Here is a 94,772-nt window from a genome sequence, read left to right on the forward strand (position 1 = left end):
GAGCACAACATCCTGATGCACCCCTTCCACCAACTCGGTGTGGCTGGTGTGTTCGGTGGTTCCTTGTTCTCTGCTATGCACGGTTCTCTGGTTACCAGCTCTCTGGTGCGTGAAACCACCGAAACCGAATCTCAGAACTACGGTTACAAGTTCGGTCAAGAAGAAGAAACCTACAACATCGTTGCTGCTCACGGTTACTTCGGTCGGTTGATTTTCCAATATGCTTCCTTCAACAACAGCCGTAGCTTGCACTTCTTCTTAGCAGCTTGGCCTGTAGTAGGCATCTGGTTTACCTCATTGGGCATCAGCACAATGGCGTTCAACCTGAACGGTTTCAACTTCAACCAGTCCATCATCGACTCACAAGGTCGCGTGATTGGCACCTGGGCTGATGTACTCAACCGCGCTAACTTGGGATTTGAAGTAATGCACGAGCGTAATGCTCACAACTTCCCCCTCGACTTGGCGGCTGGTGTTGCGGCTCCTGTGGCTTTAACCGCTCCTGTGATCAATGGCTAATTCTTAAGAATTTAGCTTAAAAAAAAGCGCTCTCCGCAAGGGGGGCGCTTTTTGTTTGTCTGTCTTCGATAAACTCATCGGACTTATGCACTTCCTCCCTGTGCCCCCCCAAATGCAGTTTTTCTCCAGATAGGCTTCCATACAGTTGCTAAGGCTCTCAAAATTAATAGTACAAGGAATAACTAACAATAGCGTTTTCTCGGCAGCGTTACAGTAAACTTCGTTCCAACACCTTCAGCACTATCCACAGTAATCTGACCTTTGTGTAAATCCACGCACTTTTTGATAATTGATATAGTTGTCGGCTTTTTCATCGAGTTGATGCTGGTAGTCCTCAGCTAACAATTCGGTGTAACTCTTAATTTTACGCCTAGCCCAATGACTTCCTCCCGCTGTTTATTAAATCGACTTGCTCCCGAAATGTTCATCAATTGATAGCGACCTTGCAAGTCTTTAACAAAAATCGGATGAGGAATTCAAAATTCAAAAGGCTTTGCGATCGCTGTTAAAATCTTAAGACTCAGGTCTTTTTAATTAAGGCACTATGGGCAATACGTTTGGGCATCTGTTTCGCATTACAACGTTTGGGGAATCGCACGGCGGAGGCGTTGGCGTCGTGATTGATGGATGTCCACCTCGACTAGAAATTTCTGCCGAAGAAATTCAAGTCGAGCTTGATCGCAGGCGTCCCGGACAAAGCAAAATCACCACACCTCGCAAAGAATCCGATACTTGCGAGATTATTTCCGGGGTGTTTGAGGGCAAAACGCTGGGAACGCCGATCGCGATTATGGTGCGAAATAAAGACACTCGTCCTCAAGATTACGACGAGATGCAACAGACCTATCGCCCGTCTCATGCCGATGCCACCTATGATGCTAAATATGGCATTCGCAACTGGCAGGGGGGTGGACGTTCTTCGGCACGAGAGACAATTGGACGAGTTGCAGCCGGTGCGATCGCTAAAAAAATTCTTAAGTTAGTCGCTGGTGTGGAAATTGTCGGTTACGTTAAGCGCATTCAAGATTTAGAAGGCGTTGTTGACCCCAACACGGTGACTCTAGAACAAGTCGAAAGCAACATCGCCCGATGTCCTGATGCAGAATGTGCAGAACGCATGATCGAACGCATTGAGCAAATCGGACGGAGTGGAGATTCCCTAGGTGGTGTGGTTGAATGTGTAGCTCGAAATGTACCTAAAGGGCTAGGAGAACCGGTATTTGATAAGCTAGAAGCAGATTTAGCCAAGGGTGTCATGTCCCTACCCGCCAGTAAAGGCTTTGAAATTGGCTCTGGTTTTGCCGGAACGCTCTTGACCGGTAGTGAACACAACGACGAATTTTATCTCGATCAAACTGGCGCAGTTCGTACCGTAACCAACCGCTCTGGTGGCATTCAAGGAGGGATTAGTAACGGTGAAACAATTATTTTGCGAGTGGCGTTTAAACCCACTGCTACCATACGAAAAGAACAGCGCACTGTAACCAGCGCGGGTTCAGAAACAATACTAGCCGCGAAAGGCCGTCACGACCCTTGCGTCTTACCCAGAGCAGTGCCTATGGTAGAAGCAATGGTCGCCTTAGTATTATGCGATCACATGCTGCGTCATCAGGGTCAGTGCCGTACTTTAATGCCTTAGTTTTAGTTTACCAATGGAAACCATTCCTTCCTCTGAGTTCGTTGTTCAATTCTGGGGAGTCCGAGGCAGTGTCCCCTCTCCAGGAAAAGACACAGTTCGTTATGGCGGCAACACCTCCTGCGTAGAAATGCACGTCGGTGGGAAACGCCTGATTTTTGATGGTGGCACGGGCTTGCGGATGCTAGGAAAAAGTTTAGAACCAACGCAACCGATTGAAGCCTATTGGTTTTTTACTCATTATCACTGGGATCACATTCAAGGGGTGCCGTTTTTCATCCCAGCCTTTGCGGAGGGCAATACCTTACATATTCACGGTTCTGCGCCAGAGGGGGCAACCATGCAACAGCATTTCTGCGATCGCGTTTTGCACATAAATTCCCCCGTACCCTTTAACGAAATCCAGGCCGACTTAAAATACTACGACCTCGTCTGTGGCGAGACAATGATGCTTGATGATATCACCATTGAAACAGGTCGTCTTAACCATCCCAATGGTGCGATGGGCTATCGGGTGTCCTGGCAGGGGCATTCGGCGTTCTACTGCACCGATACTGAACATTTCGCTGATCACCCCGATGAAAATGTACTACATTTGGGTCGTGATGCTGACTTGATCATTTACGACGCTATGTATACGGATGAGGAATACCACAACCAAAAAACACCGAAGGTGGGTTGGGGACACTCGACATGGCAGGAAGGGGTGAAAGCCGCGAAACAAGCAGGTGCTAAACGCTTAGCCATCTTTCACCACGAGCCAAATCACTCCGATGATTTCCTCGATACCGTAGAAGTGGAAGTGAAGGATACCTTTGACGGAGGGTTTCTCGCACGGGAAGGAATGATGGTTTCCCTAACGTGACAAATCATTCTGGGGTAATAACATCGAAGTCGAGTTAAGTCAAGAGTCAATCTCAATTAGCTCGCGTTGACAAGCTGAAGTTGAGTAGGGTTATCGTGTCGAGCGAGCGTTAGCGACCAAGAGTCCTCAAATCCTACAGGCATCTATCATGAGACTCTTTCCCCTCCTGTTCCGTAAATGGATTGTCCTCTTGGCACTCGCGACTCTAGTCCTGGTCGGAGTGATTGTTTACAATCAGCCCTCCATCCTCAAGGTGTCTGCCACACACCTAAGCGATACGCGAATCACCACGATACCCACGCAACCCATTGGGCGATCGCTGTTTGGGATGCACATTGCGGATTCTGATAAAATCCCTTGGCCCGCTGTCCCCATAGCAACTTGGAGATTGTGGGATGCCGCAACTCATCATGGCTTGGCTTTTTGGGCGCATTTGGAGCGACAAAAAGGTGAATGGGATTTCAGAACCCTAGATTACTGTGTAGAACTCGCTCAGCGTCATGGCGTCGAACTCGTCTACACCCTAGGAATAACCCCCAAATGGGCGGCGGCACGCCCAGACGACTCCTCTCCTTATGGGGATGGCCCCACTGCCTCTGAACCGAAAAACATAGACGACTGGCGCAACTATGTCCGCACCGTTGCCACTCGTTATAAAGGTAAAATCCGCTATTACGAAATTTGGAACGAACCCAATCTCAAGCATTTTTTTAGTGGTAGCGTTGACCAGATGGTTGCCTTAGCCCGTGAGGCTTACACGATTCTCAAGCAAGTCGATCCATCCATTACAGTCGTGTCGCCCTCTTTGTATGCCGATTGGGGTGGGTTCAAGTGGTTTGACGAATATTTTGCTAAGGGGGGGAGCAAATATGCTGATGTGATTGGAGCGCACTTCTACATTGGCAAGGAAAAAACCCCTGAAGACAGCCTGTCCCTAATTCGAGAAGTGCAAAACGTAATGGCTAAGCACGGACTTGCTCAAAAGCCGTTATGGAACACCGAAACTGGGTATGGTAATAAAGGCGAAAATGTCTTCTATTCGGCGGAAGACAGTATGGCTTATGTCGCCCGAACTTACCTAGTGAATTGGGCTTCAGGAATGGAGCGTTTTTACTGGTATGCCTGGGATAACCGTAATGTCGTGACAATGTTGATGGTGGAGGAGGATAAAAAAACCCTAACACCTGCCGCCCAGGCTTATGCCCAAATCCAAAAATGGCTGATTGGTTCACGAATGAAACGGTGTGAACCCGATCAAAAGAATACTTGGATGTGCGAGTTGACGAGTGAGGAGGGTAAACCCTTCTGGATTGTCTGGAATCCCAAGCAGGAACAAGACTTAGTCATACCTGAAAATACTGGTGTACGGCAAGTCCACCATTTAGATGGGACAAAAACCGATCTGCCCAATCATCGAAGATTAAAGGTGGGACGATTACCGGTGTTGCTCAGCCAACTTTGAAAGTATTTCTGAAAAAAGTTAAGGTCTATTCCTCACTTTCCGCAGTAGAAGCCGTGACTTGGGATGATTCGAGTGCTGCTTTGAGAGTATGCCAAGCCAGTGTCGCACACTTAATGCGTATAGGAAACTGGGAAATACCTTGCAAGACATTTAATTTCCGCACATCAATAGGAAACTCTGCTTTTCCTTGCATCATGTCACGGAATTGTTGAACCATCTCTAAAGCTTCTTGTAGGCTTTTGCCCCGCACGGCATCCGCCATCAAATCTGCTGAGGCGATCGCGATCGCACAACCTTGTCCTTCAAACTTTATATCAGAAATCCTGTCCCCTGTGTGATTTAACTCTATGGTTAGTTCAATCGTGTCACCACACATTGGGTTATGACCTCGATGATACCTATGTACCGGGTTCGTTTTGCCTTGATACTGAGGTTTCTTGGAGTGAGCGAGAATGACTTGTTGATACAAGCTGCGTTGATTGATTGAATTAGTCATAATCATTCAAAATTCACAATGAAGACGAGATCCCCGACTTCTTTAAGAAGTCGGGGATCTAAAGAAACTGTAATTGCTCATAATCATTGGGCGTGTCAATGTCAATTGTACCGTCAGGAAAAGGAATACTAAAAACTTCGTGAATGTGTCTTTTAATCATTTTTTTTGCCCCTTCAGTATTTTTTAAATTCATGAGTTCTGCAAACAAAGTACGACTGAATAACGCGGGTACACCGAATGTGCCTGCATACTCGGAAGCAATAATCGGTTTGCCTGTTAAATGGTATGCCTCAACAAGTTGATTGAGCGTTTGGGGCGAAACGAAGGGTTGATCGCAAAGTGCGATCGCAACGGCATCTAAGTGTTGATTCACAGCAAGCAGGGCTTCAAGTCCAACCTGAATCGAAGAACTCATTCCCTCCTGCCATTGTTGATTTTCTACGATTTGTAGGGGCAATTGGCTAATTTCCGGCTTAATTCGTTCCCCATTTGCCCCCAGAACAATTGCAATGGGTTGGCAGACTGAGGCAATTGCCACTTCTGCCATGTGGCGAATCAAACTACATCCTCGGTAGGTTAACAATTGTTTTGGAGTACCCATGCGAGTAGATGCTCCTGCTGCCAGAATAATCAGACCAACAGTACGAGAATTCATGCTATTCCTTAGTCATGAATGGGGCCTAATTTGTTTCTGAGTAACCCTCCTGACTGATTAGTAAGAACAGCTTGAATTTCAGCCACAATGGATAGAGCAATTTCTTCGGGCGTATCCGCACCAATGTTAAGTCCAACGGGACTGTATAAGCGTTGCAGTTGGTTTTCGGTTGGGATAATTCCTTGTTCTTGTAGGTCTTTAAGTAGTTTTTCGGTGCGGCTTTTGGGGCCGAGAATACCTAAATATCGCACAGGAGAAAACAAAATGGTTTTTAAGATTTCAAGGTCATGAAGGTAATTATGAGTCATGACTACAGCCATTGTGCAGTTGTGTAGAGAGACGGATTCGCTTATACCTTCTGGACGCGAAAGAATAACTTCATCTGCACTGGGAAACCGCTCTCGTGTCGTCTCAACTTTTCGGTTATCAACAACTGTCACATACCATCCCAATTCTTGCGCCAAGCGTACCAATGGTACGGCATCGTGACCGGCTCCAAAAATCATCAGCGGCACTGGCGGCTGGATGACTTCGATAAAAACCTCGGCTTTACCTGCCAGTAATGGATACGCTTTTACCGTTGAGCGATTATCATTGAGCGCTTTCCAGGCATCGTCGCGGATTTGAGCCACTAAATCGGCATCTTCGATGTCACTCTTGAGTGTCCCATCTGGATACAGCATTAAACGGGTTGCAACTTCTGCCTTGACTTGCCCCTCAACGTGAAACACCGTTGCCAGAACTCCTGCCTGCCGTTGGTGGAGGCACTCAGCCAAAAACGCCAGATGGTTTACCCCCCTCAGTCCCCCCTTACTAAGGGGGGAAGGCAATTTCGGTTTGGAGTTCTCCCCTTGATAAGCGGGAGTTTTAGTGATAGCAAAGCGAGACGAAGTCTGGAGGTTAGGGGGGTGGTGCAAGATTTGAGTTAACGGACTCTCTTCCTCTACTCGCTCAATGAGAATTTGGACGATGCCATTGCAACCCAGTCCGAGTCCCCAGATAATGTCCTCTTCGGACATAGTGTCGTACTGCACAACGATGGGTTTGCCTGAAGTCATGACCGATTGAGCCTGTTCAAAAACATCACCCTCTAGACAACCCCCGCTGAGGGAACCTACCATCTGTCCTTGTGATGTCATCAGCATTCGCGCACCAGGGCGTCGATAAGTAGAGCCAGAGGCTTTGACGAGGGTAGCAAGGGCTGCTGTTTGACCGCCACTTTTAACCTTCTCAAAGGCTGCAACAATATCTTGTAACTCTTTCATAATGTGAATGGCGATCGCTACTGTTGTCGCATTCCTGGTGAGCCAACAGGGTAGAAGGTTTAAACCAATGCTCAATCAACAACTTGCAAGACTATTTTGCCGCGTGTACGACCGCTTTGGCTCATCTCGTGTGCCTGCCGCGCCTGACTCAGGGGCAACACCGTCTCGACAAAAGGCTTGACTTTTCCAGCATCGATTAGCTGGGTAATCTCGCTTAGTTGGGTGGCATTGGGTTGAGCAGGAAGCATCGCACTTCGCACATCGTGCTGTGCGGTTAGTTCTTGAGATGGGGCACCGACAATGGAAACGAGAAACCCACCTGTACGCAACACGCCAAAAGAACGCTCTTGAGTGTCGCCGCCAATCGTGTCGAAAACAACATCCACGTCGTGTACAACCGTCTCGAACGGGGTTGACTGATAGTCAATGAATTCATCCACTCCCAATTCACGGACAAAGTCGGCATTGCGTGCCGATGCTGTACCGATGACATAAGCTCCTTTTGCCTTCGCCAATTGCACCGCTATCGAGCCGACACCACCGGATGCAGCGTGAATGAGCACCTTTTGATTTACTTGAAGAGCAGCCGTATCAAACAGCGCTTGCCATGTTGTCAGTGCGGCGATCGGGATAGCGGCGGCTTGTATGAAATCGAGCGATGCAGGCTTCAAGGCAATTTCTTCTTGCTTGGCGACGATAAACTCGGCATAAGCACCATCGCGAAGCAAGCTGGTGTAGCCATAGACTGGATCTCCCAGCTTGAATTTATCCACTTCCGGACCAACGGCTTCAATGGTTCCTGCAACATCCCAGCCCAGAATCAATGGCATTTGGTGGTTAAATATGTCTTGACCGTAGCCATCGCGAATTTTCCAATCAATCGGATTCACACTCGCCGCACGAACGCGAATTAAAACCTCGTTCGTTAATGGTGTCGGTCGAGGAGCGTCTTCGTAAACTAAGGTTTCCGGCCCACCATGAGTGTGGATGCGTACTGCTTTCATTGTTGCCATTGCGTGTTTTCCTTTCGAGTCGGTTTGCAACGGGCATCTATCAATTTACAGTAACTTGTTGGGTGCGATCGGCAAATTGAGGATGCGATCGGAGGGATAAACGGAACCAGTAGTCTTGATGATAGTTGCGATTACATAAAAGCGTAGCAGTGACAAATCAGGACTTACGCAAACACCATTGTTTTGCCCCCCCAACCCCCAATATTGGGGAGAGTAAATCCAGTTCCCCCCAGAGACTGGGGGGATAGGGGGGCTTTTGCGTAAGTCCTAAAATCTTTTTAAGAAAGAACCAAAAATTTAACGGCTCACAGAGGGTTGATAGTTACAAAGCCAATCTTGAAAATCATTATTGGTCGCTTGAGGCGAGCTTGGTCTAGAAGATGCCTCACTGTCGGTTTCATAGTAGCGCATCTCACCCGAAGCGCTGCGAGATTGGATAATTTGTGTGCGCTCAATGCGACGCTTCTCGTAACTACAGAGAGCTTCTTCAATGCTAGATGAATTGGAAAGGCTGTGAGCCAGTTCGTATGCATCTTCAAAACTGGTATTAGCTCCCTGTGCCAATGCGGGTGCCATCGGATGGGCAGCATCACCTAAGAGAGTTACCCTACCTTGGCTCCAGCTATTCAACGGTAGTCTGTCGCAAGTAGGCCCTTCTAAGATTTTCTCCGCTGCTGTTGCTTCCACGATCGCACGCAAGGATTCTCCCCAGCCAGCGAGTTCATTGAGGACGCGAGATTTAACTTCAGCAGCACTCTGAGAAAGAGAGCAATCTGGAGATAACTTGCGCGTTATCCAACAGATATGTTCATCCCCTACGTTAAGAAGGTACATGAGCTGTTTATTGCCTTTTATAAATGCCATTTCATCGGGATTAAGCAGCTCATGATTGTACTTGATGACAGAGCGCCAACATATACTCCCCAGATAACGAGGCTCCCCATCTCCGATTAATTTTTTTCTAATCGCAGATTTTAATCCATCAGCTCCAATTAGTAAATCTGCATGTACTCTTTTTCCGTTATCAAAGTATATTTCTACACCACTATCATTTTGTTCAAACCGAGTACAGTGATGATTGAGGTGGATGATATCGGAGGGCAGCCTTGAGGCAAGAGTTTGCTGCAAACGCCACCACCAAACCGTCATTAATGGATGTCCGTATTTCTCCAAATACCGGCTGGTTGAGTTAGCATGAATTGTTTCTCCATTAATATTTTTTAAAATTGCTTGGCGAACCTGGCAGCCCGAACGTTTGAGAGATTCGGCTAGTCCTGGCTCGATTGCTTCGAGACAGTTCAATCCATTTGGAAGCAAACCTAAACCAGTGCCAGCCGGACGAAATTCTTGTGCTTTTTCGTAAACTTGAACGTCGAACCCTTGTTTTTGGAGGGCGATAGCAGTAGCCAAACCACCTGGGCCGGCACCGATGATAGCAACTTTGTCTCTAGTAGGTTTTGACACTTTATCAATTTGACCTTTTTATTGTTTATTTATACTTGTTTCCATGCTTGGCGTGACTTCGTAAGCTAATAATCAGCGTGAAATTTTGTTAATCTCCCAAAAAGTTGCGATCGCAGCACATTGACTAGAACTCTTAGTTAGCTCAAACGCTTTGAGGTCTGACTTGTACTGATGCTATGCCTAGACTAGACTTCATCCATAATGCTGTTAAAAATGCACTGATCAAAGATGGTTGGTCTGTTACCGATGATTCCTACGTTATTGAGTACCGAAAAACTAAGCTTTATGCTGACTTAGGGGCTGAACGTCCTATTGCGGCTGAACGCGCTGGTCATAAAATTGTGGTAGAGGTGAAGAGTTTCATCGGTGCATCCAAGTTGCAGGATCTAAAAGAAGCTCTTGGTCAGTACGACATCTACCGTTATCTTTTGGAGGAAACCGCACCCGACCGTAAATTATACGTCGCAGTAAGTGTCGTAGCGTACAAAACTTTCTTCAATCAAGATGTGATTCAACTCATCGTCAATAAACATCAATTGCCGCTTATTGTTGTGGATACAGAGCTAGAGGAGATTGTGCAATGGATAAACTAACTGAATATCCAAAGCTATTGAAGCGTATTTTGGCTGAGTATATTGAGTTGTGTAATCGCCGTCCTAATTCTGAGTTAGAAACTTTTCTAATTGAAGATGAGCGCAAAGGACATTACATTTGGATGAATCTCGGTTGGCAGAATGGGGAGCGGGTTACAGGAATGACGGTTTACGTCCGTATTCGTGATGGAAAGTTTTGGATCGAAGAGGATTGGACGGAAGAAGGAATAGCAACGGAGTTAGTACGTGCTGGTGTTCCTAAAGAAGACATTGTCTTGGCATTTCATGACCCTAAAACTCGACAGTACACTGATTTTGCTGTGGCGTGAGCCGTTGCCGGCAGGTTAATATTCCCAATAACTCGACACAGATAGCCTTTGTAACCCGACAATAAGTAAGCTTCGTTTCGGTGCGGTAGTCTCGTTAGACTGCTTAATGCAGCGCTTGCCTTTCCACAAGACTGGAATATCAGTGGATAGAAGTCATGTTGGGTTTCCTTAGATCAACCCAACCTACAGCGATGAGCGAGCTCACTGGTGTTCCTAAAGAAGACATTGTGTTGGCATTCTATGACCCTAAAATCTGGTCTACGTTTCTACTACTTTTCCTCTGAAATTTTGGCAACTTTGACAATCTCCTTGTCCTAATGGCGTATTACAACTATTACAATGAGCGACTCGATACCCAGGTCGGGAACGTCTCTTTTTGCATTTCAGACAGCGACCTTGCCCTAATAGTTTGCTACATCTAGTACACCAGTATACATAGCTATATCTTTCGGGCAGGCTTGTTACCTTTGGTAAATGTGTAGGAAGCGATGGCTCGTCCCCAAATTGCTTCAAAGCCTTCTCTAAAGCTTTCACAACTTGTTGTCGTTTACCTTCTTTTCGTAGATAGAGCGGTAACCTCTCGTACCATCGTTGGAGCATAGTGCGATTAGGAATATGGTAGAGAGTTTCCTCTGATACATGCCTGCGAGAACTTGGATGGAGTTTTCGAGAGTAGAAGTCTAAACATTCTTGAATTTGCTTGACTGACCAGAATTGGAATGTGAACCCACAAACATGGACACAATATGTCCATTCTGGAATTAGTAATGGAGCAGGGGAGAATTCGGCAGGAGGTGCATCGCCCCACATTGGACAACCACTATCAATCCAGCCTTCAATGCGCCTTCTTTCTTCTTTCCAAATTTTCGCCATGGCTGCATTGTCTAATACTGAGAACTCTCCCTCAACCTGAACATTAGCCTAACATTGAATACCCATCAACATCTCTTGCAACTTGCGGTCTAACACGCTAATCTCTCATGCTAAACCGCAGGCTATTTCAACCAATCAACTTATCCGGTGTCAACGGTAAACTCCGCAACCGCTTACCCGTCGCGTGGTAAACCGCATTAGCAACAGCAGCCGAAACCCCCGTAATTCCAATCTCACCCACACCCCTTGCGCCCACTGGGTTAAAGTTCAGATCGGGTTCACCCACAAACGCTACCTCAATGCGCGGAATATCGGCATGAGCTGGAAAATGATAAGTTGCAAGGTCATAAACGACGGGATTACCAAGATTGGGGTCAAAGTGACATTCTTCCATCAGCGCTTGCCCAATCCCCATAATTACCCCGCCACGGACCTGACTTGCAGCAGTCTTAGCATTCATCACTCGCCCAACGTCCATCACTGACACCCAGCGCGTGACCCGCAGGCGTCCGATTTCTTCATCCACCGCAACCTCGCAGAAGTGGGCACCCCAAGACTGAAATGCCCATTTCTTCCCCTCCTCACCGGGAGCAGAGGAAGCTGTCGCCTCAAACGCTGCCCGTCCGTTCTGACGCAGGGCTGCACAAGCATCCGATGCGGTCGTACAATTAGCGGCTTTGAGTACGTCCTGACAGGCTTGCATCACTGCTGGGGCGAGGGTTGCCGTCATCATGGAACCCCCTGCCATTCCCCCATCTGGTAGGAGGGAATCTCCCATCTCCACGCGAATGTTTTCGACAGGTACCCCCAGTGCCTCTGCCGCTGTAACTGCGACCATTGTGTATGCACCCGTACCCATGTCATTCCCCGCAGTGAGGACATGCACCTTGCCGTCTGGTAAAAGCCGCACCTTGACAGACGCTTTGCCTCGATAACCAGGGAAAGTAGCACCTGCCACCCCCCAACCGATGAGTTTACCGTCGCGGGTCAGCGATCGCACCTGCATTGTCCTATCCTTCCAGCCGAAACGTTCTGCACCAACTTTCAGGCAATCAGCAAAATGCTTGGCTGAGAATGGCCGTCCCCTCCGCTGATGTTTCTTAGCTTCGTTTTTGAGGCGCAGTTCCACCGGGTCTAGCTTCAGCGACCAAGCTAGTTCATCCATCGCGGATTCCAGTGCCCACATCCCTGGATTTTCTCCTGGCGCACGCATGAATGTCGGCGTACCCACATTCATCACGGCTAGTTCCTGGTTCAGCCGCATGTTAGGTGCGGCGTACATCGCTGGGGTGATACCTGTACAAGGCTCTGTGAAGACATCCACCGGCGATGTGCTGGATTTCGCCTCGTGAGCGATCGCACTCAACATACCATCTGCATTTGCCGCCAAACGAATCGTTTGCTCGGTTTCAGAGCGATGTCCGGCGTTAGCGGTCATCTGCCGTCGGTGGAGAACAACCTTTAGGGGACGCTGGAGTTGACGTGCAGCTGCTGCACAGAGAATGCCATGAGGCCAGGGGAAGGCTTTGGAACCGAAACCACCACCGAGGAAGGGCGTAACAATGCGTACCTTTTCCGAAGGAAGACCGAACAGTTCGGCATAAGTGCGCTGGGTACCCATCACCCACTGGGAAGGTTCGTAGACGGTGAGCGAGTCCTGCCCTTGCCATTGGGCAATGATGGCATGGGGTTCCATCGCGGCGTGCAGTTCTGTGGAAGTCGTGTAAGTCGCCTCGACTTTTGCTGCTGCGCTTGCCATCCCTGTGGCAAACTGCCCCTTCTCGAACTTAAACTCCTCACCCATGTAGGGCGGAGCTTGCTTGAAGGTGGCGTTCTTAGCTTCAATTAATGGCTTTTGTGTCTCGTACTCGACTCTGACGAGATGTGCGGCGTGACGCGATCGCTCAAATGTATCTGCTACCACCAAGCCAATAATTTGCCCACCATAGTGAACTTTATCATCTGACAGAGGCAGACGAGCCTCGTAAATTTTGGAGGTCATGAAGTTATTGGCGGGCGTGAACACCTTGGGGGCGTTCTTATGGGTGAAAACAGCAATTACTCCCGGTGCCGTTTCTGCTGCGCTGGTGTCGATGCTTTTAATCCGCCCATTGGCAATCGTCGCCGTAACGAGATATCCGTGAACCAGTCCCGGAATTTGGTGTTCTGCCGCATAAGTCGCCGTACCCGTTACCTTAGCGCGTCCATCTTTGCGGTTAACGGAAGTACCAATTACTTTATTCATGCTACACCTCCTCCTTTGGCTGATACTGCGAGCGATCGCTTAATGGCACGTTTAGCTAATTCGACTTTGAAGCTGTTGTGAGCCAAAGGTTTAGCTCCCTGTAAAGCAATTTCTGCCGCCTGCTGGAATGTTTCGGCATTAGCGGGTTTGCCAATGAGAAACTTCTCTGCTTCGGTGGGACGCCAAGGCTTGTGGGCAACGCCACCCATTGCCAGACGTACATCTTTGATGCTGTCGCCTGTCATATCAAGAGCAGCCGCCACCGAAATCAACGCAAAAGCATAGGAAGCCCTATCCCGCAACTTGAGATACACACCCGACTTGGCAAATGGCACGGGTGGTACCACAACGGCAATAATCAGTTCCCCTGGCTCCAAGTTGGCGTCTAATTGGGGTGTATCCCCCGGTAAACGGTGAAAGTCTGTAAACGGGATTTGCCGCTTACCCTTTGGCCCTTCTACCTCAACAACAGCATCCAAAGCCGCCAGGGGAATGCACATATCCGAGGGATGAACGGCGATACACTGGTCGCTAGCTCCAAAAAGTGCGTGCATTCGGTTAATTCCCGTTGCCGCAGGACAGCCACTTCCCGGTTCCCGCTTATTGCAGGCGAAAGCGGTGTCGTAGTAATAGGGGCAACGTGTGCGTTGCAGGAGATTACCGCCAACGCTGGCGACATTGCGAATTTGCTGAGACGCACCGGACAAAATCGCACGCGATAGCATCGGATAGTTGCGTCGAACATCGGGATGGTCGGCTACTGCCGTATTACTCACCAATGCGCCGATGCGTAAACCGCCCCCAGCTATGGGTTCAATGCGCTGCATCTCCAACCGAGAAATGTCGATGAGTTGCGATGGCTCATCCAGAAAGACTTTCATACGGTCAACTAGGTTCGTACCGCCTGCGATAAACAGGGCATTCTTGTCAGTAGACGCCCGTTGCACCGCATCTTTGACGGAAGTGGCACGGATGTAGGAAAATTTGTTCATCCTGGCATCTCCTGTGGTTCAGTTACCATCATGGTTGCAGCGGCAGAGGGAGGGGTTTGTCCGGCGGCTTGCTGTACGGCGGCAACAATACCGTTGTAAGCACTGCATCGACAGAGATTACCACTCAATCGCTCTTTAATTTCCGCTTCCGAGAGTTCCCCAAGTTGCGGCGGACGGTTTAGATCTGAGGTTACCGAACTAGCACAACCTCGTTTAATTTCATCGAGGAGGGCAACTGAGGCACAAATCTGCCCCGGTGTGCAATAGCCGCACTGAAAGCCATCATTATCGATAAACGCCGCTTGCACGGGATGGAGAACATCGCCCTTGGCAAGTCCTTCAACGGTGACAATTTGCTTGCCCTCTTGCATCACGGCGAGGGAGAGGCAGGAGTACACTCGCTGTCCATCAACGAGAACCGTACAGGCTCCGCATTGACCATGATCGCAGCCTTTTTTACTGCCTGTAAGTTCCCATCGTTCGCGCAGAGCATCTAGAAGTGTAACTCGTGGTTCAATGGTCAGCGATCGCGCCTCACCATTTACCATAAGTTTTATTGCCATTTCACCTTCAGGGGATTGCATAGAGCGAGCTTCCTTTGCTGCTGTAGCCTGATTGAGTAATGAGGGGGCAGCTATCGCTGTTCCTGCTGCGGTTAGTGCCTGCCCCAAAAAATTGCGCCGAGATGTTCGTTTCGCTTTTCCTTTATGGTGTTCCATCGATTGCACCTCTAGCTAGTTGTCGAATTTGCTCCCCCGTGGGAAATCGGTTCATGCTTATGTCATTGTCGATTAATTTCTGGAAGATATGCAGCACCTATACAATGCTGTAGGAGGATTTGACATCCTCACCGGCCTTTCAGGCGCGGTGATTCCCTGTCTGATGTTCTTAGAGAGCTAATTAGGAAATTGAAGATCAAGAAAAAGCCGTCCTAGAAGGACGGCGGAGCAATAGTTACGCAGATTGAATCCCATAATTTTGGTCACAAGAACTTAACGAGGATGTCACTGACTTAAGCCGTGAACTAAAGTACTCCTGCAAAGAACGCTGCGCGAAGGGCGTCAAAGCTAAAACCCGTATGAATTGTCGGTATCCACTTTGAAAACCCCTACCGAAGATTGGAGTTCTTGGGCAACAGCTACGGTTTGCTGCAAAGAGCGAGAAATTTGATGGGAAGATTCAGAGGTTTGTTCAGAAACCCTAGCAATCTTCTGCATCAAGTTGGTAACAGCTAAAGAGGTTTGCGCTTGAGACACCGTTGCACTCGAAATCGATTGCACTAACTCATCAATCTGATGAGATACCTCTAAAATCTGACCGAGGCTATCCTTGGTTTCTTCCACCAAATATGTGCCTTCTACAACCTGAGAAGTCCCCAATTCCATGGCCTCAACCACTTCATTCGTTTCTCGTTGGATAGTTTCCACAATGTATTCAATTTCTTGAGTGGCAGCAGTTGAACGCTCAGCCAATTCACTGATTTCCTCTGCAACTGCTGTAAAGCTTTGGACATCCTCATTTTCTCGTGCCGTTTGAATCCCAGCATTCAGCGCTAGCATGTTAGTCGCTTGAGCAATCTGTTGAATCAAGTAAACGGCTTTGGAAATTTCCTGGGAGGATTGACCTAAACGCTTCACCTTTTTTGAAGTTTCACCCACAGTGGCTCGCAATTTTAAAATTCCTTGCACCGTGCGCTCCATTGCTTGTCCACCGGCTTGGGCGGTGGTGGAGGCTGAGCGAGCAACGGCGGCGGCGCGGTGGGCACTTTCCGCAACAGCTTGAATGGAAAGCGTCATCTGTTCGACGGAACCGAGAGTACGGGTAATCTCTTCTGCCTGTGTTAGGGCTTGATCGGAGAGTTGACGGATGGCTCCTTCGTTTTCTCCCAAGGATACATTGACTTGCACAGCCGCTTGTTTCACCTGAGTCACAATGCCACGCAGACTGGCAATGATGGAATTGAAAAAGTCTGCAACCGTGCCGATTTCCCCCTCTTTCACCTCAGCGAAAACGGTGAGGTCGCCCTTAGCGGCTCCTTTGACTTCGCTGAGCAATTCTGCCAGTTGACGCTGGAGTGCTTCTTTTTGCTGGCGTTGCTCCTGAAAGCTCGCTTGAGCTTCCTGACGCGCTTGCTCTCTTTGATCCAAGAGGGTGGCTTGCTCGATCGCAATTCCTACCTGCGTCGCCACTTGTGCCAACCAATTAATTTCTTCCTCTTGCCAATCTCGTGGCTTTGCACACTGATGGGCAATCAGTAAACCGAGCAACTCATCCCGAATCAGAATCGGGGCGACTAGATTGGCCTTAACTTCAAAGCGTTCGAGTAACTTAATGTGACATTTGGTCAAATTGGCCTGATAGATATCATTCGTTGCTCGAACGCGACCTTTGCGGTAGAGTCCGCCATGATTTCCTTTAAAGCAAGTATCCTCTACCTCTGCCCCTAAGGCGATTGTCCAATTCGAGTCCACGGATTCGGCAATCATGGTGCCACTCCAGTCGGAATCGAAGCGGTAGATTAAGACTCGGTCGGCTTTCAAGGCTTGTTTTACCTGTCGCACAGTGGTGCTGAAGATATCTTCCAAGTTGAGCGATCGCAAAATTTGCTTGGTCATTTCAGCAAAGGCGCGGGCGCGTTTGGCTTCGGCTTCTTGTTGTTGACGCTGCTCAAGAGCTGCCATCTCCGCCGCCTCTGCCAATAACCGAGCGCGTTCGGCTTCGGCTTCTTTCTGTTTTCGCAGGGTTTCTTGCTGTTGAAGCAGCATGGCTTGGTCTAATGCCACCCCTACCTGATTGGCGACTTGCTTGAAGAAATCAATTTCGATTTCTTTCCACGTCCTGGGAGCAGAACATTGATGGGCAATCAATAAGCCATGAAGCTGTCGATCCACAATCACCGGTACGATCAGATTCGCTTTCACCGATAAGGTTTCCAGTTGCCTTAAGTGACAATCGCTCAAATCAGCTTTGGAAATATCCTCATTAGCTTTGACTCGACCTTTCTCGTAAAGGATGACATAGCGATTCTCAAAACAGGGGTTAGCCATTTGCAACCCCAAGGCACTAGGCCAACCCCGCGCCACAGATTCAGCAACAATCATGCCGTGTCCTTCCGACTCGAAGCGATAAACCACCACGCGATCAGCTTGCAAGGCAGCGCGAGTCTCCACCACGGCGGTGTTGAAAATATAGTCGGTATCTAGGGACTCCCGAATGTTGGAGGTGATTTCATTCAACAACCGTGCCCGTTCAGCTTCCGCTTCTTGCTGCTTTCGGAGAGTTTCTTCCTTCTTAAGCAGGATTTCTTGGTTCAGGGCAAAGCCCATCTGGGTGGCGACTTGCTTTAAGAAATCAATTTCGGTTTCCTTCCAGGTTCGAGAGCCAGAACACTGGTGGGTAATCAGTAAACCATGAAGCTGTCGGTCTGCAATGATCGGTACGACTAAGTTCGCTTTGACGGAAAAGGTTTCTAGTTGTCGGATATGACAATCGGATAAACCAGCATTGTAAATATCGTTAGTGGCTCGAATCCGGCCTTTCTGGTAAGGAATGACGTATCGATCTTTAAAACAGGTGTCATTAATTTGAGCACCGAGAGAAGGAGGCCAACCCCGACCCACGGATTCGGCAATCATGGTACCACTCCAGTCTGGATTGAAGCGATAGACAATGACGCGATCGGCTTTTAGAGCGGCACGGACTTCTCCCACCACCGTCGTGAACATGTCTTGGGTGTCGAAGGCTTCTCGAATGCTGGAGGAAATGGAATTTAAGAGCAGTTCTTGCTTTACCTCAGCCGCTTGTTGGCTAAATTGAAGCTGAAGTTGGTCTGCGAGTTGGTTAATATGAGTGCCTAAGGTGGATAATTCGTCTTCCCCTTGCACCTGGAGGTAAGTATTGAGTTCTCCCCGACCTAATTTCTCCACGGCGTCGGTGGCGGCACTAATTTCACGCGAGGCGCGGTGGGAGAGGAAAGCTGCGATCGCACCGACTAATAATACGGTTCCCCCCGTTCCAAGCATGAGAGTCAGCAATAGTTGTGCCTTCAGCTCTGACATCGTGGTGGTGGGGCTTTGACCCGTTTGGGCAACATGGGTGGTAATCGCTTGGTTGGTGAGGTAGTAGCTGGTTGCGCCAATTCCGAGCGCAGGAAGTGTGCCAAATGCGATCGCCAAAAGGGTGGCTTTCGTACTCCATCGCAATTGCCGCCACCAGGGAGGACTCGATTCCTGACGGGATTGACTAGAGAGCGCTATGCTAAATGGCGGGTTCTTCAGCGTACTCGTAAACCCTTGGGGCATAGAGAGTTGCCCCAGATTTTGATGACTTCCCGGAGTCCCGATAGGGGGATGACTCAGACTGCCTGAAGACTCGTTCTCCAGTTGAACTAACGCCGTGCGAGCTAAGTCAGCCGTTGCCGAATCACCCGCCAGTCGGAGCGCTTCTCGCAATTCAGCTCTAGCTTTGTCCAAATCACCAGCTTCACGAGAGGCTGCACCTAGCCACATGCGAATTTTCGCATCTTGAGGCTGCTTAGCCGCCAAGTCGGAAAACGGTTGTATCGCCGCTTCATACTGTCCTTGCGAATGGGTTTTGGCTAGAGCTTGATCGAATTGATTTTTCATGAGAGAACGGGACTACCTTAGGTAAGACGTTGACATCAGTCAGATTGCAGCGATGAGGACACCCTGGCTAAGTCCTGGTTCGGGAGGAACTTTTCTCACTGGGTTCGTTATACAGACGCACGCATTGGCAGCTTTTGAAACGTTTGGCTCACTTCAAAAGCTCTGTCCGTAACGACACTCAGCACCCGACGCCATTGCGTCACATGCGTCACACGATTTGGCAGAACACCTGAATCAAAAACTTTGGCTTGTGGAGCAGCAGTCAAGGAATAACTGGAGTGGTGTGGAGATGCCTAAAAGTATGACTGCTGGCGTCACTATCAATTTTTATGTAAAATTACTCAACGATGTGAAATTCAGTGTAACATTTAATGCCTGGGTGTTAAGTGTAATGGCTGAGTTTAATGTAAAGCTGTGTTAAAGATTTTCCCAACGACAGCTAGTGCAGCATGGCGGAAATAACTATCCAGTTGAAAAAGCTTAAAAAGCTTACTGTATAAACTTTCTTTCCTTCTGCCTCCTGCCTTCTTCCTTCTGCCTTCTTGTACTAGCTTGTATCCTATCTCAATGATGAACTCAGTAATAGCACTGTACCTCAGCCGTATTGCCGAATCTTGCTCCGCATAATTACTGAAAATGAGGAGATGGGGGGTAAGTTTTAGTGAAGTGCCCAAGCTAAGAAACGCTCGGTATAGTAGAGGGCTAGCTGATTGCTAGGGCCGTGAAAGATGGCGTCGAAGGCATGTTCTGCCCAAGGAATTTCCAGCAGGATAGCCTTACTCTGGGCTGCAAGCAGGCGTTTGTGCATATTCCGCGCAAAGCGTACTTCGACGATATGGTCGCGACTGCCATGCACGAGTAGCGTCGGTGGGAGTGGGCGTGTCACATAAGTGATGGGTGACGCTTTAACGTATTTTTCAGGTTGTTCATCCGGTGAACCCCCTAAAAAGGATTCGAGTACTGCACGGACATTGTAGGGATCGGGTTTGGGTGGGTCTCGGTATCCTTGAGTGAGGTTGAATGGCCCATAGTAGCTCACAACCGCCCGGACAGGTAAAGCATCGGGTTGATAGGCGGTTAACATCGCCAGATGTCCTCCGGCGGAACGTCCGAGTAAGGCGATGCGGGTGATATCGGTTTCATACTCAGCGGCGTGCTGCTGGATAAAGGTGAGTGCAGCACGGACATCATCAAGTTGAGCCGGAAACTGGTAACGGGGTGCATGACGATAAGCGATCGCAAACACCGTATAACCTCGATGTGCCATGTAACGGCTGAAGTCTGCATAATGGGAGGCGCTACCGCTTTGCCAACCCCCTCCATAAATAATCACAATGGCAGGGTATTGTCCCACTTGGGGAGGGCGGTAGATATTCAGATTCAACGGTACGCCATCGGGGGCGGCAAATTGGATATCCGGGGTGTAGCGTACCGGTAGCTGAGGGATGCCTCGGAAGGCATCCGCGAGGATAAAGGGATGAGGGCGCAACTGAATTTGCACCGATGGGGGAATCTGCTGTTCATAGTTTGCACCTAAGCTATCACGCATCACTCCTGACATCTGCTGCTCAGTGGCAGGTAGTTGTACCAAAGGCAAAATACTTAAGACAAGTCCGAGCAAACTCGCGCCCAAAGTCCAGCGTTGCAACCAACTTTGGTGTCCTCCTAACCATGACACTCCCACCGCAATCACATTCAGGACTACTAGCCAAGGGCTGACTTCGGGTACGCCCACTCCCAAGGGTAGGAGAGACATAGTGGGAGCTGGGATCACAATCCAGCTACTTAAGAATAGGCTGGTGCTACTTAACAGCAGTGCCAGCCAGGGTAATACTGCCCTAATGGGATAAAACATAGATGATTTCGTAATGAGCAATCAAATATAGCTAGTTTATTTGAGTTTTGACTTTTGAATTCCGCGAAGCGGTACTAGGTACTTTTTTTAATCAGGTCGGCGGCTTTTTCAGCAATCATAATAGTAGGAGCATTGGTGTTACCTCCAACGATGGAAGGCATAATCGACGCATCCACAACCCGAAGCCCCTGTACTCCATGAACCTGGAGTCGAGAGTTAACTACCGCCATTGCATCATTGCCCATCTTACAGGTACCTACTGGGTGATATAACGTTTGGGCATGGTTGCGAATAAATTCCTGGATATCTTCTTCCTGCTGTACCTGATCTCCAGGGACTAATTCCTCTCCCCGAAATGAATCAAACGCTCTCGCTTGTACGATTTTCCGAGCTATTTTTACGCCCTCTACTAAAGGCGGTAAATCGGCTTCATTGGCTAAGTAGTTGGGCTGAATCAGGGGTGGTTCTAAGGGATTATTTGAGCGTAATTTAATGTTGCCCTTGCTTTGGGGATACAACAAAGCTGGCCCTAAAGTAAATCCATGCCCTTCAGGTTTGGTAAAACCATGATTTAAGAAGTAAACGGGAGCAAAAAGAAATTGCAGATCAGGGCAAGACAAATCCGGTTTGCTTTTTACAAAACCGCCAGCCTCCCCCACATTAGACGTGAGCGGCCCTTTTTTCAAAAGTAGGTATTTCAGAAAATTGTCAGGTGTTTTGGCATTCTCCAGAGATAGGGGTTGAGTACATTGGTAAGCTACAGGTACAGCCAGATGATCTTGCAGATTTTGCCCTACTCCAGGTAAATCCACGACTATAGGAATACCCAAATCCTGAAGATGTTCAGCCGCACCAATTCCCGAAAGCATCAATAGCTGAGGAGAGTTAATGGCTCCCCCACTTAAAATCACTTCCTTGGAGATGGAAATTTGATGGATTTTACCGTTTTGAATGTAGGTTAAACCAACAATCTTTGTGCCTTCAAACATTAACTGCGTAACTTGGGCACGAGTTTGAATCGTGAGGTTGGAGCGATGCCGGATTGGTTTTAAATAAGCAGCAGCAGTACTATGACGCTTGCCTTTTTTTTGAGTGACTTGATAAAAACCGAAGCCTTCCTGTTGCAACCCATTAAAATCGCGATTTTCAGGCCATCCCACCTCTTGACAAGCTTCCAAGAAAACAGAAGAAAGTGGATTGATGTAGCGCAAATTTCCGACATTCAGCAGCCCGTCTGTACCGTGATATTGGCAAGCCCCACGCTCTTGATTTTCGGCTTTTTTGAAATAGGGAAGGACTTGAGAAGAGTTCCATCCTTCATTGCCTAAATCATGCCAATGGTCATAGTTGAGGCTGTTGCCCCGAATATAAATCATGGCGTTCAGGGAACTACTTCCACCCAGTACCTTTCCACGAGGCCAGTAAAGCTCTCGGTTATTTAGGTAAGCTTGTTTTTCAGTGTAATAAGCCCAGTCATACTCGGTTTTCAATAATTTGGAGAAAGCCGCAGGAATATGAATGGCTTGCGGTTGATCGGATGCCCCTGCTTCTAGCAGTAATACTGTAGTTTTAGACTCTTCCGTGAGGCGGTTCGCCAGCACACAACCGGCTGAGCCAGCGCCAATGATTGCATAGTCATACATAGGGTTTCTTTCTTTTAGTTTGCGTTGAAAACACCTCAAACGGATATTAATTCAAACCTATGCTTTTCTATCGCCGTCTTTGAGAAACCCTCTGAGAGACGGTGAACTCTTGTAAGGACAAAATGCCAAAATTTCTTTTACAAAAGTGTCAGGGCCGAAGAGATGGTATAGAGAAGGAAACTCACTCCTGATTGACTCCTGAACCCTGACACCGATGTTCACAGGAAAACAATCGAACAACAGGTGTGTAGCTGTTATGGCGTACTCGCACGAACAGGGCCGTTGTAGTCCATGGTTACATTGCCGTCTGTAGAAACAGTGACCACGTTCTCATAGGAGGGAGTCGTCTCACCTGGCATACTGCCTTTGAAGGTGAATGTCCAGGTTCCATTCCCATTGTCTACATAGGGGGACTGAGCCGCTGGCCCATGCATGGACGTTTCAGCGCGATAGTAACCTAAACCCCCATTCGCCCTTTCCGCTGCTTGTCGTGCTAAATTTTTGGCGCGATTGAGGTTCCGGAGAACGTTGCTGTCCAGTTGACGCTCGGTCGTTGTACCCTCAGTTCCCTCAGTTGTAGAAGGTGTCTGCTCGCTAGGTGTCTGGGCGACAAGAGGCAATGAACCAAGCGTTAAAGCCGTTAGCACGGTTACACAAGCCAAAGCACTTTGTTTGAACATGATAGATTTCCCCTTTTTCTCTCTAAGCAAGTATGTACTTTTTTAAGTCCAAGCTAGAGATGTATTTTTTTTCACTCCTGAATCAGTAAAACAGAAAAAACCTCCCGCCTGACCCAATTTCCCTTTTCATTCACTTTCCCGTAAACCGTCTTGCCTTTGTAATAGAAACTAGAGGAGCTTCCCCCATCCAGATTCATGGCTTGCTCAACGCCTTGAGCTTTCATGAAGGCGGCTAACGCGGGCAAGGATAAGCCGGAGGTGGTGGGGGCTTCTGGCTTTTGAGCCACCATGACCACTAGCAGGCTACCATCACGGGTCATCCCGATCGCACTTCGAGCATTAGGCCGCTTGCTCCCTAGTGGGTCTCGTATGATTTTACCGTTGGCCAAGTCTACAAAACCTTCTGGAACTTCGGTCAACTCTGGCAATAAGCGGGGGCCACCGCCTAGGGCATCCAAGAGTTGGCATCCGGTGAGAGAAGCTTCATGGTGAAGGGCAATATCATAACGAATTGTTTGACCACAACGGTAGCGCCGGAATTCCGTCCGGTTGAGGATTTTCTGGAAGTAAGGGATTAATTTGGGATTGTTCATCAGTCGCTTGTTCTGCCTGGGGTCTGCCACCCAGACGCCTTGCTGCATCACATAGGAGGTAGATTGTTGGTTTTCTGGATCGAAGAAGCCTCCATTGATGGCTGCGATCGCTCCGTGTTTCTGGGCAAAGCTTTCTAGAGAACTTAATCGTGGGGAGATGACGGGAGTCAGCACAAAACGACTTGATGCGGGAATCAACAGAGTGTGAACTATGCTTTGTTGTATTCGGTGGGTTTGGTATTGGAGGTCTTTTTGGGCAGAAGGTGAAACGCTTGAAGAGGGAAAAAAGGCTGGTTTGCGATCGGGTCTACAGGACAGCAGCATCCCCAACCCCATTAAGCTCAAGCTCAATAACAAGATTTTTCTCAATCGCTTTTCCTCTTTTCCTCTCAAAGCTTATTAGAGAACAGTGTAAAGTTATGGGGTCAATGATTTAACATAGGGACAAGGATGAGTGGCTCAGCCTTGGGGATGATCAATACCTGGGATTTGGGTGCCCCCAATAATTTTTTTTAGCTATTAGCTTGGAGAGCGTATATAGGATACCTATATAGGTTGAAGTAGCTCTTCGACGAGTGACAGTTATTAATCTGGTCTATGGGTACATTGTTTAGAGTTTATAGAGTTTAACATTAATTGCTAAGTTCTAAATCGCTAACCATCATCTCCTCATTACCCCCACAATCAATTAGTTGAACAGGTGTTTAGGCTCTTGATTAGGCAGTCGAGCAGCGATCGTGTCTGAGCCTAAATTTGTGAAAAGTCTTAACCGTTGAGCGTCACTCACCGGATTGTTGTGAATTTTTAATTTTTGGGAGATTGAATTATGGTTCGTTCTATAGCTCCGCTCGTTTACTACGACCGAGTTGATGGCACATATATCAAAATTGGTACGGGAAGTTGGCTGCATTGGCTAGCCCAGAAAGAAAGCTTCAAGTATGAATCATTTTGGGGGTCTTTTATCGCTTGTAAAGAGCAGCAAGGGGAAGAAACCTTTTGGATAGCTTATCGGCGTGTAAAAGAGCAACAAAGATGTGCTAACTTGGGCCTTAGTGAAGACTTAACCGTCGAAAATTTGCTAGATACAGCTAAAAAGCTAAGTGCTAGTAATATGAAGCCTTGGGAAGGTAAGCATTCAACCCTAAACCTTTATGAAACTCTTGATCATCAATCAGAAACTATTTCTAAAGCCATAGAGATGAATGCGGCTCGTCAGTGGTGCATTTTTTATACACATCCCGATGGACGACAGGAGTTTTTGGGTGCCTCTTGGGACAAGGAACAAGCTTTTACTCACCTGCAAAATCTCTTATCGCCAGATTTACCGTCTGAATTAATAGGTGGCTTACCAGGTAAAATATCAAACCGCTATGAAGTGAGAGAGGAATTGGTTATACCTATTGGCTACACACAGACAGGATCGGATAGAAATAATTTTAACTCTCAAACATCCATCCAAGAAGTAGAACTCCGTACTCAGATTTCACAGTTACGGCAGCAAATCTCAAAATTGCAAAAGCAATTAGATCAAGAACAACATCTTAATACCAATTTCATTTGGAATTGAATAGTGCAGTAGAATACCGTTAAAAATATACGTTTTTTATTTAATGTTTTTCTTGATTTACGCAAACGGAATTAAAACTTGTTGAGGAAGTTTTAAATAATTGTTCTGCCCCTCAGAGTTGACTGGAAGTTCGCCGATCAACTCTGTACCTTGCTGTAAAGCAGAATTATAATTAAGTTAATCTTTGAGGTTGGAAACAACAATTTTGTGGCAAATGGCTAACCCCAAACCTGTGCCCTTCTCTACAGGTTTGCTCGTTTAAAATGGGTCAAATATAGCAAAAGGCACCGGAGTTTTAGTGAGGAGGTACCGGAGATCAGACGAGGAGGCAGACCGGAGCTTTAGTGAGGACAGAAGGGATGCAGATTGACGGGTCTTGGTTTCAGTATTTTGCGAGAGTCCTAATTGCCTTGGCGACTGCTATATCTTCTTGATTACCAGCCATACCTGCTTAAAATTTACCTTCTTTCATTGGTCATTGGGTATTTGGGCTGGATCGAGAGCTAGATTCTCAGAGTTTATGCCAACCGAGTGACCCGATGCTTGAAACAATGTAACACCGATGGTGAGTAATGCTGGGTCAGCGGCTATGGCTAGCACTATTGTTATAATCATTGCTTCTATTAGCCTTTTCATCACCCATCTCCTCATTCAAATAACGAAATCCTGGACTTGACTTGTTAAACATTTAAATTCCGTAATAATTTTTAAAAAAGCAATGACTATTAACCAGATCTATTACTAGTCTAGCCAGAGAATATAAAACTATAGTTAATTTGTTGATTTATTGAGCCAGCTTTTTTATTGATTTGATAAAGTTTTAAATTCTCCAGTGAGAAATAAATCTTAGTTTGAATTTTCTTAAAGATATTGCAATGTTTTTTTAATACAGACCTGTATTACCCCTTAAATCTCCAGTAGGGTAGAGAGCCTAACATTACCTTGATTAAAGAATGGCTAATGAGGCTCAAATCGTGTGCGTGTGGGGTGGGTAAGATGCTCAGTCTGTTTCTTAGCTCAATTTTCAGGACTGACATCGCATTTCTAATTGAGTGGTAATTTGTAGCTTGAGAATCTTACCCGTGTAGGCTGGAATTGTATGTCTCGAATGTTAAAAATAAAAGAGGAAGGCTAGAGCATCGGCGCATCAATTCTCAATCAATCCTTCAACCCAAACCCATGCCATCAGTTTCAGAGACTAACAATTGACCTTCGCCTTGATAAAACCATACATAACCCTCACCACCGCCTTTGCCAAAATGACCTAATTTTCGATAATCTTCTTCAATTCCATTGGTAAATCCTTTGACGATGTCACAATCAGCGATTAAAGTTTCACCTCGCTTGAGTTTGATAACTTTAGCGGGTGAAGAGGTACCGGCTATAACTTGAGATTGGTTTCCAGGTAAAGATTTTAGAACAATCCGCCAGCGACCATCATTAGAACCCGCCATCTGTCGAAATTTTAATCGCTTAGCACCTATCACTACATTGTCAGAACAAAACTGGAATATGGCATCATCAAATTCCCATTGTTCCGAATCGGAAAACTCAATGGGTGTGTAATGCAAGAAATATCCTTTTTGCCTAGGTTCCAGGTGAACCTTACCCGTCCCTGTATAGAGAGGAGCGTTGTAATCCATTTCCGTCCTCAACGCTACCCACAAGTCTTTCAGTCGGTTATCGCTTTTATAAACACCAGAACTCAATTGACCCATACAACTGTGTAGCGCACCTTTTTGAATAATTACCCCAGAATTATCTAGGTGAATTTTAACTTGCTGAACGAAGGGGATATTCTTGGTGGGATGGTAAAATTTGTTGGTTTCTTTATTAATGTTATTTTGCAAGTACCATAAATCTGTAGGTTCAAGAATCTTGACTTCGTATTTCATGATTATATTCAGAGATAGACTGGAGATATATTAATATATAATCAGGGATATAGTATCCATTATTTTTGAAATGCAATCCGTTCGTCGCCTAGTTATGCCACTTTTGCTAGCGCTGCTGACGATGTTTAGTGCGATCGCCTGCAACACTAGCACTGGCATTAAAGTCGGCTCGAAAGATTTCACCGAGCAGTTCATTTTAGGAGAAATGTATGCTCTGGTGCTAGCAGACCAAGGCTTTAAAGTAGAACGCAAACTTAACCTCGGTGGTACACCTGTTGCTCAAGCGGGTTTGCAAAGTGGTCAAATTGATTTGTACCCAGAATATACGGGGACGGGTTTATTAACAGTACTTAAAGAACCCGCTCAGAGTAACCAGAAGCAGGTATTTAATACCGTTGCCAAAGGCTACAAAGAAAAATTTAACTTAGTCTGGCTTGAGCCTGCCCCGATGAATAATGCTCAAGCACTGGTGATGACTCAGGAAGGCTCTAAAAAATATGGCATTAAGACAATTTCTCAAATGGTTGCTAAAGCCAGCCAATTAACAATGATTGGGCCACCGGAATTTGAGGCGCGTGAGGATGGATTACCCGGTTTAAAAAAAGCTTACGGGGAGTTTAAACTTAAAAAATTCATTCCCGCCGATCCAGGTTTGAGGTACAAAACACTGAACAATGCTCAAGCCGATGTTGCGGTTGCATTTGGCACAGATGGTGAAATTAGTGCCTTAAAATTGGTGGTTTTAGAAGATGATAAAACGTTGTTTCCTCCTTACCAAGTGGCTCCAGTAATACGTCAGGAAACGCTAGATCAAAATCCAGGAATTCGTGATGCTCTCAATACCCTATCTCCGAAGCTGACAACCGAAACCATGCAGCGCCTGAACTACGAGGTAAGTGGGAAACAACGTGAACCGGCTGAAGTGGCTAAGGAATTTTTGACTCAACAAGGACTGTTAAAAAAGCCTTAGTTAAGATGGGTAAGCAACAAGGCTGAGGAAACATCAGTGAGTGCAATACGTTTTGAGGACGTGTTCCTAAAATTTCCAGGTGCATCCCACCCAGCGGTAAATGGCTGCACTTGTGAAATTGAAACAGGTCAATTGGTCGTGATTTTAGGGCCATCCGGTTGTGGGAAAACAACCCTCCTCAAGATGGTCAATCGCTTATATGAGCCAACATCGGGTAGGATTTACCTCGATAGTACGGACATCCGAAAGATACCAGTTACCCAGTTGCGTCGGCAGATGGGTTACGTGATTCAGCAGTCTGGGTTGTTTCCCCACATGACGGTGGCACAGAATATTGCCGTGGTGCCGAAGCTGTTGGGTTGGGCGAGGGGGCAGTACCAAGCACGAGTGGATGAGTTGTTGATGCTCGTGGAACTACCACCTCAAGAATACCGCGATCGCTACCCCGCCCAACTCTCTGGAGGACAGCAGCAGCGAGTTGGATTGGCGCGTGCCTTGGCGGGTGATCCAAAAGTCATGTTAATGGATGAGCCATTTGGGGCCATTGACGCGATTACTCGCCAGACGTTACAGGACGAGATTCTGCGTCTTCAGCGCCAGCTTCAGAAAACGATTTTGTTTGTGTCTCACGATGTTGAGGAAGCACTGCGTCTTGCCGACAAAATCATGATTCTGCAAACAGGACAGATTGTGCAGTTTGATACGCCATTAAATATCCTCACACGACCCGCTAATCCTTTTGTCTATGAATTGATGGGTGCGGATGATCGGGTGCGTCAGTTGAGTTTGCTGCGAGTGGAGACGGCAATGGTGAGTGTCTCACCAGACTATCAACCTCGAAGTGAACCTGCGATCGCACGACATGATAACTTGCGTCAAGCTTTATCCCTATTGTTACGAACGGGTGCACAGCAGTTAACCGTACTCGATGGTGAGGATGTTGTCGGTATCCTTACCCTTGAACAAATTCGGGATTCGGCACGGATGAAAGTTAATCGTTAAGTTGAATGTCACTGACATAAGAGCCTTGAAATAAATTTCACCCCTCAAAGGTATGTCAAGCTAAAGCTTACTAAATAAGCTTTTCAACCCGTTACAACTGACATCTTGCACCATTGTCAATTAACCCTATGGCCAACGTTGGACAGATACGTCTAAACCCTGAGTACTTTAGTTCAGGGCGGGACTGTGGGTAACAGTTCAAACGGGTGCAAGATGTGAGTTTACTAACCGGGTGGATAGTATTTTGGTTAACTCCTGATTTAGCACCTTATACCCTCTATCGTTAAGATGCAAGGTATCACGAACATAGTTGCTTTTAACTTGACCTTTCTCGGCTAAAAGTGAGTAAGCATCTAAAATTAAGATATTCTTGGCTTTTAGTGAAGATAGATAAGCATTAACTTCCAATACCGCTTGGGCAATATCGGGTGACCAAAACAATTGCCGAGTCAGCGGGACTGGGCCAATCGGAAAAATGGTTGTTAAAATCACGGTAGCACCACTGTTTACTGAACGTGCCACGATCTGTTGAATATTAGCTTTGCAGTTGCGAATAATGGTATTTTTGCGATGAGGAAATAGGGGGATTGTTTTTAAATCGTTAATTCCAACTTGTATAAGGATAATCCTGGGATGCAAGGGCAAAACATGCTGGTCAAAGCGTCCCAATACCTGGACTGAGGTTTGAGTGTTGATACCTCGGTTAATAAAAGAAAAGCCCTTGAGCTGTCGCGGAATAGGCCACATTTCTGCTCGCGAGTCGCCAAAGAATACTACGGTGGTTGTAGAGGTGGTCGGAATACTATTGGGTTGGGAATCGGCACTAAAGGCGCTTAGCCCCAAGGGGTCTAGATTGGTGGTGTTCAGTTGCAGGTAATATGACCTCGCTTGCAGGAATAGGATCGCGTTGAAGGTTAGCGATACCACCAAAGCGACGAGGCAGAATAATAGGCTTAAACGAAATAAACGCTTTTGTTTCTGCATTTATTGGGGTAAATCAGCTAGGTTACATTATGAAATCGTGTACTAATAAACGAAAGATCGACAGCCCCAAAATTCACACCTAAAGCAATATTTAAATTTTCTAGAGATTCGACTAACCAGAGAATATCATTGATAGCTTGAGATTCATAATGGTCAAATAAAATAGAAAATCGTTGTTCTAAATGAGGCTTAACATGCTTGGAAAGGAGAGCAATTTTGAGCAAAAGAACCGTAGTTCCCAGGGAACCATTGTTAGAAATGAGGTCAATAAAAAATAAGTGTTCAGGTCGCTTGGGACTGGCAACCAAAAAGTTGAATAATTGACGACAGGTTTGTACTAAAAGAAAGTTGTTGACCTTTTGGCAATCAGATTCAGGACAAATGTTTTCTAGCTGTTTCGCCAATCGCTGATTAAATCGATGCTTACCATATTCTGGCTTAATTGAACCAATTAAATATTCGTATAAATCTTTTTTAAAATCCCGGTAAGAGGGAGTTTGATGAGTTCGAGCTAAAAAGACTTTAGCCAAATCTCTGTAAGTATAGGAGCCGTCCACTTTCCCGACAAATTGCCTGAGAGCCAGAAACAGTTGGCGATCATTCAATAGGGTGGGATTTCGCACCGGTGCAATAATCGGCTCAGTTTGATTGAAGGAAGTTTGGCGTTCCATTTGGACTCGTCGCACCAGGTAAGTCGCATACTGGGATAAATGGATTTCAAATTTCCGTTGTTGTTGAGCTTGCAATTCCCGGATCGTTTGTTGCCGTTCTGAAGAGCTACCTTCACCGAGGAGATAATGGCTATATAAGTAGGGATAGCGACTAATTAATTCACCGAGGGGACGGTCTTGTTGAGCCGATGAGTTGGGTTTATCAGTCGGTGTAATCGAGTCAACAAGATTTTGATATTCATCACTCTCGACAAACTTCTGTACCAACTCCTGCAAGCGTGCGATTGGTTTTGGCACTACCCCTTGAGCCATCATGCTAGAGAGTTCGAGGCGAGAACTGGCAGGGCTTTTAAATAGCGCCACCAAATCCGTACAAGCGGCTGCATATTTGGGGTGCATTTTCCAGCGATTGATCAAGATGTGACAGCAGCGATTGAGGATATGGTTAAACTCCTGTTCGGCTAGCTTCGAGGCGATAATTCGATATACGGCTGCCGCAATTTCTGGATCGGGATAGCCCCTGCCGTCAATAAATAGTTGGCGCAAGCGATCGAGAAGCTGCGACGGCGACTCTCTTTGCCCTGAGTAAACTAGGTGATTATAGAGCATTTGCTCAGACCAGGTAATATCTGTACCATCATCCTCAGGTGGTAGTTCCCTGCTCAGCCAATCGGAATTGAACACATCTCGGTAAAGCCGATTAGAAACTCTTAACTTGCCCTGCTGCTTAACCACCAACCCCGACAGGCGCAATTCCATTTCTTCTGGGGTGTCATGGGCTGGAACCTCCTCGCGCTGCCAAATTTGTTGATAGAGGTACAGTAGGCGATCGCGCTGCTCGCTGCTGAAAAGACGATCGCGTATCGTCCTGAGATGTTCTGGCTCATCCGTCGCTTCCCAATTTTCAATCCAGTGCCGACACACCAACTGCCCCACCCACTCCGTGATTGAGGATTTAGACTTTAGGCTTTGGGCTTTGGGAATATGGAGAAATTCTCCTAGATTATGACTTCTGCTGTCTGACTCTTGCAGGATAAGCTTACATAACTTTTGGGTGAGAAAGGGTTGTCCACCCGTCCATTCCAACACTTCTTTTAATACACCTTGGGGATTCTTCACTTTCCCTTCCAATCCCCGCACTAATGACTGAGCTTCGTGCCATTCAAAGCCACACAGTTCGATCGCTCGACCAATGTTAAAACAGGTACAGTTGTGACCTCGAATTAAATCCGATGGCGTTGCCACCCCTAGCAGTGCGAAGGTGAGGCGTTTATAGTCTCCCCTGTGGGCACGCTTGTTATAGCAGGCTTGAATCGCGAGGAAAAATTCATGCCTAAAATTTAGCTGAATCAGACTATCAATTTCGTCAAAAAAAATGACGATATCTTGCCGAATTAACTTCAGCAGTACCTCTTCAATAAACTGGCTAAATCGCTGCACCGAAGAGAGTAAACTCCGCTCCGTCCACCAGTGATCTAAATGATCTAAAGTAAAAATATTATCCAGCTCTAAGCTGCTCATGATGCTGTAAATCACCCCGGCATACCATTGATCTGGAGTGATGTTCGCCGTAACGATGGCACTGAGATCGATTCCTGCACAGGCAACCCCCTCATCTTGCAATCGCTTTATGGTTCGTACCCGCAAGCTAGACTTGCCCATTTGCCGAGAGTTCAACACATAGCAAAACTCTCCCTTCTTCAGGGCGTGATAGAGATCGGAGTCAGCGTGCCGCACCACGTAGGTAGGAGCATCAGGGGGTAGACATCCGCCGATTTGATATTCATAGACTGGGTTTTGGACTGCGCTCATGGGATGCACCTCAACGTGAGCAGATGACAGACTTCCTAGCGGAAATGTCTTATCCTACCTGCTATATCTCTGAGCGTCGAGAGCTTATGCACTTAAATGAGATTTTCCATCCGATTGGGGGATGCGAAGGGGAGGGTCTATAAGTGTATGCAATTTGCTCGCTCTGACCAAGATTACATCTGCAAAAATAGGATGTTCCCGTTATTTTCAGAGCCATCAGACCGAGTAGGGTTGAAATTGGGGCGATAGTTTAGCTCATCCAAACAGCCTCGGTTTCTTAAGCCTACCCGGACATAATGGCGATAGTGTCTTAGGCGTTTTGCCAAATCTTGAAGTCGATTCACAATCTCTTGTGATCGTAAGTTAAAGGGACTTTTGGCATTCACCTGCCGCGCAATTTCCTGGAGTTGCTTAGCTGTCGGCGGTAAACAGGGTTTTTTCCGGCTTGATTGACCGGATGTGAACGAGTCTCGACGTTGCATCAGTCGATCGCGCCGATAAACCGCATGATAGCTTTCCAGCAAAATACAAGCTAGGGTAATTTCCGATTCACTCAGGTGATGAAATTCCCTGAAAATTCGCTCTACCTGCTTAGACTTCGTGTCATTTAAGATGGCCCAGTCACTTATTGAATACACACCGCACTCCCACAAGAACAGATTGAGTTCTGGATAATTAGGCGTCTACATTGTCTAGGATGCAAGATTAACTTTAATTTTGCACGATCAGATAAGATCGAACACAAGCTGATCGCCAATGATCTTGACAATTAATCCCTAATGGGCATACCAACTTTAAAGGCTTCTGAGCAGGGACGAGCCAAAATCAAGCAAGCTAGAGAAAAGAGGGGATGGACAGTCACGGAAGAGGAAAATACACCTCTAAAAGAAGCGAGTCAATTCCTGCTCAGGCAACATGCGGCAGCTAATGACTGGGAAGCGAATGACTCACGATGGTTGAGGGATTTTCAGCGGCTGTTCCGAGTCGAGAGCCATCAAAATATTGATGCAATCGAGACCCTCATTGCTAGCTCGAACCAAGGTTCCTGGTTAGAGCAAATTGAACAACGAATAGAATCAGGAGAACTCCTAGTTAAGCATATCTCATACGGCACTTGGAGTCGATTTGCTTCACAGACAACAGTACGCGGGATTAACAAGCGTGCTTTTAAAGCCTATTGCCATATCTTAGGACTCCAATGGGAAGAGATTGCGGAACACAGAAATCCTCAGGAATTGGAGAGTTTTGAAGCGACGATTGCCGACCCAAACCAAGCGGCGCAAATATCTACCAACGGCACTTTACGAAGGCGTCCTGCTCACAACCTACCCGTCCGTTACCACACCGCCTTGATTGGTCGTGACACCGAGATGGCTCAACTATTGGAACTGCTCTCTCCCCATCACCCGACGGCTCACATTAGTGTGGAAGGAATGGGCGGTGCTGGGAAAACATCCTTGGTTTTGGAAGCCGCTTACCGTTGTTTACAGGCCGATTGTGGTGAAGCGACAACGCCACTCGCTCCCAGCTTCGAGGCGATCATCTTTACCTCAGCCAAACAACAACACCTGATTGGGAATCATATCTTGCAACGCCACAGGCGAGAGCGTACCCTCAATGATATCTTCCGGGCAATCTTCCGCACCTTAGAGTGTCCAGGCTCACTCCCTGCTGACTTCGAGGAGCAACTGGAGTGCATCCAAAACCGCTTGCAATCACGGCATATCTTACTGATTGTTGATAATCTGGAAACCCTCGATGATCAAGAGGCTGTCCTCTCCTTTTTATATGAACTGCCGCCAACGGTAAAAGTGGTGATTACGACCCGCTTTAGAGGCGCTTTTGGCATTCCTATCTATTTAGAGGGTTTGCCACTACCTGAAGCGATGCGTTTGATTGAGCATCAAGCTCAAGAGCAACGAGTGCAACTCAAACCCGATCAATTCCAGGCGATTTATCAGAGAACCAGTGGTTTGGCTTTAGGGATTGTTTACGCGATCGGTCAATTATCAGTCTATGGTGTTTCCACCGATGTCTGGGTGACTCGCTTGACTCAGGCAAACGACTTGGCTCATTATTGCTTTGAAGATTCTGTGCAACGGCTGAGAGGACAACCCGCCCATCGTCTGCTGATGGCACTGGCGCTATTTGCGAAATCGGCTTCACTAGAGGCAATCGCGCAAATCGCTTTACCCGAAGCGGATTTAAATGATCAACTCCAGGCAAAATCGATGGACTCGTTACAGGTTTTGGCTCAGTTGCATCGACTGCGATTGGTGATTCAGCGTGAGGAACGGTATGATATGCATCCCTTAACTCGCGAGTATGCCATCGCTGAACTTAAGGCTCACCCGGAGTTTGAGCGAGAAGTGCGGGAACGTTGGGTGAACTGGTATCTCCGCTTTTCTCAAGCCTATGGACAACCGCATTGGAGACAGTGGAAAGAATACCAAGGATTAGACCCAGAGTGGGAAAACCTGCAAGCTGCGATTGACTGGTGCATTCATCACAACCGATATGAAGAGGCTAGGCAATTTTGGCAACACATTAAGGGATATAGTTATGTGCATGGGTATTGGCACGAGCGTTTGGTTTGGATCGAATGGTTGCTCCAATCGGCTCAGCAGCGCCAAGACCAATCCGCGATCGCAGAAGCTCTCAGCGATAAGGGATGGACATTAACCTTGATGGTGATGGGCCAACCAGAGCAACTCGCAGAAGTGGATGATCTGTGTGCACAGGTATCCAATCTACAAGCCAGTGAAGACCTGATATTGCAGTTGGAGTTGACGATTGAGCGGGCGGTTTGGTCAATTCCCCAGGGAAAATTCGATCGCGCTCACCAACTGTTAAATCGGGCTAAAGAATTACTCCGGCAGGTTCAATTAGAAGAGGCAAAACGCCTGCGTCAGCAAATTCGCATTGATTACTACGAGGCGGAAGTTTGGTTCAGAACCCAAAATTACCAACGAGCTAAAATCGGCTATCACAAAGCACTCGAACAAGCACGAATTGCCCACTGGCAGCAAGTGGAAGTCTATAGCCTGAATTGGCTAGCGGATGTTGCACTCGTGGGAGAGGGCAATCTGGATGAAGCGGAACGTCTGTTAAAAACGAGTATGCCCATCGCTCTGGCTAGCCAGGATAAGCGATCGATTGCATTCCACAAGCGTTCTTGGGCACATTTGGAGAAACTCAGGGGGAATCTTGCCCCATTGCAACACTGGGCGATGGAAGCCAAGGAGAGCTTTGAGAGTCTAGGGATGCTGGCGGAAGCTCAAGAAGTGCAATCTTGGCTGGAGCCTTGAACCCTTCAAGTTTTAAGTGCAACTTCGCTCTCACTCATGTTTTAAAACAGCAAAAGTTTTTGCTCGCCTGAAAAAACAGAAGACAATTAATCACTTTTTATTATTAAATTAATCAAAAACAACATTTGCTTTTATTTCTGAGGGTTGCCTAAACTTAAAGCAAGGAACCCGCATAACAATGAGCAAAAATAGACGAAATATATGGAAACTAGGAATATCACACCTTCCTCACAAGGTGAAACAACCGATGTGAATGAGTGGCTCAGTCGAGCTGGATTGAGTTTTGAAGACCTAGGCAATGATGCGAGTAGCGTAGCCATACGCCATCAATGGCGAGAGTATCAAGCCGCCGTGCGAATGTACTGTATCTCTAAACGTCAACCCCCAGAGGGTGTTCAACTAGACGGCATTTATGCTGCGCTGAGAGTACCTCAAGTCAGCATATTTAAAAGCGAAGCATCCGACTATTCTAGAGGTAAATGCTGGTCGTGAAGTCCTGCCAGTCGCTTGCGCGTCAAGCAGCTTCCAGTTTCATTCACGCTGCCATGTGGCGGACTTCCTCCATGAAAAAGTTCGCAACTTGCATTCGACCTCAGTCCGCCTGTCATCTCCTCACTCTTATCTCCGGACTTGTGTCGTAGGCGGGACTCGCCTAAAGGCTTGATCTACCCGCCGCCGACACTAATGGGGATTTCTCAGTGGCTTTGGTTAAGGGACTCGAATTATGAGTTCCCTATTTTTTAGGGAAGTGTTTCTCATGGCTGATTACCGGAACTGTCCATGGTAGAAAGGCGACGACTCACCCAATCGGCATTTTCGCGCAGAAGATGCAAAATGCTCCCGCGAATCAAAACATCTAAACGGATTCGCTCCTGCTTTAAGCGGTAGGGCAATTGGGCATCTGTTGAAGGTTGTTGTCCATCACCCATAACGGCATAACGTTTGGGGAGATGGCGCAAGACATGATTCACAAGCTGTTGGCGCAACTCAGCAATAGAAAAGGCGGCTTGATAGGGATGTACGGGATAATCCTCTAATACATATTCAATTTCTTTGAACACAGCGACATTCTGTTGAAGGGTATCTTCGCCGTCAATTTCTTTGCTTGAATCCCCTGTCATGGAAATGAATGTGCTGGAATGTTCTTGAGTCAGGAACATGATAATTTTTCATCCTTTAACTACATTTCCTGCCTCATACACCAGAAGTTAGATTAATATAATCCTCTCCTCAGGGTTGAGGGCAGGTACAACGAAGTGAATAGATACCAGCCAAGGATACTGATGAGTTCACAAACATGATTAAAAGAATGCCAACTCTTCAGTCTCCTCCCAATGCCGACGAAGTTAGCTGACGGGCTAGGACTGAGAGATGTCCTTCTCTGCACTTCTCTTGGGCGAGTCAAGAGAAGATTAGAAATTTGCCCCAAAATTTGGTTTCTCCGCTTTAGGATTCCCTACATTTCAAAGAAATTTTGCAGGCTTAATCCTAAATTAGGCTGACTTACTAAATTTTACTTTGATAATTCTACCACTTGGCTATTAAGGTGTAGACTATTTCGCTAGGTCTAAATAGTTAAATCTTTTGGTCTATTATCCTGATACTTTCTTCCTGACCATTTTCAGTCCACAGAAAGACACAGAAAAATCCGATACTTCAATGGGCATTGGCAGAAAATCCTCAAGAGAGATATGCTCCCCTCTAACTAAGAGACTAACACTTTGGTTACGGCCTGCCACAAGCACTACGATACACCTGTAAGTGGGCTGAGATTGCTCTCTCCTCATGGGCTGACGGAAACATTTCTTTGGCTAATTCGAGCAATTCATCTTCATTTGGATGGAACTCAGACTCTCCTGAGGTTGCTGTCTTGAAGTATCCCTGGAACAGCGCCAAGAGGGATTGAGTTTGCACAAAAACCGCATCCCCATTTTGCCCTTCGGCTTCACCCCCAAAGGCAGAATCTGGTTCATGATCGATGAAATAGCCGAACACCCGCTCGCAATCTTGGCGATATAGGCGCGTATGCAAAATATGAGCGTGCCAAACATAGTCGATTTCCTGCGTTGGTACTAGCCGAATTTGAGGATACAGGTAACAGACAAACAAGAACGTCTTATAGCATCTAATAGCTTGGAGTGTTTGTCGCCGACACCACCCATAACCATTTTGGGGGTTCATCAGGTAAGCTGCTATTGGCGATAGGTTCAGTGCTTTCAGCTTTTCCATGCAGGCTAAGGATGGTGCAGACAGAGCTTCCTGGACAACTGGCATCATTGGAACACCTCGTTTTCTACTGCTTAATGTTTCCCCACTATGGCAAGGTGTTCGAGGAGCCAGGAAAGCTGTGTAGTCAAGACTCACAACAGAGGGCATGGAGCGCGATCGCTACACACCTGTGAAAGTGCTTACACGAATGCACCACTGGCTCAATTTATGAATTATGACTGGTAAAGGAAGAATCAGTAGGTAGGCATTAATATTTGTCGTTGAGGCAAGGCAGACCGGAGATGAGAGTGAGGACAGAAGGCAGAAGGGAAGAGGATTTTAGTCTCTTAACATTTGTTGATATACCTTCGTTTATTTGTGCCTACCTACTTATCACGAAGAACCACTACATCTAGCAAGAGGGACAAACAAGGAATCAAAATCTCTTTTTCCTGGCTCGGAAACTCCTAACCTTCACACTTATTTTTATTAAGAAGAGTATGAATTACGCAGAGTTTACTAAAGCTTTGGCAGGGCTAACCCCTCGACGGGCAGAGGTGTTACTGAAAGTTTTAGCGGGTAAAAAAGATAAGGAAATTGCCTCAGAGCTAAATATTACAAAAGCTACGGTTAGAAAACATATTGCGGATACCTGCGTGTCCTTTGGCTTAAGCAGTTCCGAAGAACGAGGCTCATCACACCGTTCCGATTTGTTCTCTTTATTTACTAAATATAGACCCGATTTAATCAATAAAGATGCTGCGGATAGCGCAGATTGCCCCAAAATTTTAATTAGTTACTATCAGGGTACTGACCCCGACAAAAGCCTTGCCATAGAGTTGGAATCTGCTTTAAAAGCTTCGGGCTACGAAGTCTTTATCGTCAATGGAAGTCTGCGAATGGCAACCCACGGACTGCAACAAATCTATGCCGAATTAAATCAATGTGATTACTTGCTGCTGCTGTTGTCCACCCTAGCCGCTTCCAGTGAAATGGTAACGGAAGAGGTACGATGGGCAAAGGCGTTACAAGACACTCGACCGGATAGCAAGCCAGCGATTTTACCGATTCGGATTAATTGTCCCAGCCACTTACTCAACCATGACTTGCGCGGTTATCTCCGGGGGATGCCACAGCGCGAATGGCGATCGCCAAATGATACCCCAACCTTGGTAAAAGGGGTCTTGGAGTTTTTGGCAACCGATGATAATCCAACCGATAAAAGCAGTTCCTTTGCCCCCACCCCAGAACCCGCCGGGGAAAGTTTCCAATTTCCTAATCCCTATTCCCTCACCCCCAATCATCCACCTCAGCCTGTCGCAGAGCCAGAATTACCCATGGGACAAGTGGAGTTGGCTTCTGCCTTTTATGTGGAACGCCCTGGAATTGATCAACGTTGTTACGAAGCGATCGCCAAACCCGGTGCCCTCATCCGCATTAAAGCACCCAGGCAGATGGGCAAAACCTCTTTAATGGCTCGGATTCTCCAACGCTCTAACACTCTAGGCTATCGTACCGTACCTTTAAGCTTTCAACTGGCAGATAGCAAAGTCTTCACCGACTTAGATCAATTCTTACAGTGGTTTTGTGCTGTTGTTGCCCTAGAGCTACAGTTACCGGCTCGTTTAGCTGATTATTGGAATGGAATTTTTGGCAGCAAAGTCAGTTGCAAGTCCTATTTTGAACGCTATTTACTCGCCAACACAACTGAACCTCTGGTTTTAGGTTTGGATGAAGTAGACCGGGTATTACAATACCCCGAACTCACCTCTGATTTCTTTGGTTTGTTACGAGCATGGCATGAGGAAGCTAAAAATCGGGAGATTTGGAGAAAACTTCGATTAGTGGTGGTTCATTCCACCGAAGTTTATGTTCCGATGGATATTAATCAGTCACCTTTTAATGTCGGTCTACCGATTGAGTTACCCGAATTTCAGTCCGTACAGGTGCAAGATTTGGCTCTGCGACATGGACTGGCTTGGGGACTGCCGGAAATCGAGCAACTCATGGTGATGGTGGGGGGTCATCCCTATCTGGTGCGGTTAGCTCTTTATCACATTGCCCGACAGGAAATTACACTCTCTGAACTGTTAGAAACCGCCCCCACCGATGCCGGACTCTATAGCGACCATTTGCGGCGGCACTTATGGAATTTGTCCCAGCATCCAGAGTTAGCTGCCGCTTTATACAAAGTCGTGTCTGCGGATAGTCCTGTACAGCTAGAGTCCATCCCCGGATTTAAGTTACAAAGCATGGGACTTGTCCACTTGCGAGGCAATGAAGTGACACCTCGTTGTAATTTGTATCGCGATTATTTCCGCGTTCGTCTCGCACCGTCACCCTAGACTTGCCAACAGGAGTAATGAATGTATACCGAACTGCGATCGCTTTATGAGTACCAAGTTGGGGGAAGCCTGCCACTAGAAGCCCCTACCTATGTGACGAGGCAGGCTGATGCTGATTTATATCGAGGCGTGAAGGCAGGGCAGTTTTGTTATGTCCTCAACTCGCGACAGACGGGAAAATCTAGCTTGCGGGTGCGAACAATGCAGCGATTGCAAGCAGAAGGGATGATCTGTGCGGTTGTTGACTTGACCGCCATTGGTAATCAGAATATTCCTGCTGACCAGTGGTATGCGGGGGTAACTTACACCTTAGCCAGCAGTTTCAATCTGTTAGATCAGGTTGATATTGGCACCTGGTGGTGCGATCGCGAATTTCTCCCCCCCGTGCAACGGTTGAGTGAATTTATCCGAGAGGTATTGTTCAAAAAAATTCATCGAAATCTAGCTATTTTTGTGGATGAAATTGATAGTGTTTTAGCCCTCGATTTTCCTATTAATGATTTCTTTTCCTTAATTCGCTCATGCTACAACAATCGTGCTGAACACCCAGAATACAAGCGATTAAATTGGATTTTATTGGGCGTGGCAAACCCCTCGAATTTGATTGATTCTGCACCCAACAGTACACCGTTTAATATTGGTTGTGCTATCGAATTAACGGAATTTAAACAACACCAACTCCAACCTCTATCTCAAGGTTTGGTGGACATAACACCCAACCCGGATGCTGCCATCCAAGAGGTGTTGAATTGGACAGGGGGTCAGCCGTTTTTGACTCAAAAGCTGTGTAAACTCATTCTTCAGGAAGCAGGAGTTAGGAGTCAGGAGTCAGGGGCATTTTTAAGTGATTCACAATCCCAAATGCCAAATCCAAAATCCCAAATTGCGGAGTGGATTGAAAACTTAGTGCGATCGCATGTGCTGGAAAACTGGGAAATGACGGATGAGCCAGAGCATCTGAGAACAATACGCAATCGTCTACTTAAAAGTGGATGGCGTATTCTCGGACTCCTGGGACTTTATCAAGAAATTTTGCAACAAGGGGAAGTACCAGCCAATGATAGTGCAGAGCAAGTTGAGTTGCGCCTGTCAGGGTTAGTTGTGAAACAGGAGGGAAAGTTAAAGGTTTATAACCGTATATACCAGTCAGTTTTTAATCTTAGTTGGGTTGAGAAAACATTAGCGAATTGGCGACATTATGATTCATCATTGATAGCATGGAAAGCATCAAATCGAAAAAATGAATCATATTTTTTAAGCGAACCAATATTACAAGATGCTTTAGCCTGGGCAACAGATAAAAGCTTAAGCGATCGCGATGAGCAATTTTTGACAGCCAGCCAACAAAAGGCGAATCGAATACTCACTCCAGAAGAGGAAAGTTTAAGGGAGAGATTATTTGCCTCACACAGCACTAAGAGTTCTGCATCAAGATACTGGACATTGGTTAGCCTGGATGCGGCAGGGAAACACAGAATCCAAGAAATAGCTTCAGCTAAAGCGTTTTTCCTCGCCTCATTTCCAGAGTTTGCCACTCGCCGTGAAGTACCCCATAGCCAGATTCAGTATCAACTCTTGTCCTGGATGAGAGAAACAACGGAAGCAGAAAAAGACCTAATAGGTACACAAACAGCCAGCCGACGAGACAACAACGAAACCAGTAGGAGTGTTTTAGCACAACGTTGTCTGCAATGCTTTATCTCTAGCCAAATCGAGCGGGTTTGCCTGAAGCTAGAAGGGCAGTTTGGCACTCAGCACGGCTTTACTTGTAGTGATTTATTATGCTTTGTTTTAGATGAGCAGGACACAAGGCAACCGAGAGGCAAAACAACCGCTACCTTAAATCTTTACCAATCTCTGTCCCAGGAAATCTTGCAAAAGTTTGACCCACAGCAGAGCAGTTTAGCCACCTGGACAACCCGACTGGTGAAGCATCATCGAGAACTGAATCAGTTTTTGCTCGAACATGGAGTTTATCTGATTAGTGATTGGGCAATTCTCAACGATACCACCACTAAACAACTTGAGCGTATTTTTTCCCAGTTTTACTGCCTAACTTCGCTGGAAATCGAGCAAGCCAAGCTTCTGCTCGAAAGCTACCATGCCGTCTATCGAGTTCAACGCTTAAAGCAACGTCAATCCGGAATTAAGGGACAGTGTGCGCCACTCACGACAGAACAACTCCAGCAAATTGCTCAACGCTTTTCCTACCAAACCAGTAAGCTACTTCGTCCCGAAACATTGTTGACAAAACTGCACAATATGGCGTCTCACCTGAGAAATTACCGGATTCACGTTCGAGGGGGTTTTCTACCAACAAAACCTATTGATGTCTCGATGGCTCCTAATTCCTCTCATGCTACAACTGAGCGCCTTCTCCTACATAGTTTGATAGATGACCGAAATACGATCGATTTGGAAACCGAGTTTTTGGATTCCTATCGCCAACAATTTCTTGCTTGTTTAGACCACGCCATTGCAGATATCACTGAACAACGAGTCAGGAAACTACAGCGTAAAGACCCGGAAAAAGCCCAAAAATTTCTCACCGCCTTAAAGCTATTTCACGGACGGGGTAAGTCAATGGGGGAAATAGCCAAACAAGTGAATCTAAACGCTCAGTTTCATGTCTCCCGCCTGCTCCAACTCAAATCTTTTCGGGCTGATATCCAACAGCAGTTTTTGATATTATTGCGCGATCGCGTCATTAACACCGCCAAAGTCTATACTGACCCAGAACGCCTCCAATCTCTTAGTCAACAGATTGAAGAAGCCCTAGAAGAACAAGTTACGAAGGTCATTGAAGACGCCGCAACAGAAGCGAGTATACCAACTGGTACCAAAAATCAAACCCTATCCACCAGTCTTTTCAGCGAGAGACTTTGCCGCTACCTTGATAGGTTGAAATAATTTTCAACAAATGTAGGATACTGCCCTGCGGTCTTTTAGCCGTTGACTTCTCCTCACCCAAGTTTTTTGATAAGTTTAAAGGTAAAGGAGAGCCAATCCTTTCATGCTGTTGGTTCTGGCTTCCCTGAGCAAAAGCGAGAGGATGATCTATGGTTACGTCCGTTCAATACTCTATAGAGGCTATCAAGGATGAAGCGCGTCAACTCATCAGTAAGGGACTTGTGGCGCGAGAACAACCCATTTATACCCTCTGCCAATACATTCCTGCCCGTAAATGGGTTTGTGTTGAGTGCGAACTAGAAAAGAATAACCTTTTGTTAAGAGATCCCATCATTGACCTACTGGGTCGCGAAGGATGGGAAGTCGGCTAAATGACTGATGAACGTATCTAGCGACGGGTTCAATATTATACAATAAATCTTAAATCTGTATGCTGCCTTACTTAAACGGGACGGGAGCATCCCATTTTTGCAAATATCTTTTTTTGTCTCAGTATTATCCCCCTTGTCTTCCTTGTCCCTTATCAAAACTGTTGATGCAACTTTGGGATGCACCCAACGGGGCTGGACGAAAAACAGGGTGGACAACTGCCATTTTCCTCCGTACCCTGGCAAGGAAGTGAATTGCTGATTGAACGAGTTATGGGTGAGTTGCATCTCTCTTAGGAGGGATATTGTATTGGCCTTACCTCGGTAGATAATTTAAACAACTGGACTACTGCCAAAGACACGAACGGTTACACTAAAAAGACTTATAGAAAAAGTTATTCATTTTCCATCCTAGGGACACGGAATGTCGTGTCGATTTAGCCTTTAGTTGGGATACTTTAGGTTTTCTAAGCCTCTCAACTCATAAAGGTTTCCTGGCTGAGTTAGTCACCCTTAAAGGAAGAGGCTGGTTTTCAGCATTCACGCTTTTCCTGGCGAGATGCAATTGCCCTCATCTAATTCATAGCTTTAGGAACCTTCCAAACGCCCCGATCCCCGCCGGGTGTTCACTTTGCTCCGAAAACGACATCAGTACTATTGGGACAGATTATGGCAACTGCACAAGCGCCTCAACAAAATACAGAAGAACTCGATCTAAAACAGCTACTGAGAACATTGACCTCTGTTAAGAAAGGTAACTTCTCGGTACGGATGCCCATTGAGCAGACGGGCATGGCGGGCAAGATTGCCGATGCGCTCAACGATATTATTGAGCGGAATGAACGGATGGCGGCAGAATTAGAGCGGATTAGTACGGTTGTCGGCAAAGAAGGCAAAATTACGCAGCGTGCCTCTTTGGGAAATGTTACAGGTTCCTGGTCAGCGAGTATTGATTCCGTCAACGCCCTGATTACGGATTTAGTTCAACCTACCGCTGAAACGGCGCGTGTGATCCGGGCGGTGGCGAAAGGTGATTTATCCCAAACGATCGCAACTGAAATTGAAGGCAGACCCCTCAAGGGTGAGTTTCTCGCCACGGCGCAAGTTGTGAATACCATGGTGGCTCAGCTTTCGTCCTTTTCCTCAGAAGTAACCAGGGTGGCGCGAGAAGTGGGGACGGAAGGGAAACTGGGCGTTCAGGCAGAAGTGCAAGGAGTTGCCGGTACCTGGAAAGATTTAACCGATAACGTCAACTTGATGGCGGGCAACCTCACCGCCCAAGTGCGGAATATTGCGGAAGTGGCAACGGCGATCGCCAACGGCGACCTCTCCAAGAAAATCACCGTTGATGTCAAAGGCGAGATTCTCGAACTCAAGAATACCATGAACATCATGGTAGACCAGCTCAACTCCTTTGCCTCAGAAGTAACCAGGGTGGCGCGAGAAGTGGGTACCGAAGGCAAGCTGGGTGTGCAAGCAGAAGTTCGAGGCGTTGCGGGTACGTGGAAAGACTTAACAGACTCAGTTAACTTGATGGCGGGGAATCTTACCGCCCAGGTGCGAAATATTGCCGAAGTCACAACCGCCGTAGCCAATGGCGACCTCTCCAAGAAAATTACCGTTGATGTCAAAGGCGAAATTCTCGAACTGAAGAATACCGTCAACATCATGGTAGACCAGCTCAACTCCTTTGCGAGTGAGGTAACCAGGGTGGCGCGAGAGGTAGGCGCAGATGGGAAGTTAGGGGGTCAAGCGGAAGTTCGGGGCGTGGCGGGTACCTGGAAGGATTTGACCGATTCGGTGAATTTCATGGCGGGAAGTCTTACGGCTCAGGTGCGGAACATCGCGGAAGTGACAACAGCGGTGGCAAACGGCGACCTCTCGAAGAAAATTACCGTTGATGTGAAAGGGGAAATCTTAGAACTCAAAGATACCATTAATACGATGGTAGACCAGCTCAACTCCTTTGCCTCGGAAGTCACAAGGGTGGCGCGAGAAGTGGGTACGGAAGGCAAGTTGGGTGTGCAGGCGGAAGTGCGAGGTGTTGCAGGTACCTGGAAAGACCTCACCGACAGTGTAAACTCAATGGCCGGGAACCTCACCGGACAAGTGCGGAATATTGCCGAAGTTGCCACGGCAATTGCTAATGGTGACCTTTCCAAGAAAATTACCGCCGATGTGAAAGGGGAAATTTTGGAGCTGAAAAATACCATGAATATCATGGTGGATCAGCTCAACTCCTTTGCGTCTGAAGTCACCAGGGTGGCGCGTGAAGTGGGCGCAGAAGGAAAGTTGGGGGGACAAGCCGAAGTGCGAGGCGTTGCCGGTACCTGGAAGGATTTAACCGAATCGGTGAACTTCATGGCAGGAAGTCTTACCGCCCAAGTCCGGAATATTGCGGAAGTCACAACCGCAGTAGCAAATGGCGACCTCTCCAAGAAAATTACTGTTGATGTGAAAGGGGAAATCTTAGAGCTGAAAAATACCATGAATATCATGGTGGATCAGCTCAATTCCTTTGCGTCTGAAGTCACAAGGGTGGCGCGTGAAGTGGGGAGTGAAGGCAAGCTGGGTGTCCAAGCGGAAGTGCGAGGCGTTGCCGGTACCTGGAAGGATTTGACCGATTCGGTGAACTCAATGGCGGGGAATCTCACCGCCCAAGTGCGGAATATTGCCGAAGTCACGACAGCGGTGGCGAATGGCGACCTCTCCAAGAAAATCACGGTGGATGTGAAAGGGGAAATTTTAGAGCTGAAGAATACCATCAATATCATGGTGGATCAGCTTTCCTCCTTTGCCTCGGAGGTAACCCGAGTGGCGCGAGAGGTGGGGACGGAAGGAAAACTCGGTGTACAGGCGGAAGTGCGAGGCGTTGCCGGTACCTGGAAAGACTTAACGGACAATGTGAACTTGATGGCGGGGAATCTCACCGGACAGGTGCGAAACATTGCCGAAGTAGCAACCGCGATCGCCAATGGTGACCTCTCGAAGAAAATCACGGTTCAGGTTAAAGGTGAGATTTTAGAGCTGAAGAACACCATCAATATCATGGTAGACCAGCTCAGTTCCTTTGCCTCGGAGGTGACCAGGGTGGCGCGAGAGGTGGGTTCGGAAGGGAAGTTGGGCGTTCAAGCCGATGTCCGGGGGGTAGCCGGTACCTGGAAAGATTTAACCGATTCGGTGAATTTCATGGCGGGTTCTCTGACATCCCAAGTGCGGAACATTGCCGCCGTGACGACGGCGGTGGCAAACGGCGACCTCTCCAAGAAAATCACCGTCGATGTCAAAGGCGAGATTTTGGAGTTGAAAAATACCGTGAATGTCATGGTAGATCAGCTCAACTCCTTTGCCTCTGAGGTCACAAGGGTAGCGCGAGAGGTGGGGACGGAAGGAAAATTAGGCGTCCAAGCGGAAGTGAAGGGGGTGGCCGGTACCTGGAAGGATTTAACCGATTCGGTGAACTTCATGGCGGGAAGTCTTACCGCCCAGGTGCGGAATATTGCCGAAGTCACGACGGCGGTGGCAAATGGCGACCTCTCCAAAAAAATCACCGTGGATGTGAAGGGCGAGATTTTGGAGTTGAAAAATACCATCAACACGATGGTAGACCAGCTCAACTCCTTTGCCTCGGAGGTAACGCGGGTGGCGCGAGAGGTGGGGACGGAAGGGAAATTAGGCGTCCAAGCTTACGTCCGGGGTGTGGGCGGAACCTGGAAGGATTTAACCGATAACGTCAACTCAATGGCGGGGAATCTCACCGCCCAGGTGCGGAATATTGCCGAAGTCACGAAAGCGGTGGCGAATGGCGACCTCTCCAAGAAAATCACGGTTGATGTGAAAGGTGAGATTTTAGACCTGAAAAACACGATCAACGTCATGGTGGATCAGCTTTCCTCCTTTGCCTCAGAAGTCACAAGGGTGGCGCGAGAGGTGGGGACGGAAGGAAAATTAGGCGGTCAAGCCCATGTGACAGGTGTCGCAGGGACGTGGAAAGACCTCACCGACAGTGTGAACTCGATGGCCGGTAACCTCACCGCGCAAGTGCGAGGCATTGCCAAAATCGTCACGGCGGTGGCGAATGGGGACTTGAAGCGGAAACTGATGCTGGATGCTAAGGGGGAAATTGAAACCTTAGCCGATACGATCAACGAGATGATTGATACCCTAGCCACCTTTGCCGACCAAGTCACCACCGTGGCGCGGGAAGTGGGGATTGAAGGGAAACTGGGTGGACAAGCCAAGGTGCCGGGGGCGGCGGGAACGTGGCGAGATTTGACGGATAACGTGAACGAACTGGCGGCAACTCTTACCACCCAGTTACGGGCGATCGCAGAAGTGGCGATCGCGGTAACTAAGGGAGACTTGACGCGATCAATTGCCGTGGAGGCGCAGGGTGAAGTCGCTGTCCTCAAAGACAACATCAACCAGATGATTGCCAACCTGCGGGAAACCACGCAGAAGAACACCGAGCAAGACTGGTTGAAAACCAACCTCGCTAAGTTTACGCGAATGCTGCAAGGGCAGCGTGATTTGGAAACGGTTTCCAAACTCATCTTGTCCGAACTGACCCCCTTGGTGGGTGCCCAGCACGGTGTGTTCTACATTATGGACGGGGTGGACCATCAGCCACTGCTGAAGCTGTTGAGCAGCTACGCTTACCGGGAACGCAAGCATCTGGCGAACCGCTTCCAATTGGGAGAAGGGTTAGTGGGGCAATGCGCCTTGGAAAAGGAACGCATCTTACTCACCGAACTTCCGGATGACTATATCAAAATCAGCTCTGGCTTGGGAGAATCTGCGCCGCGCAATGCGGTTGTCTTACCGGTGCTGTTTGAGGGAATGGTGACGGCAGTAATTGAACTGGCCTCGTTTAGACGCTTTAATGAGATTCATTTGACGTTCTTCGATCAACTCACCGAAAGTATTGCGATCGTCCTAAACACCATTGCCGCAAGTATGCGTACAGAGGAGTTGCTCAAACAGTCCCAGTCCCTCACCGAAGAACTGCAAGCCCAGCAAAAAGAACTCACCCAAACCAACAAGCGCCTCGAACAACAAGCCCAATCCCTCAAAGCGTCTGAGGAACTGCTCAAGAGCCAGCAGGAAGAGTTACAACAAACCAACGAAGAACTCGAAGAGCGTTCGGAGTTGTTAGCCCTGCAAAACCGAGAAGTTGAGCGCAAAAATCATGAAATTGAACAGGCACGGCAGGCGATCGAAGAAAAGGCGGAACAACTGGCGCTAACGTCTAAGTACAAGTCGGAATTCCTCGCGAATATGTCCCACGAGTTGCGGACACCGCTCAACAGCCTGTTAATTCTGGCAAGATTGCTCTCGGATAACACCGAGAAGAATTTGTCGGATAAGCAAGTGGAATATGCCCGAACCATTCATTCGGCGGGTACCGACCTACTGACTCTAATTAATGACATTTTGGATCTGGCCAAAATTGAATCGGGCACCATGGGCGTTGAGATTGACCAGATGCGTTTTAGCGACCTAGCCACTCACATGGAACGCACCTTCCGCCAAGTTGCACAGGATAAGAAACTCGATTTCGCCCTAGAATTCGACTCCAGTCTGCCACGAGCCATTTATACCGACTCGAAGCGCTTGCAACAAGTCTTAAAAAATCTTCTCGCCAATGCCTTTAAGTTCACGGCTCAAGGGCAAATCAACTTGCGGGCTACCATCGCCAATCAGGGATGGAGTGTGACTCAGGATGTCTTGAATCGTGCCGCTACGGTGATTGCCTTCTCGGTGAGCGATACAGGTATTGGCATTCCCCTGGATAAGCAGAAGGTGATTTTTGAAGCGTTTCAGCAAGCCGATGGCTCTACCAGCCGGAAATACGGGGGTACGGGTTTGGGCTTGTCCATTAGCCGTGAAATCGCTCGACTGCTGGGCGGAGAAATAACTCTGGTGAGTAGCCCCGGTCAAGGAAGTACGTTTACTCTTTACCTTCCTGATTCCTACCAAGGAGGAACCGATGGGACAATGGCGCGAGGCGGCTTGACAGCACAAGGAAACGGCTGGAATTCCCCGCAACAAAGGGGAGAAGGGGAACTCTCCCCACCGCAGACGGCGAATATTCCGGCCTCTATGCTGCCTCCCGCTCCAGTTTCCCCGGTTTCCCCAGCGTCCTCTCCCGCGTTGCCTTCGTCTTCGCCAGCCATTTCTTATCTGTCAACATCGCTACCGCAGCAGGACGGGGTCGCATCCATTGCCGATGACCGGGAGAATATCCAACCGGGCGATCGCGTACTCTTGATTATCGAAGATGACCTCAAATTTGCTCGTATCCTGTTAGATATGGCACGGCAACAGGGCTTTAAGGTGCTGGTGGCGGCTCGCAGTGATATCGGTCTAGCGATGGCGCGGGAATATCAGCCGAATGCCATCACTCTGGATATTCAGTTGCCCGGAATGGATGGTTGGATGGTACTCGATCGCTTAAAGCATGACCCGAATACGCGTCATATTCCCGTACATATCCTCACCGTTGAGGAGGGACGACAACGGGGTCTGCAATTGGGCGCGATCGCATATTTACAAAAACCGATCAACCCCGATACGTTGCTCGAAGCCATCTCTGGCATTAAGACTTTTGTGGAGCGTCCCGTCAAAAACCTGTTGGTGGTGGAAGACAATGAGACGCAACGCAATAGTATTGTGGAGCTGATTGGTAACCATGATGTGTGTACAACGGCTGTGGGAACCGGTGCAGATGCGCTAGCGACTCTACAGTCAGGGCGGTTTGATTGCATTGTCCTGGATTTGGGGCTGCCGGATATGACCGGGTTTGAACTGATTGAGCAGATTAAGCAAGAACCGGGTCTTTCCCAGTTGCCGATTATCATTTATACCGGCAAAGAACTAACGCGAACCGAAGAAGCGGAACTCAAACGCATCGCAGAAACCATCATTATCAAAGATGTGCGATCGCCAGAGCGCCTGTTGGATGAAACCGCCCTATTCTTGCACCGGGTTCAGCGTCACTTGCCAGAGCCAAAGCAGCAGATGTTGGAACAACTCTATCAATCCGACCCTGTCCTCGCTGGGAAGAAGGTGATGATCGTAGATGACGATATGCGTAACATCTTTGCCTTGACGAGTATGTTAGAGCATCATCACATGCAAATCTCCTATGCCGAAAACGGCAGGGATGGCTTAGCGCTGTTACAACAGACTCCGGATATCGATGTCATTCTGATGGATGTGATGATGCCCGAAATGGATGGGTATGAAACGATGCGGGCTATCCGTAATATCAGTCAATTTGCCTCTTTGCCGATAATTGCCCTCACCGCCAAAGCGATGAAGGGCGATCGCGAAAAGTGCATTGAAGCTGGAGCGTCGGATTATATCACCAAACCCGTGGATTCTGAACAATTACTCTCCCTGTTGCGCGTCTGGCTCTATCGCTAGGGACTTTTGGACAGGGGTGAAAAAAAGTATGTAGTTAAGAAGGATGATAGCGGAGTACGGCGCAGCCCAGGAGCATTACACGACTTCATCCTTCAACGTTTACGTTTCATCGCTTACCCTGTCTTGTCACAAGCAAATGCCTGTCCCCTACTATAATCCTGTCCAAAAAAAGGACGAACTCGAACTCATCGAAATTCAGCTATTCTTAGAAGCCCTTTTTCGTTACTACGGGTTCGATTTTCGCAATTATGCTCTCGCCTCCCTCAAGCGCCGCATCTGGAATGCTATCCGGGCAGAGCAATTAACCAGCGTTTCGGGACTACAAGAGAAGGTGCTGCATGACGTTGGCTGTTTGGAGCGATTTCTTCTGGGTCTGTCGGTCAATGTAACCTCCATGTTCCGCGACCCCAGTTTTTACATGGCTTTCCGCCAGCAAGTCGTACCGATTTTACGCACCTACCCGTTCCTTCGCATCTGGCACGCTGGATGCTCCACGGGAGAAGAGGTGTATTCTATGGCGATTCTTTTAGAAGAAGAAGGATTATACCATCGTTGCCGAATTTATGCAACCGATATGAATGAGATGGTTTTAAAACAGGCTAAAATCGGCGTATATTCCATGAAATCAATGCAAGAGTACACCCAGAACTATCTCCAATCTGGGGGGAAGCAATCTTTCTCTCAATACTACACAGCCGCTTATGAACACGCGATGATTCGCTCCTCACTGAAAGAAAATATCATCTTTTCTCAACATAATCTAGCGATAGATGGATCTTTTAATGAATTTAATGTCATATTGTGTCGGAACGTCCTTATATATTTCAATCAATCGCTCCAAGAGCGAGTACACAAGTTATTGTATGAAAGCATTAGTCGATTCGGCATCCTAGGGTTAGGACGCCAAGAGTCGCTGAAATTCACCCCCCACGAACAACAGTATGAGGCGTTAGATAAGCGTGAGAAGCTTTACCGCAGGATTGGGTAGGGATGGGAGAGAAGAGGGCGTAGAGAAAGGGGTTGAGGATATCCTGGCTTCAGCCTGTCTGCGTGTGTCGGGGTTTTGTGGGGTCACCGACAAGGCAAACCGGAGCTCATACGAGGACAGAAGGCAGACCGGAGCTCATACGAGAACAGAAGGAATGCCTTCGTTCTTTGTCGGCGACTATCCAGGAGATCTCGGTATGAAGCCTCTGCCAAATCTTCGATTGGGTGGCTCCCCATGGGGAGGGGTGACAATCGCGCAACAAGGGGTGCCTTCTGCCTTGCTTGTTTGGCCTTCTGCCTTATGGAAATCCCCACGTCTTGGGACTAAATTTCCGGACTGTCCATCCCCAGTCGCCAGTTGCTTCGAGTTGCAAGGGAGGCGATCGCATTCATGAGGGATTGTCCCTATAAAATTGTTGTGGTGGGTACCTCACTCGGGGGGTTAAATGCTCTCCAGGTTTTGCTTCCCAGTTTACCCAAAAGGTTTCCCTTACCCGTGGCGATCGTCCAACATCGTCACAAAGACTCCAAGGATAGCTTAAGCGATTTCTTGCAGGGATATTGTCCTCTGCCGCTCACCGAAGCAGAAGACAAAGAAGCGATTATACCAGGACGAGTCTACTTAGCCCCCCCTGACTATCACTTGCTCGTCGAAGAGGGTCACTTTGCCCTCTCGACCGAAGCAGCCGTGTGCCATGCACGACCCTCCATTGATGTATTATTTGAATCCGCCGCTGATGCTTACGCACAGGGCGTGATTGGAGTGATTTTGACTGGAGCGAGTCATGATGGAAGTCAGGGGCTGCTCAGCATCCAAGCTCAAGGCGGTTTGGCGCTCATTGAGGACCCGACAACGGCTCAAAGCCCAACCATGCCCACAGCCGCGCTCGCCGCTTTGCAGCAGCAGCGCATCTCCAACACCGTTGTGACAGCGTATTGGATTTTGCCACTCCGTGATATTGCTCCTTTTCTCGTCAACCTTTGCCACTTGGCGCTGAGGTAGAAATATGCCATCTCAAGCAAAAGTTAACGTCCTGATTGTGGATGACCACCCAGAAAATTTGATGGCCTTGGAGGCCATATTAAGCGGTCCGAACCAGCATTTGGTCAGAGCCTATTCGGGTGAAGAAGCCTTAAGATGTCTTCTGAATCAGGATTTTGCCGTGATTCTGCTGGATGTGCAGATGCCGGGGATGGATGGATTTGAAACCGCGACGTTAATCCGAAAGCGACCGCGCTCTCGGCACACACCAATTATTTTCCTCACCGCTTATAGCACTAGCGATAAACAGATGTTCAAAGGGTATTCCTTGGGCGCGGTGGACTACCTGTTCAAACCCATTGAGCCGGATATCTTAGCCTCCAAGGTGGCGGTCTTTGTTGACCTGTTCAAAAAGACAGAAGAGGTCAAGCGCCAAGCCACCGAACTGACCATCGTCAACGCTGACCTCCGGGAAAGTGAAGAGCGATTTCGCTCCTTGAGTGCTTCCTCCCCTGTGGGCATTTTCCTCACGGACGTCGAAGGTCGTTGTACCTACACCAACCCACGCTTCCAATCCATTTGTGGTCTGTCGCTTCAGGAAAGTTTAGGAGAGGCGTGGTTGCAGTCGGTGCATCCGGAAGACCGCGCTCAAGTCAAGATCGATTGGTTGAATTGGACACTGGCGAACCGTGAATACTCCAGCGAGTTTCGCGTCCAAACCCCAGACGGAACTCTGCGCCAGGTGCATGTGCGAACCTCCCCCATGCTCTCGGCTCAAGGCGAATTGCTGGGTCATGTCGGCACCCTGGAAGACATCACCAATCGCAAGTTAGCCGAAGAAGCACGCGCTCAGGTAATCCGCGAACAAGCCGCACGCATTGAGGCAGAAGCCGCGAATCGGATGAAGGATGAGTTCTTAGCCACTCTGTCTCACGAACTTCGCACACCCCTGAACTCGGTACTCGGTTGGGCGCGACTGCTCCGTACCCGTTCCTTTGACGAAGCCACAATCGCCCGTGCCCTGGAAACAATCGAACGGAATGCCCAGACTCAGGCTCAAATGATTGAGGATATTTTGGATGTATCCCGGATTATTCGGGGCAAGCTGCAACTCAATCTGCGCCCGATTACGCTGATTCCTGTGATTGAGGCGGCAATTGAGGCGGTGCGTCCCGCCGCTGAGGCCAAATTTCTCCAATTGGAATCCGTCCTCGATCCCTCCCTAGAACGAGTGATTGGCGACCCAGAACGCTTGCAGCAAATTGTCTGGAATCTGCTCACGAATGCGATTAAGTTTACCCCGGACGAGGGAAAAATTGAGGTGCGCTCTTTACGGGTGGGTTCTCGTGTACACATTCAGGTGCAGGACACGGGGATTGGTATCCAACGAGAATTCATCCCCTTTGTTTTTGATCGTTTTCGCCAAGCCGATAGCACGACAACCCGCTCTTATGGGGGTTTAGGGCTGGGATTAGCCATTGTGCGCCATTTGGTAGAACTGCATCATGGAAAGATTTATGTAGCTAGCGAAGGAGAGGGGAAGGGGGCGACGTTTACGGTAGAACTTTTGCTTTCTAACAGTTCTCCATCAAAACTGAGCAGTTTCAAACAACGAATCGTCATGGCAGAAGACGACGCTACTGGCTCGGAAATTGACGTTGAAACCTCGAACACGCTCACTGGATTGCAGATCTTGCTCGTCGATGATGAGCCGGACGTGCGCGAACTACTCACGACGGTAATGGAGGGGTCGGGAGCTAAAGTGATTGCTGCTGGCTCTGTTCAGGAGGCACTGCAAGTTCTGGATCAGATGCAACCGGATGTATTAGTGAGTGATATTGCTATGCCCCAGGAAGACGGTTATACACTAATCCGTCAGGTTAGAGAGCGAGAGACAACCCAGGGAGGATGTCTTCCGGCTGTAGCGTTGACGGCTTATGTGAGGGAGGAAGATTGTCAGCAGGCGATCGCTTCGGGATTTCAAATGCACATGCCTAAACCCGTCGATACAACTGAGTTAGTGCAGACTGTTGCCAATCTGACGGGGCGAGTTTTGGCTCAAGAAGTATGAAAAACAGATTTTGAGGGGTTTTGGCCTTGTCCTTTACTTATCATCGTACAATTCGTTTCTCAGATACGGATGCGGCTGGCGTCGTTTACTTCGCCAAGGTGCTATCGATTTGCCATGAAGGCTACGAAGCCTCATTAGCCGCATCGGGTATTAATCTCCAATCTTTTTTTAACAATGAGACGGTGGCAATTCCGATCATTCATGCCAGCGTAGATTTCTCGCGTCCGATGTTTTGCGGCGACTCGATTATCATCCTGTTGACACCCCAACCGCTGAGTGAGGATAAGTTTGAAATTGCCTATCAAATTGTGGCAGCGTCGTCAGAGCAACCCTTGGCAAAGGCTATGACGCGCCATGTTTGCATCGCTCCAAGTACCCGAAAAAAAATTCCGCTCCCAGATGAAGTCACACAATGGTTGGATTCTTAAAGGAGCAATTCTCGCTCAGGCAGAGTGTAACCATGTCTAGTTGTGCGTGAGTCTAGCATCGAAACATCAGCCAGCTTAAAATTTTTCCCCTAGATTTTTTTTAAAGGAAATATTTATAAATAGCAGCTTTTTACAGGCGGAAAATAGAGCCGTGAGCCAATTCCACCTTTTCTGATGAATCCCGACAAACGAGTATTGCTGCCATGTCTCGTCATACTCATAAAAATCGAGCATCACGATAGCCGTTTCCTCATCATCCGCCTCAACCTCAAGCTCCCGTATCGTTTTCCCATCAAGGTTGCTGACAAATAGCCCCACCCAGGTAGTCATCGGTTCACTCAATTGTCCAAAAATTATCATAGCTCTACCCTCTACGAATTTTTAGGTGAATTTATGTCCAGTTTTGTTGTAACAAACAGAGGGGACAGTACTCAGATCTTAATGCTTTATTCCTGAAAATTGGGTATACCGCAAAACCAAGTCACGAAACTTTCAATAACTATAATTGATTAAAATCAAGGGGAAACCTTTCCCAAGGATTCCATCCCTACTAACGACTTCAACAGCATGTCGAACACTCCAGCCAGCCCCCATCAAGCCTTAATCGAGCAACTGGATTTGATGATGAGATCACACTACCCCTTGCTCTATATTGTTGCGGTTGAAGAGGAACCCGTAAAAGATGTTCTGCTGTTGGCAGCCGCTCAATCTCAACCGTCGCGTAAGGTATTGATGTGGGATATTGTGCGAGGTTGGGATGATAATAGTTCGGATAAAGGGTCGGTTATGGCGGCATTGGCACGGATTGCCAAGACATCGACCCAAGAAGCGACTATTTTTGTGCTCAAGGATTTGCACTTTATCTTAAAGAATCCCCAGAGCGATCGCAATGCACCCGTTATCCGGGAGTTGAAAAATCTTGCCAGGGAACTCAAACGCTCTCGCCAAACTATCATCCTCACCAGCCACACGTTAGAAGTGCCTTCGGAGTTAAGTGAAGAAGTCACGGTGATCGATTTTCCTCTACCAAACACCACAGAAATTGATTACCTCATTACCCAACTGGTGGTGCCAGAGGAAATTAAGGTGAGTGGGTTAGCACGGGAACAGCTAATTAAAGCCTGTCAAGGATTAAGTCGTACCCGCATTGGACGGGTGTTAGCGAAAGCCTTAGCCGCGAAACAACAGGTGAATGAGACGGATATTGATGCCGTATTGGAGGAGAAGAAGCAAGCGATTCGCCAAACCGGGATTCTAGAATTCTTTACTGCCTCTGAATCGCTGAAGAATGTGGGGGGATTAGACAACCTTAAGCAATGGGTGCGGATGCGGCAGGATGCCTTTACAGAAGAGGCACGACGCTATGGCATCCCCAATCCCAAGGGAATGTTGCTGGTGGGAATTCAAGGGACGGGGAAGTCTCTATCCGCGAAAACCATCGCCCATGAATGGCGTTTGCCGTTGTTGCGCTTGGATACGGGACGCTTGTTTGGCGGGATTGTGGGGGAGAGTGAGAGTCGCGTCCGGCAAATGATTCAATTGACGGAAGCTATAGCACCCTGCGTCCTATGGATTGATGAAATTGATAAGGCGTTTGGGAATATCACTGTTGGTGCGGATGGGGATTCGGGTACCTCTCGCCGCGTATTTGGCAGTTTAATTACCTGGATGCAAGAAAAAACAACACCTGTGTTTATTGTCGCCACGGCGAATAATGTGCGGATTTTACCGGCTGAATTATTGCGTAAGGGGCGATTTGATGAAATTTTCTTTTTGAATTTGCCCAATGTTCGAGAGCGACAAGAGATATTTAAGGTGCATTTACAACCCTTACGTCCTTCTCGGTTGCGGGAGTTTGACTTGGAGATGTTGGCGAAGCAAAGTGAGAATTTTAGCGGGGCTGAGATTGAACAGGTGATCATCGATGCCATGCACCGAGCGTTTGGGACTCTCATCAATGGACAGCGCAGGGACTTTACGACTGAAGATATTTTGCGGTCAATTGAGGAAACTGTACCCTTAGCTGCGATCGCTCGTGACCAAATTGAAGACTTAAAACACTGGGCCGCAGAAGCTGGCGCAAGAACGGCTTCTAATGATACGCAGTTGGTTGATGAATTGAAACATTACACTCAACAACGCGGAATTGGTTCTTTGGAAGTCGATTAAATGGATCAATTTTCTATTCTCTTTTTCTTATGTCACACTTCACTTGCATTCGGACACAAATTAAGCATCCAGATGCATTTGTTCAAGCCTTAGCCGATGTAGGATTCAACAATGTTGAAGTCCATGAAACAGCTCAGCACCTTTATGGCTATCAGGGGGATATACAACCCCAAATGGCTGAAGTGATTATCCGTCGGGAGTACATTGGTCACGCTAGTAATGATATCGGTTTCAAGCGACAGGAAGATGGACAGTTTGAAGCGATTATTTCTGAGTATGACTGTTACAAGTATTCCCAGGAATGGCTTAATCGTTTGACACAACGCTATGGCTATCATGCTTTAATGGCGACGGCACCGACTCAAGGTTTCAGTATTGAGGAGGAAGAAACCTTGGAAGATGGCACGATTCGAGTTGTGGTTGCACGGTGGGTGTAGTTCAGTGGCTCTGACCGGTTCATGAAAAGCTGAGAGGCGCGTCTTGTCTGCCACCTGTCAAAGCGGGCAGGACGCCTACTCCATCAGGCAATGTTTCTATGTGTATACATATTAGGTTAGTAATTACTCACGTTTAAGTAAATATAAGTTGACTTTTATTGCGCTCTTTAAAAAAAAATAAAATACAGGAGTCATGTCTTGTATTCTTCCGAAAAAGTACTACATTGAAGTTAGAAGCAAATCAAGCTTCTCTGGCAGATATTCCAGCTTGGTTGATGACAACTTCGCAAAGGAGGATAGCCAATACCTAATTCATCTAATATCTGTCTCATCAGATTCTATAACACTAGTAGCCACAGCAATATAACTGAATATATCCTCAAATAGTGGATAGGGAGTAAGGCTTCTAAACGATGTAGTTTAAAGCAACTCTGGGTAAGATTACTAAAGGGAGGAAGTCAGTTATAAAGTTCTCAGACAGATATTTCCGTTTAGTTGAGTACAATTTCGTCAAGGAGGATAGCCAATACCTAATTCATCTAATATCTGTCTCATTAGATTCTATAACAACAGCAGCACACAACAAGACAACTGATACATCCTCAAATAGAGAATAGGGAGAAATGCTTCTAAATGATGTAGTTTAAAGCAGCTCTATCTAAGATTACTCAAGAGAGGAAGTCAATCAGGAAATCGGACTTGGGTGCTGCTTGTTGTTTGAAGGATTTAGTATTTGATGCAATGAGGACAAAATATTCTGAGTCTCAAACTTAGTGAGTGTCAAAGAAGGGATCGGAGAAGGTAGTAAATTTGGTGAGGTCTAACTGCATCTCATTACTGCTGACAAAACCTAGGTTGGAGTAAACGGGTTTACCGGAGGGTGAAGCGTGTAAAATAGCTTTGGTACAGCCAAGTGCGTTGAGGTAAGCGATCGCCATTCGGGTAAGCTGCTTAGCAATTCCCTTCCCTCGATAAGGCGGCTCAACATAGACTCCCCAAATGTAGCCGTATTTACGGTGATGTTCTGCCAGTGCTTGTGGGTAGAGTCCAGCAAAAAGCTGACATCCAGCAGAACCAATGACAACACCGTCAACCTCAGCAACAAATGCTTGATAGTGTTGCTCTCGACGAGCACCATCAATAAACTCAAGAGTAATCTCACACCAGTTAGATTGGATACAGTCGGTAGGAACGTCGTTATCTCGCCATAGCTGATAAAAATGTTCGGCAATCAGTGAGTCGTCTTGGGATGTTGCTTGTCTAAAGCTGACAGTAGGTTCCGTTAACATTGGTTAACATTGAAGGTTGCGCGATCGCTCAATTTTTGAAAGCATTTCTCAAATGATGCATCAAGAAATCAGAGTGCAGGGAACTGTGCGAGGACTATGATTTCGTCATACAGTATATCGCCTTGTCAAAGCTTGGGGACTCAATGGAAAGGTTCGCAATGATGGGGAGAGAGTGTTGCATGAATGTTCACCATTTGACAAAGAGCGCTAAGCTTCATGTAGCTGAGAATTCCAGTCGCCTTGTAGAGTAGACTATCTATCCGTAGTCCAAAATCAATTCCCTCAAGTAAGCGTGCTGAGCAGAACCAACCCCGAACCATCCGGACGCCGTCACAAATTGCCCCATCAGCGCTGGCAAATCGCACCGCTACAGGCAGAACAAGCCGCCAAACTTGCCGAAGCCACAGGACTTTCACCCCTGTTGAGTCAGGTTCTGATTAACCGGGGATTCCAGACACCCCAAGAGGCACAGGTGTTTCTCAATCCAGAAACTCAGGCGATGCCTGCACCGATGGATGAATTTCCTGACTTAGCGATTAGTGTAGAGATGCTGCAAGAAGCGATCGCTAATCAAGAGAAAATTGCCATCTGTGGGGACTATGATGCGGATGGCATGACTAGCACCGCCTTGTTACTTCGGGCTTTGCGCTGGTTCGGTGCCGATGTAGACTATGCCATCCCCAGCCGTATGAAAGATGGTTATGGCATTAACACGCGAATTGTCGATGAATTAGCGGAGGCAGGCTTTAGGCTAATTTTAACCGTTGATAATGGGATTTCTGCCCATGCCGCGATCGCCAGAGCTGTAGAACAGGGCATAACCATTATTATTACCGACCACCACGACTTGCCCCCCGAACTCCCGGAAGCCGATGCCATTCTCAACCCGAAACAGCTAGATGAATCCTCCCCTTATCGGGGACTGGCGGGTGTCGGAGTCGCTTATATTTTAGCCGTTACTCTCGCCCAAGAATTGGGTCAAATTCAAGGCTTAACCAAGCAACTATTAGAACTATTTACGCTGGGAACCATTGCCGATTTAGCCCCCTTAACCGGAATTAATCGCCGCTGGATACGGCGAGGATTACGCCTTTTGCCTCAGTCAGAATTAACCGGGATTCAGTCACTCATTCAAATGTCTGGAGTGAGTGAAGACCAAAAAGCACTCAAACCCGAAGATATTGGCTTTAAGCTAGGCCCTAGAATTAATGCGATCGGTCGCTTAGCTGACCCTCAAATTGTAATTGAACTGCTAACCACCACTGATGCTGGGGTCGCTTTGGAACGGGCAATGCAGTGCGAACAAATTAACCAAAAACGTCAACAACTCTGTGAACAAATTGAGCAAGAGGCGATCGCTTTCATCGAGCAGAGTCAGCTTGATCTACAACAAGAACGTGTATTAGTCATCGTTCAACCCGATTGGCATCACGGCGTTATTGGTATCGTTGCCTCCCGTTTAGTGGAACGCTACGGTGTCCCCGTGTTCATCGGTACCTACGAAGACGAAGACAAGGAACATATTCGTGGTTCAGCACGCGGGATTCCCGAATTTCATGTCTTTGAAGCCTTAGAATTCTGCAAAGATTACTTAGGCAAGTTTGGCGGACATAAAGCGGCTGGTGGCTTCTCCTTACCTGCCGAACATTTAGAAGCGTTTCGTAAATCTCTCAGCCAGTTTGCTCATGGGTGTTTGCAACCTGAACACCTCAAACCACTTGTTAGTATTGACGCCCAAGCTGACTTTACTCACCTGACATCCCAACTCTATCAACAACTTGATGCATTTCATCCCTGCGGAATTGGCAATCCTGACCCCATTTTTTGGACGCCTAATGTTCAGGTTGTTGAGCAAAAAATTATCGGAAAGGGACACCTGAAACTAACGTTCAGTCAGGACAACCAACCCATTAAGATGACAGCACTTGCATGGCGGTGGGGCGAGTACTTCCCCCTACCCTCACGAGTCGATATCGCTTACAAACTTCGAGAAAATACTTGGAACGGCAACACCGCGATTGAGTTGGAGTTAGTCGGCATTCGCTTATCTTCTGCTCCTCCCTCTCTGACTAAAAAAGCGGAATTTTATCACAACGAACGTCGCTACACTTGTAGCCTATCGGATGCTTTAAACGAGTTAAGAATTAGAAATTCTGAAGGAAAAGTCCTAGCCATTCAGAAAGGAAAACGCATCGGGCTTTTAGGACTGACCAGAGAAGATGCAAAAGAGGTTGATGTTACACAACCTCATTATTATCAGTTGATTAAAGCAGCAACTCGTGCTTTAGAAGTTACCTAAAAATTTAAAAGGTTAGAAGGTTGAAAGCTATGAGTCATAGACTTCACAGGGGAGTTCATGAAAACTCTCCTAACCTTCAACCTGCAATCGTCTTCTATTGTTCTCTTACAGATCGCCCTTAAGAGCAGCCAGAGCAAAAATAACGATGGGGCCAGCTAGCACCACTGCTGCTAGCATACTCAGCTGAGCAACGACTTCCCAATTAACATTACCCAAAAAGCTTAAATCCATTTTTCCTCCCGAATTGACCCAAGCAATTCAATCGCACAATTAAAAATTCTCGCTTAGATTTTACTCGGTAAATCTCTGATATTTTTAATTAATTTAACAAAAAGTTGTAAAACGCAATAAAAAACGATACGGCATCTGCCCGCAGCCAAAACTCGTTAAGCTGGATGAGCATGGAACTGTAGCCTTTTTTTACCGTCATGGCAACTTGGTGTTGTGTAAAGCAATGTGGTGCGTGCTGTCATCTTGACCCCGCCGAACGTCCTGACTTAGAGACTTATCTTTCTTCAGAGGAGCTAGAGCTGTATCTGAGTCTGGTGGGTGAAGGGGGATGGTGTGTCAATTTTGACCATGCCACCCGTGAATGCCGCGTATACTCCAATCGACCTCGCTTCTGTCGGGTGGAGGCGAGTGCATTTGAGGAAATGTACGGGATAGAAGTAGAAGAGTTAAACGACTTTGCCATTGACTGCTGCCGCCAGCAGATTGAAGGCGTTTATGGCGATCGCAGTTTGGAAATGCTGCGATTTGACCGAGAAGTCGGAATTTGACTCAGGCTATAGGTTTTGACCGTTACCAAGCCTGACCAACAGAGGTGCAGACTTGCTATTTTCCGTAAACTTTTGAGAAGATAATGAAAAGAAAATGAAAATTAACAGACGTTAATTTGCACAGCCTGTGAAACCCTCATCTCTGCCTGTCATCGATCTCGTCCTATCAGAACCTCAACCGTTGAACAAACCCACCTCAAACAAGAGCCATCGCGCCACAGGGGCGGGGTCTTCGGATGATTGCACTTGTGAGGTTGCCACGGTGATTGAGTCAACCGTTGATTCTGGGGTAACGCCTCAAGAGTCGCCTCAGCCAGCCAAAGCCGCTCAGGTGGGAAAATGGAGCATCTTTGGCTCAACGTTCTTCACGATTTTTTTGGCAGAGATGGGAGACAAAACCCAGTTAGCCACCTTACTGATGAGCGCTCAATCTGAAGCGCCTTGGGTTGTGTTCCTGGGTGCGGCGATCGCATTAATTGCCACCAGCTTGTTAGGCGTACTCATCGGGCGTTTTCTGGCAACGCGGCTTTCTCCGAGAACGCTAGAAACCTCAGCAGGAGCGCTGTTACTCTTCATTTCCGCGATGCTGCTGTGGGATGTTGTGCATTTTTAGGGAGTCAGTTGAACGTTGGCACCTTCACATTCAACCTTCAAACCTTTAAATTTTCATATGGACTGGCAACTTCTGGGACTGAGTTTCATTACGGTATTTTTGGCAGAGATTGGAGATAAGAGTCAACTAGCAGCGATCGCACTAGGGGGTAGTCTCAAATCACCCCGTGCGGTATTTTTTGGCTCCGTTGCGGCACTGCTATTGGCTAGCTTGATCGGAGTGCTGGCGGGAGAAGGGGTTGCTCAGCTATTTCCACCGCGTATCCTCAAAGCGATCGCCGCCGTTGGTTTTGCCCTGATGGCTTTACGCCTGCTTTGGCCTTCACCGGCAAGCAATGAGGAATAGGCTGTATCCAATCCAATCATCTATTATTGACTTCAGGGAGCCATCAGGCCGAAGAACAACCCAGAGAGATAGAACCTGTTTGCTGTCCCTGCTCTAACTCTATATTTATTCGACTAGCTCCATCGGGAACAAGCTATGGCCTGATGACGGCTGTCCACAAGGTGATCTATTTCCTCAACAATGACATCCTCAATCCCCGATGTACTCCTCATTCTTCTGTTGATAGCTTGCTTTCTGGCGATAGCGGAAGGCGTCCCCAAAAATACGCGACGAGGGAAGCGCAAGGAGTAATACCCCTGGGCTGTTTGGCTACCAACTTAAGGCGGGACAGAATCAGGGAAAAACAGATGGAGAGCTTGGGAGTAAATTCGCCACATTAAATCGCGAATATGGTGACCTTATGCGTATTTCTCTACTCCAACATTTCCAGGTTTCGTACCGCGCCTTGATCTGCGCTAGTCGCCAGCAGTGCATAAGCCTTGAGCGCCGCTGTTACCCGACGCTGCCTCTTGTGCACAGGCTTCCATGCATCTTTGCCCAACGCTTCCATGTCAGCACGACGGTTGGCTAATTCCTCCGGCGATAGATCCACATTGATGGTGCGATTGGGGATATCGATCAAGATTAGATCGCCGTCCTTGACCAGAGCAATGTTGCCGCCCGCCGCCGCCTCTGGAGAGGCATGACCAATCGAAAGTCCCGAAGTACCGCCAGAGAAACGACCGTCGGTCAATAACGCACAAACCTTGCCCAGACCCTTGGATTTAAGGTAACTGGTCGGATAGAGCATTTCCTGCATACCAGGGCCACCACGCGGGCCTTCATAGCGAATGATCACCACGTCGCCCGGTTCTACTTCATCGCCCAGAATTCCTTTGACAGCAGCATCCTGACTTTCATAAATGCGTGCCTTACCTTCAAACACAAGAATGCTTTCGTCTACGCCTGCCGTTTTGACAATACAACCGCGTTCAGCCAGGTTGCCGTAGAGCACAGCCAGTCCGCCCTGAGTGCTGTAGGCGTTCTCAACACTGCGGATACAGCCGTTTTCCCGATCCAGGTCGAGGGAAGGCCATCGGGTCGATTGACTGAACGCTTGCTGAGTGGGAATCCCCGCAGGGCCAGCTTTGAAGAAGGTGTGAACGGCTTCATCCTCAGTCCGCATGACATCCCAGCGATCGAGCGCCTCTTTCAAGGTCTTAGTGTGAACCGTCGGTACATCCGTATGGAGCAAACCAGCCCGATCCAGTTCACCGAGAATACTGGGAATGCCACCGGCACGGTGGACATCCTCGATATGATACAGAGGTGTGTTAGGTGCCACCTTGCAGAGTTGGGGAACCTGGCGCGAGAGGCGATCGATGTCGGTCATCGTAAAATCGACATCGGCTTCATGGGCAGCAGCAAGCAAGTGCAGAATAGTGTTGGTGGAGCCGCCCATGGCGATGTCCAGCATCATGGCATTTTCAAACGCTTTGAAACTGGCTACAGAGCGTGGCAGTACCGATTCATCGTCCTGCTCGTAGTAGCGGCGGGTAATGCTAACAATGGTGTGTGCGGCGTTGAGGAACAGATCCTTACGGTCGAAATGGGTCGCCAGCACGGTGCCGTTGCCCGGTAAGGAAAGCCCGATCGCCTCGGTAAGACAGTTCATAGAGTTGGCGGTGAACATGCCGGAGCAAGAACCACAGGTCGGGCAGGCGGAACGCTCATACTCTTCGACAACCTCGTCGCTGAGACTGTTGTTTACGGCAGCCACCATAGCATCCACCAAGTCCAGTTTGTGATCCGCGAGCTTGGTTTTGCCAGCTTCCATCGGACCGCCGGAGACAAATACAGCCGGTATGTTGAGACGCAGGGCTGCCATCAACATACCGGGGGTAATCTTGTCACAGTTGGAAATGCAGACTAGAGCGTCGGCACAATGGGCGTTGACCATGTACTCAACCGAATCAGCGATGATCTCGCGCGAGGGCAGACTGTAGAGCATCCCATCATGACCCATGGCAATGCCATCGTCTACGGCGATGGTGTTGAATTCCTTGGCGACACCACCAGCCGCTTCAATCTCACGGCAGACTAATTGACCTAAATCCTTTAGGTGAACGTGACCGGGTACGAATTGGGTAAAGGAGTTGGCGACTGCAATGATTGGCTTCTCGAAATCTTCAGTATGCATTCCAGTGGCACGCCAGAGTGCACGGGCACCAGCCATATTGCGTCCCTGAGTGGAGGTTTTGGATCGATAGGTCGGCATGACACATCCTATTTGTCTAAGGGTTCTTAATAGGGGTATCTTTAAAGAATTTTAATATTTCTCCTCAGATTTTTATTTTCTGTGTGAACTTCCCCCATCCATCCAGCATTGTACCCTCAGATAGATTATTCTTTAAGCAGTAGCTGCTAGATTGATTCTCTAAAAAACATAGTTTGAAAGCTATGAAATAACGAGAGAATCGCATTCTTGATAACGTTATTAATACTGAATGTTTTTTGAAAAAGCCGCCCTTTAAAGGTGGCTTTAGGCGTATGAACGGATAAGTATTGTGCAGTGACTTGATCGCTTCAATCTTCAATATTGAGTCACTTTTTTTTGACGTCTCAGATCCCGGAGGTTTTCAAGAAGTCGGGGAGCTTGGCGTTTCCGAAGTATCTTCTACTCAAAATGGTTCCACAAGACGGCTGTTGAACCCATCATCAATGGGTTTGTACTCCACAAGGCGACCTAAGGCTGAGTTGCAGTAGATTGGTTACAGGGAGACATGAGGGGATCAGAGGATGGAGGACAGACCCATTACGACCTTTGACGGCAACTGTCTAGAACGGGTCTTTGCACTCTCAAAGCATGTCTGAGTTAGAGCGTCTTAGTCTATACTCCAGAGAGAAAAGCTGCCTGATCGAAAATCAAAATATATCCTGGTACTAAAGCCACTGGATTTTACAGTGACGTTGATTCAGCGCTCAGCCATTTGCACAGCCTGCGCGTGTACAAGCGTTGCTACCGCGCCCATCAGAGTCCGTAGGCTGGTGCGCTACACATAATCGCCAAACCTGACCGACAGGCAAAGGGAGTTGTCATGAAGTACAAGAATTGGAATATCTTCGTATTGTTAGCACGAGTCAGTGTCATCCTTTCCAGCTTCCTGTTGTCTGTTGGTCTTGCCATTGCCCAATCAGCGCCACCTCCTACCTCAGGAATTTCCACTCAGGAGCGGCAAGAGTTGGAGCGATCGCAAGGGCGATTCGATAGTCAAGCGCAGGTTATGGCTGAAGCCAATCGCACCTTCAGTCAAACCACAATGCTGTTGAATCTGATGCTGGTGACGTTGGCGCTGTTTCTAGGCGCTGCGATTGCGGCCTTTTTCCTATTGCGGCGAGCTGTGATTCGAGAGGTTGCCGAACTCGTAAGAACCCACCTCAAGGAAATGGGAGAGTTGGAGGGTAAGATTACTCGTGCCAATCAAAACGTTCAAAACATCCTCCGAGAAACTGAAAAAATGGAAGCTGAACTCAAGAATGAGGCAGACCATTTTCAGCAGGAGATAGGTGTCAAACGAGATAACATATTCCACCAACTCTCTGATCTGTCTCAATCTAAAAAACAGGCATTAACTGAATTAGAGACGCAAATTCAAGAGGCAAAACAAGCGTTAGCAACATTAGAACAAGAGTTTGCTGCCGGACTCTCTAGACTCGACTTAGAGGCTCAACAAAAAAAAGGTTTAATTCTCCATAATTTAGAGCAACTTAGCTTAGATTTTGCTCCTGAACTTTCGGCAATAAAAACGGAAGTCCAAGGGCAGAAAAATATCACCTTGCAGAACCTGAAACAATCAGAAACTGAATTTGCCACGTCTCTCTCTCAACTCCAAGCCAATGTCCAACAACAACGAGACGTAATTCTTCAGAATATACAACAATTAAGTGAGGATTTTTCTCCCCAGCTAGCGACCCTGCATTCCGATGTGCAGCAGCAGAAGGAAGCTGTTCTACAAAATATCGAAAAGTCAGAAACTGAGTTTGCCAAGGCACTGTCTGAACTACAAGCTAATGTGCAACGGCAAAGAGAATTAACTCTGCAAAATTTAGAACAATTAAGCGCTAACTTTGCTCCCGATCTCTCGGCTATTGAGGCGGATGTCCAAAGGCAGAAAGACGCCATTTTACAAAATCTAGAGAAATCAGAATCCGAGTTTGGAGCGGCGCTTTCGGTACTTCAGTCAAATGTGCTACAGCAAAGAAACTTAATTGTCCAAAATCTAGAACAATTAAGCGCTCAATATGCTCCTGAACTGGCTGAAATACAGTCTAATGTTAAAGCGGAGAAAGATGCTGTACTGCAAAATCTGAAACAATCAGAGACAGAATTTACAGCTCAATTGTCTCAACTCCAGTCAGAAGCGCAACAGCAACGAGATGTAATCCTGCAACAACTGAGAACTCTAGAAACCGAGTTTTCGCCTCAGTTGCTGACTATTCAGGCAGAGGCACAACAACAAGCCCAAAAGCATAAAGATTTAACCCTGCAAAATCTGGAGCAATTAGGACGTGACATAGCAGCTCAACTCTCACAATCTCAATCGCAGATTGAACAGCAAATGGCTGAGATTCTCCAGAAATTGCAAAATCGAGAGGTTGAATTTTCCACTCAGGCTTCTAACTCCCAGTTAGGAGTGCAAGATAAGCAGCAGCAAACCCTACAAAACTTAGAAAAATTAGAAGCTGAGGTTACCACTCAATTTGCCCAATTCCAGTCACAGATTGAGCAGCAAATGGCTGAGGTTCTCCAGAGCCTAAAAAACCGCGAGGCTGAGTTTTCGACTCAGGTTTCTAACTCCCAGTCAGGAGTTCAAGACAAGAAGACGCAAACCTTACAAAGCTTAGAAAAATTAGAAAATGAAGTTACAACCCAATTCGCCCAATTCCAGTCGCAGATTCAACAGCAAATGGCTCAGACTCTTCAGAAGTTAAAAGATCGGGCGACTGATTTTGCGGCTCAGGTTTCTAACTCCCAGTCAGGGATTCAAGACAAGAAGCAGCAAACCCTTCAGAGCATCGAACAAATAGAGACTGAAGTCACAACTCAACTCTCACAATTACAGTCTCAAATTCAAACTCGTAAAGATTTAACCCTTCAGAATCTGGACAATTTAGAGACTACGCTGGCGACTCAACTTTCTGATGTCGCCTCTGATGCTCAAACTCAAAAAGAGCAGATCTTGAAGCAATTAGCGGAGTTGTCACCCACCTCAATCGCAGAGGCAATCATTCCTGATGTGCAAGAAAGAATCCAAGCGCTGAACGAGCAATTGGAACGTCTCAAAGCTAATCATCCTCAGTTGTTTTTGAACTTGGATGACTATGTTGCTCACGGACATACTCTGATGTCTGAAGGGCGCTATGAAGAGGCGATCGCAAGCTATGATCAAGCCCTTGACCTAAAATCCAATAGTCCTGAGGTTTGGTACCAGAAGGGCGTGGCCTTATGGGAATTAAAGCGGTATGAAGAGGCGATCGCCTCATTGGATAAAGTACTGGAAATCCAGCCGAATGACCCTGGAAGCTGGTATCACCGAGGTCTCGTCCTGAAAGAGTTACAGCGGTATGAAGGTGCGATCGCAGCCTTTAGCAAGGTGGTGGAAATTCAGCCGGACGACTACAAAGCTTGGTTGCATCGGGGTATTACCTTGAGGAGATTGAAGCGCCATGAAGATGCGATCGCTTCGTTTGACAAAGCCCTGGAAATTAAGTCCGATTATCATGAAGCCTGGGTTAATCGCGGGGTAGCGCTAGGGACGTTACAAAAGCAGGAGGAAGCCTTCGAGTCCTTTGATCGAGCGGTTCAAGTTCAGCCCGATGACGCTGTAGCCTGGTCAAATCGAGGTTTGGCGTTAGGCACCTTAGAACGATATGAAGAGGCAGCGGCGTCCTTTGACAAAGTGATTGAGTTCAAACCGGACTCTCATAAAGCGTGGAACAACAGAGGTGAGATGTTAGTGAAGCTAGGGCGCGATCAGGAGGCGCTCGATAACTTTGAGCGGGCTTTGAAACTTCAACCTGATTTTGCCAAAGCTCTTTATAATAAGTCAGCCTGTTATGCCCTACAGGGTAAGGCGAAGTTAGCGATTGACCACCTGGATAAGGCAATCCGTCTAGATCCAAGTTATCGCGCCGAAGCAAGAGCAAACTCAGATTTTGATGGACTGGTAGAGGATGATCGCTTCTGGGACTTGATTGAGGGTGAAGAGATGGGTGAGCCTGCGATCGTCCCTGAGCCAGCGCAGCGCCCAAGCGCTCCTCGTGCCCCACAGGGTAATGGTCGATCACAGGGTATGCCTACCCAGCGTCAGAGGAGGCCGGTGCAGTAATTTGAGGCAAGAGAGTTTAGGACTTAGGCAAAGCTCTATGGCTCTGACTTCTCATCCAATGTGGAAAAGCTCACTCCAAACCTAACCCCCCAGCTCCTCATCCTCACATAAGAGCTCCGGTCGCTCCGGCTTCCCTACCAGGGAAGGGGGAGAATTCATACCAAATTCCGAGTTAGCTATCTCCTTTTTATAGAAAGCAGGAGGAGCTGGGGGAGAAAAATCACTTATATCGAAAGGGGGGTTATAAAAGGGGAGTTGGTATCAAAGCCTCTCTCCTTGTAGGAGACCGGAGCTTTAGTGATAGCGAAGCGAGACGAAGTCTGGAGTTTGGAGAGAGGTTCTCCACTGTAAACCCGCCCCTACAATACCTGTCTACTTGCTCAATTCAGACTGCAACTGCTGCTGTGCACTTTCCAAGGCTTCTGCCAACTTACTGGCGTCGCGTCCACCCGCTTGCGCGAAGTTGGGGCGTCCACCACCGCCACCGCCGCAGAGTTTGGCAATGCCCCCAATGAACTTACCCGCTTGCAACCCCTTGGTGTTAACGCCTTTGCTAAACGCTGCCACCAGACTGACTTTGTCAGCTTCGGGCACTGAACCCAACACGACAGCACTTTCTCCCAGTTTTTGCTGCAAACGCTCAGCAGCAGTTTTCAAGCCATCGGCGTCCACATCTTCGAGTTGAGCAACGAGAATTTTGAACTCACCCACTGACTCTGCTTTGGCTAGCAATTGGTCAGATTTGGCTAAAGCGAGTTCTTGTTTGAAGGCATCGAGTTGTTTTTGGGTTGCCTTGAGTTCGTTCTGTAAACCCGTGATCCGATCTGGCAACTCTTCCGGTTTAACTTTAAAGCGATCGCTCAATTCTCGCACTACTTTATCCCGCACGTTAAGGTAATCCAACACAGCCGGCCCTGCAACCGCTTCAATCCTGCGTATCCCGGAGGAAATACCGGTTTCCGAGACAATCTTAAATACCCCAATCTCCGCCGTATTGCTCACATGGGTACCGCCACACAGTTCCATCGAGACGCCAGGGAAATCAATCACTCGCACCTCATCCCCGTACTTCTCACCAAACATGGCGATCGCACCTCGACGCTTCGCCTCCTCAATGGGCAGCACTTCTACTTCCGCCGCATGAGCTTCCGCAATCCATGTATTGACTTGTTCCTCAATTTGCTGTACCTCTTGCGCGGTTAGAGCGCGAGGGCTGTTAAAGTCAAAGCGCAAGCGGTCAAAGTCTACCAAAGAACCCGCCTGAGAGATGGAAGGGTCAACAATCTGTTTCAGCGCCGCTTGCAGCAAGTGCGTTGCCGTGTGGTTAGCTTGGGCGCGACGGCGACAAGAACGGTCAATTTGAGCGGTTAAGGTTGCGCCTACTTCCAAGGTGCCGCGTTCGATGTGACCGAAGTGGACAAAGAAATCGGATTCTTTCTTAACATCTTCAACCCTTACCAGGACAGTATCGCCCGACAAGTAACCGCGATCGCCAATTTGTCCCCCGGATTCTGCATAGAAAGGCGTCTGATCCAGAATTACCTGCACCTTGTTACCCGCTTCAGCAGATTCCACCGACTTACCATCGACTAACAGTGCCTCTACCTTTGCTGTTGATTGGGGTTGCTTGTAGCCTAAGAATTCGGTGACTTGGATATGTTCAGCCAGCTTATCCAAGCTACCCTGTACCGTGAGGTCAATCGTTTCGTGGGCTTCGCGGGCGATTCTTCGCGCTTCTTCCATTTGCGCCTCAAAGCCAGCAATATCCACCGACAGACCTTGTTCTTCCGCGATTTCCTGGGTTAACTCCAAGGGGAAGCCATAGGTGTCATAGAGTGTAAAGGCATCTCGACCGGAAATTAAAACTTTGTCTAAAGCCTTTGGCAGGTTTGACAGCCCTTGAACCATAGTTTCTTGGACGTTTTTTGATATGGAAGGGGCTTTGTTTAAAGCCTCTGACAGGTTTGACAGCCCTTGAGCCATAGCCCCTGGCAAATTGTTTATAATATCTGCCAACAACTTCTCACCTCGTTCCAAGGTTTTCAGGAATTGGGATTCTTCTCGTTGCAGTTCCGCTTTGATGGCGTCCTCTCGTAGCCGAACATTGGGATAAGCAGATTCGGAAAGCGCGATCGCACTTTCTGCCACTTGAGCAGTAAACTCACCTTGAATTCCAATTAACCGTCCGTGACGCACGACTCGACGAATTAAGCGGCGCAACACATAACCCCGTCCCACATTTGATGCGGTAATGCCATCGGCAATCATGTGAACCACAGAACGAACGTGGTCGCCAATGACCTTAAGAGAGACTTTGGTTTTCTCATCACTCTTGGCGTAGTCGATTCCCGCAATATCTGCTGCGGTTTTGATAATCGGGAAAATTAAGTCTGTTTCGTAGTTATTCGGCACCTGCTGGAGGATTTGTGCCATCCTCTCCAGTCCCATCCCGGTGTCGATGTTTTTATTTTTGAGGGGTGTCAGCTTTCCATCAGCATCCCGGTTGTATTGCATGAACACCAAGTTATAAAACTCGATGAACCGACTATCATCTTCTAAATCGATATTGTCGTCGCCTCGTTCTGGATGAAAGTCGTAATAAAGTTCCGAACAGGGGCCACAAGGGCCAGTTGGGCCAGACACCCAGAAGTTATCATCTTCTCCCATGCGCTGAATGCGTTGGGGAGGGATACCAATTTGGTCGCGCCAGATGGCAAAAGCTTCGTCATCGTCCTCAAATACACTAATGACGATGCGTTCTGGGGGCAAACCAAAGACTTGCGTGGACAGTTCCCATGCCCAGGCGATCGCTTGTTCTTTAAAATAATCCCCAAAGCTGAAGTTACCCAGCATCTCAAAGAAGGTATGATGCCGTGCTGTGCGTCCGACGTTCTCAATATCGTTGGTGCGGATACACTTTTGGGACGTAGTGGCACGAGAAAATTCCGACTGACGCTGTCCTAGAAATATAGGTTTGAAGGGTAACATCCCCGCTATAGTGAGCAGCACCGTTGGATCTTCTGGAACTAAAGAGGCACTTGGCAGCGCATTGTGTCCACGAGTCGCAAAGAAGTCGAGGAAGGTTTGCCGGATTTCGCTACCGCTTTTGAACTTGGGGGATTCAGTCATGGTCATCTAGGGGGCTAGGAATCAAAAAGGTTGCGACAGGTCAGTCATCAGTTTGAGTACACCGGAGTGAAAACTCGGACTCAAGCTCATCACTTCCACAAAATCTGGGTGCTGATCAGTCAACTGGTTATCTATTTTTACATTTGTTTATGCGGTGTTGCTGCGTTTCTAGTCGAGGAATGGCTTGTGTCAAGCAGGATTGTCACTTCTTAATCCAATATTTGCCATTCGTAAAGACTCATCAACTTTGGTAAACGGCGTGTAGCCGCTATGGGAGGCTATGGTAGTTTAAATACATGGACATCGAACTCCAGATAAACAACGGAGAAAAACAAACCCAAGGGCATAGATGCGATGTTCCCGATCTGTGACCCAAGCGCAGCTCCAAAGCAGCCAAGCATAGATTCAAGGGGCTAAACGCCAGGGCAACCTGAGCAAGCCAAACGAAGGTCTAGGAAGACGCAACTGTGTTGGAATAAAGTCAAGGTAGAGCTGTGAAAGTTGTAAACCTTAGTAATTTACCGTTCATTAGGAAATCTGAAAGTTAACTCGTTGAAAATACAAACTTGTGTACTTGAATGGGTCTAGCAACAATTGGCTAGGCCCATTAAGTTTTAAGCCCCGAAAGTTTTAAACAGGTGGTTTTTTTGTGTTTTTAGGGGGTTAATCAGGCTTCTCTGGGTTCCGTGGCGACCTGATAGAGATGCTCAATGGTAGTTAATTATCCCCTAACGAAAGAAAAAACAGACCCTAAGTTCTCGCTAAAGCTTTACAATTAAGGGTGAAATGTAATTAAAATACACCAAAAACAGAGATTAACTATGGCGGAAAAGACTTTGTCGTTCAATGTTCCGAGTATTGTCTGTGATGGCTGCGCTAAGGCTATTAAGGATGAGATTCTCACTCATGAGTCAGACGCTAAAGTTAATGTTGATGTAACAGCTAAGACAGTAAGTGTGGACACCGGCGCGTCCGAAGAATCCATTAAACAGATGATCATAGCTTTGGGTCACACGGTAAGCTGAACAGGCTAGAAAAGCTTTCTCAGCCTAAATATTAAATGAGCTTTGTGTTTAACTTCCATCCCTACGCGCTGACGTGAGGGGTGGTGTTCTTTTGTTGGCGTGCACGTCGCCTATTCTCGTAAGAGTTGCGGGTAGCGTGTAATAAAGCGAGATGACGCACTTAGCCGATAATTGCTACCAACCTACACAAGTTTGCCGATCCCCTCTATATTGTATTTGCACTCATAAGTGGTATTATCATTTTTTTTTAAACTCTCTAATTTACACTTAGGCAATGCTGTAGCTCGCCAAAGCTACATATCATCATGGACGCTTCTATCTTGGTGGTTGGAAATGATCAGTTTCTCACCACAATTGTTAACCAGATTGGTAACATTATGTCTGGCACGGTTGAGGCGTCCTCTGCGCTTAATGAGGTTATACCCTTAATTCGGAGCAAACAACCTGCTATTTTGATTTTGCAGGCGGCGCAACTTGGCTGTTTGGAACTCTGTCATCAAATTAAAGAGCAGTCTCAGCTAGGCTGGACGTACTGTATTTTGGTAGATTACCAGTCTGAACTCAGTGTTGATGGAATGTCATTAGACCCGCATCAAGAGATGATGGCTTGTGGTCAAGCTTTGGAACATGGTGCAGATGCCTACTTACGACTCAGTGCAGTTCTTGCTTATGAAGAAATTCGCTTGCTGAAGGCGCAAATTCAGGCCGGGTTACGAGGAGTGCGATTTTATCGGGAAGTGATGCAAACAAATGACGTTTTGTCAACCATGGCGTTAGCCGATCCGTTAACAGAACTAAGCAATCGTCGAGCAATGGAATGGGAGTTACCTCGACAAATTCATAATTCTCGTGTCGAATCGACGCCGTTGAGCCTTGTCATGCTGGATGTGGACTATTTTAAATCCGTGAATGACACTTACGGGCATCAAGTGGGCGATCGCGTTCTGCAACTGCTGGCTGCTCGTCTACGACATAACCTACGCTTTCAGGATACCCTTTTCCGTTATGGCGGAGAAGAATTTGTGATTGTTCTGAGTAATACAACCTTTCAAGATGCCCTAATCGTTGCTAGACGCCTGAGATGCTTAATTAGTGACCAACCTTTTCACATTGATGGGTCATTAGCGCTGGGAATTACAGTTAGCATGGGACTGGCTTCTCTGATTTCCACAGATGATGCGAAAGGCGAAAGTCTAATCCGACGTGCCGATCATAATCTGCTACGAGCCAAGTCCAGTGGTCGTAATCAGGTGTTTTGTGGGGATGACGGTTTTTAAGGGTTGAAGGTTGAAGGCTGAAGGTTGAAGGTTGAAGGTTGAAAAAACTGTTTAAGCAGCAATTTCTGAGGCTTGGTAATGTTGTTGAATCACCTGATAGCACTCGGCTATTGAGGCTCGTTGTTCCATCGCCGCCACGAGTGCCTCGTAAGATTCCCAGTGTTCCTCAATTAGGGTTTGAGCTTGCCGCATAGCCAACCGTTCTTTGAGTTGAAATTCGCTGCCCTGGCGTCCCAATAATGTCAGCGTCTCTCTCAGTTTCTGCCGATCTTCTCCGCCTCCCTCCGCACTGCCGTAGACTAAAGTTTCGGCGGCAATTCCCGCCATCCAGACTTTGCAGAATCGATCTAAAGTCCATTGCAGTTGCCTCACATCAAGCACATCCGGAGAGAGTGCGTCTGTATTAAACATGACACCACCCAAACCGGGTTGTCCTTGCTTAAAAGCTTCCCAGGCGGTTAGGGTATATCCCGTAATGGGAATACCCAGGAGGTACGCGACGAGGAAGTGACCGGCTTCATGTCGTAAGATGCGATCGCGATGCTGACTTCTGGTACCCGCCAGCCAATCTAATAGTAAGGTAGCGCCTTTGCCTTGGAAGTTGAAACTATCCAATGTGGCAAGGCTCAAAACTCCCAAAGTCGTAACGGCAGGGATGACGGGTGAGATATTAAACATGGGGCCTAACAGCGCTGAAAGCGTCATGCCGAAGACGCCAATGGCAATTAGATTCAGAGCGGTTTGTTCCATTGGTTTTATCGAGTTTTTGTTAACTTTTATTAATTTTAAGACTTAAACCTGTTTTCGCTGCGGATAAATCGTTGGTTCTTGGGGTGGGTTTAACCTCTCCCCCTAACCCCCTCTCCTACGAGGAGAGGGGGAATAAGAGGAATTAGTTTTTTGTGGATACAAGATAAGATGCTTTCTCAGCCACAACAATTACTGATGGCTGTAAGCATCAAAGCCTCTCTCCTATCAGGAGAGAGGTTTGGAGAGAGGTCAGAGTGTACCTCATCTAATCGAGAAAACCTATATATTGCCTTAGGGAGTTGCTGAGGGCGTTGTCGCTGAAGGTGAGGTTGGCGTTGCGGACGGTTCTGTGGGTGAAGGTGAGGTTGGCGTTGCGGACGGTTCCGTCAGTTCAGTTGAGTTGGGCGTTGCTGAAGGTTCTGTAGGTGAAGGGGATGCAGGACGAATTAAGTTTTTAGCTTTGTAGAAGGTTTTTAAGCTGTCGGTATCGCCTACAAAGCGCCAGTGCCAGGGTTCATAATTGACACCTTGAGCATTGTCTTTGGGGAAGGATATCTCAAAACTGTAATAAGCCGCATTTTTCTCTAGCCATTTAAAGGCGGAAGTCGTCTCAAAGGTAGGACTGAGATTGGTGGCGGGTGTCTTCCCATCGCCAATATCTACCGCGTAACCGGTATGATGCTCACTATATCCGGGGGGCGCACTGACTTCTGCGCGTTTGGTGGTTACTTGTCCGCGCTGCGCCTTGACATCAAAAAATAAGTGCTTTTGGTCGGCAACGGCACGAAAGCCGGAAATAGGGACTAAGCTGATGCCCTCTCTCGCGGCTGCGGCTGACATCGCGTTAAATTTATCAGCAGCAGCAGCACGGAGTCTAATCTGTCCATTGCCTGTAATGGGTTTGAGTTCCGAGACGGGTGCTTCTTGATAGGGCAAATGTCCGAGGAGGTTATCCACCTTTTCGGTTTCGGGACTCGATGGTGTCGGACTAGCTGCCGATGTTGACGTTTCGATTGGCTTTGGTTTGGATGCTGCAATAGACAAACTGATGATTGTGGCGATCGCGCCTAAGCCCAATAGCCCTACAATTACCCAAACAGGCTTGATCCGAGAGCGGCGTTTAACGTCGGGTGTATCCCGTAGCGCCTCTGGAATATCGTCGTCTGGTGAGACTGAAAAGTTACCTGTTTTTCCTGGGAGATCCCCGTTATTCAAGAATCCACTCCTACACTGAAAATCAATACTGAACTGACCCGCTTGCTTTGCCTTGAGTTAGTCTAACAGCCTCTCTCGGAGTGTGTCTTCTCAAGCCACCTATTTTCTAGGATTGGCTTACCATCGTACAGGTGTGTGACAAAGAGAGTGCATCATGCCCAGTGTTAATACTGAGCTGTTACAACCATTGATTAAACTCTATATTCAGCTAGGCGGCGGTGTCCTGCTGGGGTGGGTTTTAGGGCGCTTGCTACCACAAAGAGTGCCAACCTTGATTGGTCAATTTCTCTTCTGGATTGGCGTACCCGTCAGTATTATTACTTTTCTGCGGCGTGCTGACTTATCCGGAGCAATTTGGATTGCGCCAGTGATGGCATGGATAGCGATTTTACTGGGAGCGGGATTAGCGTGGAGTTGGATTAAATTCAAAAGTAGGGGCAGGTTGGGTGTTGTTAGCCATCAGCAATCTTCGTCGCTTTTCCCTTTAAACCCGCCCGTATCTGCTAGTAACCAGCTATCTGGGGCGTCTGTCGAGTCTTGGAGTAAGCCTGCACAGGGGAGTTTTCTGTTATCGGCAATGGTGGGTAACACAGGTTATCTGGGCTTTCCAGTGACGCTGGCGTTGGTAGGAGAAAAGTATTTTGGCTGGGCGCTGTTTTATGACATGCTGGGAACGGCAATTGGAGCCTACGGTTTGGGTGTGGTTCTTGCTGCACGTTTTGGCACAGAAGTCAAGAGTAGTTGGCAGTTAGTTCGGGCAATTTTATACAATCCTGCCCTGTGGAGTTTGGGGTTTGGATTGGGGTTTCGTCAGATTCCTCTGCCTGAGTTGGTGGAAGGGAGTTTACAGGGATTGGCTTGGAGTGCGATCGCACTTTCTCTGATATTAATTGGAATGCGCCTGTCGCAGTTAGATTCTTGGAGTCGTCTGAGGCAGGTGTCGGTGAGTCTGGGGATTAAAATGCTGCTCGTGCCGCTTGTGTTGGGGATTGTGCTCAGGCAGCTAGGGATTACAGGTGCACCGCAGTTGGTGATTGTGCTGCAAATGGGGATGCCTCCAGCGTTTGCGACTTTGGTATTGGCGGAAGTGTTCGATTTGGAACGTGATTTGGCTGTTACGGCACTAGCGGTTGGTTCTATTGGGCTTTTGTTGACGTTGCCTGTTTGGTTGTTGTTGTTTGGGGGTTAGTCATTTTGGAAGAACCCCTCCCCACCCCTCCCCGCTACGGGGAGGGAGCCAGAGATGGCTGTGAGCAGGGTGTTCAGGGTGCTAACTGCGCCCATTGCTCAGAGTTAACTCAGTAGAGTTGCCTTAGCGAAGGTCAGCAGTAGTTTTTTTTGAGTTTTTACGAGTAGCCTGAGTAGCTTTAGCTTTAGTCTGTGTGCCTGTCAGGCTGTCCCACTTTTCTACTGTTGGCTTATATAACCAATCGTCTAACTTAGCTTCATCCACATATCCTCTTAGTTCAGGATCAGGCCAAATATGAAGCCGATCAAAACATCCTATGTCTTTGGCTGCGGCTTCAATATCTTCCCACTGTCTTTTAAAGGTTTCTGCCCAGGATTGTTTGCTCATAATGGAACTGGTAAATTCCAAGCCTGCTGCTAGCATCCGTTTTCCATTAGTTCCACGAGCATTGATGGGTTCCCAAAAGATTACCTCTGGATTAATATGCATTATTTTCTCCAGATACCTTTTGAAGTGATCTAAAGTCATGGTAGGAGGTGTAGGAGCCATCGCAACATATAACCGACACCCAGCTTGATGACCTTCCTGTAGAGCTTTGTAGCGTTCAGTTGGCGGAGGTGATTGAGGTTCAATCTTGCGGCTGAGTTCATCATGTAAAAATGGCAGACTCATGCCAACTATAACGTTGTCATTTTTAAGGACATCAATATCATTTACCCACAACAGACCACGAGTCAGAATCCTGACTCTTTTGTTATATTTCAAGAGAACCTGAACAGCGTCACGAGTTACACTTGCCGTCTGCTTGTTTTGGTAGGGATCGGTGCCAGAACAAAGTAAAACTACTCCCTTACCTTCCGATGTTTCTCGCCAAGCTTTCTTACGACTTAGAACTTTTTCTAGTTTCTCAGGAATGTCTTCACGAACAAAGAGATATTGTCCCCAATCCATCTGAGGATTGTTTACTCCTTTTTCCCTCAACTGTGATTGTTTTGTCCGAATCGCTGGAGTTGAAGGTACATAACAAAAGGTACAACCATGCAGACACCCTGATGCTACGTTAACCACATAGTCACATAATCCCTTCTTGTTGAGAGCGCTCTCCTGAAGTGGATTAACAATTTTCTCGGTGCCTTTGACGATGGACATTTTGTACCTCCAGTTATAGAGCGGAGAGTATTATGAGTTTAGTTCCTACAAATCATTCGAGAAAAATTTACTCTTATAAAACAAGGAAACTTGATATTTTTTAACCACTTTAATTATATCATTCTTTCTAAATTCAATTTGCTTTCCTTTTAACAATTTCCCACTTCTCCAAGCTTCTAACTCTTTTTCATTTATATATCTGTTTAAGTATTTATTGTAAAGTTTTCTATTGGCTGGATTTAATGGCATAGTCTTCTGGCGTATTTCTTGAAAAGAAATACCATCTGGATTGTCAAAGATAAGTTTACCGACATCTCGATCTAACTTATCCATACAAATTTCATAACTATCTCTAGTGATATTTAGTTCAAGATCCATTTGATTCTGATTATAATAATTAGCTGTTTTAAACCCGTATCCATATATCTCATAGTGATATTGATAATCTAAATTATTCTCAGACTCAAAGCACTCCTTTATAACTTCTAGTGCTGTCAACTTTTGTGAAAGATGTAGTAAATAGTACAATACAAGTTTTTCTCCTCTAGGCATCAATGAAAAAGTAAATACATATTTTGATTGGCCTCTCTCTAGAAATAGTTTTACCGTTTGATCTCTCAGGTAGCACTGTTCTCCCATGCTGCTATCTTCTAGATTAGCTGCCTCATAGTATCCGTCAGCTTCAAGAATTTCTTGAAAGCCACGTTTCTGACTTGTATATCTTTCAATGAGAAATCTTCTTATATAATCAATCATGTAAGTATAAAGTATTTCAGAACCCTTTATACGATTAATTTCTCTAATAGTTCTCATTGAAACATCTGTCCATCCAAAGGGATCGAGAAAAAAGAATGAATGACCTTTATGAGAATCAATCGTAAACACACAGTACTTCAAAAAAAATTCAAATTCACCCTTTAGAAATACACATTGCTCTATCCTTTCTCCAAAACCATCGTTATAGGTATGTGGATTTTCATCAATTAAATCTTCCAATCCAGCTTTTAGCATTGAGTAGTTTTTGAGACAGCTCAAGTGACTTTCATTACTATCTATAAAGATATACTTGATATTTAATGGTTCTGGATAAGTTCGTTTTGACTTCCTATGTGCTTCTCGGACAGATTTTATAATTCTAATAGGAGAACCTTCCCAATCTTGTCTGCTGTCGTTATCTTTATATATTCCACCGCCACAAAATCCATCAATGAAAGTAAATTGTGTTTCTCCACGTCGAGTTTTTGCATAAAGCGTGTAAACTAAATTTTCAATATATTTTTCAAGGATTAAATGTTTTGCTTTGGTATGAGGATCTAGAGAAGGGATAAAACTTCCATCAGCACTCCACTTTGCTTGCGCTTTACTCATTTTGGGAATCTCCCGAATAAAGTTTAGTAGTTCTAACAGTTTAGAAGCTTTCAATTACCTCTTTGAGTTTAGTGAGCGCTTCCTCTTGAGTACTTCCTTGACTAACTAAGCCATTTTGTTGACACAAACTTACCCAGTAACCTGCGCTTGTTCTCAAATTGTACTGCAAAAACATTAATCCAACCGGTTGCGGTTGTCTGACTGTACATTAGTGACATCCAAGACTTTCAATTATCGGTAAGATTATTCTGACCTTGCAACCAATCCATCAAATCTGAAATACTTGTAAAATCTAACAACGCCTCTGCTAGATTCTCTAATTCCTCAATCGATAATCGACGAATACGGCTTTGGATATCCGGCGCAATTTCACCACAACGACGCCGAAGGAGACGCACAATTAATTCTAGCTTTCCTTCCTGTCTACCTTTAATAATTGCGCCCTGCTGGTCTTCAAGAAACATCTCCCGCTTCTCTAAATCTTCCAACTCCTCAGGACTCAAGTTAGCTTGATTTGCGATTCTCAAAGCCTTCCCTATTTCCGGCACTATCTCCATTGTTTCTGGAATTGTCTCCAATTGGTTGGTGTTTTTCATAAAATATATCCATTTTTCAGTCAAAGTCTCTAAATCCTCCAACTTCTTATTAAACTTGGGTAATTCAACAAAAAACAGCTCTAGCTCATGATTCGGATAGTCGAATAAATCCTCATTTTCTTTAAACACAAAATGTGAAATTACCCGCTCTTGATTTTCAAACATTTCAAAATCTGTAATAGTCAAAGCAATCACGGGCTTTAACTTCCAATAGCCTTCACCCGATTTGAGTTGCGTCGAATATGTTTTAGCGGCATTGTACAAAACCCGTTTATCAAAAGCAGCTACATTCAAAACTTGCATTTCGATAATCACTGTTTTGTCTCCAGTAATCTTGGCTTTGACATCCAGGTAAGTATCCTTCAGCCCTGTAACTTTAGAAGCTGAATAAGGATTGATAATCTCTAAATCTCTGACGGTAGGTTGACCCCCATATAGGATGGCATTCAAGAAGCTAATGAGAATATCCTTGCTATCCGTGGAACCAAATATTTTTTTAAAGGCAAAGTCTGTTTTAGGACTAATAAATCTCATATTATTCAATCGATAGCTTATATTTTGTACTTCGCCGTGAACTAAAGTTCTGGCTGAAAGCTCAGGACTTACGCAGCTACACTATCTATAGCGCTTATGGTGCGTTACGCTGCGCTAACACACCCTACAAATAGAGGCTTTGCGTAAGTCCTAAGCTCAAACCCGTTAAAACTGACATCTTGCATCAGTTGCAACAACCGCCAGTGGTTAAAACCACTGTCTCATCGTTAAAGTCGTCTAAAAGACGACTGGATGAGAATTTTAGTCCACTTCAGTAGACTTGAGCTATGAGACAAGAACTTAAGTTCTTGGCGGGTTATGGGGCTTATGGAGAATGGTGCAAGATGTCACTTAAAACGGGTTAAAACTTCAGAAAGCGATCGCACCAATAGATAAGATGGGCATTGCCCACCCTACCCGTAGAGCATCTGCGTAAGTTTGAGGACGTTTATCCCCTTGGCACTTCCCCCACCAGATAACTTTCAGCCAACTGTGCAGGACTCATCAGTTCATACCGTTCAAACGGCTGATGAATCCAAGGATTGTCCGCTAAATAATCCACGTAATAATCGGGAGTAATCACAGAGCAATCTTTGTACCAGAGGACAGCCGTGCGAATCTGCTCAATTTCATTCCCATGATGCTCTTCCAGCCAAGTCATCGACTCCCGAAGGCTGATACCCGAATCCACTAAATCATCAACGAGTAACACGCGACTCCCCAATTTTTCAGCCGTCATTGCCAAATGGCGCGAAAAGTGTATCGTACCTCGAACCCGATTCTCTGCCCCCCCATAGGAAGACGCAGAGAGAATCGCTAGGGGTTTGTCGTAAATTCGGCATAGGATGTCCCCAACTCGTAACCCTCCCTTGGCGATGCAGACAATTTGGTCGAAATCCCACTTCGATTCATAGATTTTGGCACCCAGCAGTTCGATTTTTTGATGGTACTCAGACCAAGAAATGTAAAGGTCAGGCATAACGAGCGTCTAAAAAGGCGTCAATAAGCAGTAAACCAAATCGTACAACGAGTAACTTCATCCCCTGGTTTAGAATTGGACGGCTGCCAAAGGTTATATTCGCGTTGTGCGATTTTCAGTCCCAGTTGCTAGTTCATCTGCTGTTATGAGTAACACTTCCTCTTCTGACTCTTCCGTTCCTCCTGATACATCTACCTCCCAAAAGCTGAGTTTTATTACCAAACTCGCTTACGGTGCTGGTGATTTGGGGCCGGCTATCACGGCTAACTTGGGTGTATTCTTTGCGCTGTTTTTCTTTACCAATGTGGCAGGACTCAGTGCTGGGTTGGCAGGCAGCATTCTGATGATTGGTAAGATTTGGGATGCGGTTAACGATCCAATGGTGGGGGTATTGAGCGATCGCACCAAAAGCCGTTGGGGACGCCGACTTCCCTGGATGCTCTATGGGGCAATTCCCTTTGGAATATTCTTCTTTTTACAATGGATTGTTCCCAACTTCAGTGCTGACAGAAGTGCCAACAACTGGGCGCTGTTCTGGTACTACGTGATTATTTCCATTTTATTCAACATCTTCTACACCGTCGTTAACCTACCTTACACGGCCCTAACCCCAGAACTCACCCAAGACTATAACGAACGCACCAGCCTCAATAGCTTCCGCTTTGCCTTTTCGATTGGCGGCAGCATTCTATCGTTGATTCTGGCTCAGCTTATCTTCGCTCTGTTAAAAATTCCTGTCACTCAACAGTATTTGGTTTTAGCCGGAATTTGTACAATTCTCTCCGTCTTGCCTTTATTTTGGTGTGTTTTTGGTGTGCGCGATCGCATCCTGGCTTATGAAGCCCAACATAGTACGACAGAGCAATCTGAACAAATCCCCATCCCAGAACAGCTACGGATTGCCTTCAATAATCGCCCCTTTCTATTTGTCGTCGGGATCTATCTGTTTTCCTGGCTAGGCGTCCAAGTTACCGCCTCCATTCTTCCTTATTTTGTGGTCAATTGGATGGGTTTACCAGAGGCGCAGTTTCCCCAAGTTGCGATCGCTGTTCAAGGCACTGCCCTCGTCATGTTATTCGTCTGGAAAGCCATTAGCGATCGCGTGGGTAAAAAAGCCGTTTACTTCATGGGTATGGTGTTGTGGATTATCGCTCAAGCGGGTTTATTTTTCCTGCAACCGAGTCAAATTGGCTTGATGTATATCCTCGCTATCCTGGCAGGATTTGGTGTTTCCACGGCTTACCTTATCCCTTGGTCAATGATGCCAGATGTGATTGAACTCGATGAACTCGAAACCGGTCAGCGTCGGGAAGGTGTCTTTTATGGCTTCATGGTGTTGCTGCAAAAATTTGGTTTAGCGCTGGGTCTATTTTTAGTCGGACAATCGTTGGAAGTGGCGGGTTTTATCGAGCAAATTCCTGGACAACCCACACCGACTCAACCTGATTCTGCCTTGTTCGCCATCCGCCTTGCCATTGGCCCTCTGCCTACCGTTGCCCTAATCGGTGGTTTGATTCTGGCTTACTTCTATCCCATCACCCGCGAAGTTCATGCAGAAATTCTCTTGAAGCTGCAAGAGCGTAAGTCTGGCTTGGAACGCCGGGAGTGACATTCTTTTGTATTAGGGCTTCTCTCAGTTTTGGCTGTGTTCTCCCGTTAAACAACCAATTATAACGGGAGTCCTCGCCGTGAGTGAATAGATGACGAGAGTGTTCGATTATGGTATTTTTAAGAAAACGTAATACAACTGCATACAGACACGTTTACCTAACAAACAAATGCCATGTTTCTAGGTTTAATCGGAGTGTTACGCTTTTGACAGACAGATTTCTAAGTAAGGAAAATCAAGCTAACTTTTTTCAAAGTTCGTCAAAAAACCTAACCAGAGGTTTTGACGCATTTTCAATCAACACAGTCGTAGCATCTAATCCATGAGAATTGCACAGATTGCTCCCCTTTGGGAACGTGTTCCTCCCTTCCGCTATGGTGGAACTGAGTTAATTGTCAGTTTGTTAACCGATGAATTAGTGCGGCGCGGTCATGAAGTGACATTATTTGCGTCGGGTGACTCTATTACCAAAGCTCACTTGGAGTTCATACATGAGCAAGCGCTGAGATTAGATAAAAAGGTTAAAGAACCGATTCTTTACGAGCAAATGATGCTCGCCAAAGTCTATCATCAAGCTCATCATTTTGATATTATCCATTCTCACGTTGGCTGTGCCGTTCTGCCCTATTGCAGTTTCGTTAAGACGCCAACCGTTCACACCATGCATGGTATTTTCACGCCGGATAATGAGAAAATGTTCCGGCAATTTGCATGGCAACCCTATATCAGTATTAGTGAGGCTCAACGAGAACCCAAGCTGGGTCTTAACTACGTTCATACCGTTTACAACGGCATTGATACCACCGTTTATCGCTTCCAAGAGCAACCCTCTCAACCCCCCTATCTCGCCTTTGTGGGACGCCTCTCACCGGAAAAAGGGCCAGCCGGTGCGATTGAAATTGCCCGCACACTTGGCTTACCGCTCAAAATGGCGGGTAAGATTGATGCCGTTGATCGTGACTATTACGACGAACAACTCAAACCCCTGATTGATGGGGAGCAGATTCAATATCTCGGTGAAGTATCCCACGAAGAGAAGATAGAACTGCTAGCGGGTGCGACGGTTACCCTGTTCCCGATTACCTGGCGAGAACCCTTTGGCTTGGTGATGATTGAATCTATGGCCACAGGAACGCCAGTAGTGGGTATGGCGTTGGGTTCTGTGCCCGAAGTGATTGCCCATGGGAAAACCGGGTTTGTCTGCGGTAGCTTGGAACAGATGATTGAAGCCGTTCCCAAGGCGATGCAATTAGATCGCAAAACTTGTCGAGACTATGTGGTGAGGCGTTTTAGCGTGGAATCGATGGTCGATGAGTATGAACGGGCTTACCAAATGGTTCTCAGTGGCAGAGGACAAAACAAGGACGATCAGGTGTCTTAGTCTCTCAGCCTAAAGGGTCTATCCTCCATTCAGGTAGGGGCAGAACCTATCGTGCCCCTACCTGATTAGAAAACGAATAATTGATAATTGTATACAAATATTTAGTCTCATCACAGAATCTTATCGTTGCACATTAGTCGTAACGGTTTCCGGTACATTCGTATATTGATACAGAGGAAAACTGGGCGTAAGCGTTACACCAAAAAGAGGACTCATTTAAGATAGACACATTGACGCCGGAGACATTTGTCAACTGGCGCATCTTTTTGCGTGCATCTACAACTCAACGGTTGTATCTCTCCCTCTTGGTAGGGATATGGACGTTGAGACACTGTCTAAACTTTTCTTAGTGAAGAAATGCAAACCTTGTCAACCGCATTTTTCTAAACATTCAAACCATTGGCGTCTCGTTGAGCAAGGTATAAAACGGGTTGTCACACTATATCGTTGACAACAAATTCATTGCGTCCATCTATCCCCTAAGACAACTGTAACGTTGACTGGAACTTAAGGTATGACTACGGATAAACTTGAGCTAGATGGTAAAGTTTTTGTTCCTGCTGAAGAATTGCCCATTCCAGAGTGGCCGAGTGTGCTGAGTGAACGTCCACAACCGACGCTCACAGTTAAAGATAATGACCTGTTTTTAGTGACCGATACCCTGGGGAATATTGGTGGATTGTTAAGAGATGACATGAACGCCAGTATGGGGTTGTTCTGTCACGATACCCGGTTCCTCAGCCGCTTGGAGTTACAGATTGAGGGACGACCGCCTGTATTACTCAGCAGCACCGCTGATAAAGGGTTTGCTCTCTCTGTTTTGTGTACCAATCCTCGCCTGGATGGCGAACGTTTAGAAGAAGCAGAGCAATTAGAGGCAGAATCACAAGTTCAGGAAGGCGAGATTTCTTACGCACCCCTACGAGCGGAGACTATCGGGATTGCGCGAGACATTGTCTTGAATGGAGCGCTGTTTGATGAGATTGAAGTTTCTAATTATACCACAAGTCGCCTTCGTTTTGAACTGAGTCTCAGCTTTGATGCTGATTTCGTAGATTTATTTGAAGTCCGGGGCTATGGACGAGGACACCGGGGACAGCTCTTACACGAGGTACTTAAGGATGAAACGGTCCAAAAAGAAACTCAAGAGTTGACCCTAGCGTATAAAGGACTTGATGGCTTAGTGATGCAATCGTGCATCGAGTTTGTGCATCGCCAACCCGACTACTTGAAGGGTAAAACAGCAATTTGGCAACTGGATCTAGACTCTCACGAAACTCTGAAGCTGGGGTATCGGCTCAGAGTCTTGATTAATAGTCGTTCTAGTTCTATTGTCAGCGCACCCGTTACCCTGGGACAGGCCAAAGCCGCTGAATTAGCAGAACAAAAAGAGTGGCAGCAACACGTCACCCAGATTCGCTCGGATGAAAAGACGATAAATCAGGTGATTGAGCGAGCTGAGCAGGATGTTTATCTACTGCGGCAGACGTTTGGCAAAGGAAAGATACTTTCAGCGGGAGTGCCTTGGTTTTCCACTCTGTTTGGGCGCGACTCGATTATTGCCGCCTCGCAAACTTTAATGCTCGACCCCACCATTGCCCGCGAAACTTTGTCCATCTTGGCGAAGTATCAAGGCAAGGAAGAGAATGAGTGGCGCGATGAGCAACCGGGCAAGATTTTGCACGAAATCCGTATGGGTGAAATGGCTCGCTGTGAGGAAATTCCCCATACGCCTTATTACGGCACCGTCGATGCCACACCGTTGTGGTTAATGCTCTATTGCGAATACTACGCTTGGACCCATGACACCGAAACCTTGGATCGTTTGTGGCCTAATGCTTTAGCGGCAATGGATTGGATTGACCGCCAGATGTCTGAAACCGGATACATCAGTTACTATCGCCTATCCAAGCGGGGTTTGGCGAATCAGGGGTGGAAAGATTCCGGAAACTGTATTGTCAATCGCAAGGGGCAGATAGCCAAGGGTGCGATCGCACTTTGTGAGGTGCAGGCTTATGCCTATTCGGCTAAAATCCGTTTGGCAGAAATTGCGCGACTGAAGAAGCGGCTCGATTTGGCAGATCAGTGGCAAGATGAAGCTAAAGACCTCAAGCGCCGATTTAACCAGGATTTCTGGGTGGCGGAAGAAGACTTCTGCGCCTTGGCTCTGGATGGAGAGGGCAAGCCGGTGGATAGTATTACGTCTAACCCTGGTCACTGTCTGAATCTGGGCATTTTGACACCCGAAAAAGCCTATAGTGTGGCAGAACGGCTGCGTGCCCCGGATATGTATAGTGGCTGGGGGATTCGCACCCTCAGTAGTTTGTCCCCGGCCTATAATCCCATGGGCTATCACGTCGGTTCAGTCTGGCCTCATGATAATTCTATGATTGCCGTAGGATTGCGAGCGCTCGGACTGGTCGATCAAGCCCTGGAACTGAGTCAGTCGTTAATTGACATGACCCTACACCAGCCCTACAACCGTCCCCCCGAACTGTTTTGCGGCTACGAACGTACTGATGGTAACGCCCCGGTGATGTATCCCGTCGCCTGCTCTCCTCAAGCTTGGGCTACTGGCAGTATCTTCCAGTTATTGCAAGTAATGATCCATCTGGTCCCCGATGCCCGCAATAACTGTCTGCGGATTCTCGACCCAGCACTGCCAGAATCCATCAACAAGCTGTCCCTGCAAAACTTGCGCGTGGGGTCAACTCTGCTGGATTTGGAGTTTGAGCGTTCTGGTAGCGCAACCGCTTGCCGCGTTGCCAAGAAGCGGGGGAATCTCCGGGTTGTGATTGAAGCTTAAGTCCAAGTGAGGGTCTAACTCCAAAGTCAGTACCTTCGTAGGGGCATGACCTGTCGTGCCCCTAGCCTGTGACATAGTGTCATTATTATCCACACTCAGATTAAGGCGAACTCTTTGGTTCTACCTTTTCCAGAGCCTCCTCGGCTGTGGTAAAACCACCGACATTATCACCCATCGCCGAGATACACAATACCGCTTCCGATCGGGTTACAGCTGCTTGTGGATTGAACGTCTTGAGCGAACCAAAAGTTCGACGAATGTTGGCATTGTTTTGAAAGACACTTTCCACATAGATGGCTGGCCAGTATTTCTTGGAGATCTTATTGCTGTCCGTCCAACCCCCCGGTGCACCACCTTTATAACTCTCAAGCGGCACTCGATGGTCTAGCGCCACTTTCATGGCTAGCATCTGTTCGCGGGTGAGAACCTGCTCTGGCTTAAAGGTTTTCTCATCGTCACTGATAGAATAGCCCGCATTCGCCAAGCCCTGAATGTAGGGGAAGTCTGGATGGGTGGACGGAACATCCGAGAACGTTGCCTTGCCCGCTTCCGACAGGCGTATCGTTTTATCAGAAGACTCTGGAAACAACGCGTTATTCGTGCGAACTAGCCAGCGCACAAATTCAGCACGGGTAATGGGCGCTTTGGGGTCAAATTTCCCTGATGTGGTATCGAAGACTCCCAACTGACCCAATTGGGTAATCTGCTTCTGTGCGGCTACACCTTGAATGTCCTCGAAGGCAACGGGTTTCGGTGCATTGAGGGCAACGGCTACGGGTTTGGGCGACGGACTCAATTGAGCCACTGGATTATCGAGCTGTGTTTTGAGCTGATCAACCTCTGCCCTCAATTTGGCATTATCTGTCTTGAGTTGGTTGATTTCTTCTTGGAATCGATTCTCCGGTTGCTCTTTTTTGCAACTACTCAACCAGAAGGAACTCGCTAGGAGCAGCACCAGCAATGACAGCGACCTTACTTTTTTTTTAAGCCTATTGCTTTGATTGGCATCCACTGAAAGTTATTTCTAGACAGTTAAACATTCAGACAAGTTAACCCATGAATTGGGTTTTGGCACAAATCAGCACAAACCAAGCTGAAGTCATTTGGTCAGTTCACGGGCTGGGGCGTTAGGATGTAGCAAGATTCTCATTTTCTGTAATATTTCTTAAAAAAGTTGTTTAGCCCATGGCTCATCCCAGTTTAGACCAACTCTCGACTCAGCTTGAAAGCGAAAGCTCCCGCGATCGCATGGTGGCGCTGGCCTCACTCCGCGACGTTCCAGCTGATGAGGCGGTACCTTTGATTAAAAAAGTCATAGACGATAGCAATTTGCAAGTTCGCTCAATGGCTGTCTTTGCTTTAGGGGTCAAGCAAACCGACGAATGTTACCCCATTTTGGTGAAATTAGTCGAATCTGACCCGGATTATGGCATTCGTGCCGCTGCTGCTGGGGCCTTAGGCTATCTGGCTGACCCAAGAGCCTTTGAACCCCTCGTTCGGTCTTTCTACGAAGACACGGACTGGTTGGTGCGTTTTAGTGCTGCTGTATCGCTGGGCAATATCAAAGACCCCCGTGCGCGTGAGGTTCTCACCCAAGCGTTGAAGAGTGAGGAAGTGGTGATCCAACAAGCGGCGATCGCAGCCTTAGGTGAAATCAAAGCCATAGACGCCATTGATGATATCTTGGACTTTGCTCAGGCAGACGATTGGCTAGTCCGTCAACGCTTAGCAGAAGCTCTCGGTAATCTTAAGAGTGACAAAAGCATCTCTGCGTTAAAATTTTTGGAGAAAGACAGCCATCCCCAAGTGTCCCAATCGGCGTCAATCTCTCTACAGCGCTTAGCAGAAGCGTCTCAGGAGGGATAGAGGGATTGCCTAGGGGTGATGGCGAACAATCCTGTACAGTTAAAAATCGTTAACGCTTTCTCACTTACTTCATGAATATTAAAGAAATTTTTGAGCAGAGTGCGGGCAAGTGGTTTTCTCAACGGACGGGTCACCACCCTGCCTTCAAGCAAGCCGAGAGTGGTCAGTCCAATATTACGATTGAACTGCTTGCCGCCGATGCTCTAGAAGTCGTTCAACTCTGCGAACACTACCAGATCGAGCCAAGACTGGCTGTGTGTGGTGCGAGAATGACTTGGGACGGCACAATGGAATGGTATGAAGATAAAGGAAAGCGCAGCGGTTCCACGGTGCTGATACCTGTTCCCAACCCAGACCAGAAGGGCGAAGGTCGGCTGTTGCGACAAATGGGTGATGCCCAGAAAGCTCCTGTGATGGGTCGCTACATCATTGGGAATGATAACGCCTTAACGATGATTACAGAATACGAAACCATGTATTCTGAGGAACGTTTATGGTTTGCGAGTCCTAACTTCCGCTTACGCACCAGCATCCTCAAGGACTCTGGCGGATTCAGTATGGCGTGTCTTTACTCAGAAATTCGCATGGGTGTTTCTCAACCCCCCAAGAAAGCAGAAGACGCCGCGGCTAAAGCCTAAAGCAGGAGTAAGGGGCGATCGCGTTTTGGGATTTAAACTGAGAAGCGATCGCTCCTGATTCGCCAGCTTTTGACTCTACCGCCAAACTTTCATTCCAGGGGGTGACGCCACTCTCGGTGGTGGCGGTGGCTGATCGACGCACAACGGGACGCAATATCGGCTATAAACCACGCTGTTAGGTTCCCAAGGAGGTTGCCAATAAGTATCCTGAATGACAACCTTGATTTCCTCATGGCTCTGGGGCCATTTCAAGCTAACGACTCCAAAATTATTGCGCCCAATTACTTGTTCACCCTCTTGAAGCCACTGATTGCGCCAAAGTAGCAATACCCAACTCTTCACTTGTGTGAGCCATCGGCTGGCCTTTTTATATTTGGGCGGTGCCGTCAATAGCGCCTTGCCTAGCCAGGGAGCAAGTATGGCTTTCTCTCGTTTCATCCACTCCACATAATACTGCCAGTCAGGAGCAAACTTGGGGTCTTTGAGAGCAATTTCCCAAGCCACACTCCAATTCCCGCAGAGTCCCTTGATTTGCCTCACCACTGGGCCAGTTGTTGGCACTTCAACCTCCAGCATCCGCACCCTCTCCGGTGTAATTTGGATTTCCACGAGTTGGGGGGGTTCGTTCCATCCTGCCCAATTCTGTGGTAGTTCTGGAGCTAGAGATTTGGCTTTCGTATGAACCACATAGGTCTTCAATTCGCCATTTTTGAAAGCACTTGCCGTCAGTTGAGCTAACACTCGTGCATGACTGGGGATGGGCAATGTTTCGAGGTCGGATTGTTGATGGGAATTTTGACTTTTGACTTGAGTCTCTTGGCGATCAGGATTTAACCAATAGCTGAGGCGAATGGTAGCTCCATAGTGAATATCGCCCGAAAGTATTACGACCATACGTCGCCGTTGGAACAGTACACTGAGCAGTGTCGATAGGGCAACATCATTTAAGTTCCAAGCATCGCCCACATCTGAATCGTAAACGTTGCCTTTCTCTAGTTCCAAGCGTTGAACTTCGTCAATAATTTGCAGACTCACCAGGTTGGTTGGCAAAACGACAAAGGTGACTTCAATGTCCGACTGACCGATTTGTTTGAGTTGATCGGTGAGTTCTAAGGGGTGTTGAATTTGTTGTTTAAAGGCTGTGGGACACAAAAGCATGGGAGGTACGAGCGCGGCCTCATCACCTTGGGGATAACCTCGCCAAGTTCGGGTATCCAGCACAATCACTTCATGCTTCTGGCTTCTAACGGTATAGTGCCACTCCAAAGGCTGTGTCCCATCGGGAGAATCTCGATCTAGGATGAACACATCTTCATCCAGCTTTAATTTCGGCTCACCGGTGGTTGGCTCTAGCGGAGGAATTCCCAAGTACTTCCGGATTTGTTCTAAAGCGGACTCATCCGTTCCTGCCGATGCCGACCAATTCGCTGCCGCTTTCAACAAATTTCCACCTGGCTTCCCCTCCTCAAACTGTTCAGGTGTATTCCCCCACGCCTGAAACACGGCATAGGCTAACATCGCATTCTGCACGACGCGCCTGCCCAGAGGTTTACGCAACACATGGTTACACCAAGCGCGATTGAGATACCAATCATCCGTAACATCATGGTCATCAAAAATCATGTAAGTCGGCACATTGGCTAGGGCACGCCGAACTTTCCACAACTGACTCATGCAGTCTCTGACATGAACGGCTTCCTTATCCCATTGCCTCGCCTGTGTAGAATCTTGATAGATCTTCTTACCTTGTGGTAAGCGATCGGGCCAGAGAATGGGCGACCAAAGGAGCAGATAGATAGCACAATATTCACCCAGGCTGAACAGATGGCTTTTCGCTTTCTCCGGGCTGTTGATCAGCATGGCGGTGAAGCTACAGTAATCTTTAGCAATATCCGTTCGCTGTCCTGGCTTCAGCTCACTCGGTTTTTTGTATTCATAAGCATGGGTTGGCGTTGGGCCTAACGGCAGATGTTCTTCCCAACCCAGTAGAGTACCACCAACGGCGGTAGCGACCCATAATAAAGGGTCAGCTACATCGTCTCCGTAGATTTGGTCACCCGTGAAAAAGAGCTGATGGAGTCGAGCGTTGGGCTGGTTGGCATAATGCTCGATCAGGTCATCCAAAATGGGGAGTGTATCTTGCCCACCTCCGTGTAACTTGCGGCAGGAACCATGAGCCAGTCGCAAATCGTTCAAATCTTTCGGGGGTATGGCAAAGGTCGGTAGCTGATGATCAAAGTAGCTGACTTTAACTTGGGGAAAGAGCTCTGCTGTCAAGGCTTGGGCAAGATTCTGCTCATGGTTACCAAAATTCAGGTCGTAGGCATAGATTTGTCCAGGTTCTAGAGATGAGGGGATGAGGGGATGAATGTTGGTTGGTAATCCCGGATTTAAGGGCAGGATTTCTCCCCCTGTCAGGGGCTTAGCGGTAACAGCGACGATGTGCAAATGCTGACCGAGGGCTACAGTGACCCTCGTACCTTCAAGCACCAAATTCCCGATGGTAGAACCGTTGGCGTCTGTGGCGTAAACTTTGAGAGTCACTTCACGAGGTGCTTTGAGAGCCATCCATACGGTAACGGCATCACTCTCTGTACGCCGTAAAATGGGCCCCGCTAAGAGTAGTGGTAGATGTTGAAGACGCTCTGCGCTCAAAAGTAGCGCTGCGCGATCGCCAAGCGTGATGGATAAGTCGCCTCCTTCCCTTAAGGGTGTCCGTGGCATATAACAGTTATCGCTGCCTTAGCAGCTAGCAGCTCTACATACGCAGTATGACCAATAACTGCGCTCCTGCCCAGCTACTTGAGGCTGATTTGAAAAATTACCTCCCCCGTGAGTTTGATCAATAACATGATTCGGCCTTTAGAAATAGGATTTTTTGATTTTTAAATAGCAACTTGGAATTAGCTGAGTAGGAGAACTATATCTATGCCCTATCCAACGATTGAAGATTTACCGGATTCGGTGAAAAACCACGTCCCTAAGCACGCTCAAGAGATTTTCCGTGCCGCTTTTAACCGAATCGCGGAAGTCCCCTTCCTCAACAGGCGAATTTTTGTAGCCGTCAGGCGAAAATGAACGACTGTAGGGAGGGGATAGGGAGCGGACTGACGGAGGAACGGAGGTGCGAATCGTTGGCTAGAAACCAAGGCAAATAAAGATTAGGGGGATTAGCCGCAAGGATATAGAACCTTGACAACTGAATGACCATGTAGGTGAGAGT

General features: G+C 47.4%; 70 protein-coding genes and 1 riboswitch. Of the genes, 36 read left to right on the top strand and 34 right to left on the bottom strand.

From position 1 onward, the window contains the following. The 4 genes from NDI48_25940 to NDI48_25955 form a co-directional block, all read left to right on the top strand. A partial coding sequence (locus NDI48_25940; protein MEP0834608.1) for a photosystem II q(b) protein occupies window positions 1-519 on the top strand: 519 nt, incomplete at its 5' end. 544 nt (window positions 520-1,063) lie between these two features. Next, a complete protein-coding gene (gene aroC / locus NDI48_25945; GenBank protein ID MEP0834609.1) occupies window positions 1,064-2,158 on the top strand; it encodes a chorismate synthase in 1,095 nt (364 codons plus the stop codon). Window positions 2,159-2,171: 13 nt separating this feature from the next. Then, window positions 2,172-3,020 carry an MBL fold metallo-hydrolase gene (locus NDI48_25950; GenBank protein ID MEP0834610.1) on the top strand — a complete coding sequence of 283 codons (849 nt, stop codon included), beginning with the start codon at window positions 2,172-2,174 and terminating at the stop codon, window positions 3,018-3,020. Window positions 3,021-3,168: 148 nt separating this feature from the next. Further along, window positions 3,169-4,482, top strand: coding sequence for a glycosyl hydrolase (locus tag NDI48_25955; protein MEP0834611.1), 1,314 nt, complete (start codon window positions 3,169-3,171; stop codon window positions 4,480-4,482). Between the two features lie 25 nt (window positions 4,483-4,507). Here the strand turns inward: NDI48_25955 and NDI48_25960 are convergent, their stop codons facing one another. The 5 genes from NDI48_25960 to NDI48_25980 form a co-directional block, all read right to left on the bottom strand. Next, window positions 4,508-4,978, bottom strand: coding sequence for an SUF system NifU family Fe-S cluster assembly protein (locus NDI48_25960; protein MEP0834612.1), 471 nt, complete (start codon window positions 4,976-4,978; stop codon window positions 4,508-4,510). Window positions 4,979-5,036: 58 nt separating this feature from the next. Further along, on the bottom strand, window positions 5,037-5,633 hold the full coding sequence (locus NDI48_25965; protein MEP0834613.1) for a nucleotidyltransferase family protein: 597 nt from the start codon (window positions 5,631-5,633) through the stop codon (window positions 5,037-5,039). 8 nt (window positions 5,634-5,641) lie between these two features. Continuing rightward, window positions 5,642-6,973 carry an XdhC family protein gene (locus NDI48_25970; GenBank protein ID MEP0834614.1) on the bottom strand — a complete coding sequence of 444 codons (1,332 nt, stop codon included), beginning with the start codon at window positions 6,971-6,973 and terminating at the stop codon, window positions 5,642-5,644. Continuing rightward, a complete protein-coding gene (locus NDI48_25975; GenBank protein ID MEP0834615.1) occupies window positions 6,970-7,911 on the bottom strand; it encodes an NADP-dependent oxidoreductase in 942 nt (313 codons plus the stop codon). The genes NDI48_25970 and NDI48_25975 overlap by 4 nt, the downstream gene beginning before the upstream one ends. Window positions 7,912-8,208: 297 nt before the next feature. Next, window positions 8,209-9,375 (bottom strand): FAD-dependent monooxygenase, encoded by a 1,167-nt coding sequence (locus NDI48_25980; GenBank protein ID MEP0834616.1) that lies wholly within the window; start codon window positions 9,373-9,375, stop codon window positions 8,209-8,211. Between the two features lie 176 nt (window positions 9,376-9,551). Between NDI48_25980 and NDI48_25985 the strand changes: the two genes are divergently transcribed. After that, window positions 9,552-9,968 (top strand): XisH protein, encoded by a 417-nt coding sequence (locus NDI48_25985; protein ID MEP0834617.1) that lies wholly within the window; start codon window positions 9,552-9,554, stop codon window positions 9,966-9,968. Continuing rightward, the gene (locus NDI48_25990) at window positions 9,956-10,297 is read left to right on the top strand and encodes a XisI protein (GenBank protein MEP0834618.1); all 342 of its coding nucleotides are present in this window, start codon (window positions 9,956-9,958) and stop codon (window positions 10,295-10,297) included. The genes NDI48_25985 and NDI48_25990 overlap by 13 nt, the downstream gene beginning before the upstream one ends. A 1,000-nt stretch (window positions 10,298-11,297) precedes the next feature. Here NDI48_25990 and NDI48_25995 read toward each other — a convergent pair. The 9 genes from NDI48_25995 to NDI48_26035 all read right to left on the bottom strand — a co-directional run bounded on the left by NDI48_25995 (window position 11,298) and on the right by NDI48_26035 (window position 24,172). Beyond that, the gene (locus NDI48_25995) at window positions 11,298-13,415 is read right to left on the bottom strand and encodes a xanthine dehydrogenase family protein molybdopterin-binding subunit (GenBank protein ID MEP0834619.1); all 2,118 of its coding nucleotides are present in this window, start codon (window positions 13,413-13,415) and stop codon (window positions 11,298-11,300) included. Then, a complete protein-coding gene (locus NDI48_26000) occupies window positions 13,412-14,407 on the bottom strand; it encodes a xanthine dehydrogenase family protein subunit M (GenBank protein MEP0834620.1) in 996 nt (331 codons plus the stop codon). The genes NDI48_25995 and NDI48_26000 overlap by 4 nt, the downstream gene beginning before the upstream one ends. Continuing rightward, complete coding sequence (locus NDI48_26005) at window positions 14,404-15,126, bottom strand: 2Fe-2S iron-sulfur cluster-binding protein (protein ID MEP0834621.1); 723 nt, start codon at window positions 15,124-15,126, stop codon at window positions 14,404-14,406. Before NDI48_26005 ends, NDI48_26000 begins: the two co-directional genes overlap by 4 nt. Window positions 15,127-15,474: 348 nt before the next feature. Then, window positions 15,475-19,032, bottom strand: a complete 3,558-nt coding sequence (locus NDI48_26010) for a GAF domain-containing protein (GenBank protein ID MEP0834622.1) — start codon at window positions 19,030-19,032, stop codon at window positions 15,475-15,477. 107 nt (window positions 19,033-19,139) lie between these two features. Next, a complete protein-coding gene (locus tag NDI48_26015; protein MEP0834623.1) occupies window positions 19,140-19,298 on the bottom strand; it encodes a hypothetical protein in 159 nt (52 codons plus the stop codon). Between the two features lie 392 nt (window positions 19,299-19,690). Continuing rightward, window positions 19,691-20,887 (bottom strand): alpha/beta hydrolase, encoded by a 1,197-nt coding sequence (locus NDI48_26020; GenBank protein MEP0834624.1) that lies wholly within the window; start codon window positions 20,885-20,887, stop codon window positions 19,691-19,693. Window positions 20,888-20,961: 74 nt separating this feature from the next. Continuing rightward, window positions 20,962-22,530, bottom strand: a complete 1,569-nt coding sequence (locus NDI48_26025; protein ID MEP0834625.1) for a choline dehydrogenase — start codon at window positions 22,528-22,530, stop codon at window positions 20,962-20,964. 254 nt (window positions 22,531-22,784) lie between these two features. Continuing rightward, window positions 22,785-23,210 (bottom strand): hypothetical protein, encoded by a 426-nt coding sequence (locus NDI48_26030; protein ID MEP0834626.1) that lies wholly within the window; start codon window positions 23,208-23,210, stop codon window positions 22,785-22,787. A gap of 71 nt (window positions 23,211-23,281) precedes the next feature. Beyond that, window positions 23,282-24,172, bottom strand: coding sequence for a phosphodiester glycosidase family protein (locus tag NDI48_26035; protein ID MEP0834627.1), 891 nt, complete (start codon window positions 24,170-24,172; stop codon window positions 23,282-23,284). 457 nt (window positions 24,173-24,629) lie between these two features. On the opposite strand from NDI48_26035, the gene NDI48_26040 reads away from it, so the two are divergent. Further along, complete coding sequence (locus NDI48_26040; protein ID MEP0834628.1) at window positions 24,630-25,370, top strand: hypothetical protein; 741 nt, start codon at window positions 24,630-24,632, stop codon at window positions 25,368-25,370. A 468-nt stretch (window positions 25,371-25,838) separates the two neighbouring features. On the opposite strand, the gene NDI48_26045 is transcribed toward NDI48_26040, so the two are convergent. Next, window positions 25,839-25,985, bottom strand: a complete 147-nt coding sequence (locus tag NDI48_26045; GenBank protein ID MEP0834629.1) for a hypothetical protein — start codon at window positions 25,983-25,985, stop codon at window positions 25,839-25,841. A gap of 551 nt (window positions 25,986-26,536) precedes the next feature. Then, a complete protein-coding gene (locus tag NDI48_26050; protein MEP0834630.1) occupies window positions 26,537-27,265 on the bottom strand; it encodes an AIM24 family protein in 729 nt (242 codons plus the stop codon). Between the two features lie 70 nt (window positions 27,266-27,335). Between NDI48_26050 and NDI48_26055 the strand changes: the two genes are divergently transcribed. After that, window positions 27,336-28,235, top strand: coding sequence for a quaternary ammonium transporter (locus NDI48_26055; GenBank protein MEP0834631.1), 900 nt, complete (start codon window positions 27,336-27,338; stop codon window positions 28,233-28,235). A 36-nt stretch (window positions 28,236-28,271) separates the two neighbouring features. Continuing rightward, entirely contained in the window at window positions 28,272-29,237 is a 966-nt protein-coding gene (locus NDI48_26060; protein MEP0834632.1) for an ABC transporter ATP-binding protein, read from the top strand. A 198-nt stretch (window positions 29,238-29,435) separates the two neighbouring features. Here the strand turns inward: NDI48_26060 and NDI48_26065 are convergent, their stop codons facing one another. The 3 genes from NDI48_26065 to NDI48_26075 all read right to left on the bottom strand — a co-directional run bounded on the left by NDI48_26065 (window position 29,436) and on the right by NDI48_26075 (window position 33,342). Continuing rightward, window positions 29,436-30,221, bottom strand: a complete 786-nt coding sequence (locus NDI48_26065; GenBank protein ID MEP0834633.1) for a GDSL-type esterase/lipase family protein — start codon at window positions 30,219-30,221, stop codon at window positions 29,436-29,438. Window positions 30,222-30,238: 17 nt separating this feature from the next. Continuing rightward, window positions 30,239-32,704, bottom strand: a complete 2,466-nt coding sequence (locus NDI48_26070) for an AAA-like domain-containing protein (GenBank protein ID MEP0834634.1) — start codon at window positions 32,702-32,704, stop codon at window positions 30,239-30,241. A gap of 173 nt (window positions 32,705-32,877) precedes the next feature. Next, a complete protein-coding gene (locus NDI48_26075) occupies window positions 32,878-33,342 on the bottom strand; it encodes a hypothetical protein (GenBank protein MEP0834635.1) in 465 nt (154 codons plus the stop codon). A gap of 141 nt (window positions 33,343-33,483) precedes the next feature. Here NDI48_26075 and NDI48_26080 point away from each other — a divergent pair, with 141 nt between their 5' ends. Then, window positions 33,484-36,012, top strand: coding sequence for an ATP-binding protein (locus tag NDI48_26080; GenBank protein ID MEP0834636.1), 2,529 nt, complete (start codon window positions 33,484-33,486; stop codon window positions 36,010-36,012). Between the two features lie 201 nt (window positions 36,013-36,213). Then, window positions 36,214-36,504, top strand: coding sequence for a hypothetical protein (locus tag NDI48_26085; GenBank protein ID MEP0834637.1), 291 nt, complete (start codon window positions 36,214-36,216; stop codon window positions 36,502-36,504). Window positions 36,505-36,767: 263 nt separating this feature from the next. Here the strand turns inward: NDI48_26085 and NDI48_26090 are convergent, their stop codons facing one another. Together NDI48_26090 and NDI48_26095 are read right to left on the bottom strand one after the other, a co-directional pair. Continuing rightward, entirely contained in the window at window positions 36,768-37,172 is a 405-nt protein-coding gene (locus NDI48_26090) for a hypothetical protein (protein ID MEP0834638.1), read from the bottom strand. A gap of 160 nt (window positions 37,173-37,332) precedes the next feature. Next, a riboswitch (cyclic di-AMP (ydaO/yuaA leader) is annotated at window positions 37,333-37,501 on the bottom strand. Window positions 37,502-37,737: 236 nt separating this feature from the next. Next, window positions 37,738-38,289, bottom strand: coding sequence for a glycine-rich domain-containing protein-like (locus NDI48_26095; protein MEP0834639.1), 552 nt, complete (start codon window positions 38,287-38,289; stop codon window positions 37,738-37,740). 431 nt (window positions 38,290-38,720) lie between these two features. On the opposite strand from NDI48_26095, the gene NDI48_26100 reads away from it, so the two are divergent. The 9 genes from NDI48_26100 (at window position 38,721) to NDI48_26140 (ending at window position 55,739) form a co-directional block, all read left to right on the top strand. After that, window positions 38,721-40,565 carry an AAA-like domain-containing protein gene (locus tag NDI48_26100; GenBank protein MEP0834640.1) on the top strand — a complete coding sequence of 615 codons (1,845 nt, stop codon included), beginning with the start codon at window positions 38,721-38,723 and terminating at the stop codon, window positions 40,563-40,565. 21 nt (window positions 40,566-40,586) lie between these two features. Beyond that, the gene (locus NDI48_26105; GenBank protein ID MEP0834641.1) at window positions 40,587-43,475 is read left to right on the top strand and encodes an AAA-like domain-containing protein; all 2,889 of its coding nucleotides are present in this window, start codon (window positions 40,587-40,589) and stop codon (window positions 43,473-43,475) included. A gap of 149 nt (window positions 43,476-43,624) precedes the next feature. Beyond that, window positions 43,625-43,846, top strand: coding sequence for a DUF4327 family protein (locus NDI48_26110; protein ID MEP0834642.1), 222 nt, complete (start codon window positions 43,625-43,627; stop codon window positions 43,844-43,846). A 666-nt stretch (window positions 43,847-44,512) separates the two neighbouring features. Further along, window positions 44,513-51,271 (top strand): HAMP domain-containing protein, encoded by a 6,759-nt coding sequence (locus tag NDI48_26115; protein MEP0834643.1) that lies wholly within the window; start codon window positions 44,513-44,515, stop codon window positions 51,269-51,271. A 43-nt stretch (window positions 51,272-51,314) separates the two neighbouring features. Continuing rightward, a complete protein-coding gene (locus tag NDI48_26120; protein ID MEP0834644.1) occupies window positions 51,315-52,259 on the top strand; it encodes a protein-glutamate O-methyltransferase CheR in 945 nt (314 codons plus the stop codon). A 154-nt stretch (window positions 52,260-52,413) separates the two neighbouring features. Continuing rightward, the gene (locus NDI48_26125) at window positions 52,414-52,653 is read left to right on the top strand and encodes a hypothetical protein (protein ID MEP0834645.1); all 240 of its coding nucleotides are present in this window, start codon (window positions 52,414-52,416) and stop codon (window positions 52,651-52,653) included. Beyond that, on the top strand, window positions 52,650-53,261 hold the full coding sequence (locus tag NDI48_26130; protein MEP0834646.1) for a chemotaxis protein CheB: 612 nt from the start codon (window positions 52,650-52,652) through the stop codon (window positions 53,259-53,261). The genes NDI48_26125 and NDI48_26130 overlap by 4 nt, the downstream gene beginning before the upstream one ends. A 4-nt stretch (window positions 53,262-53,265) precedes the next feature. After that, the gene (locus NDI48_26135; protein ID MEP0834647.1) at window positions 53,266-55,311 is read left to right on the top strand and encodes a response regulator; all 2,046 of its coding nucleotides are present in this window, start codon (window positions 53,266-53,268) and stop codon (window positions 55,309-55,311) included. Between the two features lie 26 nt (window positions 55,312-55,337). After that, a complete protein-coding gene (locus tag NDI48_26140; GenBank protein ID MEP0834648.1) occupies window positions 55,338-55,739 on the top strand; it encodes an acyl-CoA thioesterase in 402 nt (133 codons plus the stop codon). Between the two features lie 75 nt (window positions 55,740-55,814). Here the strand turns inward: NDI48_26140 and NDI48_26145 are convergent, their stop codons facing one another. Next, window positions 55,815-56,099, bottom strand: a complete 285-nt coding sequence (locus NDI48_26145) for a hypothetical protein (protein MEP0834649.1) — start codon at window positions 56,097-56,099, stop codon at window positions 55,815-55,817. A gap of 207 nt (window positions 56,100-56,306) precedes the next feature. On the opposite strand from NDI48_26145, the gene NDI48_26150 reads away from it, so the two are divergent. Continuing rightward, on the top strand, window positions 56,307-57,908 hold the full coding sequence (locus NDI48_26150) for an AAA family ATPase (protein ID MEP0834650.1): 1,602 nt from the start codon (window positions 56,307-56,309) through the stop codon (window positions 57,906-57,908). Between the two features lie 29 nt (window positions 57,909-57,937). Beyond that, window positions 57,938-58,345, top strand: coding sequence for a DUF1257 domain-containing protein (locus tag NDI48_26155; protein ID MEP0834651.1), 408 nt, complete (start codon window positions 57,938-57,940; stop codon window positions 58,343-58,345). Window positions 58,346-59,115: 770 nt separating this feature from the next. Here NDI48_26155 and NDI48_26160 read toward each other — a convergent pair. Beyond that, window positions 59,116-59,634, bottom strand: a complete 519-nt coding sequence (locus NDI48_26160; protein ID MEP0834652.1) for a GNAT family N-acetyltransferase — start codon at window positions 59,632-59,634, stop codon at window positions 59,116-59,118. Between the two features lie 292 nt (window positions 59,635-59,926). On the opposite strand from NDI48_26160, the gene recJ reads away from it, so the two are divergent. Next, window positions 59,927-61,933 (top strand): single-stranded-DNA-specific exonuclease RecJ, encoded by a 2,007-nt coding sequence (recJ, locus tag NDI48_26165; protein MEP0834653.1) that lies wholly within the window; start codon window positions 59,927-59,929, stop codon window positions 61,931-61,933. A gap of 105 nt (window positions 61,934-62,038) precedes the next feature. Here the strand turns inward: recJ and NDI48_26170 are convergent, their stop codons facing one another. Beyond that, window positions 62,039-62,164, bottom strand: a complete 126-nt coding sequence (locus NDI48_26170) for a photosystem II reaction center protein Ycf12 (GenBank protein ID MEP0834654.1) — start codon at window positions 62,162-62,164, stop codon at window positions 62,039-62,041. 197 nt (window positions 62,165-62,361) lie between these two features. Between NDI48_26170 and NDI48_26175 the strand changes: the two genes are divergently transcribed. The 3 genes from NDI48_26175 to NDI48_26185 all read left to right on the top strand — a co-directional run bounded on the left by NDI48_26175 (window position 62,362) and on the right by NDI48_26185 (window position 63,670). Then, the gene (locus NDI48_26175) at window positions 62,362-62,712 is read left to right on the top strand and encodes a YkgJ family cysteine cluster protein (GenBank protein MEP0834655.1); all 351 of its coding nucleotides are present in this window, start codon (window positions 62,362-62,364) and stop codon (window positions 62,710-62,712) included. A 127-nt stretch (window positions 62,713-62,839) separates the two neighbouring features. After that, window positions 62,840-63,325 carry a TMEM165/GDT1 family protein gene (locus tag NDI48_26180; GenBank protein MEP0834656.1) on the top strand — a complete coding sequence of 162 codons (486 nt, stop codon included), beginning with the start codon at window positions 62,840-62,842 and terminating at the stop codon, window positions 63,323-63,325. Window positions 63,326-63,382: 57 nt separating this feature from the next. Then, complete coding sequence (locus NDI48_26185; protein ID MEP0834657.1) at window positions 63,383-63,670, top strand: TMEM165/GDT1 family protein; 288 nt, start codon at window positions 63,383-63,385, stop codon at window positions 63,668-63,670. Between the two features lie 412 nt (window positions 63,671-64,082). On the opposite strand, the gene ilvD is transcribed toward NDI48_26185, so the two are convergent. Then, window positions 64,083-65,927, bottom strand: a complete 1,845-nt coding sequence (gene ilvD / locus NDI48_26190) for a dihydroxy-acid dehydratase (protein ID MEP0834658.1) — start codon at window positions 65,925-65,927, stop codon at window positions 64,083-64,085. Window positions 65,928-66,747: 820 nt separating this feature from the next. Between ilvD and NDI48_26195 the strand changes: the two genes are divergently transcribed. Next, on the top strand, window positions 66,748-70,038 hold the full coding sequence (locus tag NDI48_26195) for a tetratricopeptide repeat protein (GenBank protein ID MEP0834659.1): 3,291 nt from the start codon (window positions 66,748-66,750) through the stop codon (window positions 70,036-70,038). A 372-nt stretch (window positions 70,039-70,410) separates the two neighbouring features. Here NDI48_26195 and alaS read toward each other — a convergent pair whose 3' ends face one another. Then, window positions 70,411-73,167 (bottom strand): alanine--tRNA ligase, encoded by a 2,757-nt coding sequence (gene alaS, locus NDI48_26200; GenBank protein MEP0834660.1) that lies wholly within the window; start codon window positions 73,165-73,167, stop codon window positions 70,411-70,413. Window positions 73,168-73,988: 821 nt separating this feature from the next. On the opposite strand from alaS, the gene NDI48_26205 reads away from it, so the two are divergent. Together NDI48_26205 and NDI48_26210 are read left to right on the top strand one after the other, a co-directional pair. Next, window positions 73,989-74,192 (top strand): cation transporter, encoded by a 204-nt coding sequence (locus NDI48_26205; protein MEP0834661.1) that lies wholly within the window; start codon window positions 73,989-73,991, stop codon window positions 74,190-74,192. A 305-nt stretch (window positions 74,193-74,497) separates the two neighbouring features. After that, a complete protein-coding gene (locus NDI48_26210; GenBank protein ID MEP0834662.1) occupies window positions 74,498-75,469 on the top strand; it encodes a GGDEF domain-containing protein in 972 nt (323 codons plus the stop codon). A 51-nt stretch (window positions 75,470-75,520) separates the two neighbouring features. Here NDI48_26210 and NDI48_26215 read toward each other — a convergent pair whose 3' ends face one another. Further along, entirely contained in the window at window positions 75,521-76,219 is a 699-nt protein-coding gene (locus NDI48_26215) for an ATP-dependent Zn protease (protein MEP0834663.1), read from the bottom strand. Window positions 76,220-76,510: 291 nt separating this feature from the next. Continuing rightward, entirely contained in the window at window positions 76,511-77,434 is a 924-nt protein-coding gene (locus NDI48_26220) for a D-alanyl-D-alanine carboxypeptidase family protein (GenBank protein MEP0834664.1), read from the bottom strand. 154 nt (window positions 77,435-77,588) lie between these two features. On the opposite strand from NDI48_26220, the gene NDI48_26225 reads away from it, so the two are divergent. Further along, window positions 77,589-78,623, top strand: a complete 1,035-nt coding sequence (locus NDI48_26225) for an AEC family transporter (GenBank protein ID MEP0834665.1) — start codon at window positions 77,589-77,591, stop codon at window positions 78,621-78,623. Window positions 78,624-78,746: 123 nt separating this feature from the next. Here NDI48_26225 and NDI48_26230 read toward each other — a convergent pair whose 3' ends face one another. The 4 genes from NDI48_26230 to NDI48_26245 all read right to left on the bottom strand — a co-directional run bounded on the left by NDI48_26230 (window position 78,747) and on the right by NDI48_26245 (window position 83,249). Beyond that, window positions 78,747-79,772, bottom strand: coding sequence for a radical SAM protein (locus NDI48_26230; GenBank protein MEP0834666.1), 1,026 nt, complete (start codon window positions 79,770-79,772; stop codon window positions 78,747-78,749). A gap of 45 nt (window positions 79,773-79,817) precedes the next feature. Further along, window positions 79,818-81,140 (bottom strand): three-Cys-motif partner protein TcmP, encoded by a 1,323-nt coding sequence (gene tcmP, locus NDI48_26235; GenBank protein MEP0834667.1) that lies wholly within the window; start codon window positions 81,138-81,140, stop codon window positions 79,818-79,820. A 227-nt stretch (window positions 81,141-81,367) separates the two neighbouring features. Then, complete coding sequence (locus tag NDI48_26240; GenBank protein ID MEP0834668.1) at window positions 81,368-82,270, bottom strand: Rpn family recombination-promoting nuclease/putative transposase; 903 nt, start codon at window positions 82,268-82,270, stop codon at window positions 81,368-81,370. A 448-nt stretch (window positions 82,271-82,718) separates the two neighbouring features. Continuing rightward, a complete protein-coding gene (locus tag NDI48_26245) occupies window positions 82,719-83,249 on the bottom strand; it encodes a phosphoribosyltransferase (protein ID MEP0834669.1) in 531 nt (176 codons plus the stop codon). 145 nt (window positions 83,250-83,394) lie between these two features. Here NDI48_26245 and NDI48_26250 point away from each other — a divergent pair, with 145 nt between their 5' ends. The 3 genes from NDI48_26250 to NDI48_26260 all read left to right on the top strand — a co-directional run bounded on the left by NDI48_26250 (window position 83,395) and on the right by NDI48_26260 (window position 89,045). Next, entirely contained in the window at window positions 83,395-84,858 is a 1,464-nt protein-coding gene (locus NDI48_26250) for an MFS transporter (GenBank protein ID MEP0834670.1), read from the top strand. Between the two features lie 322 nt (window positions 84,859-85,180). Next, the gene (locus NDI48_26255; GenBank protein ID MEP0834671.1) at window positions 85,181-86,239 is read left to right on the top strand and encodes a glycosyltransferase family 4 protein; all 1,059 of its coding nucleotides are present in this window, start codon (window positions 85,181-85,183) and stop codon (window positions 86,237-86,239) included. Window positions 86,240-86,753: 514 nt separating this feature from the next. Further along, window positions 86,754-89,045, top strand: coding sequence for an amylo-alpha-1,6-glucosidase (locus tag NDI48_26260; protein ID MEP0834672.1), 2,292 nt, complete (start codon window positions 86,754-86,756; stop codon window positions 89,043-89,045). A gap of 100 nt (window positions 89,046-89,145) precedes the next feature. On the opposite strand, the gene NDI48_26265 is transcribed toward NDI48_26260, so the two are convergent. Next, window positions 89,146-89,973, bottom strand: a complete 828-nt coding sequence (locus NDI48_26265) for an S-layer homology domain-containing protein (protein MEP0834673.1) — start codon at window positions 89,971-89,973, stop codon at window positions 89,146-89,148. 257 nt (window positions 89,974-90,230) lie between these two features. On the opposite strand from NDI48_26265, the gene NDI48_26270 reads away from it, so the two are divergent. Continuing rightward, complete coding sequence (locus NDI48_26270) at window positions 90,231-90,911, top strand: HEAT repeat domain-containing protein (protein MEP0834674.1); 681 nt, start codon at window positions 90,231-90,233, stop codon at window positions 90,909-90,911. A gap of 71 nt (window positions 90,912-90,982) precedes the next feature. Continuing rightward, on the top strand, window positions 90,983-91,549 hold the full coding sequence (locus tag NDI48_26275) for a phycobiliprotein lyase (GenBank protein ID MEP0834675.1): 567 nt from the start codon (window positions 90,983-90,985) through the stop codon (window positions 91,547-91,549). A 75-nt stretch (window positions 91,550-91,624) separates the two neighbouring features. Here the strand turns inward: NDI48_26275 and NDI48_26280 are convergent, their stop codons facing one another. Next, complete coding sequence (locus NDI48_26280; protein ID MEP0834676.1) at window positions 91,625-94,273, bottom strand: PhoD-like phosphatase; 2,649 nt, start codon at window positions 94,271-94,273, stop codon at window positions 91,625-91,627. A 204-nt stretch (window positions 94,274-94,477) separates the two neighbouring features. Here NDI48_26280 and NDI48_26285 point away from each other — a divergent pair, with 204 nt between their 5' ends. Then, on the top strand, window positions 94,478-94,627 hold the full coding sequence (locus NDI48_26285) for a ChaB family protein (GenBank protein ID MEP0834677.1): 150 nt from the start codon (window positions 94,478-94,480) through the stop codon (window positions 94,625-94,627). Window positions 94,628-94,772: the final 145 nt, after the last annotated feature.

It is taken from the genome of Microcoleus sp. AS-A8 (assembly GCA_039962225.1).
Classification (GTDB): Bacteria; Cyanobacteriota; Cyanobacteriia; order Cyanobacteriales; family Coleofasciculaceae; genus Allocoleopsis.

Coding starts and splice junctions, on each gene's coding strand:
- aroC (MEP0834609.1), top strand. CDS start 1,064: ATGGGCAATACGTTTGGGCATCTGTTTCGCATTACAACGTTTGGGGAA.
- NDI48_25950 (MEP0834610.1), top strand. CDS start 2,172: ATGGAAACCATTCCTTCCTCTGAGTTCGTTGTTCAATTCTGGGGAGTC.
- NDI48_25955 (MEP0834611.1), top strand. CDS start 3,169: ATGAGACTCTTTCCCCTCCTGTTCCGTAAATGGATTGTCCTCTTGGCA.
- NDI48_25960 (MEP0834612.1), bottom strand. CDS start 4,978: ATGACTAATTCAATCAATCAACGCAGCTTGTATCAACAAGTCATTCTC.
- NDI48_25965 (MEP0834613.1), bottom strand. CDS start 5,633: ATGAATTCTCGTACTGTTGGTCTGATTATTCTGGCAGCAGGAGCATCT.
- NDI48_25975 (MEP0834615.1), bottom strand. CDS start 7,911: ATGGCAACAATGAAAGCAGTACGCATCCACACTCATGGTGGGCCGGAA.
- NDI48_25985 (MEP0834617.1), top strand. CDS start 9,552: ATGCCTAGACTAGACTTCATCCATAATGCTGTTAAAAATGCACTGATC.
- NDI48_25990 (MEP0834618.1), top strand. CDS start 9,956: ATGGATAAACTAACTGAATATCCAAAGCTATTGAAGCGTATTTTGGCT.
- NDI48_25995 (MEP0834619.1), bottom strand. CDS start 13,415: ATGAATAAAGTAATTGGTACTTCCGTTAACCGCAAAGATGGACGCGCT.
- NDI48_26000 (MEP0834620.1), bottom strand. CDS start 14,407: ATGAACAAATTTTCCTACATCCGTGCCACTTCCGTCAAAGATGCGGTG.
- NDI48_26005 (MEP0834621.1), bottom strand. CDS start 15,126: ATGGAACACCATAAAGGAAAAGCGAAACGAACATCTCGGCGCAATTTT.
- NDI48_26010 (MEP0834622.1), bottom strand. CDS start 19,032: ATGAAAAATCAATTCGATCAAGCTCTAGCCAAAACCCATTCGCAAGGA.
- NDI48_26020 (MEP0834624.1), bottom strand. CDS start 20,887: ATGTTTTATCCCATTAGGGCAGTATTACCCTGGCTGGCACTGCTGTTA.
- NDI48_26025 (MEP0834625.1), bottom strand. CDS start 22,530: ATGTATGACTATGCAATCATTGGCGCTGGCTCAGCCGGTTGTGTGCTG.
- NDI48_26030 (MEP0834626.1), bottom strand. CDS start 23,210: ATGTTCAAACAAAGTGCTTTGGCTTGTGTAACCGTGCTAACGGCTTTA.
- NDI48_26040 (MEP0834628.1), top strand. CDS start 24,630: ATGGTTCGTTCTATAGCTCCGCTCGTTTACTACGACCGAGTTGATGGC.
- NDI48_26045 (MEP0834629.1), bottom strand. CDS start 25,985: ATGATTATAACAATAGTGCTAGCCATAGCCGCTGACCCAGCATTACTC.
- NDI48_26050 (MEP0834630.1), bottom strand. CDS start 27,265: ATGAAATACGAAGTCAAGATTCTTGAACCTACAGATTTATGGTACTTG.
- NDI48_26055 (MEP0834631.1), top strand. CDS start 27,336: ATGCAATCCGTTCGTCGCCTAGTTATGCCACTTTTGCTAGCGCTGCTG.
- NDI48_26065 (MEP0834633.1), bottom strand. CDS start 30,221: ATGCAGAAACAAAAGCGTTTATTTCGTTTAAGCCTATTATTCTGCCTC.
- NDI48_26070 (MEP0834634.1), bottom strand. CDS start 32,704: ATGAGCGCAGTCCAAAACCCAGTCTATGAATATCAAATCGGCGGATGT.
- NDI48_26080 (MEP0834636.1), top strand. CDS start 33,484: ATGGGCATACCAACTTTAAAGGCTTCTGAGCAGGGACGAGCCAAAATC.
- NDI48_26085 (MEP0834637.1), top strand. CDS start 36,214: ATGGAAACTAGGAATATCACACCTTCCTCACAAGGTGAAACAACCGAT.
- NDI48_26090 (MEP0834638.1), bottom strand. CDS start 37,172: ATGTTCCTGACTCAAGAACATTCCAGCACATTCATTTCCATGACAGGG.
- NDI48_26095 (MEP0834639.1), bottom strand. CDS start 38,289: ATGATGCCAGTTGTCCAGGAAGCTCTGTCTGCACCATCCTTAGCCTGC.
- NDI48_26100 (MEP0834640.1), top strand. CDS start 38,721: ATGAATTACGCAGAGTTTACTAAAGCTTTGGCAGGGCTAACCCCTCGA.
- NDI48_26105 (MEP0834641.1), top strand. CDS start 40,587: ATGTATACCGAACTGCGATCGCTTTATGAGTACCAAGTTGGGGGAAGC.
- NDI48_26110 (MEP0834642.1), top strand. CDS start 43,625: ATGGTTACGTCCGTTCAATACTCTATAGAGGCTATCAAGGATGAAGCG.
- NDI48_26115 (MEP0834643.1), top strand. CDS start 44,513: ATGGCAACTGCACAAGCGCCTCAACAAAATACAGAAGAACTCGATCTA.
- NDI48_26120 (MEP0834644.1), top strand. CDS start 51,315: ATGATAGCGGAGTACGGCGCAGCCCAGGAGCATTACACGACTTCATCC.
- NDI48_26125 (MEP0834645.1), top strand. CDS start 52,414: ATGCCTTCGTTCTTTGTCGGCGACTATCCAGGAGATCTCGGTATGAAG.
- NDI48_26130 (MEP0834646.1), top strand. CDS start 52,650: ATGAGGGATTGTCCCTATAAAATTGTTGTGGTGGGTACCTCACTCGGG.
- NDI48_26135 (MEP0834647.1), top strand. CDS start 53,266: ATGCCATCTCAAGCAAAAGTTAACGTCCTGATTGTGGATGACCACCCA.
- NDI48_26145 (MEP0834649.1), bottom strand. CDS start 56,099: ATGATAATTTTTGGACAATTGAGTGAACCGATGACTACCTGGGTGGGG.
- NDI48_26150 (MEP0834650.1), top strand. CDS start 56,307: ATGTCGAACACTCCAGCCAGCCCCCATCAAGCCTTAATCGAGCAACTG.
- NDI48_26155 (MEP0834651.1), top strand. CDS start 57,938: ATGTCACACTTCACTTGCATTCGGACACAAATTAAGCATCCAGATGCA.
- NDI48_26160 (MEP0834652.1), bottom strand. CDS start 59,634: ATGTTAACGGAACCTACTGTCAGCTTTAGACAAGCAACATCCCAAGAC.
- NDI48_26170 (MEP0834654.1), bottom strand. CDS start 62,164: ATGGATTTAAGCTTTTTGGGTAATGTTAATTGGGAAGTCGTTGCTCAG.
- NDI48_26175 (MEP0834655.1), top strand. CDS start 62,362: ATGGCAACTTGGTGTTGTGTAAAGCAATGTGGTGCGTGCTGTCATCTT.
- NDI48_26185 (MEP0834657.1), top strand. CDS start 63,383: ATGGACTGGCAACTTCTGGGACTGAGTTTCATTACGGTATTTTTGGCA.
- ilvD (MEP0834658.1), bottom strand. CDS start 65,927: ATGCCGACCTATCGATCCAAAACCTCCACTCAGGGACGCAATATGGCT.
- NDI48_26195 (MEP0834659.1), top strand. CDS start 66,748: ATGAAGTACAAGAATTGGAATATCTTCGTATTGTTAGCACGAGTCAGT.
- alaS (MEP0834660.1), bottom strand. CDS start 73,167: ATGACTGAATCCCCCAAGTTCAAAAGCGGTAGCGAAATCCGGCAAACC.
- NDI48_26205 (MEP0834661.1), top strand. CDS start 73,989: ATGGCGGAAAAGACTTTGTCGTTCAATGTTCCGAGTATTGTCTGTGAT.
- NDI48_26210 (MEP0834662.1), top strand. CDS start 74,498: ATGGACGCTTCTATCTTGGTGGTTGGAAATGATCAGTTTCTCACCACA.
- NDI48_26215 (MEP0834663.1), bottom strand. CDS start 76,219: ATGGAACAAACCGCTCTGAATCTAATTGCCATTGGCGTCTTCGGCATG.
- NDI48_26225 (MEP0834665.1), top strand. CDS start 77,589: ATGCCCAGTGTTAATACTGAGCTGTTACAACCATTGATTAAACTCTAT.
- NDI48_26230 (MEP0834666.1), bottom strand. CDS start 79,772: ATGTCCATCGTCAAAGGCACCGAGAAAATTGTTAATCCACTTCAGGAG.
- tcmP (MEP0834667.1), bottom strand. CDS start 81,140: ATGAGTAAAGCGCAAGCAAAGTGGAGTGCTGATGGAAGTTTTATCCCT.
- NDI48_26240 (MEP0834668.1), bottom strand. CDS start 82,270: ATGAGATTTATTAGTCCTAAAACAGACTTTGCCTTTAAAAAAATATTT.
- NDI48_26245 (MEP0834669.1), bottom strand. CDS start 83,249: ATGCCTGACCTTTACATTTCTTGGTCTGAGTACCATCAAAAAATCGAA.
- NDI48_26250 (MEP0834670.1), top strand. CDS start 83,395: ATGAGTAACACTTCCTCTTCTGACTCTTCCGTTCCTCCTGATACATCT.
- NDI48_26255 (MEP0834671.1), top strand. CDS start 85,181: ATGAGAATTGCACAGATTGCTCCCCTTTGGGAACGTGTTCCTCCCTTC.
- NDI48_26260 (MEP0834672.1), top strand. CDS start 86,754: ATGACTACGGATAAACTTGAGCTAGATGGTAAAGTTTTTGTTCCTGCT.
- NDI48_26270 (MEP0834674.1), top strand. CDS start 90,231: ATGGCTCATCCCAGTTTAGACCAACTCTCGACTCAGCTTGAAAGCGAA.
- NDI48_26275 (MEP0834675.1), top strand. CDS start 90,983: ATGAATATTAAAGAAATTTTTGAGCAGAGTGCGGGCAAGTGGTTTTCT.
- NDI48_26280 (MEP0834676.1), bottom strand. CDS start 94,273: ATGCCACGGACACCCTTAAGGGAAGGAGGCGACTTATCCATCACGCTT.
- NDI48_26285 (MEP0834677.1), top strand. CDS start 94,478: ATGCCCTATCCAACGATTGAAGATTTACCGGATTCGGTGAAAAACCAC.